Source organism: Persicobacter psychrovividus, assembly GCF_036492425.1.
GTDB classification, from domain to species: Bacteria; Bacteroidota; Bacteroidia; order Cytophagales; family Cyclobacteriaceae; genus Persicobacter; species Persicobacter psychrovividus.
This window is the reverse complement of the sequence record NZ_AP025293.1, coordinates 346,029-461,371: the sequence shown is the minus strand read 5'-3', so window position 1 is coordinate 461,371 and position 115,343 is coordinate 346,029. Positions and strand designations below refer to the sequence as shown.

General features: G+C 42.7%; 87 protein-coding genes (2 of these 87 cut by a window edge). 45 read left to right on the top strand and 42 right to left on the bottom strand.

The window, feature by feature from the left end; translation table 11 throughout:
* The 5 genes from AABK40_RS15460 to AABK40_RS15440 all read left to right on the top strand — a co-directional run.
* Positions 1 to 3,394: the 3' portion of a BspA family leucine-rich repeat surface protein gene (locus AABK40_RS15460; RefSeq protein WP_338398562.1), read on the top strand. 2,660 nt of this gene lie to the left of the window's left edge; only the last 3,394 of its 6,054 coding nucleotides appear in the window; its start codon lies beyond the left edge, outside the window; it ends in the stop codon at positions 3,392 to 3,394.
* Between the two features lie 125 nt (positions 3,395 to 3,519).
* Complete coding sequence (locus AABK40_RS15455; protein ID WP_338398561.1) at positions 3,520 to 4,455, top strand: BspA family leucine-rich repeat surface protein; 936 nt, start codon at positions 3,520 to 3,522, stop codon at positions 4,453 to 4,455.
* An 8-nt stretch (positions 4,456 to 4,463) separates the two neighbouring features.
* A complete protein-coding gene (locus AABK40_RS15450) occupies positions 4,464 to 4,961 on the top strand; it encodes a helix-turn-helix domain-containing protein (protein WP_338397051.1) in 498 nt (165 codons plus the stop codon).
* A 79-nt stretch (positions 4,962 to 5,040) separates the two neighbouring features.
* Positions 5,041 to 5,670, top strand: a complete 630-nt coding sequence (locus AABK40_RS15445; protein WP_338397052.1) for a transposase — start codon at positions 5,041 to 5,043, stop codon at positions 5,668 to 5,670.
* Positions 5,649 to 8,705 carry a BspA family leucine-rich repeat surface protein gene (locus AABK40_RS15440; protein WP_338398560.1) on the top strand — a complete coding sequence of 1,019 codons (3,057 nt, stop codon included), beginning with the start codon at positions 5,649 to 5,651 and terminating at the stop codon, positions 8,703 to 8,705. The genes AABK40_RS15445 and AABK40_RS15440 overlap by 22 nt, the downstream gene beginning before the upstream one ends.
* Positions 8,706 to 8,739: 34 nt before the next feature.
* Here the strand turns inward: AABK40_RS15440 and AABK40_RS15435 are convergent, their stop codons facing one another.
* Entirely contained in the window at positions 8,740 to 10,107 is a 1,368-nt protein-coding gene (locus AABK40_RS15435; protein ID WP_338396605.1) for a hypothetical protein, read from the bottom strand.
* A 153-nt stretch (positions 10,108 to 10,260) separates the two neighbouring features.
* On the opposite strand from AABK40_RS15435, the gene AABK40_RS15430 reads away from it, so the two are divergent.
* The 4 genes from AABK40_RS15430 (at position 10,261) to AABK40_RS15415 (ending at position 17,557) form a co-directional block, all read left to right on the top strand.
* A complete protein-coding gene (locus AABK40_RS15430; protein ID WP_338398559.1) occupies positions 10,261 to 10,941 on the top strand; it encodes an InlB B-repeat-containing protein in 681 nt (226 codons plus the stop codon).
* Between the two features lie 563 nt (positions 10,942 to 11,504).
* Positions 11,505 to 11,747, top strand: a complete 243-nt coding sequence (locus tag AABK40_RS15425) for an ISAon1 family transposase N-terminal region protein (protein ID WP_338398558.1) — start codon at positions 11,505 to 11,507, stop codon at positions 11,745 to 11,747.
* 1,221 nt (positions 11,748 to 12,968) lie between these two features.
* On the top strand, positions 12,969 to 14,093 hold the full coding sequence (locus tag AABK40_RS15420; RefSeq protein WP_338398557.1) for a site-specific integrase: 1,125 nt from the start codon (positions 12,969 to 12,971) through the stop codon (positions 14,091 to 14,093).
* A gap of 620 nt (positions 14,094 to 14,713) precedes the next feature.
* Entirely contained in the window at positions 14,714 to 17,557 is a 2,844-nt protein-coding gene (locus tag AABK40_RS15415) for a type I restriction endonuclease subunit R (protein WP_338398556.1), read from the top strand.
* Positions 17,558 to 18,167: 610 nt separating this feature from the next.
* On the opposite strand, the gene AABK40_RS15410 is transcribed toward AABK40_RS15415, so the two are convergent.
* The 18 genes from AABK40_RS15410 to AABK40_RS15325 form a co-directional block, all read right to left on the bottom strand.
* A complete protein-coding gene (locus tag AABK40_RS15410) occupies positions 18,168 to 18,608 on the bottom strand; it encodes a hypothetical protein (protein WP_338398555.1) in 441 nt (146 codons plus the stop codon).
* Complete coding sequence (locus AABK40_RS15405; RefSeq protein WP_338398554.1) at positions 18,605 to 19,039, bottom strand: helix-turn-helix domain-containing protein; 435 nt, start codon at positions 19,037 to 19,039, stop codon at positions 18,605 to 18,607. Before AABK40_RS15405 ends, AABK40_RS15410 begins: the two co-directional genes overlap by 4 nt.
* 3 nt (positions 19,040 to 19,042) lie before the next feature.
* A complete protein-coding gene (locus AABK40_RS15400) occupies positions 19,043 to 19,600 on the bottom strand; it encodes a hypothetical protein (protein WP_338398553.1) in 558 nt (185 codons plus the stop codon).
* 140 nt (positions 19,601 to 19,740) lie between these two features.
* Entirely contained in the window at positions 19,741 to 19,938 is a 198-nt protein-coding gene (locus AABK40_RS15395) for a hypothetical protein (RefSeq protein ID WP_338398552.1), read from the bottom strand.
* A gap of 193 nt (positions 19,939 to 20,131) precedes the next feature.
* On the bottom strand, positions 20,132 to 20,596 hold the full coding sequence (locus AABK40_RS15390; RefSeq protein ID WP_338398551.1) for a hypothetical protein: 465 nt from the start codon (positions 20,594 to 20,596) through the stop codon (positions 20,132 to 20,134).
* A gap of 6 nt (positions 20,597 to 20,602) precedes the next feature.
* Positions 20,603 to 21,799 (bottom strand): hypothetical protein, encoded by a 1,197-nt coding sequence (locus tag AABK40_RS15385; RefSeq protein WP_338398550.1) that lies wholly within the window; start codon positions 21,797 to 21,799, stop codon positions 20,603 to 20,605.
* A gap of 143 nt (positions 21,800 to 21,942) precedes the next feature.
* Positions 21,943 to 22,425, bottom strand: coding sequence for a hypothetical protein (locus AABK40_RS15380; RefSeq protein ID WP_338398549.1), 483 nt, complete (start codon positions 22,423 to 22,425; stop codon positions 21,943 to 21,945).
* A 31-nt stretch (positions 22,426 to 22,456) separates the two neighbouring features.
* Positions 22,457 to 23,731, bottom strand: a complete 1,275-nt coding sequence (locus AABK40_RS15375) for a restriction endonuclease subunit S (protein WP_338398548.1) — start codon at positions 23,729 to 23,731, stop codon at positions 22,457 to 22,459.
* A gap of 114 nt (positions 23,732 to 23,845) precedes the next feature.
* Entirely contained in the window at positions 23,846 to 25,420 is a 1,575-nt protein-coding gene (locus AABK40_RS15370; protein ID WP_338398547.1) for a type I restriction-modification system subunit M, read from the bottom strand.
* 71 nt (positions 25,421 to 25,491) lie between these two features.
* The gene (locus AABK40_RS15365) at positions 25,492 to 27,009 is read right to left on the bottom strand and encodes a reverse transcriptase domain-containing protein (protein ID WP_338398546.1); all 1,518 of its coding nucleotides are present in this window, start codon (positions 27,007 to 27,009) and stop codon (positions 25,492 to 25,494) included.
* Positions 27,010 to 27,621: 612 nt separating this feature from the next.
* Complete coding sequence (locus tag AABK40_RS15360; RefSeq protein ID WP_338398545.1) at positions 27,622 to 28,179, bottom strand: N-acetylmuramoyl-L-alanine amidase; 558 nt, start codon at positions 28,177 to 28,179, stop codon at positions 27,622 to 27,624.
* A 5-nt stretch (positions 28,180 to 28,184) separates the two neighbouring features.
* A complete protein-coding gene (locus AABK40_RS15355) occupies positions 28,185 to 28,586 on the bottom strand; it encodes a hypothetical protein (RefSeq protein WP_338398544.1) in 402 nt (133 codons plus the stop codon).
* 53 nt (positions 28,587 to 28,639) lie between these two features.
* Positions 28,640 to 28,990: a CHASE3 domain-containing protein gene (locus AABK40_RS15350; protein WP_338398543.1), complete on the bottom strand. Its 351-nt coding sequence runs from the start codon at positions 28,988 to 28,990 to the stop codon at positions 28,640 to 28,642.
* Positions 28,990 to 29,619 carry an AAA family ATPase gene (locus tag AABK40_RS15345; protein ID WP_338398542.1) on the bottom strand — a complete coding sequence of 210 codons (630 nt, stop codon included), beginning with the start codon at positions 29,617 to 29,619 and terminating at the stop codon, positions 28,990 to 28,992. Before AABK40_RS15345 ends, AABK40_RS15350 begins: the two co-directional genes overlap by 1 nt.
* The gene (locus AABK40_RS15340; RefSeq protein WP_338398541.1) at positions 29,601 to 30,530 is read right to left on the bottom strand and encodes a hypothetical protein; all 930 of its coding nucleotides are present in this window, start codon (positions 30,528 to 30,530) and stop codon (positions 29,601 to 29,603) included. The genes AABK40_RS15345 and AABK40_RS15340 overlap by 19 nt, the downstream gene beginning before the upstream one ends.
* A gap of 202 nt (positions 30,531 to 30,732) precedes the next feature.
* Complete coding sequence (locus AABK40_RS15335) at positions 30,733 to 31,692, bottom strand: hypothetical protein (protein WP_338398540.1); 960 nt, start codon at positions 31,690 to 31,692, stop codon at positions 30,733 to 30,735.
* Positions 31,671 to 31,964: a hypothetical protein gene (locus AABK40_RS15330; RefSeq protein ID WP_338398539.1), complete on the bottom strand. Its 294-nt coding sequence runs from the start codon at positions 31,962 to 31,964 to the stop codon at positions 31,671 to 31,673. Before AABK40_RS15330 ends, AABK40_RS15335 begins: the two co-directional genes overlap by 22 nt.
* A gap of 173 nt (positions 31,965 to 32,137) precedes the next feature.
* Positions 32,138 to 32,620 (bottom strand): hypothetical protein, encoded by a 483-nt coding sequence (locus AABK40_RS15325; RefSeq protein WP_338398538.1) that lies wholly within the window; start codon positions 32,618 to 32,620, stop codon positions 32,138 to 32,140.
* Between the two features lie 255 nt (positions 32,621 to 32,875).
* Here AABK40_RS15325 and AABK40_RS15320 point away from each other — a divergent pair, with 255 nt between their 5' ends.
* Entirely contained in the window at positions 32,876 to 36,763 is a 3,888-nt protein-coding gene (locus AABK40_RS15320) for a T9SS type A sorting domain-containing protein (protein ID WP_338398537.1), read from the top strand.
* A 326-nt stretch (positions 36,764 to 37,089) separates the two neighbouring features.
* Positions 37,090 to 37,677, top strand: a complete 588-nt coding sequence (locus tag AABK40_RS15315; protein ID WP_338398536.1) for a helix-turn-helix domain-containing protein — start codon at positions 37,090 to 37,092, stop codon at positions 37,675 to 37,677.
* A gap of 84 nt (positions 37,678 to 37,761) precedes the next feature.
* Here the strand turns inward: AABK40_RS15315 and AABK40_RS15310 are convergent, their stop codons facing one another.
* The 15 genes from AABK40_RS15310 to AABK40_RS15240 form a co-directional block, all read right to left on the bottom strand.
* The gene (locus AABK40_RS15310) at positions 37,762 to 38,967 is read right to left on the bottom strand and encodes a hypothetical protein (protein WP_338398535.1); all 1,206 of its coding nucleotides are present in this window, start codon (positions 38,965 to 38,967) and stop codon (positions 37,762 to 37,764) included.
* Between the two features lie 5 nt (positions 38,968 to 38,972).
* Entirely contained in the window at positions 38,973 to 39,353 is a 381-nt protein-coding gene (locus AABK40_RS15305) for a hypothetical protein (RefSeq protein ID WP_332918812.1), read from the bottom strand.
* 145 nt (positions 39,354 to 39,498) lie between these two features.
* Positions 39,499 to 40,341, bottom strand: a complete 843-nt coding sequence (locus tag AABK40_RS15300) for a hypothetical protein (protein WP_332922705.1) — start codon at positions 40,339 to 40,341, stop codon at positions 39,499 to 39,501.
* A gap of 104 nt (positions 40,342 to 40,445) precedes the next feature.
* Positions 40,446 to 41,039, bottom strand: a complete 594-nt coding sequence (locus tag AABK40_RS15295; RefSeq protein WP_338398534.1) for a hypothetical protein — start codon at positions 41,037 to 41,039, stop codon at positions 40,446 to 40,448.
* A 199-nt stretch (positions 41,040 to 41,238) separates the two neighbouring features.
* Positions 41,239 to 43,557 carry a hypothetical protein gene (locus tag AABK40_RS15290; RefSeq protein WP_338398533.1) on the bottom strand — a complete coding sequence of 773 codons (2,319 nt, stop codon included), beginning with the start codon at positions 43,555 to 43,557 and terminating at the stop codon, positions 41,239 to 41,241.
* 287 nt (positions 43,558 to 43,844) lie between these two features.
* Positions 43,845 to 45,242 (bottom strand): outer membrane protein assembly factor BamB family protein, encoded by a 1,398-nt coding sequence (locus AABK40_RS15285; RefSeq protein ID WP_338398532.1) that lies wholly within the window; start codon positions 45,240 to 45,242, stop codon positions 43,845 to 43,847.
* A 226-nt stretch (positions 45,243 to 45,468) separates the two neighbouring features.
* A complete protein-coding gene (locus AABK40_RS15280; RefSeq protein ID WP_338398531.1) occupies positions 45,469 to 45,684 on the bottom strand; it encodes a DUF4248 domain-containing protein in 216 nt (71 codons plus the stop codon).
* 264 nt (positions 45,685 to 45,948) lie between these two features.
* Complete coding sequence (locus AABK40_RS15275; RefSeq protein ID WP_338398530.1) at positions 45,949 to 47,802, bottom strand: hypothetical protein; 1,854 nt, start codon at positions 47,800 to 47,802, stop codon at positions 45,949 to 45,951.
* 195 nt (positions 47,803 to 47,997) lie between these two features.
* Positions 47,998 to 48,819: a ParB/RepB/Spo0J family partition protein gene (locus AABK40_RS15270; protein WP_338398529.1), complete on the bottom strand. Its 822-nt coding sequence runs from the start codon at positions 48,817 to 48,819 to the stop codon at positions 47,998 to 48,000.
* Positions 48,816 to 49,463 carry a ParA family protein gene (locus AABK40_RS15265; protein ID WP_338398528.1) on the bottom strand — a complete coding sequence of 216 codons (648 nt, stop codon included), beginning with the start codon at positions 49,461 to 49,463 and terminating at the stop codon, positions 48,816 to 48,818. Before AABK40_RS15265 ends, AABK40_RS15270 begins: the two co-directional genes overlap by 4 nt.
* The gene (locus AABK40_RS15260; RefSeq protein WP_338398527.1) at positions 49,463 to 49,801 is read right to left on the bottom strand and encodes a hypothetical protein; all 339 of its coding nucleotides are present in this window, start codon (positions 49,799 to 49,801) and stop codon (positions 49,463 to 49,465) included. The genes AABK40_RS15265 and AABK40_RS15260 overlap by 1 nt, the downstream gene beginning before the upstream one ends.
* Before the next feature lie 24 nt (positions 49,802 to 49,825).
* Positions 49,826 to 50,290 carry a hypothetical protein gene (locus AABK40_RS15255; RefSeq protein WP_338398526.1) on the bottom strand — a complete coding sequence of 155 codons (465 nt, stop codon included), beginning with the start codon at positions 50,288 to 50,290 and terminating at the stop codon, positions 49,826 to 49,828.
* 191 nt (positions 50,291 to 50,481) lie between these two features.
* Entirely contained in the window at positions 50,482 to 53,568 is a 3,087-nt protein-coding gene (locus tag AABK40_RS15250; protein ID WP_338398525.1) for a DNA primase, read from the bottom strand.
* 310 nt (positions 53,569 to 53,878) lie between these two features.
* Entirely contained in the window at positions 53,879 to 54,088 is a 210-nt protein-coding gene (locus AABK40_RS15245; RefSeq protein ID WP_338398524.1) for a hypothetical protein, read from the bottom strand.
* Positions 54,089 to 54,820: 732 nt separating this feature from the next.
* Positions 54,821 to 57,124 (bottom strand): GH92 family glycosyl hydrolase, encoded by a 2,304-nt coding sequence (locus tag AABK40_RS15240; protein WP_338398523.1) that lies wholly within the window; start codon positions 57,122 to 57,124, stop codon positions 54,821 to 54,823.
* Between the two features lie 329 nt (positions 57,125 to 57,453).
* Between AABK40_RS15240 and AABK40_RS15235 the strand changes: the two genes are divergently transcribed.
* From AABK40_RS15235 to AABK40_RS15220, 4 genes are all read left to right on the top strand, one after another.
* Positions 57,454 to 57,735: a TM2 domain-containing protein gene (locus AABK40_RS15235; protein ID WP_332921956.1), complete on the top strand. Its 282-nt coding sequence runs from the start codon at positions 57,454 to 57,456 to the stop codon at positions 57,733 to 57,735.
* Positions 57,736 to 57,852: 117 nt separating this feature from the next.
* Positions 57,853 to 58,143, top strand: coding sequence for a hypothetical protein (locus tag AABK40_RS15230; RefSeq protein WP_332921957.1), 291 nt, complete (start codon positions 57,853 to 57,855; stop codon positions 58,141 to 58,143).
* A gap of 404 nt (positions 58,144 to 58,547) precedes the next feature.
* The gene (locus tag AABK40_RS15225; protein WP_338398522.1) at positions 58,548 to 59,087 is read left to right on the top strand and encodes a hypothetical protein; all 540 of its coding nucleotides are present in this window, start codon (positions 58,548 to 58,550) and stop codon (positions 59,085 to 59,087) included.
* Positions 59,088 to 59,133: 46 nt separating this feature from the next.
* Positions 59,134 to 59,481: a translation initiation factor gene (locus AABK40_RS15220; RefSeq protein ID WP_338398521.1), complete on the top strand. Its 348-nt coding sequence runs from the start codon at positions 59,134 to 59,136 to the stop codon at positions 59,479 to 59,481.
* A 229-nt stretch (positions 59,482 to 59,710) separates the two neighbouring features.
* Here AABK40_RS15220 and AABK40_RS15215 read toward each other — a convergent pair whose 3' ends face one another.
* On the bottom strand, positions 59,711 to 60,412 hold the full coding sequence (locus AABK40_RS15215; RefSeq protein WP_338398520.1) for a hypothetical protein: 702 nt from the start codon (positions 60,410 to 60,412) through the stop codon (positions 59,711 to 59,713).
* Here AABK40_RS15215 and AABK40_RS15210 point away from each other — a divergent pair.
* The 4 genes from AABK40_RS15210 to galE all read left to right on the top strand — a co-directional run bounded on the left by AABK40_RS15210 (position 60,411) and on the right by galE (position 64,683).
* A complete protein-coding gene (locus AABK40_RS15210) occupies positions 60,411 to 60,728 on the top strand; it encodes a hypothetical protein (protein WP_338398519.1) in 318 nt (105 codons plus the stop codon). The genes AABK40_RS15215 and AABK40_RS15210 overlap by 2 nt on opposite strands.
* Positions 60,729 to 61,065: 337 nt before the next feature.
* Positions 61,066 to 62,226, top strand: coding sequence for a galactokinase (gene galK / locus AABK40_RS15205; RefSeq protein WP_338398518.1), 1,161 nt, complete (start codon positions 61,066 to 61,068; stop codon positions 62,224 to 62,226).
* Positions 62,227 to 62,510: 284 nt separating this feature from the next.
* Positions 62,511 to 63,554, top strand: coding sequence for a UDP-glucose--hexose-1-phosphate uridylyltransferase (locus tag AABK40_RS15200; protein WP_338398517.1), 1,044 nt, complete (start codon positions 62,511 to 62,513; stop codon positions 63,552 to 63,554).
* Positions 63,555 to 63,642: 88 nt separating this feature from the next.
* A complete protein-coding gene (galE, locus tag AABK40_RS15195) occupies positions 63,643 to 64,683 on the top strand; it encodes a UDP-glucose 4-epimerase GalE (protein WP_338398516.1) in 1,041 nt (346 codons plus the stop codon).
* A gap of 97 nt (positions 64,684 to 64,780) precedes the next feature.
* On the opposite strand, the gene AABK40_RS15190 is transcribed toward galE, so the two are convergent.
* Positions 64,781 to 66,439: a DUF4625 domain-containing protein gene (locus AABK40_RS15190; RefSeq protein ID WP_338398515.1), complete on the bottom strand. Its 1,659-nt coding sequence runs from the start codon at positions 66,437 to 66,439 to the stop codon at positions 64,781 to 64,783.
* A gap of 187 nt (positions 66,440 to 66,626) precedes the next feature.
* Here AABK40_RS15190 and AABK40_RS15185 point away from each other — a divergent pair, with 187 nt between their 5' ends.
* Positions 66,627 to 67,472, top strand: coding sequence for a sulfurtransferase (locus AABK40_RS15185; RefSeq protein WP_338398514.1), 846 nt, complete (start codon positions 66,627 to 66,629; stop codon positions 67,470 to 67,472).
* A 168-nt stretch (positions 67,473 to 67,640) separates the two neighbouring features.
* Here AABK40_RS15185 and AABK40_RS15180 read toward each other — a convergent pair whose 3' ends face one another.
* Complete coding sequence (locus AABK40_RS15180; protein WP_338398513.1) at positions 67,641 to 68,048, bottom strand: hypothetical protein; 408 nt, start codon at positions 68,046 to 68,048, stop codon at positions 67,641 to 67,643.
* 367 nt (positions 68,049 to 68,415) lie between these two features.
* Between AABK40_RS15180 and AABK40_RS15175 the strand changes: the two genes are divergently transcribed.
* From AABK40_RS15175 to AABK40_RS15130, 10 genes are all read left to right on the top strand, one after another.
* Positions 68,416 to 69,621: a glycoside hydrolase family 53 protein gene (locus AABK40_RS15175; protein ID WP_338398512.1), complete on the top strand. Its 1,206-nt coding sequence runs from the start codon at positions 68,416 to 68,418 to the stop codon at positions 69,619 to 69,621.
* Between the two features lie 74 nt (positions 69,622 to 69,695).
* Entirely contained in the window at positions 69,696 to 71,102 is a 1,407-nt protein-coding gene (locus AABK40_RS15170) for an alpha-amylase family glycosyl hydrolase (RefSeq protein ID WP_421953320.1), read from the top strand.
* Positions 71,103 to 71,234: 132 nt separating this feature from the next.
* A complete protein-coding gene (locus AABK40_RS15165) occupies positions 71,235 to 71,933 on the top strand; it encodes an NAD(P)H-binding protein (protein ID WP_338398511.1) in 699 nt (232 codons plus the stop codon).
* Between the two features lie 58 nt (positions 71,934 to 71,991).
* Positions 71,992 to 72,516 carry a hypothetical protein gene (locus AABK40_RS15160; protein ID WP_338398510.1) on the top strand — a complete coding sequence of 175 codons (525 nt, stop codon included), beginning with the start codon at positions 71,992 to 71,994 and terminating at the stop codon, positions 72,514 to 72,516.
* A 323-nt stretch (positions 72,517 to 72,839) separates the two neighbouring features.
* Complete coding sequence (locus tag AABK40_RS15155; RefSeq protein WP_332921971.1) at positions 72,840 to 73,475, top strand: flavin reductase family protein; 636 nt, start codon at positions 72,840 to 72,842, stop codon at positions 73,473 to 73,475.
* Positions 73,476 to 73,491: 16 nt separating this feature from the next.
* A complete protein-coding gene (locus tag AABK40_RS15150) occupies positions 73,492 to 74,985 on the top strand; it encodes a cryptochrome/photolyase family protein (protein WP_338398509.1) in 1,494 nt (497 codons plus the stop codon).
* A gap of 73 nt (positions 74,986 to 75,058) precedes the next feature.
* Positions 75,059 to 75,448, top strand: coding sequence for a DUF4174 domain-containing protein (locus AABK40_RS15145; protein ID WP_332921973.1), 390 nt, complete (start codon positions 75,059 to 75,061; stop codon positions 75,446 to 75,448).
* Between the two features lie 192 nt (positions 75,449 to 75,640).
* Positions 75,641 to 75,901, top strand: a complete 261-nt coding sequence (locus AABK40_RS15140; protein WP_338398508.1) for an energy transducer TonB — start codon at positions 75,641 to 75,643, stop codon at positions 75,899 to 75,901.
* A 30-nt stretch (positions 75,902 to 75,931) separates the two neighbouring features.
* Positions 75,932 to 76,585, top strand: a complete 654-nt coding sequence (locus AABK40_RS15135) for a rhomboid family intramembrane serine protease (RefSeq protein ID WP_332922810.1) — start codon at positions 75,932 to 75,934, stop codon at positions 76,583 to 76,585.
* A gap of 97 nt (positions 76,586 to 76,682) precedes the next feature.
* Positions 76,683 to 78,962 (top strand): WD40/YVTN/BNR-like repeat-containing protein, encoded by a 2,280-nt coding sequence (locus AABK40_RS15130; protein ID WP_338398507.1) that lies wholly within the window; start codon positions 76,683 to 76,685, stop codon positions 78,960 to 78,962.
* A gap of 366 nt (positions 78,963 to 79,328) precedes the next feature.
* Here AABK40_RS15130 and AABK40_RS15125 read toward each other — a convergent pair whose 3' ends face one another.
* From AABK40_RS15125 to AABK40_RS15115, 3 genes are all read right to left on the bottom strand, one after another.
* Positions 79,329 to 79,919: a hypothetical protein gene (locus tag AABK40_RS15125; RefSeq protein WP_332922812.1), complete on the bottom strand. Its 591-nt coding sequence runs from the start codon at positions 79,917 to 79,919 to the stop codon at positions 79,329 to 79,331.
* Between the two features lie 75 nt (positions 79,920 to 79,994).
* Complete coding sequence (locus AABK40_RS15120; RefSeq protein WP_338398506.1) at positions 79,995 to 81,434, bottom strand: purine-cytosine permease family protein; 1,440 nt, start codon at positions 81,432 to 81,434, stop codon at positions 79,995 to 79,997.
* 136 nt (positions 81,435 to 81,570) lie between these two features.
* Positions 81,571 to 82,680, bottom strand: a complete 1,110-nt coding sequence (locus tag AABK40_RS15115) for an AraC family transcriptional regulator (protein WP_332922814.1) — start codon at positions 82,678 to 82,680, stop codon at positions 81,571 to 81,573.
* A gap of 416 nt (positions 82,681 to 83,096) precedes the next feature.
* Between AABK40_RS15115 and AABK40_RS15110 the strand changes: the two genes are divergently transcribed.
* From AABK40_RS15110 to AABK40_RS15085, 6 genes are all read left to right on the top strand, one after another.
* Positions 83,097 to 85,031 (top strand): ADP-ribosylglycohydrolase family protein, encoded by a 1,935-nt coding sequence (locus tag AABK40_RS15110; RefSeq protein WP_338398505.1) that lies wholly within the window; start codon positions 83,097 to 83,099, stop codon positions 85,029 to 85,031.
* 84 nt (positions 85,032 to 85,115) lie between these two features.
* The gene (locus AABK40_RS15105; RefSeq protein WP_338398504.1) at positions 85,116 to 85,979 is read left to right on the top strand and encodes a hypothetical protein; all 864 of its coding nucleotides are present in this window, start codon (positions 85,116 to 85,118) and stop codon (positions 85,977 to 85,979) included.
* 334 nt (positions 85,980 to 86,313) lie between these two features.
* Entirely contained in the window at positions 86,314 to 89,364 is a 3,051-nt protein-coding gene (locus AABK40_RS15100) for a SusC/RagA family TonB-linked outer membrane protein (RefSeq protein WP_338398503.1), read from the top strand.
* 20 nt (positions 89,365 to 89,384) lie between these two features.
* Positions 89,385 to 90,953 carry a RagB/SusD family nutrient uptake outer membrane protein gene (locus tag AABK40_RS15095; RefSeq protein WP_338398502.1) on the top strand — a complete coding sequence of 523 codons (1,569 nt, stop codon included), beginning with the start codon at positions 89,385 to 89,387 and terminating at the stop codon, positions 90,951 to 90,953.
* Between the two features lie 139 nt (positions 90,954 to 91,092).
* Positions 91,093 to 92,052: a nucleoside hydrolase gene (locus AABK40_RS15090; RefSeq protein ID WP_338398501.1), complete on the top strand. Its 960-nt coding sequence runs from the start codon at positions 91,093 to 91,095 to the stop codon at positions 92,050 to 92,052.
* A complete protein-coding gene (locus AABK40_RS15085) occupies positions 92,039 to 93,016 on the top strand; it encodes a DUF4380 domain-containing protein (protein WP_338398500.1) in 978 nt (325 codons plus the stop codon). Before AABK40_RS15090 ends, AABK40_RS15085 begins: the two co-directional genes overlap by 14 nt.
* Positions 93,017 to 93,103: 87 nt before the next feature.
* Here the strand turns inward: AABK40_RS15085 and AABK40_RS15080 are convergent, their stop codons facing one another.
* Entirely contained in the window at positions 93,104 to 93,754 is a 651-nt protein-coding gene (locus AABK40_RS15080) for a hypothetical protein (protein ID WP_338398499.1), read from the bottom strand.
* Positions 93,755 to 94,246: 492 nt separating this feature from the next.
* Between AABK40_RS15080 and AABK40_RS15075 the strand changes: the two genes are divergently transcribed.
* From AABK40_RS15075 to AABK40_RS15040, 8 genes are all read left to right on the top strand, one after another.
* A complete protein-coding gene (locus AABK40_RS15075) occupies positions 94,247 to 98,308 on the top strand; it encodes an InlB B-repeat-containing protein (RefSeq protein ID WP_338398498.1) in 4,062 nt (1,353 codons plus the stop codon).
* Positions 98,309 to 98,414: 106 nt separating this feature from the next.
* Entirely contained in the window at positions 98,415 to 98,822 is a 408-nt protein-coding gene (locus tag AABK40_RS15070; protein WP_338398497.1) for a DUF6515 family protein, read from the top strand.
* A gap of 687 nt (positions 98,823 to 99,509) precedes the next feature.
* Complete coding sequence (locus AABK40_RS15065) at positions 99,510 to 99,824, top strand: hypothetical protein (protein WP_332922824.1); 315 nt, start codon at positions 99,510 to 99,512, stop codon at positions 99,822 to 99,824.
* Between the two features lie 4 nt (positions 99,825 to 99,828).
* The gene (locus AABK40_RS15060) at positions 99,829 to 100,074 is read left to right on the top strand and encodes a hypothetical protein (RefSeq protein ID WP_332922825.1); all 246 of its coding nucleotides are present in this window, start codon (positions 99,829 to 99,831) and stop codon (positions 100,072 to 100,074) included.
* A gap of 85 nt (positions 100,075 to 100,159) precedes the next feature.
* Positions 100,160 to 101,254, top strand: a complete 1,095-nt coding sequence (locus AABK40_RS15055; RefSeq protein ID WP_338398496.1) for a patatin-like phospholipase family protein — start codon at positions 100,160 to 100,162, stop codon at positions 101,252 to 101,254.
* A 1,330-nt stretch (positions 101,255 to 102,584) separates the two neighbouring features.
* Positions 102,585 to 103,316 carry a pseudouridylate synthase gene (locus AABK40_RS15050; RefSeq protein ID WP_338398495.1) on the top strand — a complete coding sequence of 244 codons (732 nt, stop codon included), beginning with the start codon at positions 102,585 to 102,587 and terminating at the stop codon, positions 103,314 to 103,316.
* A gap of 549 nt (positions 103,317 to 103,865) precedes the next feature.
* On the top strand, positions 103,866 to 104,411 hold the full coding sequence (locus AABK40_RS15045) for a YceI family protein (RefSeq protein ID WP_332920975.1): 546 nt from the start codon (positions 103,866 to 103,868) through the stop codon (positions 104,409 to 104,411).
* A gap of 76 nt (positions 104,412 to 104,487) precedes the next feature.
* Positions 104,488 to 105,819 (top strand): hypothetical protein, encoded by a 1,332-nt coding sequence (locus AABK40_RS15040; protein WP_338398494.1) that lies wholly within the window; start codon positions 104,488 to 104,490, stop codon positions 105,817 to 105,819.
* A gap of 441 nt (positions 105,820 to 106,260) precedes the next feature.
* Here the strand turns inward: AABK40_RS15040 and AABK40_RS15035 are convergent, their stop codons facing one another.
* The gene (locus AABK40_RS15035; RefSeq protein WP_338398493.1) at positions 106,261 to 107,628 is read right to left on the bottom strand and encodes a hypothetical protein; all 1,368 of its coding nucleotides are present in this window, start codon (positions 107,626 to 107,628) and stop codon (positions 106,261 to 106,263) included.
* Between the two features lie 1,067 nt (positions 107,629 to 108,695).
* Here AABK40_RS15035 and AABK40_RS15030 point away from each other — a divergent pair.
* A protein-coding gene (locus AABK40_RS15030; RefSeq protein WP_338398492.1) for a S8 family serine peptidase crosses the window boundary here: on the top strand, positions 108,696 to 115,343 show its 5' portion. Its footprint extends 750 nt past the window's final position; only the first 6,648 of its 7,398 coding nucleotides appear in the window; its start codon is at positions 108,696 to 108,698; its stop codon lies beyond the right edge, outside the window.

Below are 115,343 nucleotides of genomic sequence, written 5' to 3'. Positions count from 1 at the left end.
CGGAGATCTCAGTCAATGGGATGTCAGTAATGTGACGAATATGCGATCGCTGTTTTATGAAACAGGAGCATTTAATGGAGACCTAAGCAATTGGGACGTCAGTAATGTGACGAATATGCGATCGCTGTTTCGACTCACAAAGAAATTTAATGGAGATCTCAGTCAATGGGATGTAAGCAGTGTGACGAACATGGAAGGAATGTTTTTTTCTTCAGCATCATTTAACGGAGACCTAAGCAATTGGGACGTCAGTAATGTGACGAATATGTCATGGATGTTTTATGAAACAGGAGCATTCAATGGAGATCTCAGTCAATGGGATGTGAGTAATGTGACGGACATGTCATGGATGTTTAGTTCTTCAGCATCGTTTAACGGAGACCTAAGCAATTGGGACGTCAGTAAGGTGACGAACATGTGGGGAATGTTTTATAATGCGAAATCCTTTAATAAGGACATAAGTGCCTGGGATGTGAGTAATGTGACGAATATGACAGACATGTTTGATCAAAATGATGTTTATGCCCCTATGTTTTTTGATCGCTTATTGGAAGCTTGGACAAAATTGGACTTACAGGAGGGTGTAAATTTTGGGAATCCCCAATATTATTGCGATGCACTAAGTTTAGGATATATCAATCAATTGAGAGCGGACAAGAGATGGTGGATTGGTCCTGCCTATCAGGAGTGTTCATCCTACACGGTTATTTTTGATAGTCGAGGAGGGAATCCACAAAATCAAATTGAGGTGATCACAAATTTATCAGGAAAAGTGTCTGCGCCCACTCCATTCCCCATAAAAGATAATCAAGTCTGCGTAGGCTGGGCAACAAGTGCAGATAATGGAGAACATTTAGATTTTCAGTGGGATTTTGAGACCAAGGTAGAGGAAGATATAACGCTGTACGCGAAATATGATTATCAATTATGGGCTTCTTCGCTATTAAAAGGCTCAAAATCGTTACCGGAGCAGGTTACGGTAAGTCCGAATAGTGATTATACTTTTCAATTGGATTTAGAAGAGGGTGAAAAGGTACTTTATTGGATTCTGGATGGTGAGATTCGGTATGAATCAGCATTATCCAAAACGTTTACTATTGATAATGTTCAATCGGATCATAGGGTACAGGCAGTAGTGGTAGATGAAGATGATTTTGTATTTAAAGCAAGGTCAGATGAGTGGACCGGAGAATTTCACATTACGATTGATGCAGCCGAAAATGGGGCGGTAGAGAGTGACTATATCATCTATTGGGGCGATGGGGAATCAACAAAGGGAGGTTCTTCTTCTCGGGAAATAGTAAGTCATACTTATGAAGGTAAGGGAGAGAAATATCAAATTGCTATTTCCGGTAAGGTTCCACATCTCTCATTTTATAGCACTCCTTCTGATGGTTATTGGAATAATGCATCGGCCGTTTCTGCATTGCTACAATGGGGAAATAATGAGTGGTACAGGATGGATAGCATGTTTATGAATTCCACTTTTATTGAGGACTTATCGAATGATGCACCTAATCTGTCAAAGGTCAAGTCTATGCGTTATATGTTTCATAAAACTTATTTTTCAAAGACGGATATGCTCAATACCTCAGAATGGGATGTGAGTAAGGTGACGGATATGCAAGGTATGTTTAGATATTCAAGAGATTTCTCTGGAGACTTGAGCAATTGGGATGTTGGCAATGTAACGGATATGAGCCGTATGTTTTCACTAGCAAATGGCGAAATAGGAGATTTGAGGAACTGGAATGTTAGCAGTGTGACCGATATGAAAGAGATGTTTAATAGCGCCACAGGATTTGACTGCGATTTGAAGAATTGGGATGTGAGCAATGTGACAGATATGACATCGATGTTTGATAGAGCGGAAATCTTCAATGGGGATATTAGTCAATGGGATGTTGGTAATGTTCGGAATATGGAACGGATGTTTCGTTATGCACAAAAATTCAATTGTGATCTCAGTCAATGGGATGTGAGTGCAGTGCAGACAATGAATAAAATGTTTAATGAAGCGAAATCATTCAATAGGGATATCAGTGGGTGGGATATCGCATCTATTACTGACATGGGTGGAATGTTTGAAGGCGCCAATGCGTATCCTGCAGAAAATTACGATCGGTTAATGAAGCATTGGTATCCAATGATGGTTAAAAAAGAAAGCATTGCTTTTGGTGCCCCTCCCTATTACTGTGATGCTGAAACGTTTGATAAACGTCTTCAATTGATTATTTTAAATGACTGGGACATAACGAATAGTGAGCAGGACTGTAAACTGAAGGTAAAATTTAACTCCCTTGGAGGGATACCAAACGATTTTCCCGATCAAATCTTTCGGCAGGCAATAGGAATCGCTGTTCCAGGGAACCTCCCTGTTCGTAATGGATTTGAATCAATGGGGTGGTACACCAGCAAGGATGGTGGATTGAGCTATGAAGGTAGATATTATAGTTGGAGAGATACAATAAACATCGATACCACCTTATATGCAAAATACGATTATCAAATCAGGATCGAAACAGGGGTTGGAGGCGTTGCATTGGAGGATGTCGTGCTTGTATCACCAGGCAGTGACCATACCTTTACCGTTCAACCTGATGAAGGCTATATTGTGAGCTATTGGGTGGTGCAGGGAGAGGAAAAGTGGTCAAGTAAAAGTAACTCATATACGATACCAGAAATCTCTGAGGACATGAGGTTAGAGGTTTACTTTAACCCAAAAAAATACAGACTGATTGGTAGATCCCATAAAGGTGGGACAGTGAGCCCTCAAAACGTACTATTAACACATGGGGAAAGCCAAACATTTACTTTTAATCCTGAAGAAAATTACAAAATAGACGATGTGCTGATTGATGGGAAGTCGATAGGAGCGGTTAGTCAATATACCTTTGAAGAGATCTCACAGGATCATTTAGTGGAAGTCATATTTGGTTTAAAGGAATTTACCATCGAGGTCGTTCAGTCAGAAAATGGAACGATCAGCCCTGAGCGTACGAAGGTTTATGCTGGCGATACGCTGGAATTTTCGTTTGTACCGAATCGCTTTTGTGAACTTGTCGATGTTATCGTTGATAACCAGTCGGTCGGGCCTGTGGATAAATATATCTTCAGTGATATTAATGAAGACCATACCATTACAGCTGTTTTTGAGCGTATCTTGGCTAATGATACCCACACATCAGTATATTTTTATCCTAACCCCGCCAAGAACGAAATCTTAATAGAGGGAATTACTACGCCTTACAATATCAAAATTTTGGACCTGACAGGACGAGTAATTTTGCAAGAGGAAGCAGAGAGGAAAAAGATTGATATTAGCGCATTGGGACAAGGAGTATATCAGGTCATGGTGAACGGCGTTGTTATCGGGCAATTGGTTAAGCAATAAGTGCTCAGGAAGAAGGTCATATTTTTGAAAACACCTATTGAGGGTGCGTTAATTTTTACTTTGAAAATAGATAGGATTGGCAATGTCACCGGATAAAGCTAATCTTTATTTTTTATATTATTCTTATGAAGAACTACTTATGGTTATGGAGTAGCCTACTCCTTTTTTGTGTACAAATATGGCCAATTGAGGCGATGGGACAGGATCGCCCATTGATTATTCAATTAGAAGTACCTCAATACGAAAAAGATTTTTTTATTAAAATAAGGGGCGATGTGAATGGTTCTGGAGCAAGTGACTTTGTTATCGACTGGGGGGATGGAACGACAACAAAAGGCGGTTCGATGGGAATAGATTCTTTAGGACACAGTTATGCGCATGTTGGGAATTACACTGTCAAAGTGAAAGGGAAAGTACCTCACTTATCTTTTATTTCGGTTCAACCTTATTCTTATGAAGAGGGTTTGCTCTTGAAACCGAATGCAGAAAAAGTGACAGAGCTTACGCAATGGGGGGATAATAGGTGGTACAGCATGAGTTCTATGTTTTCTTATGCCAAGGATCTTAAAATAAAAGCAACCGATCAACCCGACCTAAGTCATGTAGAAACGATAGGCAAAATGTTTTATCAAGCAATAAATTTTGAAGGAGATTTAAGCCTATGGAATGTGAGTAATGTCAAGTGTATGGAAAGCGCATTCTATAAGGCAGTATATTTTACCAGTGATTTAAGTGCCTGGGATGTGGAAAATGTAACCGATTTTAGTCGCATGTTTGCTCATTCATATGACTTTGACAGTGATTTAAGTCATTGGAATGTCAGTAATGCGAAAGATATCTCCTATATGTTCACATGGTGTAAACTGTTTGAAAGTGATTTGAGTCAATGGGATGTGAGCAATGTTACGACGATGAATGGTGTTTTTTCTCATAATCTTGGATTTACCAGTGATTTGAGTCAATGGGATATAAGCAATGTTACCTCGATGCAATCCATGTTTTATTTTGCAAAACATTTCACTAGTGCTACACCCCCTAAATTTAGCATGATTTTTTCTTGAATCACTGTATGGGAAGAAAAACATCTATTGTCATTGATCTGACGGAGCGAGAAGAGAGACTACTATTTAGAATTATTAATAGTGGGAAGACGCCTTCAAATATTCGTCGCCGAGCCTCATTTGTGTACCATTTTAATAAGGGGTTAAGCTTCAAAGAGATTTGTGCTAATGAAAAAGCAGATCCCAATACAGTGAAGAGATGGCTTAATAAATGGGACGCAATCAATGAGTTAGATGAAACCCAAAATAAAATAGGAGATACTGAATTTATCCGACTTATTTATGAACAATTAACTGATTCTAAAAGAAGCGGAAGGAAACCTCGTTTAACTGCCGAAGAAAAAATTCAAGTGCAAACATTAAGCTGCCAAGATCCTCAAGATTATGATGTTCCAATCACTGAATGGTCTCATGAGTCTTTGAGTGAGCAAGCGAAGAAAATGGGAATCGAAATCTCATCAAGTCATGTTGGTCGACTTTTAAAAAAACGAATTAAGTCCTCATAAAACTGAATATTGGATACATCCAAAAATAGGTGACCAACAGGAGCATAACGACCGTGTTTCTGATGTTTGCAGTGTTTATTTGGAGCAATCAGACGATGTTGTGACTATTTCTGTGGATGAAAAGACGGGTATTCAAGCTAAACAAAACATAAAAATAACCACAGCAAAAAGCGGTCAAGTTAAGCGAGTAGACCCAGAATACAAGCGGAACGGAACGACCTGTTTAATCGCAGGCCTGAATATAATGGACGGCGAGGTCACCAAATATCAACTTGGACAGACTCGGAATGAGGAGGATTTTTGTAAATTTATAGAGTCAATCATCGATAAATACCCTAACAAAAAAATCGTTTTTATTGCAGACCAGCTTAATACACATAAATCAGAGTCATTAGTCAAGCTAATTGCTGATAAAGTAAATTATGACAGTGATTTAGGTAAGAAAGGACGGTGTGGAGTATTAAAGACGATGAAGTCCAGGATGGAATTTTTAGAGGATAAAGACCATAAAATCAGATTTCAATATACTCCAAAACATTGCTCTTGGTTGAACCAAATAGAGAATTGGTTTGGCCGTTTACAGAAGCATGTAATTCGTAATGGGCAATTTAACTCGGTCCCTAATTTAGAAAGAAAAATCACCAACTATATTGAGTATTACAATGAAAGATGGAAAAAGCCAATTGAGTGGTGTTTTGGTGGGTTTTAAATCGGGTGGTATTTAAGGGTTATCGCACTAGTGACCTAAGTGCGTGGGATGTGAGTAAGGTGACCAATATGAAAAATCTGTTTAATAATGCGCAGGCTTTTAAAAGTGATTTGAGTGATTGGGATGTGAGTAATGTGACCGACATGTCATGTATGTTCGCTGGAGCAGAATCCTTTAATAGTGACTTAAATGCATGGGATGTGAGTAAGGTTGAGACGATGTTAAGTATGTTTCAATCTGCATACCGCTTTAATGGTAACATAAGTGATTGGGATATGAGTAATGTTAAAACAATGTCCTATATGTTTTCAGAGGCTGTGAGTTTCAATTGTGATTTGAGCCGTTGGGACGTAAGCGGGGTTACGTCCATGAGGTATTTATTCCATGGGGCAACAAACTTCAATCAGAATTTAAGCAATTGGGATGTCGGTAATGTTTATTTCATGGAGAAGATGCTTACGAAAACTTCAAGTTTTTCAGCCAAGAATTACGACCGCCTTTTGCTGAGCTGGAGTGAGCAGGATGTAAAAACGAATGTGGAATTTGGAGCACCTTATTACATATGTAGTTCTGAGGCAATTAGCGCAAAGAAAAAACTTAGGAAAGAAAAGGGCTGGGTTATAAGTGACAGTGATACAAGATGTAATACCATTGATGTGCATTTTGATACCCGAGGAGGGGAACCTTCGGATATTCCTTTTGCTTCGAATCAAAGACCAGAAAATCTTATTTGTGAACCGTTAATGAATCCAGTGAAAAATGGCGTTGAATGTGTGGGTTGGGGATTAAGCGATGATGAAGGGGCTACAATAAGTAAAATATGGAATTTTGAAAAGGATGAAGTAGATGAATCCTTGACCTTATATGCCCGCTATCAATATTTGTTATCTGTTTCTTCATTTCCAGGTACGAGTCTTTCCTTAGAAGGCGATATTTGGGCAGATCAGGGTGATTCGTACACGTTTAATTTAACAGTAGAACAGGGGTATGAATTCAAATACTGGATGCTCGATGGAGAAATTCAAGAAACGCGTGATTTGACTTTTACGCTCGAAGATATCCAGGCAGATCATGTATTATCTGCTGTAGTAACCCGACCAAATAACTTTACAGTATGGATTAATACAGAAAGTGGGGATTTTGAGCTTTATATTTCAGGATCGGAAGAATATGCCGTGGAGAGTGATTATACCATAGACTGGGGCGATGGCACTTTCACTAAAGGAGGGGGACTATATCGTCAAACGGTAGAACATGAATATGAAAATCGCGGGACCTATTTAGTACAAATATCAGGGAAGGTTCCTAAAGTAAGCTTCAATTATCAGAAAGCAAGTGCTCCCAGACGCTTCATGTCAGTACTGGATGTGGTTCAATGGGGAACCAACAAATGGTACGATATGAGTTCAATGTTTACGGGGAATGAGCAAATGCAGATCAGTGCGACTGATGCCCCCGACCTGTCTCATGTAACATCATTGGCCTATATGTTTAGTGAAACCAATATTAGTGACGATTTGAATAGCTGGGATGTAAGTAATGTGACGGACATGACAGGGATGTGTAAAAATTCAAGCTTTAATGGAGACATAAGCAAGTGGGATGTCAGTAATGTGGTTAATATGGAGCATATGTTTTATGGTTCGAGTTTTAATGGGGATATCAGCGAGTGGGATGTTGGGAAGGTTACCAATATGGAATTTATGTTTTTTTATAATTCACGTTTTGATGGTGACTTGAGTGCTTGGGATGTCGGAAATGTGACCAATATGTCCTACATGTTTAGGGCAGCTAATGATTTTAATGGAGATATCAGCAAGTGGGATGTCAGTAAAGTAACCAATATGTCCTACATGTTTTTTAATGCCGCTCATTTTGATTGTGACTTGAGTGCCTGGGATGTTGGGAAGGTTACCAATATGGAATATATGTTTGCCGCGGCATATTATTTTAATGGGGATGTAAGTACGTGGGATGTATCTCAAGTGGAAGATATGAGGCACATGTTTCATGATGCCCATCGTTTTGACAGTGATTTAAGTACCTGGGATGTTGGGAACGTAACCGATATGTCCTACATGTTTAATAAAACCTATCGTTTTAATAGTGATTTGAATACATGGAATGTTAGAAATGTAAAGGATATGCGTTCAATGTTTGAAGATGCAAAGAATTTTAACAGGGACTTGAATGCATGGGATGTTGGGAATGTTACCGATATGTACGGTATGTTTAACAATGCACCACATTTTAATGGGGATGTAAGTACGTGGGATGTAAGTAATGTACTTACTATGGGTTATATGTTTAAACAAGCAGCGAGCTTTAATGGAGACTTGAGGCGTTGGGATGTGAGTAATGTGGTTTATATGTATAGCATGTTTTACAGTGCTGAAGAATTCAATTGTGATTTAAGTGATTGGCAAATAGGTAATGTGCGGGATATGGATTATATGCTTTTTAGAGCAGATAACTTTTCTGCAGGAAACTATGATGCTTTGTTGAATGCATGGAGTAAGCAAAATGTACAAAAAAAGGTAAGCTTTGTAGGTGGTCAATATCACTGTACTTATGAGGCAATGGTCTCACGTCAAAAGCTTATTGATGATTACGAATGGGATATAAGAAAAAGCTCCCCTCTTTGTGGTGTTAATGTACGATTTGATACCCGAGGAGGAATGCCCTTAGAAATTCCTACGGCTTCATCGAGTATAAAAGACAGTAAAATTAGAGCGCCATATATTGTTCCTGAAAAGGATGATGGACGTTATTTTGATGGTTGGGGAGTAAGTGATGATGAAGGGAAAACAATCCCTGTATTATGGGATTTTGATAACGATCGGGTTGAAGAAGATTTAACGCTATATGCACGCTATACTTTCAACCTTACCGTTCAGGAAACGGAAGGAATTCGTGTGTTCCCTGATTTTACAACGGTTGTATATGGAAGTAGTCAAACGTTTGATCTGGAATTAGAAGAAGGCTATAAATTTGTAGGGTGGCAGGTAGATGGTGTTGATGTAGACAATACCTAGCCTGTCGAATATTTTCAAAAAACATGTACACGAGTTAAGCAGCCATTTGAACGCTCATCATTGCTTTTGCCACGGCTTCCTTATCTTTGATTTCTGCCACTTTTACGGTGTCAAATCCTGAAACAAGTTCGGCAATTTCATTTTCTTTCACAAAAAATAAGGGAATGGTCAGCAAGTGGTTGGTGCACATTTTCTGTGGGTGGCTGCTCATTTTTGATTTGTACTTTCCGAATACGCTTTCGATGATAGCACTGCAACAAAAAGGGATGTCTTCACCAATCGTTTTATAGGTTTTATGAAAATAATGAGTGATTTTTTCTCTGAATATAGTTGGCCGATCCCCTTCGAGTTCTTCCATTTTTTGAGTTAATTTCAAAATAGTTTTGTGACTTATCCCTTCCGTTCTGCCAACCGACAATATTTCTTTGATCACTGGGGTCAAAGATATCAAATCCTTGATGAAAGGTGTATGATCACTGATTTGGAGGAGGCTCAAAGCCGCACCTTTGCTTTCTTCGGCGACATTTTTCAGCTCAGGACCGACCTTTCTAAACCACTTTTCATATTGCCCAAGCTGATGAAACCTACAATGATGCCTTACTTTTGGAGGGGCCAAATGTGCATATTCCCCACACGCTAAATCTTTTCTGAGTTCACCAACCCATTTGATGAAATTCTTGTAATCATCTGTATCGTTATATAGATTTTTCAGTGTCCTTGATACTTCATGGGTGATATCCGAAACATGATCAAGCCCCAGCAAGGCTGTAGCCTTAAGTAAATTAGAACCTTTATCGCTTAGGACATATTGAATTTTCAGCTTCTGAACGAGTGGTTGAAGTTCCTTATAAATTACATCTGCCGACCAACCTTTTTTCGCACCAAGATAAACCAAGTGACAGTCCTCAAAACGTAATGTACGCTGCTGGTCAGAAACCGACACAGGAACGGCAAGTACCAAAAACAATTTCTTCCCGTTGAATGAAATGCTTTCATCACAAATCAAAACACATGGCCGCTCAGGTGAAAATGGTTCGATGGCCTGCATTCCTGCTTTTTTTAACCAATTATCAATCGTCGAATGGTCAGGGCATTTACTATCTATGTGCATTTGTTGAATGAAAATACGCAATACCGTCTCACTATCACGAAGGCTCATGCTGGTTTCAGTATGTAAAATTAAAGCCAAAGTAATAATGGCCGAACAGTAGCTGTGGTGCTTGATTTTTTTCCCACCAAACTCCGACTTGTTTTTAGACTTTTCCTCTTTGTACTTCTTTTCCCAAAAAGAAGCCCGAGCCTTATACCTTTTAATTTTGATACTGTCGTTTCGCCTTTTTCGTTTGGCTCTTTCTGTTGACTTTTTCTTTTTTAGAGATTGTTTGTTATTTTTAAAACTCAAAGCGATTCTGGTAAGGTTGAATGACGGTTTGGACACTCAAATTTAACCTTTTTTCTGGAATCGCTTTTTTTGTGAATTTTCGACAGGCTAGACAATACCAACCCCCATTTAACACTGGAAAATATCACTGCAGATCATACTATAAAAGCGCTTGTGGAGCAGAAAGAATATGAGATCACAGCCTCAGTGAATAAAGGGGCCACAATAACACCTACACACGTGACAGCACCGCACGGATCCGATCGAAGTTTCCATATTGAGCTGGAAGAAGGGTATAAAGTCGTATCCTGTACAATCGACGGTCAACCCATGGATAAAATAGATACTGTATTCACATTAAATAATATCATAAAAGAACATACAATCAATGCAGAAGTCGCCCTTAAGAAGTACGAAATTACAGTAAATCAAACAGAAAACGGGGTGATAAGCCCACAAACTACATTTGTAGAGCATGGTGACAGCCAAACATTCACGATTACGCCAAATGATGGGTATGAAATTATTGAGGTAATCGTCGATGAACTATTCATTGGAACAATGAATGACTATACCTTCAGTAAGGTTGAGCAGAATCATACCATCTCGGCAAGTTTTGATCGTGTCATCTTGCCCGAAATCGTCATATATCCTAATCCAAATGATGGGCAATTGTACATCAGGGGATTACAAAAAGAAATGCGATTGCAATTGGTCGATGTATTAGGGAGAGTGCTTCTTGAAAGAGGCGTGAATGGGGAAGATGATACGGTTGATATATCTTATTTATACGAAGGTGTTTATCTGGTTTTGTTAGATGGTGTCTCTTACGGTAAATTAGTTAAGAAACCGTAATATTATGTTATCTTCCTTTCGCCATTGGCGATACCCAAATCAAAAAATGATCAACGGGCAACCTTAAAAAAAACGTGGGGCAAATCGAAATTTCGCAATTTAACGGAAGGTAAAACGAATTCCGATGGTTTATCAATTAGAAATTGATCAACAAACGGTCAGCCCGAAAATTTGGCGACGAATTTTGATTGAGGACACTATGACACCAAGCCATAGCGCATGTTGGTGCGAATCATCAGCGCGTTGACGATGGTCCATTCAATCAAAAAAATCTCAACAAACTGAACTGCAACAATTACGGTTGGCGGTGGTATACTTTTAGTTGGTGGTTACACCCTTTTACTGTATGGATCAAGGTTAGCGGATGAGGGGACACACAGGATAGGGTATCATAAAATTTTAGGCTCAGTCTGAAAAGTTGGGCACGACCTCATAATTTACCAAATTGCAGCATGAATGAATCCAAGTAAATGCATCGTTGATAAGCCTTTTATTGCCTGAAGGTATTTGGAGTTTTTTGAGGTTACGTCTGTCGATCAAAATATTAATGGAATTTTATCCACTTGGATGAAAAGGCTATTATTCCCCAAGAGTATGAAGGGCTGGAACTCCAAGCAAGAGGGTTTACGGATGCACGGGTTCTTCAGGATTTTCCTATACGAGGGAAAAAGGTTCATCTAAGTATTCGCCGTCGTCGATGGGCTGAAAAAGGTAATCATAAAAAATTAAGCCGTAACTGGGCTACCATTGCTAAAGGTAGCCGCAAGATCGCTGAGTTTGCGGCTTTTTTAAAAGAATTTGATTGATAATCATGCCATCACCTTTGCGAGTCTTAAACCGTATCACGGAATTAGTGCCAAGAATTTTCAGCATTACTCCAGGTGTAGCGCGAACAAAGTTAGTTCAATGGTATGATAAGGCCGACAAAGTGGCTTTTCTTCCTTTGAATCAATAAAAAATACCTTTTTCGAAAACTCAGCAAAAATTGCCAATTGTTTCAAGTACAGAAGTAGTAATGCTGCTTCGGAATCATCAACGCTAAATTGAAGAATTTTAGGAAGGATTTAAGAGGCGTATCCGACCTCCCGTATATGTTATTCCGCATTACGAAGGTGTTTGGTTGATAGGCTGTGCCCAGAAATTCGGAGTGATCCGGTTTTTGTTGGTAAATAACTGGTAATCAACAAAAAAACAAAAGCTCGGGAACCACTCCGAGCTTTTTAACTATACCAAACTATAACCTTATGTTCTGAAAAATATGGCTCTACGAGCTTTGTAGGACTGTTTTAGGTGGTTTGATCCATGTTTTTCGAATCGTTAATTATTTGATTATATGAATATTGAGCCCTTTTTTGAAGGGATAAAAGTTGTTTTAGGATGGTAATATGTTATTTTTTATCATAGACTTTAACTCATAGTAATCTATTTTTGTGTTGTAATTTATTGATTTTCAAGGAGATGTTGATAGTGGTTAATCAAGCTTATTTTTTGTTAATAAGATTTTTTATTAGAGTCAAACTTTGAATAGTATAAATGTTTCAATAAGGAGGATTTGCTTTTTTTTAGCACGTCTCTTGTTAATGTTCAAACTAAATTAGTTTTATTTTTTTTGAGAAGTTGTTGATGAAGGTCCTTATTTAGGAAGGATTGTCCTTCATTTAATAGAAAAATAGTTTTTTATGTAAGCATTAGGGACTGGTTTTGTTTTCTGATTAAATGAAGAATGTGGATGATTGTGATTTATATTATTCAAAGAATTTCAGCTGGGATAAAATTCAGCAAGGCCGTGATTTTGAGGTTTTAGATATTATAGAATGTTCATCACATTACAGCTTATTTTTTCAGCGTTAAAAAATAAGGAGATTTGAAAAATACAATTAAATACCTCTGATTGATTCATGCTTTTTAGGTAATCGTACCCGTCAGGATTTTATTTAGTATCAATGGATTGCAAGCATAATGATCATAAATTACCGGTAAATATTGTGTCGGTTCCAAAGGACATCAATTTCAAAAATGAACTTCCTATGATTAAGTATAGAGTCCAGAGATTTTTAAAAGAATGTGAGAAAAGATGGTATGTAGAATATTGGATTACGACAGAAGTCAAGAGTCCTCGGAAAAGAATCTACATCAGCCATAAGAAATTTCCTACTCTCAAGGAAAAAGAGCGGCAGGTGAAGAAAGTTATTCAAGACCTTGAGTCTGGTGAAATTATTGAAAAGCCCAAAAGGAAACGCCTTAGAAATAAAAAAGATGAGTTGGTGCGGTTAAGTACCGCTATTAGTGACAGTTTGAATATTATCGAGCGGGAGGTGGCAAAGAATACTCATGCGGCCTATAAAAAAAGCTTGAAGAAGCTTGAGTATTATTTCGATGATCCAGACTGCTACCTACATGACGTATCCGCGTCGGATATTATTAATTTCTTGGATTACCTGACAGTGGAAGAGCGAATATCTAATTCTACACGGAATAGTTATTTGAAATGGCTTAAGGCGATGTTTGAGCGCTTTAAAGCACGTGGATGGATAAGTACCAATCCCTGCATAGGTATTAAGGGGTTTAGAGAGGACATCCAGATGCACAAGGCCTTCTGTAATGAAAATGCACAAATGATTTTGAGTTACCTAAAAGGGGAGGATCTTCAGCTTTTTGTTTTTGTAATGTTAGTCTATCAGTGCTTTTTGCGGCCTTCTGAAATCTATAAATTGCAAGTGAAGGATATTTTATTTGACCTGAAAAAAATTATTATTTCCAAGAATGTAGCCAAAACAAAGGTTGCCAAATACCCTCGGTTTAATGATTCTTTAAAAGCAGCATTGCAGAAGTACCTTGAAGGAGCCAAGAATGATGATTTTATTATTTCGCAAAGACGTACTTTTGGCGCTACGCAAACCACTAACTATTCTATTGGTGACAGACACAGGAAAGTGCTCAAGCGGTTTGGCCTTGATCATGCTAATCATACGCTTTATGGCTGGAAGCATACCGGTAATATTGAGTTGTATCGACTGACCAAAGACATCAAATTTATTCAGGCTCAAAATGGACACTCTTCTGTAAATATGACCGACCGATACCTTCGAGATTTGGGGGTTATTATGGATGATGAAATTAGTTTGGTGCCTCTTCCAGATTTCAAATTTTAGCCTTTTGATGTTTTTTTTAATTTTAGTAGGGCCCCCCTAAAAAAGTTTTCCTCTTTCCTCACCTCAAAAACTGTGAATTGCACTCAAAAAGTGCGCTAAATTTAATTTATAGCGTGTATCTGCTCGAACAGTCCAATTATATTGAGGAAACACGAGAATAGTACAATTATATGCCGTTTATCAGAATAGTCATATTAAAATAATTATATATAATGCTTTTTACGGGTTTATGAGGGTTTTATGGGTGTTGAGTTGTAGGGGTGTTTTATTTGAATGGCAATATTTATTAAAATAGTGATATGATTTTACCCTTGAAAAGTGAGGAAACAGGTGAGAATAGGTGAGGAAATAGGGGTGAAAGTGAGGAAACAGGTGAGGAAATAGGGGCTGTAAGTTTAGGATTTAGGGACTTATGAGGCTATTTCTTCATATTTGAAATTATCGATCTATTAGACCGAAATTTTTTAGGGTATGAATATTTAGATTTGTGGGTAGTAAATGGTTATTTATCCCTTCATATAATTCACTATTTTATGCCAAAAATCAGATTATTTGAGGGGAAATAAACTTAAATTGGCTTCTCGTATCTTCCCCAAAAATTTAACAACCCAAAATTTATCATGACCACACAATCCGAACAGGCATTAGAGAACCAAATGATCGAACAGCTTCAGGGCATGGGCTATGAGTTTGTAGCACTTGCGGATGAGCAGGCGTTGTTGGATAATTTGCGCAAGCAATTGGAGAAGTTCAATGGCTTGGTGTTGTCGGATAAGGAGTTTGGGCAGGTGATGAATTATCTGACCAGGGGGAGTTCGATTTTTGAGAAGGCGAAGCTGTTGCGGGATCGGGCGCAGATCAGCAGGGACAATGGGGATACGGCTTATGTGTCATTCTTCAACAGTGAGCAGTGGTGCAAAAATGAGTATCAGGTGGCGCAACAGATCACCATGAAGGGAAAGTATGAGAACCGCTATGATGTTACGCTGTTGATGAATGGCTTGCCTTTGGTCCAGGTGGAGCTCAAGCGCCGTGGCTTGGAACTGAAGGAGGCGTTCAATCAGACTTTGCGCTACCAGCGACATACCTATGGTGCCTCTCAGGGCTTGTTCCAGTACATTCAGTTGTTTGTCATTTCCAACGGGGTCAATACGAAGTATTATGCCAACAATCGGGTGGCAGTGCAGGATTTCAAGCAGACATTTTTTTGGGCGGATAAGCACAACAAAAACATCACCCAGTTGGAGGAGTTCACCAGCGTGTTCATGGAGCCTTGCCATTTGTCCAAGATGATTGCCCGCTACATTGTCCTGAGTGAAAACAAGCTGTTGATGGTCTTGCGTCCATACCAGTATTTTGCGACCGAGGCGATTGTGGATCGGGTGAAGAAAGGCAATAAAAACGGCTATATCTGGCACACGACGGGTTCAGGAAAGACTTTGACCTCTTTCAAAGCCAGTCAGATTTTGTGTAAAATGCCGGAGGTGGCGAAGGTGCTTTTTGTGGTTGATCGAAAGGATCTGGATTATCAGACCACCCGTGAGTTCAACCAGTTTGCCAAGGATTCGGTCAATGGTACCACTGACACCAAAGCCCTTGTCGATCAATTGACGGGCACGAGCAAGCTGATTGTTACCACACTTCAAAAGCTCAATAATGCCATTCAGAAGGCGCATTGGAAAAAGCAGATCGAAGGGCTGAAGGACCAGAAGGTGGTTTTTATCTTCGATGAGTGCCACCGTTCGCAGTTCGGGGAAACCCACAAAAAGATCGTTGATTTCTTTCCCAACAATCAAATGTTTGGCTTTACGGGCACGCCGATTTTTGCGGACAATGCCACCGCCAACGAGCAGGGCAAGCGCACGACCAAAGATCTTTTTGAGGACTGCCTGCACAAATATGTGATTACGGATGCGATCAAGGACGACAATGTATTGCGCTTTGCGATCGAATATGTGGGGCGTTACCGTCGTACGGCAAGTGCTTCGGAGATTGATATTGAGGTGGAAGATATTGACACCAAGGAGCTACTGACTTCGGAGAAGCGCATGGGCAAAATTGTGGATTATATCATTGCCAACCACAATAAAAAGACCCACCATCGGGAGTTTACCGCCATGTTTTGCGTGAGCAGTATTCCGACCTTGATCCAATATTACAAGCTGTTCAAGGAGCGGGATCATAAGCTCAAAATTGCGACGATTTTCAGCTATGGTGCCAACGAGCAGGACGGCGATGAGGCTTCGGAATTCCTCAATCCATCCCTTTCCAAAAACAGCTACGCTCAAGTTGCCGAACGACCCGCCGAATACAAGAGTCTGCATAGTCGGGATGCTTTGGAGGAATGCATTCAGGATTATAACAAGACCTTCGGTACCCGATTCACATGCACCGATAACCAGTCGTATTACAACTATTATAATGACATTTCGAAGAAGGTCAAAACCAAGCAGATTGATATTCTCTTGGTGGTCAATATGTTCCTGACGGGCTTTGATAGCAAGACGCTCAACACACTGTATGTGGACAAAAACCTGAAGCACCACGGACTGATTCAGGCATTTTCACGCACCAACCGCATTTTGTCTGAGAAGAAATCGCAGGGTAATATCGTTTGTTTCCGCAACCTGAAAAAAGCAACAGACGAAGCAGTGGCGCTCTTCTCGAACAAAGACGCCAATGAGGTGATCTTCTTGGCTCCCTATGAACAGTATGTCAAGAAATTTCAGGAGACGCTATTGAAACTATTCGCCGTATCGCCTGATGTAGATACCGAATTGCCGAACGAGAACGACCAGTTGGCTTTCATCAAAGCGTTTCGGGAATTGATCCGCCTGAAGAATGTCATGAAGACCTTCGCCGATTTTGACCATGACCAAATCGGCATTAGCGAACAGGAATTTGCCGACTATCAAAGCAAGTATTTGGATTTGTATGACAAGACCAAAGTTGCGGGCAAGGAAAAGGTTTCGATCTTGGAAGAGGTGGATTTTGAGCTGGAATTATTGCAGACCGATATTGTCAATGTGGCCTATATCATGCAACTGTTGGTGAACATTCACGGCACGAGCAAGGAAAAGCGGGAAGCCGAGGCCAAGCGTATTGTCGAGATGATGGCCGGCGAGGTGCAATTGCGTTCCAAAAAGGAATTGATCGACAAGTTCATCAAGGAACAGTTACCATTGATCCCGACCGCCGAAGAGGTCCCCGAAGCTTTCGAAAAGTTCTGGGATCAAGAAAAGGTTTCCGCCTTTAGCGCTATGGCATCGGAGGAAAAGTTAGACCCTGAAAAGCTCGACGGCATGATCCAACATTATCTGTATTCAGACAAAAAGCCCTTGCGGGAGGAAATCGTCGGGGCGCTCGAATTCAAACCGAAGATCTTGGAGCGCAAGAAGATCGTCGAAAGGGTAACGGATAAGATGTTGGGATTGGTGGATACTTTCTTTCGGGGGATGGGTTAAAATCTGATCGTGATTTTTAGGAGCTGTTGCATAACCTCAATTTGATGATGACGCACAAAATTTTATTTGGTCACTGTACGGGCTGACCTATGTGTCTGCCCTAATGATTAAAATATTGGATGGTTTGGATACACACGTAGGTGCATCCGTACAGCTAACAAAATAATCTTCTGCGTCAAATTCTGAGAATAGAGTTGTGCGACAGCCCCTCTAACAGCGCTAAATCTAATCCTGGTCGTAGGCTCTGGTCTACGACCCATCAAAAAAATATCACACCTATTTCAGTACACCAAGGTTGAAACCTTGGCCTAACAGCGTTAAACCAGCTAAAGCAGGTTAGCCCTGTGGTTCCATTGAAGCTGTGCGTCCCATCAAACACAAAATTCCAATTGAAATGATACGCCAACCCATTTCAATGGGTTTAACTTTGGTAGCCCATTGCTTTAGCTGTGGGTAAAAGATGGGTAAGGATAAAAAAAACCAGCGCTTGGCTGGTTTGTCGGCTAATGCCTGATAATATTTTATAGTACAGACCTGCAAGCATTAAATGAAGCACGGGGCACTGTGGTATAAAGGTAATAACTTTAGCGTGAAAGATGATAGTCCACTTCTATTTTAACGCACTAACAAAATCCTCTTTGATCAACTGATTCACATCAATTAATGGCAACAAGAAATGGTTGAAAGGGGTTCCTTCTGTTTTAGCATGAAGTGTTCCCCGACAAGTACTTACCGCTAAGAAGCCCAAGTGGGTTAGTAAATCTTTGGGAATAATAACTATATTTTGGTCTGCATCAACAAATGACCGCCAATCGTCTGGGGCGATCAAATATTGTACAACGATCGAAAGACTTAAAAATACATGGCCATTAACCGAAAAGGTGAATTTTGGCACTATTGCAATAATCTTATCATCTGAATTAACCCCTTGCTTGATCTCGGCATTTAGTTCAATACTTTGGTCTTGCTTTGGAAGATATTCCTCAAATGTAGCGAATTGCTCCGTTTTGATGCCGATAAGTTTAAACCTTGTTCTTTGAGCGTTACTCATAGTGCTTGCTGATTTTCTTGTTCCCAATTATCCCATCCCGTATCTAAAGAGATGGTTTCTTTAGATGATCGATAAACCATCACACCTTCACTTTGCTTCGTTGGTGTTTCAGACGGGTAAAATTGATATTGATCGACCGAGGGAATGTTCATTAGACCAACTTCCAAACATTCTTCCAACTTGCTGATCGTTTCAAGGGTCAGGTTTTCTCTACCTTTGAGGATTTTATTGACCTGCTGAGGCGAAACCTGCATTAATTCAGCCAACGCCTTTTGTGTCATTCCTTTTTGGCGCATCAACCTTTTGATGTACAAAGCCAACGATGCGGATTTCTTAATCCAAGATTTTTTAGACAGTCGGTCATTTACCTCCTGCTTCCATTGGTTGCCATCGGGATTGACAATACTTTTGAATTTATCTAAATTATTCATGGCTTATTCATTAAAGGGGATATTGAAAACAAAAAAATCATCAGTAGTTGATATGCCTCTATCTATCAAATAATCTTTGACGATTTGAAGCTTATCTAACTCTGACTGTAAATGAGGGCGTTCCTGCATTGTTCGAACCAATTTGATGGCTCCACCAGTAACTAAATACACATTTACAGCTATTCGTAGAGCATAGATGCGTAACCAACTTTTAGGTTCAGTACCATAAGCTTTACTTCTTTCCATTTCTTCCAGATGAGAAGTATTAGACAAAGGCTTGAAGATATCGAGTAATTCATCTAAACCTCCTTCAGATGCATTTTCCATTTTTTCCTCAAAATCAAATGCTTCCGAATGTGTTTTCCAAACGGCTTGTTCTACTGTCATTGGCGCATAAAAACCGCTTTCCAAATCAGCCTTATGCGCTTCGAAAAACTCCTCTAATCCACCAATATCTGACCATTCATCAAACAATCGATAGTATTCAGGTCGTTCTTCTCCTTCATACTGGACAGTATAAAGACGATCATTAAACACTGCAAAGATATTACTTACCTTCATTAAATCAACCTATAAGTTTACTTTTTTGTTTCATAACCACTAAACTAAATGAGTTTAGAGTAAGAAGCGGAGAGTTGAATTTGGGGCGTGATCAACCTTAAGCTACTCACCTTGAGCCTCTTTTAGTTCTTTTTCAATACCTACCGATGATACTTCAATTGGTATTGCTGATAAACCCGCTCCAAATTGAGCGTATCGAGTGCTTCATCGGTGAACTCTTCCTGACTATCCTCGCAATAATAGTATTGATAGACGACCTCAAAGGCCTCCTTTCGGAAGGTCAAACTTGTCAGCGACTGCTTCAACCGCATCGGTTTTCCTGTAAATGGACTGTTCAATATACTAACATTTAGGCACGATTAGATGTATTACAGCCCTTCCACTGCTGGTCAAGCTGAAACTAATTAATATAAATCAGGTTGCATTGGTGTAAATGTACGCTATTTTACTTACAATTGCCCTTGAGTTCATCCTACCATTCGGAGGAAGGAAATCGGAAAACGCCATGCCTTGATGTATGGCGTTTTTTGTTTACTCTTCTTCCTCTGATGGTTTGTAACCCAATCTTACATTTTCTTCATGGAAAGCTAAATATAAATCATGCGCATTACCACTCGTTGAAACCCACTCATGAATGATATCTAAAGCCCTAACCTTCTCACTTAGAAATGACATGCGAACATCAGTTTTTTTCAAGCCTCGAAGCATGATATTTTTTTCATCCAACACGGGTCTGCGAATTTCTTTGTCTGGGATTAAGCCCACAATGATGTTTTGAATCGCATAATAGGTTTGTGTATTTTTTTCAGGATCCTCTATTTGTGCTATTAAACTTGAAACCTCTTGATCGATGCTTGCTTCGAATGATGGGTCTTCAGTTGAAAAAAGAGGTTGTTCAGGAGCCTTTCGAGCCTTCAAAAGATCCTTCATCTTATCACTTAGCTCTACCTTTTTCTTAGGGTCTAAATGTTGGTTATTTTGTGTGTTATTACTCATGGTTTATTATCCTACTTGATTAAAAATTTTATTCACTTCGTCTGCCAATACTGCGATGGAATCTGCTTTATAAGGATTAACAGCCAAAGCTGAAAGGGCTATATCTGAATGGATCAACTGCTTATTATGGATTTTTGCCAATCGTTCGACCAATACTCGATCCTCCAAAGAAAAAATACATCGATGGTAAACAATGGAGGGATGTATAGCCTGTTTTTTAGAAAATTTATCGACCTCCAATGGGTTGGATAAATTATTTGATATATATCGCACCGCTTCGTCGTCCAACAAATACTGTTGCGCCCAATAGGTCGCCCTTTCCTCAATCAATAATACATCGGGTTGTGAAGTATCAGTAACATGATATACCATCTTACTGATGGTTTCAAGGTCTTCAATAACATGATAGATTTCATGAAGTAGCGTTTCCCAAATCTTTGCATATTTTTTACCACAATCGGTTATCACAATGCAAGGCTTTTCATTCACCCAAAAAGTCCCTCCATTGATAGAGGTTTTTTTACCATACTTTTGAACAATGACCGTAATACCGACAGCGTATAATGCTTTTATCACCGTTGCAAAGCCCTTCTTTTCATACTGAGAATAGGCACGAATATTACCTAACAGTTGAATCAACCCCTCTTCACTATAATCATTTGGGTTATTGATGCGCTTAAATTCAGCAATAGCACATTTCACCCAAAAGTCTCGCATCTTATGGTCGTCTGTAAGCTTTGCTTTACTAAATAAAGCATTACCCCCAATATGCGCATATTCAAAAATATTATTCAGGTTAAAAAAGGTGCAGATTCTTTCTTCAAACTGTTCGTAGTTGAAACCACGACCAGTATAGAAGCCCTCTTGTTTTAGGCTTGTCTTATCAAAGTGATCATTAATGAATTTTACTTTTTTGATTCTTTCAAGCTCATTCATTTGTGTTTCTTGGCTGTTCATATAATCATTTAAGGCTTCATTGGTGTCAATGCTCAAATATGTGCAAATTTTCACAAATTCAATTAGCTTCAACTCTTGTCGCTCCCCTTTTAAAATATTATCCAAGCTTTTACGGACAATACCCAAAGTCGAAGCCAAATCAGATTTGTTAATGATATTGGACTCTATTTGAGCATTAAGCAACTGAACAATGTTACTTGTTTCATTGCTTGCTGGGTGAATATTTAATCTTACTACCTTACTCATTTGATTTATGATTTACGCAAATATGTGTAATTTTACACAAGTTTACTAATAAGTGAACCTTTTTATTTGAATAGGGCACAAAAAAACCAGCCCTACGAGCTGGTCTTTTCGGCTACTGCCATCAAATACTTTCTAAATCCAGATTACCAATTATAATCTGCTTCGGTCTGACCGAAATACTTGGTGAAATATTCATCCAATCGCTGAGCTACTTCTTCTCCGTGTTTTCTATACACCAAGCTATGGTGTGCCCGCTTGCAAATACATTTGGAGATAGGCATATTGTGTTCTGATAACAGAATACCATTGACCACAATTCCACCGCTCATTAGCAATTGTATATTGGATACGATCACTTTGTAACGACCCTCTTTCTGCAAATACTGCACATCAGCACTCAACGCACTTCGCCGTACACTATACGAACCGACTGACCCACCAAAGCCGATCGGTTTGCCACCGACGACGAAACTACTCAAACTTTTCTTATTTCCATTGAATGGCTTTTGGTAAACTTTCTCCCAAACCAATCCATTATCCTTGATGCTTACCTGCGCATGCGCAAATAAGGGGATTGCCAAACAACATATCAATAAACCCGCAAACTTCACTATCAACTTCTCCATTCTCAACTCCTCATTCTCAACTCTCAACTATTTAAACAAACATCCCCTGCAACAAGCCCTTCTTAAACGCCTGCGCCTGATCCAACTGCGATCCTACCGACGTGATCTTCTCATCAATCGAAGTTAGGAAAGTGGCGATCTTGCGTTGTTCGGGGAACGTGGGGATTAGGATTTGAATATCATTGAAAAATTCGACAACTGAAACGTTTAATAGTCCATGATTCCTTGCCCCTTCCTGAGCAATCTTGTGAATTTCCTTATTCAGTTTACCTGCTTCAAAATATTGCTCAAAGAAGTCGGCGTTTGAATTTTCCTTAGCTTTAAAACAAATGTAAAGTGTGGAAACAACTCCCTTATCGTACCTATTTAGTTTTTTAATTGCCCCCATTGGATAACCTGCTGAATAGCTTTTGTTATATGCAAAATCACCTTTGTGAAGCAAATAATAGCCAGAAACGTCTTTAGCTGAAACAGATTTATTAAAATATTCCTCTTGATTAATTAACCCCTGCTGTGCGGAGATTGTCATTACATTCTTATTGTTCTCTTTATTTTTTCGAGTAACCCTTTCGAATGCTTGTGTAAACTTCTTCACCTCCCAATCCGCAAAATCCTTCCCATCATCATCCTTGAATCTGACTTGCGGATGCTTCTCGCCTTGGGCGGGGAACAGCTTATGCATCACCCCTTTTTTGTATTGCTCCAAAAGGCGGTGCTTCTGCTGTAACTGCTCGATCTTTTGATCGACCGACGAGAGGAAGGTGGCGATTTTCTGTTGTTCGGGGAGGGTGGGGAGAGATACCTTCAGACTCAAAAAGCTTGGCTTCGAGATATTCTTCATACTCCCACTTGTTCCCGTAGCTAAAGAACGAATTTTAAATTTTGATTTTGGCGTTATCAATGATTGACTTAAACACTGAACATTTACCTTTTCATTTGTTGTTGTTTGCCAAAGTCTATCAGGAATAAATAAATTGAGATAATCTTTATCTATATATCCAATCTCGCCAACTAATTCAGGAGTGTTCATTCGACTGATAATTATCGAATCCTGTTTTGGATTTAATTTTGCCCTATTGCGTTCTATTGGAATTATGGTTTTGTTTTGATTATGATAAAACCTTCCATTGGAAATAGCACTTGTTTTTAAAATGCCGATCTGTTCTGAATTCGTAATTGGTGTGTCTTCTGAATTTACACTTACACCTGAATCTAAACTTGTAATATAATTAGATAAGGGTTCGTTATCCCACTCCCCCTCAAACTCTTGAAACCGAATTTTGGGGACATTTATATTTTTAGTCATTTGTTGTCTTGATTAATGGTTGTGTGCCATCCCACAGGTTGAGGTCAGGCACGTAGGCCAGACCCTACCAAAATAATCTGTGAAAATCTGTGGAATCTGTGGGTCAAAATACCCCTAAAACGGTTTCTCAATTCCCAATTCCTCACAAAATCCGGCAATGGTATCATCGGTAGATTTCATCTCGGCATCAAGGGCTTGCAGTTGTTCGCTGACCGCCTTCAGGTCGATCGGCTCTTCCTCTTCGAAGGTATCCACATAGCGGGGAATGTTCAGGTTGTAGTCATTCTCACGGATCTCTTCAAGGGTAGCATGGTAGGCGTATTTATCGACGGTTTCACGCTTTTCATACGTGCTGATGATGCGCTCAATGTCTGCCTCACGCATTTGGTTTTGGTTTTTACCTTTTTCAAAATGCTGGCTGGCATCAATGAACAGCACGCTGTCGTCAGCTTTTCGGCATTTTTTGAACACCATGATACAGGTCGGAATGCTGGTGCCGTAGAAGATATTGGCGGGCAAACCGATCACTGCATCCAGATAATTACAATCTTCGATCAGGTATTTTCGGATATGCCCCTCGGCACTGCCACGGAACAAAACGCCATGGGGCAAGACCACTGCCATGGTGCCGTTGTCGGCCAATTGCGAGATCATGTGTTGCACAAAAGCATAGTCTGCCTTGGTCTTGGGAGCGAGTTTGCCATAAGCCGAAAAGCGGTCGTCTGACAGATGCACAGGGTTTGCCGACCAGTTGGCGGAGAATGGCGGGTTGGCAACCACGGCCTCAAAGGTCATGTCCCGATGCTCCGGCTGTTCGAGCGTATCCTCCTGCTTGATGTCGAAATCACGGTAATTGACATCATGCAAAATCATGTTCATGCGAGCCAAATTGTAAGTGGTTCGGTTCATCTCCTGACCGTAGAAAAACTCCACCTTCGAATGGTTTTTCTTCATCTCACGAGCCACCCGCAACAATAGCGAACCCGACCCACAGGTAGGATCATAGACCGACTTGAGTTGCGTCTTGCCCAAAGTAACCAATCGAGCCAAAATGGTCGAAACCTGCTGAGGCGTATAAAATTCGCCCGCCTTCTTGCCCGCACCACTGGCAAACTGCCCGATCAGGTATTCATAGGCATCGCCCAAAACATCAATCTCGGTATCTTTCAACAAGAAATCAATCTCCGCCAAATGCACCAACACCTGCACGATCAACTCATTCTTTTGCGCTTCGGTGCGTCCGAGTTTGGTAGAAGTCAAATCCAAATCCTCGAACAAGCCCCCGAAATCATCCTCCGAATCCGTGCCCGTCGTTCTCGACTGAATGGCCTTCAATACCTTTGCCAGATCTTCCAAGATAAAGCCTCCTTCGGCCTGCTGACCTCTATTGACCAAAGTAGCGAACAGCTCACTCGGTGCCAAGAAATAGCCCAAATCCGCAATCGCCTCATCATTGACTGCCTCCAGATATTCCTGACCTTCCTCCGACGTCTCATCAATCGCCTGATACTCGATGCCATCCTCAGCTAAAATACGGTTGGCAAACAAGGTCATCTTCTCCGAAAGGTATTTGTAGAAAATAAACCCAAGGATATAATCACGGAACTCATCGGCACCCATCTTCCCCCGCAGGGTATCGGCTATCTTCCAGAGTTGCGTTTCTAATTGTTGCTTATGTTGATCGCTCATGGCGGTTGTCGTAAATTTTGAGTGAAAAATTGGGTGGTAATTTACGCCATTTTATTCTTATCTACACACTTCTATTTTGGATAATTATCAAGGTCATTGATTTCCGTATAATACGCTATTCGTTCGTTCAACTTTTTAAAGTGCCCTCGAACTTGTTTTCTTATGGCCTCACTATCGGCTTTATCAAGTTCCCTGATAGCTTTGAAAGCATAGGATAAAAAGTTGCCCCAATTCATCTTTTGAGTTTTCTCCCAATTAAACACACCTTCTTTTATCATTTTTCGCTTGTAAATCAACCTGCGCTTTGCTCCGATGTAGGAGAATCTACGGTACAAACCTTTTCTAAAAATATAGGGAGTACCATTATCTTTCCCAGTTGTACTTGCGTAAAAAGCTGATCGTCTGACGGTACGTTTCATTTGCCTAAAATATTTTGAAAGGCTCGAAGACTTCAATCGCATAACTTTCCCATCGAACTCAAAGCCCAAATACTCAAGCTTTACATTTTTCTTTGCTAAGGTTACACGCTTTCCATCTATAATTTTTTGCTCCTGAAGAGTTAAGCTATCATCATTTTTAGTAAACAGATATATCTGTGTTTTCTTATCTTGAATCTCTAATTTCAAGTGGCGTATTTCATCTTTGAGATATTGGATATAAGTATCGATATCTTTCTTGGGACAAATTAACAATAAATCATCCGAGTAACGTCGATATAGACAGTTCTTCCAGGCAATTTTATCGATCAATCTCTCATCAAAATCAAGCATATATAAATTAGCTAAAGTAGCCGAAATAGGGGAACCCTGAGGAATCCCTTTCCTCTGATCACTTCGCTGTATCAGCTTTTTCTTTTGAATATTTTCCCTAAAATCTTCTGAACTGCTAAAAAAACTATCTACCTCTTTAAAGTAGAGTGTGTTTGGATGTTTAGCACCGTGATTATGCTCTGATTCTTTGAATACGTCATGATAATGAACATAAGAAAAGCGAGTTACATTTTTAAACACCTGATATTCATCTGAACTCAACCCATTCTCCCTATCCATTATTTTTGCCCATTGCTGCTTAAGAATCTTATGGTCAAGTCCATCAAAGAAGCTTGATATATCCAGACATATCACAGCAAATTCTTTTAACGGATAGTTTCTAATTTCATGAACAATCTCTTTTACAAAGGAAATAGTAGATTTATTGGTCTTTGAATCTGGAGCAACTGGGATCGAACGATAAGCGATAACAGCCTCATTTAGCTTAGGTTTTTTACTCAAATACGCTTCATATTTTTCTTTGATTTTATGAGCATAATAGGTGTAAATAGCTGCATCTAAATGATTCGCATAACAGATAGGTCTTTCTTTAACGGAAGCAGTTCTTTTAGCTCCTTTATCCTTTCTTCCATAACAGTCCTTCTCAATTCGAAAACGACGGCTCTTAATATTCCGAAGTATGAATGGATAAAAAGAATGTTGCCTTACCTTCTTTGGATTTTGACAATAATTAACAACCCATTCCTGATCAGAAAGCGATAGTTTAGAGCTAAAATGAACATAGCCCTTGGGTTTGAAAAAGCTGTTTTCTTGTTTCATAGTAAAAAAATGCCTTTAAGCATTACGTCGGGGCTAACGTCGAGAAAGTGGTATTGATCACATGCTGAGTACAAGAGCTATACACTCTCACCCCTCTTTTTAGAACAATAATTGTACATTCAATCATAAACCAATATAATGCTATGACTAAACATAATAGAAGCGGATTCTCCTTAACCACCTTATTGACGGTAAGCTTAAACCTACTCAAACTTCTTCTGATTGATGGAAATGAAATTCTACCAATCCTAATTTGCAAGTTTGGAACTTCTTTCCTGATCAGCTAATTCTGACAGTTCTCATATTTACCTTGAAATATGAATAAAAAACGTGATTCAATCGTTAACAAATGCTTAAAGGCTCGTAAAGCTACAAAATATTCAATCAATGTGAAATTTTGCCTGAATAATTCGAGTGCATAACATCTCAAGGGCAATATATTGTCTCGTACTCGAAAAATCTCGTTATGCTCTATCTCAAGAGGGGTTCTCACAATAGGGAATATCCAATTGCCCTCCTATGGTTATGCACTCATTTCATAGGGATGTGCAATGGAAATTCGATTCTTAGAATGAAAGCTTATATTTACTCATGTGGTGCTATTAGAAGAGGTCATTTCCACCCCCCCCCCAAATGCACTTCAACCACCTTCCTCACCCCCTCCTCACTCATCAAATACCGGCAATCCTCCTCACGGTCCATAAACAGATTTTCGGTAAGCACCGCCGGACAATGCGAATGTTTGAGTAGGTAAAAGCCGGCTTCCTTGTCGGGGTCGCCATCGGAATAGTCTTTGCGGACGGGAAAGGGCAATAGGCGTTCGGCATGATGAATGAACTGCGTAGCCCAGGCGTCGCTTTGTGTTTCGCCTTTTGAGGTGAAGATCTCCCAGCCGGTGCCTCCGCCGGCATTGGCATGAATAGAGATCAATCGGCAATCATCATACTTTTTACAAAGCATATTGATGCGTTCAATGCGGTGGTTCAGGGGTATGTCATAGTCTTCCGGCACCACCAGGCAATTGGGAATGTTGCGGTCGAAGAGTTGAGCGGACAGCTCACGGGCTACCTTGCGGTTAAATTGCCATTCTAATAATTGGGTGCCGTCGGACCATACAGGACTGCGTTTTCCTGCGGTGTTGTAGCCGTGGCCATTGTCGATTAGGATCATGTCGGTTACTTTTTAAGTTTCACATCATTACCACCAGCCCCACTCGATGACCCAAACAGAAAATCCACAATGGTATTGAGTTTGGTAGAAATGCCCCCGTAAATGGTGCTCACAAAAGCAATTTGCCAATCCTTCAGGTCGATGTTTTCAAACACGAAATAGTTCAGGATAATCAGGGTGAGGATCAGCCAGGCACCTAAGAAGAAGATAGCGAACAGCTTTTGCAGTGCGCTGTCGGTGGCGTACATCCGTCGGGCAGAATCACGGTCGCCGATCGTCATTTTGAACAGCTCGATCTTGCCTTGTAATTTCTCTTCCTTGGTGGTAAAGATTTCGTCGATCAGTTGGGTGCCGAGGCGCAGGGTTTCATTGACCGAGACGTTGGTTAGTTTTTTGAATAGGTTCATGGGCTACGAAATTGGAAGGTGTGAGAGACCCTTGAGAGTCTCTCAAGGGTATATTATTGTTGCGGTTTATAGAACTTATCCACCACCTCACTGATATGATCTATCTTCTGCGTGAAGTGCTGAATACTCTGCTGTATCAGCTCCTTGTGCATATAATTATCATTGATTTGACATTTGAGCTCATCCACCGATCGGTGAATTTTGCCGATCTCACGGCGCATATCGGACACTTCTTTGTTCAAGAAAACAATGTCTTTGGTGAGTAGGTCCACGTGCGCAACAAGGTCATGTTTGGAGGCCATATTGCCGATTGCTCGACTAATGATGACACTTAAAATGCCGACGATCAGACTGCCGAACAGTCCGATAATCAGCCAAAAGGATTTGCTTACGAATACTTCCATCAGAATATTTTATAGGTTTTGGGTTTTGCTTTGGGGAAACGGTTTTTTTCCATCGTCGCCGACCGGTCCTCTACTTTCATGATCGCATCCACATCATGCTCCCAGTCGGACCCGCCCTTTGAACTGCCGTCCCGATTTTGTTTGAAGATCATCACGATTGAACAGTTCGGGTACCGCTGTTTGAATGCTTGAAACTGTTCGACCTTCAAGCCGATTGTCTGTACCGAATCCATGAAAACCACATCGTATTGCTTGAGCTGTCCTTCATGAAAATCCTGCACAAAATCAATGTGCTGATCCACCTTCAGGCGTTTGATTTTCTCCTGCAAACTGCCCTGAAGTCCTTCTTCATTACTCACAAAAAGTACCTTCTTCCCCACCTTCGCCAAAGCGTTGGCAAGGCAAAGAGCGACCGTCGATTTTCCCTGAAATCGTCTGCCGTAGATCATCATGTAGAAAGGCTGAAAGGGTTCTCCCAACAAGCCGGAAAAGGGTGCGGGCAACTTGAGCGTATTGAATTTCATTGCGCTCAGTTGCTCCGCACTCACGACATCAAAAGCACCGAGATTGCCACTGCCGGAAACCGCATCCGAACGGTCCGCAGTGGCTTTTACTTTCCCCGCCCGCAAACTTTTTGCAAGCCTGCCAGCTCTGTTTCCTTCAATATCAATTGATCTTGTTTCAAATAGTCTTTTAAAATTTTCTGCACTTTCATCACCTGCGCAAAGCCGTAATCGCCCTTTTTGACCTTCTGATTTTTCAGACTGTTTTCAATGGATTTGAGCAAACGCTTTGCCTTCTCTTCGGTGATCGTGTGATACAAACCAATGAAGCGTTTGACCAAGCTCACTGCCGCACTGATGCCATACATCGCCACCGTGCCCTCAACATCCGTGTATAATTTCTTCGGAATTTCATAGGTGAACGTATCACTTTTGGCTTCTTGGTAAGTATTGTTGAGCTCCTTGGCAATCTTCAAAATCATGTCCGCATTCGCACTGTTTTTGCGGATCGTCTTTTCAATCGCCGCCCGTTGGATCGCTTTGTATAGCAAGATGATTTGCTTAACCGTTACCTTTTTATTGTGCAAATTTTTGTAACGACGCATCAGGCGCACTTCCATTGGCATCGCCGAAACTTCATTCGGTTTGCGCACCGCCGCCTTTGGGGTCCGAGCCTTGCGGGTGGTGGTTTTATTCGCTGTCGTTTTGCGAGCTGTTTTAGATATTGTGGTCTTTCTGGTTGTGGCTTTCGCCGCTGTTTTCCTCGCCCGTGGACTTGCCTTTTTTGCCGGTGCTTTCTTAGTCGTGCGCTTCGCTGTTGTTCGAGTGGTGCTCGTTTTCTTTTCACCCGTTTTGGACGAAGTGTGTTTAATCACCAGCTTGAAATGATTGTCCAACATCTGTTTGATCTGATCGTCCTCCTTGTAAAATTCGGCGAAATCATCAAACTGCTCATGCGCCTCCTGCAACGCTTTGGGGAGTTTGGAAAAATCAATTTTCTTGACTTGATCTTTGTAGTTGTTGATGTTTAGGGTCATGTTTTTAATGATTAATGTTTAATGATTAGGCGAGTTGGGGGTGGTATTGGGGGCCCCCCATCGTCATTGGTTCAAGCGTCCTGCTTGGATCAATAAGTGTTTCCCCGATACGTGAGACGTAATGAATTACGCCTTTACAGGATTACCATTACCAAAAATAATCTGTGGAAATCTGTGTAATCTGTGGACAATATCTTAGCGGTTACAAAACCTGCGCCTGCAAAATCAAAATCGCCTTTGCCCGCATTCGAGCCAGTTTAAGATTACCTTTAGCCTTCTTGTCATTCGCCTTTTGTCGCTTTGCCTGCGCACTCAAACGCTTATCAAAGCCCTTCTTATCCTGGTCAAACAGCTTCAATGCTTCTGCCGTAATATTGTCATCTTTCGGCACCTCTTCCGGTGGTTCGAAATCATATTTCTCCCGATCCAACTGCGCATTGATTGAATATTTCTCACTCAAAATGTCGAGCACCTTATCCAAATTTTCATCTACAAACGACGCTTTCATCTTGTCGGAAACCTTCTGAAAACCGTCCGATTGTTCCATCAGATTAATCAAATCCCAGTCGGTATAAATCATCTGATAGGTTTTATGCTGTTTGATGATGATGTTGAATCGCCCCCGTTGCCGCATAAAAGAAACCTTCTTAATCATGCTGAACGACTGCCCGACGCTCAGACCTCTAAGCACCTTTCCCAACTGCGAAGCGGGCACCACCACATGCCGAGCATTCTCTTTAAACGACCAGGTAGGAGGCACCAAAATGCCTTTTTTGACCTTATCATCTGCGGTCGTATAGCTGATTAGTTTGCCTTTGTAGATCGGCGTCGCCTGCAAAATATTGCCAGTAATGATGTATCGGGTTTCACGGTCGGCACTGCTATTGGAAATCGCCTGATCCCATTTTTCAATGAAATTCGCCTGCGCTTCTTCGTTCAATTGGAAGCTACGGCTCAACACTCTTTCAACCTGTTGCGCCGTCTCGCCCGAAGCCGGAAGGCTCACCATCCGACGACCATCACTCAGGGCAAAAGAGAATTTCACCGCCGAAGGCGCATAGGGATTGTCCAATTTCTTGTTGATGCTCACGCCCATAAAAATGGCCGTAATGCTCTTCGCTTCATCGCCTTGCGTTAAAATCATCCCCGTTTTCTTTTCCATTTGATCCACAGGATCCTCAAAAACACCAACATCGAACCAACACCTACCGACTGAAGAATCAGCATATTTACCATTTTCCATAACCACTCAAGCAGTATATCTTTCATCATTCCTTCATGGTTTTGTCCCGAAATGTGGACGCCTTTGTCCACCACGGTTGTTCCTTCGACCAGCTCAAGAACCAAACCATGGTTTACCCGACGGTAGGGACGTTGCATGCAACGTCCGTACAGTCCTGTGTTCCAATTGAAATCGTGGATCCAATCAAGCATACCGTTTCAATAAACCACCAAACCAACCTGCTTTAGCGGGTTTGACTATTGGTAGCCCATTGCTTTAGCTGTGGGTACATAATAATCGTGGGGTACATACAAAAAAAACACCCGCAAGTGAGCCCACGGGTGTCCATAAACGAACTAAGTCTAACGAACTTTAAAACTAAAGTTTAGGCGGTATATTCCACCTCGTTATAAATTATCGTACCACTGCCGATGGCCCCGGTGGCGAACTCCGTACACAAAGCCACCATCAGTTCATCCAACAGTTCCATCTCATTTTCCCAATTAATTTTAGCCTGAACATCCGTAAAATCAGAGCGGTTTGCCATCTCCAGATCATAACTGCGGTCCTCGATCGAGATCTCCACCTTGCGCTTGTCAATGTCCAACTCACGGAGCTTGTCCGGATTGGTCTCATTGTCAATCTTGGTCTGAAGCACCTGCTTTTGCGCTTCCAGCTCAACGATCTGCAACTGACGTCTTTGCAAGTCAGCGGCTTCATTTTTATCACGGTAATTTTGAACACTCAGGTTGTAAGCCAAACGCTCACGGCGGAGTTGCGCCTCTTTAACGGCTACGGAGAAGCCGTCCACACTTCCGAAATTTTGGATCTGCTCGGAAGGAATCAATACTTCGACGAATCTTTGCATAGTTAGTCAATAAAAGATTGCGCTCGTCGGAATTAGTTCTTGTTTGGTTATACTGATACTAAAATATTTGGTTGTGTTTTGCTAATAAAATTTAGTTAAATGGACAAATCACCCTTCTACTCGCACCATCCACTTACTGCCGATATAAAAATAGCTGTTTTTATTTGGCTAAATTATCTATGAACACCAAAGTTATAATACTATATTTATCTATTATTACTGATTATTACAATTTAATATTAACCTATACTCAACATGCGGGTACACTACTTTTTATGGGCTATACTCATTTTCTTTTGCCAAATAGCCATGGCACAACCTCAGGCGGAAAAGCCACCTGTTTTTAATGTAGATTACTATACTTACTATTATGAAATAAGTAAGGCGTCACATCTTTTATGGATTGCTATCGGTGATGAATCGGAAGAAGGTGGTGACGAAAGATTAACAAAGACCTACCAGTTAATGTCAGATATAGATGCTTCTGAAACCAAAGACTGGTATGAAGGCAAAGGCTTTCCGATGATTAAAGGTTTTCGTGGTAATATAGAAGGGCAGTTCTTTAAAATTAAGGACCTTTATATCAACCGACCTGATGAAGATAGCGTGGGCTTTATTTCTTATGGAGGAAGAACAATAAAAAATCTGATATTTGAAAATGTAGAGGTAATTGGAGCAGACTACACGGGTGCGATTATTGGTAGAAGTTGGGATGTCACTCCAGATTTAAATAATGTGGTGGTGTCTGGCTCAGTTAAAGGAAAGAAATATGTTGGTGGGCATATTGGGCAGATGAATGCTCAAGGATCTTATTCTTCCTTTAGCGGTTTATTCAATTTGGCGGATGTCGAAGGAGATTCATTGACGGGTGGGCTAATAGGAAAATCGACAGGAGATGATATGTACATATCCCTTAGTCAAAACTATGGATCAATATCAGCTGATCAGTGGTTGGGAGGATTTATTGGTAAATCAGAAAATAGTTTAAATTATATACAGCTTTCTAGTAACTTGGGAATGCTGACAGCTAATAAAAATGTTGGTGTTCTTGTTGGGCAGAGTGTTTTAAATAGGTACTTGGCAAACTATGCAAATAAGGATCAACTACCACCGAATGTCAATACTCAGGGGTGTACTTTATTAGATAGGGAGCAGTTCTCTTCTGCAGAAAATTTCAATGAAAGTTTTAGGAAGTCTCATAATTTCAGAGAGTATCCTGATTTTAAACAGAATGGAATAATACCCGTACCAAAGGCTTTTTCACAACCTTTTAGATTTACTGTGAAAAATGGCGAATCTTGGATGCCCAATAACTTGGTCAATATGTGCTTATTCTCGGAAGGTATCGAACAAGGATATGGGTTTGATGAAACAGCTAAAATTTCTCTTCAATTGGGGGCTGGGACCAAATTTTCTCATATACGAGTTGATGGAGTGGACTACTTTGACAACCCTTGTGTGATTCCGATTAAACAAGGAATGGCAAATGAACTTGAAATTTGGCTTGAGGAGGACTATTCATTTGAGGGGGGAGACGGAAGCCGTGAACAACCTTTTCAGATTGGAACTTTTGAACAGTTTGAGCAGTTAGCCTATAATCTCAATTTAAAGAATAAACACTTTGAGCTTGTTAATGATATTGATGCAAGTATAACACGAACAAGACCTGACGGTGCGAAATTCACTTCAATCCTTGACCTTGGAGGAGTGTTTAACGGCAACGGATACTCAATCGCAAATCTTGATGTTTTTGACACGCATACAGCATTTTATGCAAATTATGGTGAAATTATTAATCTAAGACTTGAAAATTGTTCATTATTGAATCCTACTTACAGTGGATCGCCTGAAGGGTTGTTAGTAGAGAGAAACTATGGAACGATCAATAATTGCCATATAAAAGGTGAAATAATCAGTGAAAGTTCTGATCAGAGAACAAAAAGAGGAATGATTGCTGGCTATAATGCAGGGATAATTACGGAGTCATCAGCTATAGGGTCCGTGGAAACGAATAGTGATTTTGGTGGGCTTGTTGGATCAAATGGGGTTGAAGGGATAATTTTTAATTGTTTCTCAAATGTACAAGCAGCCACTCATTATGCTGGTATTGGTGGTCTTGTATCAGAGAATTCTGGACATATCAGTCTATCTTATTCGATGGGAACCTATCATACTACTTCATCTTATCAATCCTATGGAGGAGTAGTCTATAAGGAAAATGGAACGGGGACTAATTCTGGGGTGGGCCTATATTTCGATTTGGATATATTAGATCCGTCCGCTTATACAATCATAGATGCCGAAGAGTACGGGATTTCAACCGATGCTTTTGCCAATGAAGATCGGTTCCCCTATTTTGATTTTGACAAGGTATGGGAGATTCGTCAAATTGATGAAATTGATGAGCATCCGAGACCTTATTTGAAATCAATGATTTATGATAAGGTATTGAATATTAGTGTTTTTCCTGTAGAGGCTGAAAAGTCCTTATCAGGTGATCAAGCTTATTATATTGGAGATACTGCAAAACTTTCGGTTAGAGGGCATAAGGGTTACCGTTTCTCTCATTGGCAGGCAGGAAAAGATACACTTTCCACTGATCCAAATTATAACTTCAAAGTAATGGCGGACACCCCATATCAATTATCAGCCCATTTTATTTGGGATAAGAGTCAATTAGATATCAAGGGTACAGGAAGCAGTATGGACCCTTACCAGATCACCAAACTTGAGCATTTGGAAATTATTAGTCATACAAGTAAATTAAACGCGAAATCATTTATTTTAATGAATGATATTGATGCCTCCGAGACTGCTCATTGGAATGAAGGAAAAGGATTTAGACCGATCAATTTAAGTGGACAGTTTAATGGTCAAGGGTACAAAATATCAAACTTATATATCAACAGATCATTCGAGGAAAAAATTGGCTTTTTTGGACATCTAACGGGTCGCGTGTTCAACCTTCATTTTAGAGACGCGACTGTTGTTGGACGGACAAATGTTGGTATTCTTGCAGGTAATGCTCATGACAACCAAGTGGTAGCTTGTTCTGCTACAGGAAAGGTTCATGGAAATTACCGTGTGGGAGGATTGATTGGGCGATTACAGGATTTTGATATTCTTCATTGTTATACGAAGGTAAATGTTTCAGGAGCATCCGCAACAGGAGGCCTTTTAGGAGTAGGGTTCAATTATTCTACTATTGCTTATAATTACTCTGCAAGCACACAAATAGGGGAAGGAGAATATGACCCCTTTTCTTGGAGTCCACCTATCTTTACCACACCAGAACACAATTATTTTGACAAAGATGTTGCCAATAGTGAAACTGCCAAAGGAGCTGAGCCACTAACAACTCAAGCCTTTAAAGATATAAATTCATTTAAAGGAGATCATTGGAATTTTGATGCGTCCTGGCAAATTGAAAATGAGGTTAATGATCCATTCTATTTGCGACCTGTTCACCAATGGAATACCCCTATCCAAATAACAAGTGAATTGTTAAATGGTGTAGAGCAGATACCTGCCGTAGGGAAGTATGTTCCTGGTATAGATCTCGATTATGATATCATCACTGGGGAAGGTGCCAGATTTCTTAGCTTATTGATTAATGATACCCAAAGAGACCAATCAGGAACTTTAGACATGACTAAAAATCAACACTTCGAGATTTCTGCTAATCGTCATCAGTACAAGGTTAATATTCAAATTGAAGGTCATGGTAAGGTGGAGCCTTTTATTCAAGGTGCATTATATGGTGATAATCACGAATTTACTTTTACCCCTGTCAAAGGAGGAGCACTTTTAGAGGTATTCATCAACGACGAATCCATCGGCAATCCTTCAACCTATACGTTGGAGAATATCACGGCTGATGTGAAGGTCAAGGCAGTATTCTCAAGAGTGCTTGCTAATGACATATCCAGTGGTCTGAAAGTGTACCCTGTTCCTGCTTCACATAAACTATTTGTGGAAGGTTTGGGAACGGACCGCTCGGTTCAGATTTTAGGGCTTGACGGACGAATTATTCAGTCTGTTGAACTCCGAGACAACCATGCTTGGATAGAAATTGGATCGCTGAGTTCGGGAATGTATTTATTGAAAACGGCATCGGCGACGATCCGATTCGTGAAACAATAAGCCCTCTTTTAACCATAAACAGAAAGACCGATATGTTCAATGTCGGTCTTTTTTTGTGACCGTTTTGATGATTGCCTGTCGAAGATATGCAATCACACCATTTAAGAACATGTTTTCTACTGACGTAGGGACGTTGCATGCAACGTCAGTACCGTGAGGTACAAGAATAATCGACAGCCCAGGTCAGATGGCGTATTATATCAGTTCACAGATTATTTTTCCAAATCATCAACTTGATCTAAGACATCATTAATCTTTAACCTCTAATCCCTAATCACTAACCATTGCCTCCTCCCTTACGTTTATTTACTAAAATTATTTGCATTATGCCCCACCTCACCCACCCACAACGTCAGCTACTCCAGCACTTCGCCCCTCGGCTATCGCAATCCGTGATCGCCAAATACCTCGGTGTGCACCGCTCGACGATCTCCCGTGAGTTGAAAAGATACAGCATCAATGGGGTGTACAATGCCATGTATGCCTCCTTTGCCCGCAAGCAAAAGCGGGCCATCGCCAACGGTCTGATGATGCGCACCGGCATGCGCTATGGTTTGGTTACCTTCTATAAAAAGATCAGTATGCGCTTGCCGAATCCTTATCGGTTTTGGAGGCGTAGGGTCAGACCTGCGTGCTTGACCTATACCAGTGTTGATACAACCCACAATGTAGAGACGTTGCATGCAACGTCCGTACCGACCTGCAAGCCAGATCAAACCGATAAGTCCATTAAAACAAGTGTTTCAAATGAAACATCAAGCCCTATGGTAGCCCATTGCTTTAGCTGTGGGCACACAAACAGGATCGCTACGCCCAAACCCACCATCATTGCGGATCCAACGGATCATACGGCAACGGAAGGCATAATTTTTTGGCGCCGGGGCCTCGGAAGTAACCGACTTGCACATCAATAATTTCGCCCCAGAAGTATTTTACTTTCACGCTGACGACCAGGCGGGAGCTGTTGCGTTTTGGGGTGGTTGTTGGTTTGGGGGTATTCATGCTCCTTCAGTTTGGTATTGAAAATAGACATAGCAATCAAGCGGTAGTCCGGACTTGTTTTTAATCAGGATCGTTGCGCTGCTATTGACCATGATTGGTTCGGCAAAGGGTTTTATTTCCTTTTTGATCGGTTTGAGCCTACGGTTCAGGGGGAGGGGAAAATCCCGTAATAGGAAGCTGTTACCGTTAATCAGGGTGGTGATTAGCGTCTGCTCACCGCTTTGAGTGGGGTAGTCAATGTATTGTCGTTCATAAAAGAAAATATCCTTTTTGCGCTTGCTCAAATAGAAAATGATGCGGTTGAACATCTCGGCTAAACTCACCGGATACTTTTTGTACTTCAGGTAGTTGGTATAATAATCGTTATCAAAAATGGCGGCTGTGAAAGTCGGATCTTTGAGGATAGATTGCAGCCTTGTTTGCAGTTCGCTATTGGCAATGGCCCGATAATTTATGTGCTCGAATAGCTTCTCTTCCAAACACGGAATGAACTTTTGCTGAAAGTATTGTTGTGCTGATATTTCGGTTTGAGTGTTGGCCAGATAGTCAATCGGAAGGTCCATTGCCCGCAAATTTTCCAGCAAAATGGATTGCGGAAAAACCAAGGGAAAAATCACCTGCCTCATGGGGGATTCAGGGAATGACTGTATGACTTTATCATAGTAAAATATCCGAGCGCTGTTACGCTGTAAATAGGAAATGACTCTTTCTTTGATTGTGATTTCGAGACGGATGCGCTGATATTCCCGATAGGATGTTGAGCTGAATGGCCGCTTTTCGATATACCGTTCAAAGGTGTCATATTCAAAGATATAATCGATAAAGGGCGTGCCGTTCAATAGCTCCGATAACCGGTCGGCTATCACCTGCTGATCCACGGTTGTAAAAACAATACCCGACAGCAATGCGCCTTTAAGAAGATCAACAAAATTTGATTTGAAATAACTTCGTGCAGTAGATTCACTTGACTGACTGAGTAGTGCGTCATATTTGTTTTCAAGGTCAATATTGGACAAGTTTTCCTGCAATTTGGTTGAAGGAAAGGTCAGGCTTACCGGCACGGTATTGCTTTCGAGCTCACTCAACGACAAGGCGCTGTACGCCATGCCCGTGATCTGTTTGCAGTCGGCGGGCAAGAGGTGTTCCGACTTAATATGATCGCCGGCAACACGCAACTTAACGGTATGGTAGTGATAGCTCATTGCACTTATTTTTTCGGATCAATAACAGCAAGCAAATACAGTCGGACCTCGTAATCCTGATCGGTGGCCATGTTCTTCGCATCGTCTTTGTAGAGCACTCGGATAGGGCTGTTTTTGGCTTTCTCGTTTAGTGGAAAAGCGACCTCATCAATGCTCATATCATCGCTATGATGCAAGAGTGCCACTTCGGTATCATCAGGGATAATTTCGGTATCGTCGATCCACATTCGGACCGTTGCCCCTAACAATGCTTCGGGTTCGGACAGTCGGAAAAAAGCCCCAACAATGCGGTCATGTTCGGTCTTGGTGTTGGCGTTATACTCAACAGTGTTGCCCTGTTTGGCGGTGAATTTTATCACCTGAATTTTTTTGATTTGTTGTTCCATGGTAGGCTTGGGTTGGATGAAAAAAAGGGCTTGACAATCTGCCAGCCCCACAATTTGGTTTCTGATTCTATCGCCAGAGTTCATCTTGTGATAGACCGATCATCAACCTACCACGAGACGGAGTCTCGCGGCAGGAATTGTACGTTTACGCCTTCTCAATCATCGCACCGATCAAGGTAACTTTCACTGCCGGCGCATAAACGCCGTCTCCCACAACCGCCTTTGGCATGTTCAAACGAGGGGTGATGTCCATTGCCGGCTTCAACCATTTCGGGTTGTCCAGACCATAATAAAACTTGCGCTTCGTTGTGTCAGAATCATCGAAAATACCACATGACAATTCCGGTACAATCACCTTCGTGCCAAGGGTCATTTCAAAAGTACCGTTCATGATTTGCGGTGGGTAGGCGTACTGCCCAAACGGGAAGTTGGAAGGATCAGTGTCGTTCTCATCTTCACCATGCGCATACTCCAACACAATACCGGTCAAAAGGAAAAACTTACCGTTATCCAACTGCGCACGGTTCAGGTTCGTGCGACCGGTTTTCTTATCGTCCGAGCTTTCCATCAGGTCAATATCGGACTTGTTTTCAATTGACTTGATTGTGTAGATCGCCGAATCGACTACCTGCAAACGGGCGGTTCTCAAACCTTCCTGCACGTCTTTGGGTAACTGGTGGCGACGCAATTCAAAGTGCGCCTTGGAGGTCAAATCTTTGGTCATGCCCGTTTTCAGGGCAATGGCATTTTGACCGGCACGGAAGGATTTTCGCACCGCTCTACGGCGTGAAGCCTTGCGCTTTGCTCTGCGTCGGGCACGTCTTTTGGCACGGTTCACACGACCGATCTCGCCAATGCCTTCGACCACATCATCTTCAGCGTCTTCCTTCTCGAACTGACTTTCTTCTTGATCCAGCATGGATTCTTCAATACCCTCGATCTCCTCGACCGAAGGGAAAAGGTCTTTTTCTTCGCTTACATCTTGCATCGAAATTGTTGTTTATAGGTTAATATTCATATCTATCGCGAGAGTCTCTCTCGTGATAGACCACGGGATTTTGGGCCTTAGTGGGTCGCTAAGACCAGTATTTTTTAAGCCGTCAGCATATCGCCGGCAAAGACGTCCATATCGGTGGCATCAGGCACCACGCCGTCGGGTAGGTTCGAGGCTCCGACGCCGCTGACATACTCGTCGGTTTCATCATCATAATGATAAGAAGGGGTGCCCGATTGTCCCGTAGGTAATGCCCGCATGGCATCCGATTCCATGATCGCCTCAATGTCCAGGTTGGCAGCTGGCAATGCCCCAGGGTTCGCATTTAGCGGAATAGTGATCGGTTCATCTTCTTCAACCTCACCCAAGATCCCTTCGAGCCCCTGAAGCAATGATTTACCGGTCATTTTCTTGTATCCCTCTTCCATTCCGGCACCTGAAACGCCCAACAAGCCGAGCTTGAGGTATTCGTTCGAGGCCATTTGTGTGCCGACCAGTCCACCGATCGTTACGATGCCAGGCACGAGCATTTCTTTAAAGTCAGTTCCAGCCAATCCTTTGACAGTCGTTGATTTATTGAGGCTTTTGAGCAGGTATTTTCCACCCACCAATCCGATGACCAGGCTCAATGGTTTGCCTACATCTTCGGCGGCTTTCATGAAGTCGATTTGTTGTTTATTTCTTATTGCCATATTAATTATAGGTTTGAAATTATGTCCATTGCTTATTTACCATGGTTGAAACCATGGCCTACCAGTGAAAAACCTACTGAAGTAGGTTAGTGCTGTGCATCCAATCAAATATGTAGTTTCAATTGAACCACCAAGCCAACCCATTTCAATGGGTTTCACGCTGTTAGCCCATTGCTTTAGCTGTGGGATAAACGGTCAATTATGCCAATACAATACCCCCCAAATCATCCTTCTTCATGTATTTGGTAGCGGCGAAAATTCCCCCACCAACGGCGGCAAGGATACCGGTTCCAATCAAGATTTTTTTGATCGGTAGCTTGGATTGCGTTGCCGGAACAGCGGGGACCGATGAGTTTGTTGTCGTCGGGTTTTGATATGAAGTCGTAGCCGGCATGGTTCTTTGGTTTGCCGTTGTGCTTCGGCTTGTTGTTCGTGTTGGGGTTAATACCGGTTTTGATGCAGTGCTCTTTTTCCGTTTTGGAAAGATATTACGCACCTTCGATTTGACCTTTTTGAATATGTCTTTGATCGGTTTGAAGAACGATCCAATCTTTGCCAAAACCGGTGTTGCGGCGGCTACACTTGCGGCGGTTGCCACGGCTCCGAAGCCTCCGAACTCATCATCGTAAAACTCCACATCGCCGAAGCCACTCAATGAGAAGTCCCTGCTTTTTTGCTTGGCTCCCTTGATGATCGCCTTTTTCAAGTTGTGGCTCTTGCCTTGCAACTTGCTGAAAATCTTTTTCACACGGGCAAAAGCGGCTTTGATCTGTCTGAGTTTTGCCGGATCAATATTGTGGCGACTTGCCATATTATCCGGCAAGTAAGCGTACTGCATTTTTTTCGCCAACCCGAACATGTTTGTACGGAAGGCTAACAGCAATCCGTTGCGCACGGCAATTGAAACCGGATTGAAACGTACCACGGCTTTGACTGCTTTCTTGGCGAACTTGCCAATCTTCTTTCCAATCTTTTTGAGGGCACTGAAAAAGCGTCCACGTCTGCGCTTTTTGCCTCTGCGTCTTCGGAATAATCCAAGCCCGTCGAGTTCCTGATCTTCGGCGTCCAAATAGTCCTCAATGCCCAACAAATCCGACTGAATGAAATCGGCATCCATGAGCTTTTCTTCCAGTAATTCCAGCTTATCCAGTATCGGTCCACGCTTCGGCGTATGCCAATATTTGATCGCCTGATTAAGCATATCCAAAAACTGAACAGGGTTCTGAATGTGGGCAATCTTGCTCGCATTGTCTTGGTTTTTCGATATGAAATCACGGGTGCGAACGAGGTAATTATAAGTCTTGTCCTCATCGCTGATCGTCCCGATAGTATCATCAAAATCAATACCGCTGATGATGTTTTCGAGCTCCAGCTCATCGGCTGTTGAACCTCCCGAATGCCCACTCAGAGCATAAATCGGAAGGCCAAGACTACTAACGGAAACATTACTATTCGTCATAGGAAAGGATTGTTCATAGGAATAGGGCACCTGATAATCGAATCGGTCAAGCACCGGATCAATGATGATCTCACCGCTTGCATCCTGATCGTCAGGAATGAAAATGTATATGTGCTGAAAGTTGCGCTTACCATTGTATTTGGTGATGCGAAACTCAAAGGGAATGCCCAGGCATTTGAGAAGAGAACCGCAAAAAATCGAGAAGTCATCGCAATCAATACCGGCGTCTTTCTCGTTGCGCTGCTTGAAGCGAATTTGCCCATCAAGCCAGGAGCGGGCGGGCGTACGAAGTTGCTCCGTGCCCGCCTCGTCCAGCTTGTATTGCAGGTGTTTGTAGGCAAAATCAAAAATATTTTTAGCGGTATTTCGGGTGTTAGCCACCTTGAGTTTTTTGGCCAAATCAGCCACTTCCAAATAGTGTCGCTCAACGATTTGGATACAAGCATTGACCGTATCAAACACGTTGCCATGCTTGAGTAAAATGTCTTTGTTTTCAACAGATTTAATCAGGTGATTGTACGCCCGACCGTCGGCCACATTCCGAGGACCGGAAGTGATACCTAACTGTCTCAACTCGCCGGAAAATCCACTCATAGCTTCAGAAGCTAAGTGATGATTGACCTGTTCACCATTGACGGTCAGGTGCAGATCAAAAGCAAGGGACGAAAGGATCGTCGATACTTGTGAAATCTTCAATCCTTTCCCCAAGAGGTTAGAAAGCGGAATTTCAAATTTGATTGGAAGCACCTGCGTAGAGGTCGGTGCAATCTCATGAACTTTGCCCTGAGGAACAGAAAATGCTAATGGCGCACCATTGTAGTTGGCAACAATTTGGCGCAGCCCTAAAGCTACCGCCGTCGTGCGGGGATTGTAGGCTTGAATGTCCACGGCAATGACCACCTTTTGCAAGTCCACCGAATGCAGACGAGGAAGGTGGTAAGTGAATTTCAGATCAGCCACCGGTAGGATCTTCTTGCCTTTCTTATAAAAATATAGACCACCGGCAACAACTGTTCCGACGGCAGCTACTTTGGCAATATTGGCTAAATCTTCATTCATACTTTCCGGTTCATGTTTGGATTAACATACCGAAATGTAAGGGCTACTGATTTGTGAGTGAATGTATTTGAATGTTGATGAATGAATTTGTCAGTGTTTGATTGGATTTGAACGTAGAAATTCAAAGGAGAATAAGCGAGTGCTTAGTGTTTTTTAGCCTCAACTGACTACTTGACTAAGGAGGGAACTATGAAGGGAATTTTACTATAAAAAAATACCCGATGATCGGAAACTCACATTATCAGACTTCCTTCATCGGGCACTTTTTGTTATCAATTCAATACGGACTACTTTTTAGGTAGTACTCCATATATATTTTTTATCTTGATGTTATCCTTTTTAGGATACCAATTTCCGACCTTACCAGTTGGGGCTGCTGCTGCCCACAATTTGTTAATAGTGCCGAAATATAAAGTTTCACCATCTTTTATTATCGTGGATTCAAGTCCGGAAATATAACCATTGTTTGTTTGATATAATTGCTCACCATTAGCAGTATTTATGGCAACTGTATTCTTTAAAGAGGCCAGATAGAGTACTTCATCCTCGTACAGATACTGATAATTTAAGTCATCATTAGTTGAAAATTCCCAATCCATATTCCCGCTTTGACCATTATAGCACTTAACATAGCTTCCGTCAAAAGCATCACTCAGCCTTACAAAAAGATTATTTCCTATGATGTTGATTTGGTTGTTATACCAAATATCATCTATATGCCATACCTGTTCTTGCTTAGTTAAGTCGTAGCCTATGACTTGGCGGTCACCATTTTTATAATAAACCAATACCTCTCCCAATACACCTACTAAACTACATTCCTCATCGAGAATGTTTTGGTCGAAATTTCCATTGTAATCAATAGTGAAAATACTGTAATCCCCCTTTTGAAGATAGATTTTGTCCTCCTGAAAATATACCTCTCTTAGGTAATTTTCAACTGTCCAAATGATACTACCGTTCTCGGGATTAATTGCAACAAATAAATCATTTTCTGTTTGCACGTACAATACATCATTTATCATATGCATCTCTTCGGAAGACTGAAGATCACCTTGTTGCCAAACCGACAGTCCTGTATAAGCATCCAAGGCTTCTATACCAGCCTCAGAGGACACGATCAAATGTGAGTTATGTAGAATACCGTAGTCATACGATTGGTCAATTTCCCACACTTTGTTATCATTCAAAGCATCGAGTAAAACAGTGGATTTGATGCCTGTATGTTGTGTTTCTTCACTGATTAAAATGAGCTTTTCCGAATTATCGGGCATTACCTGAATATCCACTGTTTTGAGTGGTGATTCATCCCCGAATGAAAAATGGTCTATTTGACTGTTTAGGGGAGTCCCCGTTCCAATCAATTGGATTGTTTCGAGTTTTGGTACCGAGGTTACCTCTCCCGATGCTGTGAATTGATAACCATTACCAGGATTCAATACAATATTATAACTGCCTGGCTCTTTAAAATAAAAATAGGCCTTAAGATAGTCCTCCGGTCCCAATGGTTGCCCAACATGGTAGAAGCCTGAAAACTCCATCCCTTGCAAAGTGGCGTTGATGTCAGTGACTTCTTCTTGATCGTTCTCCTCATCATTTAATGGATCTCCATCTTTTGAACAGCTATAAAAAAGAATAGAAAAGCCAAGAAGGGTCAAGGCCAAACGGTGACTTAAATAGTTCATAGGTTTTGATGTTTTTTAAAAAAGCCAATCACCCTTTTAGTATTTTTTGATTGACCAGTAATAATTTTCAATATATTTATTATTAATCCAGAAAGTAACCTTTATGTCCTTAAATTTAGCTGTTGATACGGAAATATCTGCTGTTGGTAGTGGGCGGGTGATTTATACGGGAGCTGTCCAAATGTACCTTCGAGGACTTTTTGCATTAGGATAAAGCTCATAAACATCAAAACAAAGCATCCTCAGTGTTGATTCCAAAATGCTCAAACAGCAACTGCACCTGCTGCGCATTGTAATAATGCACCCGATCATTCGATGATAGGCTCTTCAACTTCTGCCGTAATTCCCTGCACCGTTTAATCTCTCGCCTCAACGCTTGCATGGATGCGGATGCTGAGGCGGCGTGTCCAAAAATAATGTTAGCAACATCTTGCTTATACATGGTGCGGCATTTGAGGTTCATAGGTGTGGGGTTTTGTGTTGAAGTAAAATACAAAAAAAAGGCGGTCAGGATGTATGTAAAATGCGCTATATAGGTCTTGCAGGGCACTTCAATAGAGCTTTATACCACTTTCATAGTGCTTTTAGGGTACTTTGATACAGCTTTGATAGTACTTTCATAGTACTTTCGCCCTGCTTTTTTGAAAGAAAAAAGGAGCATTATGCCCCTTTGATAAATTATGTCTGTAACAAATTAACAGAATACTTACAACCTATATAGCTTCATTCTATTTAATTCATCTTCCAAGTCAGCTTGCCACTGTCTCAAGCCGGCATGAAGAATTTTTGCACGTACGCCAAGTGGGTTATCATATTTGGTTCTTGAGACCCAATTAGTTAAAGTAGATCTTTTAAGTTCCTCTTGTTCTTCAATAAATCCCCCTAAAGTACTTACAGTTTCTTCATAGTCCGATGTACTGGTAGTGAACAGGTAAGTGGCTTTATTGATTTTTGAGCTTTCCCAAATGACTGTTATTTGATCATCACCTTCCTTAATTGTAAATAAAAAGCCTGGCGTAAAAGTATTACCCCCGACTACATTACCTCGCTCATTAACAAATAAGATTGGATAATCCAATGATTGCTTTTTGATTAAAATGTCAATACATGGTAATATCTCCTTATCAATATTATTCATGGAAAACTGCGAGTTAGATCCTGCAATATTATCAAGGACATCAATAAACAGATCCGTACTTTGAGAGGGGCAGACCTTGATATAGTTAGTGAAGAAGTCTAAGTTTTCAACAGAAATAATCTTATTGTTTTGAATGGACACCTTAATTGGATCTGTACTTTCACGCTCAAGGATTCCCTTTATTAAATTATATTCTATTCTGCTTTGGGGATGGTGGTGCGTTAAGATTTTCTCTTCGTTTATTAATTTTATGTATTGGGGTCTAAACTCAATATTTTTCCATAAGAAACAGTAAGTTTGAGTTTCAAAGGTAGTTATTTTTTTTACATGAAAATTAGATGCTTTAGGTTGCACAATTTTTGCCCTGTCATGTGCTATTTGGTTCTTTTTTTCAATTATTGAAATTTGACTATCAGAAATGTTAAATTGATTCGACTGCTTAAAAAATTCTATATCAAACAAACAAAATCTATCTGTCATTATGTCACTGAATCGATTAATCTGCATCTGCTCTTTATTCAGCTCTCGAAATACTTTTATGGCGTAGGAAACTTGGCGTTTAAGTGCTTTACGGTCCCTTTTCTTTTTCTTATTTTCTTGCTGTCTATTTTCTTCTTCTTGAATTTTAAAGATTTTATCTTTTACAACATCATGTGGCTCAGGGAAAAGAACATAGTTTAAGATGTTTCTAAAGTTATCAAAGCAGGCTGAAAAAACTTTTTTATCAGTGAGAGGTGCTATTTTTTGGATGGTGTTGAATTTATTTTTCCCTCCAAATATAAAACAATTACTTTTTAGATATTTAATATGATGTTGATTACTCTCATCTGAGAGTAATAAAAACAACTTATTATTATGCCTAAAGCCTAAGTCTTTATTTGGAGATGCAGTTATTGATGATAATTTTATGTCTGCACTTACTTTAGTTTGGTTAATGATACTTTTATTTGGGTTTGGCATTAAGTAAATAGGGATGTAAATATATTTGTTTATACCGCCATGAATATATACTATTTCAGTTCCTTCAAAGTAGACTGTCAAAGGCTCGTACTTTCTATTCCTTTTTAGCTCCCCGAATGCCCCTATTTTATATGGACTTTCATAGAATAGGATAGGGTCAAACTCGACGCCATAGGTGTATTCTTTTGACTTGAAGATGAATAATTTTGGTAAAACACGAATTTCCTCGAATGGTATCACTATTTTGGAGGTGTATCGCTTTCCATTTTGGTTACACACATTTTCCCAGCGTACTTTTTGACCTTTAATATGAGCTTTTGGATTTGGTTTGTTTTTACATCCCTCTCTTTCATGATCAGCTAATGCCCCTAAAAAAAAAGTCCCACATTTTGGGCATTTTTTATACCTTGGCTTAAACTCTTTTTTACTTTTTAGTTTATTTCCTCTATTGCTTGATTTCATAATGTAAAAATTTAAAAAAGTGTAGTTGGTTAAAAAGCAGCCTTTAAATACCCAACAAATAACTGTCTTGTAGGTAGCCTTTTTCAAAATAGAATAACATCCCAGTTTAGAACTACTTTTCAATCCGTTTCAAAAAAGTAACCACACTAAATATAGGGTAAAAAGGGGTATAAAGCCCTATCTTTCTATCCACTATTATTCAATAATCTGCGCAAGTCTTTGAAGCTGCGGTTGGGTGATATACTGCTCTTGCTTCGCCAACATTAGTAATTCAATGGCTTTCTCAATATCACTTTGGGTAGGCAATTTGGAAACGGACTTTGATTCCTTCTTTTGGGGAGCGCTAAGTGGTTGATCTTTGGCAAAGGCAATCACTTTTGCATCAGATAGCTTCCGGAAGCCTAACAGAATAGCCTCCTTTGCACCGGCTTCCTGGGCTTCTAATTTATCCAGTCCGATTTGGTACAAAGCATCATTCCTTACCGTTTTCTCTGAAACTCCGTGCTCTTGGGCTATATATTCAGACACTCTTTTTTCAGTGGGTAAATTTTTCCCACTGAAATTTGCCCCTCGTCTGATACCTCCGTTCTCATTCTTCATCCGATTATACAACAATCCCCGATAATATTTCATCTGTTTGCTGTTCAAATTTCGGCGACCTAACTGATTGATAAGCATCCATTCTTTTGCCTCATCAACATTGCTAAAATGTTTCTCCACCGTGGGGAACCGATCCAAATCGAGAGCTTTAATAATGCCCAATCGGTTGTGTCCGTCGAGTAGGATTTTTTCGCCTTCATGTAGCCAAACCACCAGCGGATCACGCACGCCTTCGGCTTGAATGCTTTCTTTGAGGCGTTGTTGTTCCTCCGGCGTTGGCTTCTGAATGTAGGCTTCGAAGTCAGGATGAACGCTGATGTCCTGCGTGGAATGATAAATTACATAAGGATTTTGGTCTTGCTCGTGGTGGGCAAAAACGCTTCCGGTACCTTGTTTGACTTGTTCGAGAAAATTCATAGGGCTACTGCTTTTGGTTCGATCACTTGGTTAAGGTCCTCTATGTAGGATTGAAAACCGGACTTTATCATGTCAATGGCTATGCGGTCTAAGCTCACCTCTTCAAACTTCACATGCTGTTTGATGCCTTCACCTAAGAATTGAGCATCGAAATTTTTGACCAGTGCTTCGTGCTTGACTCGCCCTCGAACTTTGTTCGCCAACACAAAAATCTGCATCGGCGTTTCGCCGTATTGCTTGCGCAAATTGTGAACATAATTCAGGGATTGAATGAAATCGGCAGTGGCAGCAAAGTCAAGAGTGGTGCAGATCGTCGGCACGATCGTAATGTCGGTCAGCGACAAAACGATACGGTTCACCTCCGATTCGGCATAGCCGGAAGTATCGACCAACACATCATCAAAACGGCTTTTCAAATCCAAGATCAAGTCAATCAACTCATCATTACTCGTCTTGCGGTTAATTGTGAAAACCTCCGGATGCTTGCGGCTGCTGAATTTCGAGAGGACCGATATGCTTTGTTGCGGATCGGTGTCCAGTATAGCGACCTTGCGGTTTTGGAGGTAGAACATAGCGGCGGCGGTCATGGCCAAAATGGAGGTCTTACCGACGCCTCCTTTGTTATTTGCGAATGTGATAATCATTATATGTCTTCTTTTGGTGCTGAAATGTTGTTAATGTTTTGATACAGGTCGTCTAATTTGATATTGTCCAAATTGAATGGTAGAACCATGCCTTTTTTCCTTCCGATGAATATGATAAAGTCCACACTTTCCACGAAATCATAATTACAATTATCATCGTGATCAACGGTCAGGTGCTCAACCAAATCGAACCTGATTATATCGCCATGACAAAAGTTGTTGTAGTTTTTCGCCAAACTTAAAATATACGGCATAACCACATCGGATTCAGGGGCGGGATAACCCCCCTCCAGTTTGTTATTAATGAACATGATAATGGCAAATTCTAAATACTGCATATTTGGGTTGGTTTGAGGTTAGGGTTAATCTTTTATATCAAAGTTCGAATTTGAGTTGAGTCCAAAACCAAGGACTTTGCCTGTCATTGTTTTTCCAAGATTCATTTGCTCATTAATAAATCCCATAATTGCCTTCGGTGAGATCTTGTGGGATATTTCCCCGGTGTACCTGTTCAGAATAATCATATCGTAATCATCAACCAACATCAAATCACCATTGATCTCACCATTCGCATGAAGGTGGTAACGATACCGGTATTTAATGATTGGGTATTCACTTTCAAAGCTATAATTTGGTTCCTCATTTTCCTGCTGATCGACGTGTAGGTCCTCGACCAGCTGTACCTGAACCACTGATTCCGGTGGCACCTGATTTTCCATCAGTAAATTGAATAGCGGATGATAAGTTACTTTGTCATGTGGGACATCAATGAAGTCAGTGAAGATACCTTCGACCTTCACGACTGCGGCTCTTTTGTAATAATCCATTTTAGTAGGTGGTTTATTGGGTTGGTTAATTTTGTGTTTCCTCATTTCCTCACTCGTTTCCTCAGTTTTAGCTACTTTTTCCTCATGTTTCCCTCACTATATAATTACATAATTATAACTTTAATTGTATTATAATAATAAATAGGGTGGTATTGAGGGGTGAATTTAGGTGTTGAGGAAATAGGTGACTTTTACGCGCGCATGTGAGTAATAGGAATTTGATTTATTTCTTCTATCCGATTATCACCATCAGGAATGATAATATCATATTCATAATATAACTTCACATAATCGAGCAGAAAGCCAGATGAACGCTTCCTTAGCTTATCATAGCGTAGATTCTTGGGCTCGTAGCTGTGAAAAGATGGATGCTCTAAAATGGCCTCCTTAATATTATGCTGAGATTTCGTCGGCTCACCCGTCCGGTAACTTTCCTTTTGATAAATGTCTTTGTAAGTTTCCCTTAGTTTAAAGTAAAAATATAGGTGGCCGTTATCCTGGTTTGTGAAATCATAATGTATGCCTTGTTTAAAATCTGTACTGTTTCTGATGGTTAGTAGAAAATCAATGACCAAATCCTGTTCTTTATAAAGCTCATTATTATGGCTGAATACCTCAAGGTACTGCTCGTAAATGCCTTCCTCATCAATATATTTTGTAAGAATGGGGTAGCTGATTTTAGCCAATTCGAATATGGTTAAGAAAGGGGTGATATTATTATAATCACGGGCTTCAAGCTTAACGCCCTTGTTTTGAGCAGAAAGACGGATTTTCTCCTTAACAGAAGCCCGGACTTTCTTGTAATTAGCGGTAACGGTAGGCTGTAAGGACAGTAGTTGATTGGTCAAGTGGCTCATACTTTTGGTTTGTAACAGCTCATTTAGCTCTTCGAATTTTTCATCATTCCATTGTTTAGCTTCTGACTTATTGTAAGTTAAGATCAGACAGCGGGACATTAGCGGCAGGTTGTTGGTCGGCAAATCATTACCGGTAATGATCGTGCTACTTTTTGCTTGTGATGAAACCGTTTGGTTATCGTTGGTGAATTTCCCCCGTGCATCACTTGCTCCATCAGCCAATGATTTAAGAAACTCAATGGTTTGCTTTGGTAGATTCTGGTTATATTCGCTCAAATAGGTGGGGATATTCGATACTGATGCCATTAAGCGTTGTATGCCTTTTGTGGTTCCACCCGAGGGTATGTTTATGCCGTCTGCTTGAGGAATTCCACCGAACATATACTGTAGGCTCCTCGCTCCATTAGACTTCCCCGATCCGGCTACTCCATAAAGAAATAGCAATGGGAAATATTGATACATCTGATAAATATCTCGCCAAAACAATGAAGCCAGGTAAAACAGGATGAGGAAGGGCGCTTTTCGTTGATGGACCGCAAAGAAAAGCTCAAAGAAGTATTCCAAAGAAATTGGGCACTGTTCAGCATAGCGATAAACCATTGCGGACCGATAACCAGATACTTGAACATCTTCCACATAGCTATTGGCTTGAATTGCCCACGGAAAATAAAACTGCTCTGCTTCCAATTCAATTATTCCATTGTTTTGGCACGGATAAAAGCGTCCTGCCTTAGTGATCCCATTTCCCCAAACCCAAAAATCCCTTTGAGCATTTCGGCCTATGGTTTCCAGTTGGTAAGCTGTTTTTGCTTCCTTCATGGCCTTGGCTTTATAGGCCTGGAATATAGATTCAGTGGCATTAGTCCCAAGCCAAATAACACCTAATCTATTGGAAATTAGTTTTTTAAAAGAGTTAAGTGTTGATAGGTCCGTTGCTAAGGCCATCAATAGAAAATTTCGATGTTCGCAGGTTTTTATTTGTAACAGAATTCTGTTTTGTTCACTTTCATGCTCAAGGAAATACTTTACTTTAAAGGTGAAATTGGCTACCCGTTTTACGCCCTGATTGGTTAATGTCATGATGTAGCCATTTTCTACATAGAAATCATCTTTCATGTAGGATTGGAGGTTTTCTTCGGAAAGACTATGATGATTTACAGGGAGCTTGACGTTTTTGGGGAGCTTAATTTGATTGCGGAATAATTTCCATCGGCTTGACACTAATTCATAATAAGCCATTCGTTTTGTATCGTCGGGAATCGACAATATTAACGCGCCAAGTTGCTCAACCTGTTCAGCTTCGAATATTGGGCCTTTTTCTTTGATCTCAAGCAGTAAGGGTGTTAGAAGGTAGTCTTCTATATAGGGCTGTTTTGTCTGAATAAAGCCCAGTGCTTCATCCTGGGTAAGGGTAGCGAGATATTCGTCTGGATCTCCATATTCGGGTACGAGTACCGATACATTTAACCCTTTGCCTATTGCTTTTCGAGCGATTTTATCAATTGCCTTTCGGCCAGTTTCACCATCGTTATCAGCTATATAACAAATGTTTTCGGTTAGTTTCTTGATTAAAGAAATTTGACCCTCATGTAGGTGAGTACCTAATAACGCACATGTGTTCCAAAGGCCTTGGCTCCACATACGAAGCACATCAGTAGGTCCTTCGCACAAATAGAGGGTGTCTTCTTTACCTTTCTGTTTTCCAATAAACTGGTGGGCGACATGGATGCCGTATAGTGCATTCTTTTTATCCCATACTTGAGCACCAGAGTGCAGGTATTTAGGTTTTTGTTGCCCAATCGCTCTACCGCTAATAGCGATCACTGAGCCAGTTAAGTCAAAAATTGGGAAACAAATTCGGTTAGCAAATCGGAATTTGCCAGCGGGATTAAGGAGGTCTGTGCCTTTTAAGTTTAATTTGTCAATTTGAGCGGAGGGAGGTGAGATCAAGAAACCAATTTTTGCCGCCTTGAGAGCACTTTCAGTATATTTTCGACCTAAAAATTCTGGAGGTAAATCGTTTAAACTTGCTTCTTCTATTGTGGCTGAGAGTACCTTCCCGATAGCTGATTTGCGATCTCTGATTTCACGGATCTCTCTTTCTTGTGCTGCGCTTAATTGTTCATATTCAATACTCAGGCCGTATTTGTTGCCTAAATATTCAATGGCTTCCGTGAAATCAAGTTTTTGGTGTTTGCGCAAAAACTCAATAGCATCACCTGATGCCCCGCAGCCAAAACATTTATAACTATTCCGCTTTGGGTGAATTTTGAAACTGGGTGTCTTTTCTTTGTGGAATGGACAACATGCCTCATAATGTGCGCCTTTGCTCTTTAGAGGGATGAAATCTTGAATAACCTCGTGCGTTGCTGCAACGGTCTTAATTTGCTGAATACAGTCTGGGGAGATGAATTTATTCATTTTTATCACATGAATATACCATGCAAACATTGACTTTTTAAGAGAATATTTTGCGGGTGGTAAAAATCAACATCACTCCCTGTATGAATCCGTATTCAAATAGTTATATTTAAATACAAATTTAACGAGGGAAATTTGATGATTCTAATTATGAAATTGTTTAACTCGCAGTAGCATAGAAAAGCGTTTTCCTCAGAGAAGGTCAATGAACGTAAAAATTGGATTTTTGTAAGTTTGCAGTTGCCGCTGCGAACTTGTTTATTGTCCCCTCCAAGGCTAACGTATTCTGTGCGTTAGCTTTTTTTATTTTTTAGGAGTGTTGATCAATCAGTGCTTCGACTTTCACCTCCAACCATTTTGCTATATTAATCAGCTCCTCAGGCTTCAGAGGGCGTCCTTCGTTCTTTAGAATCCTTGTAAAGCGCTGTTTGGTAATCCCCAGCTCTTTCAATTTTTCATTCGTCAGAATGGGTTCACATCCCCATTTTTCTCGAATTATCTTACCTATATGATTTTTCATTTGTGGGTATAAATAATGAATTATTTGGTGTTATAAATCTCATTTTATACCACAATAATTGAAATTTTGAGCGAATAAAAAAATCCCGAAGTAGGGGCTCAGACATGTTGTTATGATCTCAAACAAAATATTCACACTGTTATATTTACGAAATTATCGTGCATAGGGGAGGGGATGCTGTGAATAGTCTAAAATAGATGTGTAAATATGATTATTTTCATTTTTAGATCAAAAATGAAGGCTTGTTTTGATCCTGAGTCTCAGGTAAAAGGGGGTGGTTTTTTTGTTGGTAAATAACTGATAATCAACAAAAAACAAAAGCCCGGGAACCACTCCGAGCTTTTTAACTATACCAAACTATAACCTTATGAACCACTATGATTATACTAATCTAAACGGGATGTCAAAGGTGTAAAAAGAAGGGAGCTGAACCGAGCGGTTGAGCTCCCTTTCTACCCAACATCAACCTGATTAGTTATTTGCAAAGTCTGTGCCATAAATTATAATTTGGACGATTTTTTATTTTTGGATTACCTTTTCTTTGATTTTTTATGGTCGGTGGCTTGTGAAGGGGCTGACTAAAAGCAAAAATCCCCACGCTTTTGAGGCGTGGGGATTTTTTAAATAACAAACTCAACTCAACTTCTTAGTGAAATTCTCTTTTATATTAACCTATTGGTAGTTGTTCAATGTTTGTGCCAATAATTTAAAAGTCAGTGAGTTGTGTTGATTTTATAGGGCGGGCTGTGGGGTCTTTGACAGTTTAAAGTTTATTTCAGCACCTTCGGTCAGGGTTTGGTGATCTATAAAAAGCGAAGATTGTTTTTTTCCGTTCACGGTCAGGCTTTTAATATAGGGGCGATCGGTGGCTTTGGGTGCTTTAATGACAATTTTGTCGCCATGGTAATAATCTTTGTCGAGGTGGATAACTACTTCTTCAAATCGCGGTGTGGTGATCAGGTATTTGGTGCTTCCGGCAGACTCTGGGTAAATACCCATCATCGAGAATGCGAGCAGGGACGACATGGTACCAGTATCGTCGTTTCCTGGCAGTCCGGCTGGGGTGTTGGAGAACGATTCATTGATCATCTTGCGTACCTGTCGTTGTGTTTTCCATTCCTGACCTTTCACATAATTGTAGAGGAAAGGGTACGCCATATCGGGTTCATTATCTGGCTCGTAATGCCCTTCAGCAAATAACTGGTCAAGGGCTTGGAGGTATTGTTTTTCTCCACCCATCGTTGCGATAAGCTCAGGAATTGCATGCGGAACCATAAAGGCATAGTGGTAGGCGGAACCTTCCACATAGCCGATAGCGTGTGTGAAATTCTCTCCATCTTTAGGATTGAAAGGTGACATAAACTCACCATTCGCCATTTTAGGGCGTAAAACTTTCGTCGAGGGATCATAGAAATCTTTGAATGAGGCTGTATAAGCGAGGGCTTTTTTGCTCCATTCCTCCTCTCCAATGGCTTTGGCAAATTGACCAAAAGCATAATCTGCAATATTGTATTCGAGGGAAGTGGACACACTCCCCCAAACTCTTGCTTCCTGCTCATCTCCGCCGTCAAACAAATCACTTTTTTCCGACTCCACAGGAATATATCCCAGTTGCTGATAGGCTTTGTTGCCGGGGCGAACAGGGTTGTCTTCGATGGTCGAGAAGTGTTTTTTCATGGCTTCCATCGCTTTTTTTGTATCGAAGTCATGAATCCCTCTGAGGTAGGTATCTCCAATGACCGCCATGGCAGGGTCACCGACCATCGTATAGGTTTCTGTTGAGTTGAGTTCCCATTTGGGCAACCAGCCACTTTCATCATAAATATCAAGCATGGTTTTTACCATTTGCGATTGCTGATGTGGGTAGAGTAGGGACATTAAAGGATGGAGGCTTCGGTAGGTGTCCCAGAGCGAAAATACAGAATAGCGCTCATGTTCCTGCGAGTTGCCAAACCCCTGATGACCTGCAAGATTGTAGTCACCGTTAACGTCGGATTGGATATTGGGGTGAATTAGCGTATGGTACAGTGCGGTGTAGAACATGGTTTTATCATCTTCACTTCCTCCCTTCACTTCCACCACTCCAAGGGCGTCGTTCCAGTCCTGCTTGGTGGCAGCCAGTACCTGATCGAAATCTTTTCCAGCAGTTTCTGCACGAAGGTTTTCACGGGCATTCGCGATGCTCACATAAGATACGGCCACTTTCACTTCGACGGTCATGGGATGGGCATTGGAGTAATGCATATAGGCACCAATAGAATCGCCGACAACATGATTTCGATAATTATCAATCATTCTTAATTGCCCGTTATAGCCTTTCATCCATTGCGCTTCAACCCCTTCATTTGGGCGTGCCTCTTTCCAAATGCCAAAATCGTCGGCAGGCTTCGAAAGCTCCATTACAAAATAAACAGGGTAAACGGCTTTGGGATTATTGTAGCAGAAAGATCCAACCGTCACCATGCCCTCAATTTCGTGGTCAGAAACCACTTTCAGCATGGCGCCCTGCTCGTTGGTGAGCCCAAGGCCGAGGTTCAATAATACATTTGATTCTCCTGCAGGGAAATGATATTTGCTTATGCCGACCCTTCTGGATGCGGTGGCTTCGACCTCCACATTATATTTGTCGAGATGCACGGCATAGTATCCGGCAGAAGCCTGCTCCTGGGAATAGGTAGACCCGTAAGACTTCCAGTCGGGGCTGGGTTTTCCTGTGGTGGGCATCGTTAAAATTACCCCAAGATCGGGGCAGCCTACACCACTCAGGTTAACATGGCTGAAGCCTGTAAGGAAAGTATTTTCATGCCAGTAAGCCATAGAATTCCACTGGCTGTCTTTATCAAATTTGTTTTGCTTTCCTGCTGCGTTGAACGGCGAAACGGTAGCCATTGGGCGAGGGGCAATTGCCCCAGGGTAGGTGGCTCCATAGTTTGAAGTCCCAATGAAGGGATTGACATAATCCGCATAGGATTGCGCCATTAATGAGCTGCTCCATGCGAGCAGTACCGCCACAGAAAAAAATAAGTGTTTCAACATATTTCAAAAGATGATAGTTCGAAAAAAGTGCAAGGGATGGCATGCCTTTGCCCAAACCTTACTGATCAAATATCAACAGCAACAGCGACAAATGCCTGTACTTTTTGCTCTACACTTGGGTTACATTTTCAAAAATCAGTGGTTACATGGCGGTTTTTGGCATAATTTACCCCTTATTCAGGTTTTGTTACTTGTTGGCGGGGAATGATTTTTGGGGTGTTGAAGTGTTTTATCTTCCTGATAACAAAATAATTACGTCATATAATTACATGGATTTTTTCTAATCACTCGAATAATGTTTAGCTTAGTATAAACAATCAAAGAAAATCATGGATACCCGCATCATTTTAGAAAGCCAAGTAAAACGTAAAGCAGCAGCTTACCTTTGTTGGGTGTTGCTCGGCTGCCATTATGCTTACCTTTCCAATTGGAAAAAACAGTGGTTGTATTGGCTTACCCTTGGAGGTTTTGGACTTTGGGCGCTCATAGATTTATTCCGAATCCCTCAGTTGGTGGAGCGTCACAATAAAATGATTTATGCCAATATTGAGTGCCTTGAATTGGAAGAGATAGAGAAAGAATTGCAGCTCCACCAGGCCTGCACCTATTAGGTTAAAAAAACAAAAACACTCCCTTTTTTATTTATCTTAGAGCAAGCTCCTGACAGGGCTTGCTTTTTATATTCAAGGGGGATTGCTCCCGATCAATCAGTAAAGAAGATTCGCTTTATGAAAACCACCAGCAAACAGACCGTATTTGAACAAGGCAGTTTATCCCAATTGGTATGGAGTGTTATTTTTGATGGCGTGGGGATGCTGAGTTATTTGTACCCCGGACTTGGGGAGTTTGCGGATATTTTGTGGGCACCTGCGGCAGGCTATATCCATTATAAAATGTACGGCGATAAGCAACTCGCACAGCTCAGCTTTTGGGAGGAGCTTTTACCAATGACCGACGTACTGCCTACCTTTACCCTGACCTGGTTTTATGTTAGGTTTTTCAAGCCCAGAAATCAGTAATGTAGAAATTTATTTATATCGCAAGAGTTTTTAGTAAATGTCAATAGCTATTTTTATTACTGATATTGTGTTTGGTGACTTTTGGGAGCCGGGAAGTTGCTCTAAAAGTGTTAAAAAACCATGCCGGGTATATGTATTTTGGTTCTTATAATGTGGTGGTTGGTTGATTCGTTTTTTATTTTATTGAGGATGATTATTATTTTTGCCGCGAGGCTTTTTATAAATGAATTTAATTCGAACTATTTTTCTGTAAAAATTAAGGGTTGGTTATGGTATTGTTTATGAGTGTTTTGTGTAATTTTTGTCTGATTTTCTGATAAAAGTCATATTGCATTTTAATTGTCGCTAATGTAATTTTAAGCAATATCTATTATTGTTTAAACCTATTTTCGACTTCATTACATATGAATCTCAAACTACTTTTTATCTTACTGTTGACGATTCTGACTAATCTCAACATTGCCTTTGGAGAATCTGGCCCTGACAACATCAGCCCGTCGCACCATCAGCACGAACAAAAACATTTTGAACTGGAGGTCTCCTTAACAGATGAGGCGCATGTAGAATTTACCGGGGCAGTTTATTTTTTCCGAGAGAATAAAATCCAACTTACAGCCGACCAGTCGGGGCACCATTTTGCCTCTGTGTTGGTGCACGAAATCCCTTTTCACCATTCGCATTGGGGGACATTCTTCGGCGCAGGGATGAATTTTGGTTTCGATCATGAGGAAGATACTGACCCAACTTTAGGTGCGCATAAACCAGTGGCCACTCAGCCTGTTGGTCACCATACTCACTGGGAAAAGGCGCTGCTGATTCAAAGTGGTATTGCCTATAATATTGATGAACACTGGAGCACAGGTGTGACGCTCAGCCCAGCTTACGACATGACCATGCATCAGCCTGATTTTGCCATGACCTTTGATTTGGTTTTCGGCTTCTAACAATTTTCCTCGGGAATGCTTACCTTTATAAAAAAACAGGAGCAGCATGGCCAAAAAGAAATGGAAGGATTTCAGTGGGGTGGTTTACTCTACGGATCCGGATTACGAATATGAGGAGGAGCAGAACGGTACTCAGGATACCCTGCCACCGCAGCAGCAAAACCTCAAAGTGATGCTTGATAAAAAGCAGCGCGCAGGAAAGAAAGTTACCCTGATTACGGGTTTTATCGGTTCAGAAGATGACCTCAAAGATTTGGGCAAAACCATCAAAACCAAATGTGGTGTGGGTGGTGCAGCCAAAAATGGTGAAATTATGATCCAGGGAGATTTCCGCGATAAGGTCCTTGAATTGCTGGTAAAGGCAGGCTACAAGGCGAAAAAAAGCGGCGGATAATCCGTAGAAATTTGAGCGTGTTTAAAAACGTATATTACTACTGCAAGTTCGGGTTATTGTAATTGATGTTGAATTATTTATCACTGCTACAATACTCTAAATTTTCAGCTTTAAACATGCTCTTCAAGATTATTGCAGTAGCACAAACTTGATTCCGCAGCATTTTGCATTTATGATTAAAAAAGAGGCTTTCTCAGCAATAGAGAGGGCCTCTTTTTTTGTGGGTCAATTATCTGTTCATCGGTGAAAGCGAAAGGTTCAGCTGATGGAAAATATTGGAAACCTGCACGCTGTCGGCTTCAATAATCATGTGCAGCCCCACATAAACGGGCTGATCAGTGGTTTCAGGGAAATGAACCAAATGGCGGTGAATCGAATTAAATTCCTGTGTAGTTGCAGGACTGTCGACATCGGCCTGAAAAAGTAGTGGGCCCATTGGCTGCAATACTGGGGAATTGTTCAGGGGAAGGTATGTCGGGTTGGTTTTTACGGTATCTTTCACCAGCTCAGGTCGCATCTGATCCTGGGATACACTCCAGTAGATCGACACCTGTCCTTTTGTTGCCGAACCCAAAGTTTGAATATTGTTCTCCATCTTGAGGTTGGTAGTGATGAAAAACTGCCTGTTGGCATCAATTTTCAAAGCATTTTCCCACTTGCTGAGGGGATAAATGAAATGCACATGCGTTCCTTTTGGCAGGGTCTGACGGAGCTTAAATGCTCCTCCGTCATTTGTTTCCGCTTTCTCCCACGACATTTGTAGTTCCTGACTGTCGTTGATATGGTGGTTAGAGGTGAAAACGTTCCACTTGTCAAAATTATCATCGAAATTAATGTGATAAATGATGTTGGGCCCTTGTGTTTCGTCCACGGATAAACATGCGGAACAAAAGAACAGTAGGGCGACTAAAATATAAGAAAGGTGATTCATGGCGATTGATGTTATAAAGGATAAATATAGCCATATAATTGCTAAAAATCAGTATCAGCCGCAAGCTATGGGGATATTTATGCGGAGATCTCCGGTGCAGGTACTCGCTTCAGTGCAGTATGTTTTTGCGGTTGCCTTTGGTGTTTTATCGAAAATCGGGCTGATTCCCGGTATCAAATATTGGCTGTTGTTCTCTAATACTTTGGTGGGGACAAATAAAAAGGACACAAATGAATGTGTCCCTCAAAGTGGTTCGGTTATAAATTATTTTTTTAACCTGCTGATCATCAGTAGGTGTAGTTGTTTAATAAGTTAAATGAAAGCGAATTTACCATCATTTTTTTTGCTTGACACGGGAAGTGATCAACCAATCATACAATTTTGTTCGCCTCTTTTACAAACTTAGACATATCCATTGGTTCTTTGATTTCATAAATGATGAATTATATGCTTAAAAGAGCATTTTCATATTAGAATTTAAGAAAAAATAAGATAGTCCATTAATTCTGATATTTACTGTATTGTTTAATCCTGAGGGCTGCAATACCTTTGATTTATCAAAAACGGCAATCAATAAGCCGTTACAATTCGCATATTAATAATATGTGTCTGATTCATTTGTATTTTTTCAATCCAATTAAATTAATTATATCATGGATGCTTCAAAAGTAAGATCAAAATTTATTGAGTTGTTTAGTAATGAGCCAATGATTGCACGTGCTCCTGGCCGAGTAAATATTATTGGTGAGCATACCGATTATAACGATGGCTTTGTTTTGCCTGCAGCTGTTGATAAAGAGATGGTTTTTGCTTTAGCGCCTAATGGGTTGGAAGTGGTGCGTGCACATGCTTTGGATTTGAATGAAACGGAAGAATTTCCATTGACATTGGATGCTCCTCGCGAAGGATGGATCAACTTTATCATCGGGGTTACTGTAGAGCTCAGCAAAAAAGGCGCAAGCCTGAAAGGTTACGATTTGGTATTCTCAAGTGATGTGCCAATGGGTGCGGGGATGTCTTCTTCTGCCGCTTTGGAGTGTGCTTTGGGTACAGGTTTGAACACCTTGTTCAATGCAGGACTTTCACAGAAGGACATCGCTTTGGCGGGTCAGGCATCAGAGCATAATTTTGTTGGGGTGAAGTGTGGAATCATGGATCAGTTTGCTTCTACTTTCGGTAAAGCCAACCACGTTATCCGTCTGGATTGTCGCTCTAAAGAAATGGAATTGGTGCCTTTGAAAATGGAAGGTTACAAGCTGGTATTGTGTAATACCAAAGTAACACATTCATTGGCCTCTTCTGAATATAACACTCGCCGCGAGCAATGTGAAGCTGGGGTGGAAATTCTGAAAACCAAATACCCAGAGATCACGAATTTGCGCGATTGTACGCCTGAGATGGTAAAATCTTGCCAGGCAGAGATGGAAGCAAAGGTTTACGATCGTTGTTTGTATGTGGTGGAAGAAAATGACCGCCTGATGCGCGCTTGCGACTGCATGGCTGCAGGAGATTTGGCGGGTCTTGGTAAAGAAATTTACGGATCGCATGATGGTCTGTCGAAATTATATGAAGTGTCTTGTCCTGAACTGGACTTCCTTGTCGATCAAACACGTGAGCGTGAAGATGTACTTGGTGCACGTATGATGGGCGGCGGATTTGGTGGCTGTACCATTAACCTGGTGGCGGCAGATGCTGTTGACGGCTTTATCGCAGACTTAACCGCTGCTTATAAAAAGGAATTGAATAAAGATATGGAAGCCTATGTGGTTGTTACTGGTGACGGTGCACGCACAGAGGCTGAGGTGGAAGCATAACCACCATAATATTTACTGTAAGACTGGCTGGAGATATGCTCTGGCTGCTGGCTTTCAGCTGAAATTACTGATGAGCGCACTGCTGGTTGATCGTACACCGCAGCGACACATCAGCTCATTAATAACAAAAAGATTAGTTGGTTGGTGGAGGGGGTGAATATTTACCCCTCCTTTTTTCACCACCATACTATTTTCCCTTTAGATTTCATGGGTATATTTTAGCGCAGTCCTTGCCTCACCCATGCTTTTCAAGAATTTCCCTAACGTTTGTAAATTTAATCAAGATGGCTAAGTTCAGTTTTGAAGATCATCCACATCGCAGATATAATCCACTTATTGGAGAATGGATTCAGGTTTCTCCTCACCGTGCAAAACGCCCATGGCAGGGGCAGGTAGAGAAAATTGAAGAAGAGAAACGCCCAGAACACGACGAGTCTTGCTACCTGTGTGCAAGAAATACACGTGCCAATGGCGAAGTGAACCCTGATTATCAGGATGTGTGGTCATTCAAAAATGATTTCGCCTCCCTGCTTGAAGATATCCCTACGGGAAGTTTTGAAAAAGACGGCCTGCTGAAAGCGGAATCAGAAAGAGGTCTTTGTAAAGTGATCGTCTTCAGTCCACGACACGACCTTACCGTTCCAGAAATGCCGACAGCAGACATCAAAAAAGTAGTTGACCTCTGGGCGAAAGAATATGCCGAGCTGGGCAGCAAAGATTTCATTAACCATGTGCAAATCTTTGAAAACAAAGGTGCCGTAATGGGCTGTTCAAACCCTCACCCACACGGGCAGGTTTGGGCACAGGAGAGCATTCCTGATATTCCAATGAAAAAGCAAAAAGCGCAGTCGGCTCATTATGCCGATAAAGGAACTTCCCTTTTGATGGATTACCTGAAAATCGAGCAAAAGGAACAGGAGCGCATCATCTTTGAGAACGACCATTTTGTAGCCCTGATTCCATTTTGGGCAGTTTGGCCATTCGAAGCGATGATCCTTCCAAAGCGTGCAATGAGTAACATCTCCGAAATGACCGAGGAAGAACGCCTTGCTTTTGCCGATGCTTACAAGCGCATGACCGTCCGTTATGACAACCTTTTCCAGTGTTCATTCCCATATTCTGCGGGAATCCACCAGGCGCCAACCGACGGACAGGCACACCCTGAATGGCAATTGCATATGTCTTTCCTTCCGCCATTGTTGCGTTCTGCCACCGTGAAGAAATTTATGGTAGGCTACGAATTGCTCGCCAATGCACAGCGTGATATTACTGCTGAAGGTGCAGCGGCAAGATTGCGCGAGTTGTCTGAAAAACATTACAAAGGTTAATTCACCAAATCAAATTTATAATTTGTGTTTTGTTTAACTTATCTACTACTTTGATAAGTAAAAAACAGCATACTTAATAAGAAAAATTATGATCTTAGTAACAGGAGGTGCAGGATATATCGGCTCACATACCACTGTGGTATTGCAGCAAGCAGGTTATGAGGTGTTGGTCGTGGATAACTTATCCAATTCAGAGGCCAACGTTATCGACCGTATCGAGAAAATTTCCGGCAAGCGCCCAGCCTTTGAGGAAATGGATTTGGTGGATACTGCAAAGGTAGATGCTTTATTTACCAAATACCCTATCGAGGGGATCATTCACTTTGCGGCCTCAAAAGCGGTAGGGGAATCTGTTCAGAAACCACTATTGTACTACCGCAACAACTTGCAGTCGTTGATGAACCTGCTGGAATCCATGAACAAGCACGGGGTGAAGAACATTGTTTTCAGTTCTTCTTGTACAGTATATGGTCAGCCTACGGAAGACAACCTGCCCGTAACAGAAAATGCGCCTGTACAGGTGGCACTTTCGCCTTATGGCAACACTAAACAAGTCTGTGAAGAAATCCTGCGCGATACCATTTATGCGCACGAAAATCTTCAGGGGGTAGCCTTGAGGTATTTCAACCCTGTGGGTGCACATGAGTCGGCACTGATAGGAGAATTACCGATCGGTGTACCACAGAATTTGATGCCATTCATCACCCAAACGGCGATGGGCTTGCGCCAGGGGCTGAAGGTTTTTGGAGGAGATTACCAAACACCTGACGGAACGTGTATCCGTGATTATATTCACGTGATGGACTTGGCAAAAGCACACCTGATTGCTTTGGAGCGTTTCATGAAATCGAATTTCAAAAAACGTTTCGAGTGGTTCAACCTTGGAACAGGAACGGGATCGTCGGTGTTGGAAGTGATTCAGTCTTTTGAAAAAATGTCGGGAGAGCAACTGGCCTATGAGATTGTTGATCGCCGTGAAGGGGACATCGAGCAGATCTGGGCAGAAACAACGATCGCCAATGAAGAACTGGGCTGGACGTCGGAGCTTACCCTGGATGATATGACCGCTTCAGCATGGAAGTGGGAAAAATACTATAACGAAGTACTGAAACCACAAGCGGAAGCTTAACAAAAAAGAGGCTGTTTCTATCATTGAAACAGCCTTTTTTTTAATCAATTATTATCTGAAATTTTAGTGGTCGATGAGTCATTTTTGGGCGGACGGATTACTGTCCGTAACCATCATCGCCGTGGAAGATTTCAACCTCCTGAATATTTCCTGCAAGCACAAAATCCTCAAGGGCAGCATCAAGCTGAATAATTCGGCTTGGCTCGAAAGAATGAATGTCGTATTGCTGAATGGTGTTTTCTCCAGGGATTCCCATGTAGAAAAACCGTTTACTGAAGGCGATTATCGCATCTGAAGGCAAACCGTTCATCTGGCCATTGCCGAGGCTGCTGAAATCATCAGTATGAAACAGCTTTACCGCACCCGAACCATTGACGCAGGCCAGCGCATTGCTCTCCGCACAAAAGGCTATTTTCTCAATATTTGGCTGACTGATGACCCGCTTGAGCTGACAAGCCTGCTCGCCAAACGAAATCTGATAAATACCTTCAGGGCTTTGTCCCACCAGAGTAGGCGTACTTGTGAAGAAGATCCCTTCATGTTCCGAAGGTTTGTTTTTTGGCCACAACAAATGCAATTCATGGATATTTTTCGGATCATCATTTAACGATTGCACTTCCCACTGCTTGTTGGTGTCGTTAAAAGTAACCACCTTAATACCTTTTTCAGTGGCATAAACCGCAAAATAGTGATAGGTATAATTGGGAGGGAAAACACTGTTGTCAGCATTAATCCATTTGTAATGGGTGGCGCTGTAAATCTCCCCAAAATTACTGAAAGCCGTTTCGGTTTTTTTAGTCGCTTTATTGATGATCAATAGCTGATTATCTGGCTTTACCCTGAAAATAAAATCTTTGCGGGTAAAGGAGGCCTCATCAGTCAGTACACCGTCAAACTCAAAAGAAGGAATCCCTTTTTTGGCCATCGGCAGGTTGGTTGTAGGCTGAAGCTCAATGCCCATTTCCTGTCCGTTGAATACATCTTCAGCACCGAAAGAATATAAATCTCCGTTTGTCAGGGCGTTAAAATAGCAATAATCTCCCCAGCTAATGGCATCTGGCTGTGGCACATGAGCCACGAGCGCAACATCAGGATTTTTCAGGTGGTAATGGTTGATGTGAAAGTCGAGGCCGGTATAAATTGCACTCACCGACTGAGCGCCATAGGCCACCACATTACCGATGTTCAGTTTGAGGTTTCTTAAAAAGTGAACCCCATTTTCTGGCAGTCCGAGTCGCGCTGTTTCGCCCGTTCCCAAATCTATAATGTCGAGGGAATCGGTGGGGGAATAACTCACATATAATTTTACGGCTTCATATTCGCCCATCGGGTTTTGATGGACAATTTCTGGATTGATCGTCAACGGATGTTCCACCTGTAGTTGTGCACCATTTTGGTCGATAACGGTAAAAATCAACTGGGTAGTTCCCAAAGGGAAGTCCGCAGGAATTACAGGGTGTTTGTGGACAAAAGGGTTTCGGATGCCCGCAAACTCTTGTGAATAGTCGAAAATCAAATCATCCCCTTCAGGATTGACAATGGTAACGATCAGTGATTTGACAAGGTGTTCGGCCACCACTTGCGCCTGCAAGTGCATATCACGATTGCGGTAGGCATGTTGATTGGCGCTGTGGCCATCTTTGGAACTGCCCCATTCAAGGTTTTGGATCTCGATACTGTCCGATGAAGAAAAGTCATCCTGTGGTTGGCAGGCGATCATCAAAAGGAATACGATAGGTAGAAGTAATTTTTTCATACTTCAAAGGTAGTTTTGTTTTTGCAACTATATTGCAATTAAGGTGGTGGGCTATATTTTTCAATAGGATTAGAGAGGTAATCAATATCAATAGAAAGAGCGGCAAAGGGGCTGAAAAGGGATAAATCATGTGCCGATGGCTTCAGAAAACCATTTTTTCTCTTAATTTGCTTCAAACTATTCAAAAATGATGAAACCTTTAATCACCCCTGATGAGCTCAAAACGCTGAGTAACGACCCCCAACTGATCCTACTCGATGCCACCATTCCCAAAGTTGGGCAGGCCGAGGAAGATTTACCACCTGCCATCGCCATTCCAAATGCGCAGCTGATGAACCTCAAGGCAGATTTTTGCGACGCCACTTCAGGGCTACCGAATACAGTGCCTACGGTGGCGCAGTTTGAGAAATCTGCCCAGCAGCTGGGGGTTCACAAGGACAGCAAGGTGGTTGTTTACGACCGACACGGGATCTACTCTTCCCCTCGGGCGTGGTGGTTGTTTTTACTGATGGGACATACTTCAGTGTCGGTGTTGCAGGGCGGTTTGCCTGCGTGGATTTCTGCGGGCTACGCAACGGAAAAGCTCGGGGATGCCGCCGTTCGTCCCAAGGGAAACTTTCAGGCGGAATTTCAGGCACATCGGTTTGTTAATGCAGACGATTTAATGCGTCAGCTCTCGGGAGATACAAGCCCCAAACCATTGTTCGATGCCCGCAGTGCTTTGCGTTTTGAGGGGGCAACTCCTGAACCCCGTGAGGGAATGCGAGCAGGACATATTCCCCGCTCGAAGAATATCCACTATGCAACAGTCATCCCATTGTTGGAAAATGGGGATAAGGAGGGACTGAAGGCTGTTTTTCATGAATATCCGACTTCAGAGACGGCCACTGTTTTTACCTGCGGATCGGGCATTACTGCCTGTATTCTGGCATTGGGAGCAACAGTTCTTGGGCATCAGGATTGGGCAGTTTACGACGGGTCGTGGAGTGAGTGGGGCGCATCGGACAGGCCAATAGCGCAGGGGAAGGGGTAGCACATCGGGCAGCTTTTCGGTTAGCCAAAAAATCTCGTTGGATAACATCAAATGATGGTCATGCCACCGTCCCAAACCTCATACAATTTTGTGGGTTAATCTCAAATTGGATTGGCACAACATCCACCGAAGGGCAAATCAGCTTGCCCTTCGGTGGTTGAGCGCCCCTTAATCATTCAGTGCATCCAAATGATGGAGGTGCCCAAGAAGTGTGGTGTCGTTAAGGGATTTGAAGTGGCGACAGGCAAAAATTTTACCTTCATATTTCACGACGGCATAATCAAGCTCATTATTTTTTGATTTCAGTACATGCACATCGAGCCCAATGGTTTGCCCGTTTTCCTGAAGTTGATCGACGAAGCCATTTTTGAGCTTTCGTCCCTGAAGTGTTTGAACATATGGCTCCACCTCATTCAGTTCAAATGGGGAATCTGAGAGCAGGTGAAAATGATAGAAATCTTCAGGGTGTTGGCGGTTGGTAGTGCGCAAACCGTTTTCCGTCGGTCGGATTTCTTTTTTGTTGGAGCAGCCGATACTGGCCGTGGCCAGCAGACTGAAAAGCATTACTTTTTTCATGGTAGGGGTAATGAATGACATAAACAATTAAATCATCATTGGTGGTCATCAGGTGGTTGTGGTTTTTATTCAAGTAGTTTATATTAAACAACTTACCTGAATAAAGTGTGCGAAGGTAGACTTTTCTATTGACGGGCACAAGTGCCGAAAATCCATTTTCAGGGGAATCGATATTGACTTTCAATCTTTATGTATTGATTATTCTTTCTGGTGTTTTCGCCGTTTATCTTTCGGTCGGAAGGCCAGGAAGCTAACCACATTTCAGCAAACGTTAGCTTAATTTTATTGGGCAAAAAATGAGGGGGCATGCGGAAAAGGTCAAGTCACCTATCGATCTTGTGATTTTAGCAAATGATATTTTTGACTTATGAACAGATGGATTTTTTTACTCAGCCTGTCGCTATCCAGCCTCCTTTTTTCATGCGCTGATACGGGCTCGGAACTCCCCGATCCTCCAGTTTCATCCGTCAAATACTATCAGGCATCAGATTTTGTGCTTGGGGTTGATCTCTCTTATACCGATCAAATCATGGATCATGGCGGCTACTTTCAGCAAGACGAGCAGTCCGCAGATCCTTTTCACATGCTTAAAGCAAAAGGAGCCAATCTTGCCCGTTTTCGGTTGTGGCACCACCCTGCATGGGTACGTGATATTTACGGGGCGCAGTCCCCACTTTACAGTGGTTTCGATGCCGTGAAAAGTGGCATCAGGAAAGCGAAGGCGGAAGGGATGGCCGTTAATCTTGATTTTCATTATTCTGATACCTGGGCAGACCCTGAACGACAGGAAGTCCCTGAAGCGTGGGCAAAAATTACTTCGCTTGCGGTACTTTCTGATTCCGTTTATCAATATATTTATCAGGTGCTGAACCAGTTGGCCAAAGCGGATTTACTGCCTGAAATGGTGCAGATCGGCAATGAAACCAACTGCGGAATGCTTTCTTCGGCACCTCATGCTGATTTCCCAAAACTGAACGTTTGTGATGGTAACTGGCAACAGGCGGGCGAGCTGATCAGGGCGGGTATTCGTGCCGTACGGCAGATCGATCAGCAATATGGTCAGCATACCAAAATCATGCTGCATGTCGCTGATCCGCAGCATTTAGACTGGTGGTTTGGGCATATCATGTCGCAGGGGAAAGTGGCGGATTTTGACCTCATTGGGGTGAGTTATTATCCGCTATGGCATAGAGCGGTCCCTTTTTCTGAGATGGGCGATTACCTGAAAAATATCAGCAACAAGTACCAGAAACAGGTGCTCATTACTGAAGTGGGCTACCCCTTTACCACCGCTTCTAACGATGCCTATACCAACCTTTTTGGTGGGCAGCCCCCTGTGCAGGGCTACCCTTTTACGGTGGATGGGCAACACAGGCTGCTGCAGGATTTGGCGCAACAATTACGGGACGCTCATTTGGCAGGGATGATTTACTGGGAGCCTACCTGGATTTCCTCTGACCTTAAAGACCAATGGGGACAGGGGTCTTCTTATGAGAATTGTACATTTTTTGACTACCAGCATCAGCTGCTTCCTACAGCCGACTATTTACATTACAACTACGATCGACCTTAAAAATGAGATTGCGTAAAGTACATCATGTGCACGCATCTTGGAAAATGAAATATCAACCATTTTTTTACTGACCAATGATTAAAAAGTTTACCTACCTGCTCGCCATGACCTGTATGGTCTGGGGGTGTCAGCCTAATGAAAAACCAATGGAACAGCAAAGCCCGAACAAAACGGGACTGGGCGATCAATATCAGCCTCACCCTTATGTGGAACTGAAGCATCCTGAATGGAGCAAGGATGCGGCCATTTATCAGATTAATACCCGACAATTTACCGAAGAAGGCACCTTTGCCGCCGCACAAAAGCAGCTGCCAAGACTCAAAGCCCTCGGGGTTGATATTCTGTGGCTGATGCCCATTCATGAAATTGGGGAGAAAAACCGCAAAGGAAGCCTCGGGAGTCCGTATTCGGTGAAGGATTATTACAGCGTGAATCCCGAATTTGGCAACATGCAGGACCTGAAGAATTTTGTGCAGGCGGCCCACCAACAGGGGATGTATGTTATTCTCGATTGGGTGGCCAACCATACCGCCTGGGACAATGCGCTGGTGAGTGAGCATCCCGAATGGTATGATAAGGACCATAATGGCGATTTCCGACCGACACCCTGGTGGGACTGGTCGGATATTATCGACCTGGATTATCACCATGCGGCAGTGCGCAAGTACATGACAGACGCTTTGGTTTACTGGGTGAAGGAGGCCGATATTGACGGTTACCGTTGCGATGTGGCGGGCTTCGTGCCTGTCGAATTTTGGAATAATGCAAGAAAGGAACTCGACGCCCTGAAGCCTGTATTTATGCTTGCGGAATGGGAATCAAGGGATTTGCATAAAGCGGCATTTGATATGACTTATGCGTGGTCGTGGAATGAGGCGGTGCACAAAATATGCATGGGGCAGGCCGACGTCAATGCCCTTTATATTTATTACTCATGGAACGAAAGTGCATTTCCTGCCAACAGTATGCGCATGACCTTTGTGTCGAATCACGATAAAAATGCCTGGGAAGGCACCATGTACGAACAGTTCGGCGATGGACTTGAGGCGGCAATTGCACTTTCTGTAGTGGGCGAGGGAATGCCATTGATTTATAATGGACAGGAAGCAGGAAATGCCAAGCGACTGGAATTTTTTGAAAAAGACCCAATCAAATGGCAAGCCCATCCGATTGGTACGCTGTATCAAAAGTTGTTCAGACTGATGAAGGAAAACACGGCACTTTGGCATGCCCACTGGGGAAGCACGATGATTAAGGTCCCGAACAACCACGGCAATGAGGTGCTGAGTTTTGTACGCCAAAATGAAAAAGATAAGGTGTTTGCTGTTTTCAACTTTTCAGCAAAAACGCAGGAAGTGGAATTTTCAGACAATCTGTTTGAAGGGGACTATACTGATTTTGATCTTCAGGACAAGGTAACTTTCGAGGCCGCGAGCAAGTTGAAGCTGAAGCCCTGGTCCTATAAAATTTATGTGAAGTAATACCACAGCAACAGCAGGCAAAAGTGCGATGATGCGCATATTGCCTGCTTTTTTCTTTTGATGATCCTTGTTGGTGGAGGCTTGCAAAAAGCATCCACAGCACTTATCTTACAATAAATACCATCTGATTTTATGGAAAATAAACCTCTTTCTGTTGTGATGCTTGGCGCATCGGGCGCTGTTGGCGGGCAGGCACTCGGAGCCCTGCTCGAAATGTCGAATATTGCTAAAATTACCCTGCTTGGCAGGCGGACAATTCCTGGAATTACTTCTGAATATGCAGCTATCGAGCAGCACGTGGTGGATATTCATCAGGTAGATTCCTATTCAAGATTACTCAACGGGCACGATGTGGCCATTTGTACATTGGGGGTCGGTGAACCTTCAAAAATGAATAGAGAAGATTTTGTAAAGATTGATAAAACCGCCGTGGCAGATTTTGGGCAGGCCTGTAAACAGGCAGGTATTGAGCACTTTGAGCTGCTTTCTTCAGTAGGGGCCGATGCCGCATCTTCCTCATTTTACCTGCGCACAAAAGGGGAGCTGAACAATTACCTGAAAGGCTTAATTTTTAAGCGGTTGAGTATTTTTCAGCCTTCGATGATCCTCACGCCTACCAACCGATATGGCATCACGCAGGCCATTGTGCTGAAGCTGTGGCCAATGATTAACCCAATGTTGATTGCAGGAATGAGCAAATACAAAGGAGTGAAGGTCGAAGATCTTGGCCGTGCCATGGCCCTGAATGTTTTTCACCCCTATCAAAAAGTGGAGGAGTTGCACTATGCAGATTTTCAGAAAATCCTGCGCATGAGAAGCGCCTTGTATTAAGCAGCAGCCTAAGGCTTACTACCCGGAAATAACGCACACTTTTAAACATCACACTTGAATGAAAACTTTTGAAGAAAGGCTAAAAGGTGGACATCCAAACTCACTGGGAAATACCGTCGAAATCGTTGATGAAGTATTAGCGGAAAATGGACTTTTCGCCGAGCTGTTTAATTGTTATTTCAGTAACGACGAGCTTGTTCGGCTGAGAACATCCAATGCAATGAAAAGAATTTGCAAAGAAAAAAAAGCGATTCTGGTGCCCTACCTTGATCGATTTTTGACCGAAATATCTGTCATTGATCAAGCTTCTACACAATGGACTTTAGCTCAGCTGTTCGGTATGCTGGAAAAAGAAATGACCGAAAATCAAATAGGTCAAGCAAAAAAAATCATGAAGAACAATCTGGCCCATCATCACGACTGGATTGTGCTCAACCAAACCATGGATACGCTGACAAAATGGGCGAAAAAAGATGCGGAATTAAGCCAATGGATCAGACCTCATTTGGAAAGATTAGCCACTGACAAAAGAAAGTCCGTTGCTGGCAGAGCGAAAAAAATGATGGAAAAACTAACAACGTAAAGCGACTGTTTTAACAATACTATTACATGATGCTGGAGGTTGGGAAAAGCGCTTGGCCCTACTCGGCTATGCACTAAAATCCTATTGGATAGGTGGTGTGTTTTATGAACTATTTAGCCAAATCGCGCGCCCTAAACCAAATAAGGTGAAGTCAGTGAAAAACGCAATGATTGAACAAAAGGAGTGTGGACCTTTGAAGGAGGCTTAACGGCGCACACCAATTTCACCCTAAAAATAAAGTCGCCAGCTTTATAAATGTTCCTTGATCTTCTTGTGCTCTTTGTTTTGAACATTTCGTTGATCATGGAAACATCTAAAAGTATATGAAGCTACTCCAGCAAGAAGCCATCAACCAGCTACCAAAAAGGGAGCGAATTAAACTGATCAATGCCATTACGGGCATCAAACCAGCGAACCTCATTGGCACAGTAGACGCCGAGGGTCAGGAAAATCTGGCCATTATCAGTTCCGTCGTGCATCTCGGCAGTTCCCCACCATTGATCGGCTATATTTCGCGCCCACAGACGGTCGAACGGCACACTTTTGCCAATATCCAGTCGCAGGGTTATTATTCGATAAATCATATTCCTGAAAAGCTAACGGAACAGGCTCACCAGACCAGTGGGAAGTATGCACAGGGCGTATCGGAGTTTGAGGCCTGCGGTATTAGCCCCGAATATCTGGGTGACTTTCCCGCGCCGTTTGTGGCAAAAAGCCCTCTGAAAATTGGCATGAAGCTACGCGAGATCTTGCCCATTCCCATCAATGGTACCGTGATGATCATCGGTGAGGTACAGCAGGTGGCCTATCAGCAGGAAGCCATGCAGCAGGATGGCGAACTGAACCTTTCGACTTTGCAGACGGTTGGCATCTCGGGCCTGAACAGTTATTACCGACTGGAAAAGCTGGCGCAGTATCCGCAGGTAAAACTCGACGAAGCCCCCCAAAACAATTCCTGATCTTACCCTCATGAGCATGAAAACTTACGCCATCGTTTTTCCGCATCAGTTATTTGAAGAGTCGCCCCTGCTGCAGGAGTGCACCAACTTTATTCTGGTGGAAGAGTACTTGTTTTTCAGACAATACCGATTCCATCAGCAGAAACTGGTTTTTCATCGGGCAAGCATGAAGTTTTATGAAGATTACCTGAAAAAGCAATCCAAAGGGGTGCAGTATATTGAGGCCACAGACTCCCTGAGCGATGTCCGACAGCTGGTGCAGCACCTCAAAAATGAGGGAATCGCCGCTTTGCATTATATTGATCCTGTAGATGACTGGCTATCGTCACGGTTCAACAAATATGCTGAACGGGCTTCCATGAAACTGACCAAATATGAATCGCCAGGTTTCCTTACTTCCGAGCAGGATATTGAGGCCTTTTTCGCCAAGGAGAAAAAGCGGTATCTGCACCACGACTTTTATCAGCAACAGCGCAAGCGGATGAACATCCTGATGACAGATGCAGGAGAACCCGAAGGGGGGCAGTGGAGCTTCGATGAGAAAAACCGAAAGAAATATCCCAAGGGTAAAACGCCTCCCGTGATTCATTATCCGCCGAGTGATCAGTACCATCAGGAGGCGCTGACTTATGTCAGAAATAATTTTGACCATGAGCCGAAAGTCATGACCGACAAGGCCCTCTATCCGAATACTTTCTGGGACAGTAAGAACTGGTGGAAACAGTTTCTGGACTTTCGTTTTGCGGAGTTTGGTCCTTATGAGGACGCTATTGTTGAAGAGGCTGATATTTTGCACCATTCCGTGATTACACCGATGCTTAACGTGGGGCTGCTCACCCCTGCCTACATTGTGCAGTCGGTGATTGAATATGGGCGTGACAATGGCGTCAGGCTGTCCACCGTTGAGGGATTTATTCGGCAGGTGATCGGCTGGCGGGAGTTTATTCGGGGGATGTATGTGCACCATGGCCGACAGATGCGCACCACCAACTTTTGGGGCTTTGAAAAGAAGCTTCCCTCAGCACTCTACCATGGGGCTACGGGGATTCCTCCCGTGGATGAAACGATCAAGAAATTACTCAAAACAGGTTACCTGCACCATATTGAACGCCTGATGATCTTAGGCAATTTTATGTTGCTGTGTGAGTATGCCCCCAGCCAAATTTATCGCTGGTTTATGGAACTTTCTGTAGATGGCTATGATTGGGTGATGGTGCCCAATGTGTATGGCATGAGCCAGTTTGCTGACGGTGGACTGATGGCGACCAAGCCTTATATCAGCAGCAGTAATTACATCAAAAAAATGAGCGACTACGAAGGGGGAGTATGGGAGGAAACCTGGGATGCCCTGTTTTGGCGATTCATGTATGTGCACCGCGATTATTTTGAAAATAACCCCAGGATGAAAATGCTTCTGTGGAATCTGGACAAAAAATCTGAAGAAGAGCGCAACGAACACATCCACCGTGCGGAAGATTTTATCAACCATCTGAATAGCCATAAGTATTGATTAAAGATATTTAAATATTTTTAAAATGCTATTTTTGATTATATTTGTAATACATACACCTAACGTTTGACTTATGAAAATATTTGGAAGTTTAATGATTGGGCTGATCCTTTTGTTGGCACCTGCCAAAAAAGTCAGCCTCGACTCACTTTTGACCACCAATAATGTGGTGCTAATTTTTGAGGGAAAACATGCTGACAAAGTGCAGACCCAACTGAAGCGCTTTGAACAACAACGGGAAAACCTGAAACAAAATAACGTTTTACTCTTTGTGGTAGGTCGGCAGGAAGTAAAAGCCTGGAATTCAGAGATGGTACTTGATCATTCTCCAAAAAATATGCACAAACGATACAACCTCCCGCAAGGTGAATTTCGCGTTTACCTGCTCGACAAAAAAGGAAAAGTCCGCATGAAAGCAACCGAGCCCTTCCACCCGGAATCCCTGCTGGCCATGTTCGAATAGTCCGCAAAAAATATCAATTTAATGAAAGAAACCAAGGAGCTGTAAGCTCCTTTTTTGTGGGCAAAAAGTCCTGCACAGCACCAAACTTTGAGGAGTCAGTATGCCACAGTCAAGGAGGGTTTCCTTGAATCTATTGTCTGAGCCAGGAATCTTTATATCGAATTTGATGAACCGGCAACACCTCAGGGCGGCATGCCAAAACTTTATAAAGCTATTGTTAAATCCTTGAAAGTGCCGCAATACTTGAAAAGGGAGGGCTTAATTCCTAAGACTTTTGTTACCTTTGTGGTTACAGAAAACGGCAAGGTGGAGCAATTTCAAATGTTAAAAGGTGCACCGGAAATTGCGCAACAGATGGGGCAGAAGGTGCTCCACAGTTCCTGGCAGGCTGCCCGATGTAATGGTCAACCGGTAGCAACCAAGGTCGTTTTGCCTTTAGTGATCTGTTTTTAATTTTTTCTATTTTATTATTTCAAATTCTTCATGCATCCTGTCATCATAGGTTTTATTGTCGTTATTGGTTTAATCAGTTATAAAGGGCTGGAAGATCAGTTGTTTTTCGGTAAGTATAAATTCAATATTTATCAGATCCTTGAAGGCAAACAATATTTAAGGATGGTTTCTTCAGGCTTTCTGCATGGCAGCTGGACACACCTTATCTTTAACCTGATTGCTTTTGCCTCTTTCGGAGAGATTGTTCTGTTGACCTATGGTTTAAATTGGTTTATTCAGCTGTTCTTCCTCAGCTTGCTTGCCGGTAACTTTCTGTCCTTGTTTCTTCACAAAGATGAGCCTAATTACAGTGCTATCGGTGCATCAGGGGCGGTTAGTGGCTTGGTTTTTTCAGCCATCATTATTGCGCCTTCCTCTTCTATTTATGTTTTCTTTATTCCCTATGGATTTCCTGCATGGTTTGTCGGGACGATCTTTGTCATTTATTCCATTTATGGGCTCAAGCGTAATCTTGGTAATATCGGACACGATGCCCACCTCGGTGGTGCGATCATGGGCCTTATCCTTTCGGCCTACATTCAGCCGCAATCACTCGTAGATAAATGGTGGGTTTATTTGCTTTTGGGTGTGCCAAGCATCGGGTTTCTGCTGATGTTGATCAAAAATCCCCGATACCTATTTTAGTCGGCAAGGTCAGTGCTCAGTGGATTTTCTTCAAATTTACAAATCTTAAGTTTTTAAAAATCTCTTCAGTGTATTTTAGCGGAAACCATAATATACGATGAAGAATTTTTTGATTTTACTCCTCAGCCTTTACGCCCCAAGTGCCCTGGCGCAGTGGGTGGCGATTAACCCTGGTGCTGGCGGACAGGTGCAGGATGTAGTTTGTGACCCCAAGCTGGAAGGCGTGCTTTATCTGGCTTCGGATATGGAAGGCGTGTATAAAAGTACCGATAATGGGGAAAGCTGGAGGATCACCGGCAGGCAACTCCACAACAGAACCTATGCCGTAGCCATCTCGCCAGAGGATTCCGAACGGTTGTATATTGGCACTTTAAATGGCATCAGCAGCTCATCTGACGGTGGGAAAACCTATCAGTTTATCGATCAATCTTTCGGAAATACATTTGCTGAAATTGCGGTGAGTCCGCATAATGCTCAGCAGGTGATTGCCGGGGTAGGCTGGCGTGATGATTATGATTTTCTGAAAAAAATTCCCGCAGTAAAGCAGGGCATTCCAAGAATTCTTATTTCCGAGGATGGAGGTCAAAACTGGGAATGGATAGTGGTGGACCATGTGCCTGTAGCCGATCGTAATATCAGTCGAATCTTCTTTCACCCGCAGCAGGAATCGGTCGTTTTTCTTTCCACCTATTCGGCTAATTATCGCTCTGATGACCACGGCAGGAGCTGGTACCGATTGCCGGGGCTGAATACTGAAAAGCAAATTCGGGGACTCGATATATCACCAGATGGCCGGTATTTGGTCACCATTTTCGCAGATCAGCGGAAGGTGGGACAACCTTATTGGGCCGCCGTTGACAATGTGGCTTGGTTGCCAATGGGCGAGATTCCTGAAGATAAATTTTGGTATCCCGAGTTTGATCAGCGGGTAGGGGAGCAGTATCAGCTTTTGCTGAGCTTGGAAGGAAGCCGCAGGGGACTGTATAAAGGAACCTTCGGTGCTGAAAATTCCCCTTCTACCACCACCTATGAAATCATCTGGAAGGGCCTTTCAGGTTTTGATACCGGCTGGGATTATGCCGAGCCCAATCCTCGTTTTGCGCATTTCACCCCTCCATCGTGGTCGCCAGCTGTTTGGTCGACAACCAACCAGACGATTTTCTGTGCACAACAGAACAATGGGCAATATCAGTGGGAAAACAGGTATGCTATTCCCAATGATCAGCAAATGGTAAAACATGCGGGCAAATCCTTCCCCACTTATCGGAGTCGTGGAACGGAGAGTACCTATACTTATGATGTTGCTGCGCATGAAAATTACGTGATTCAGGGGCAGGGGGATAATGGGATGGTCGAAAGCTGGGATGGCGGAGAGCACTGGTCGAATATGAGCCACCGTACCGACAGTGTTAATTATTCGGATGTGCAGGCCATTGCCCTGACGCATTTGAATGATGTGCCAACGGTATTGATTCAAGCAACGGCAGGTTATGGCGGAAGGGCCAAGGATGGGCGGCTTTTAATGAAAAAGCTGGTGCATCACTCGCCCGAAGACCAATGGCAAATGTTGGGCGGAGGGCCGGAGCATTTACTGGGCTTGCCTGATGGCGTCTTTCGGGAACTGACCATGGACCCTACAAATCCGCATCGGTTGTATTTGCATGTTTATGGGCACGGAGTTTATATGATTGATGATCTGAATGAAGCGATCCGGAATCCGAAATATCAGGCAGTAAAAATCTCCAACGGGGTGATGGAGCAAGTGGTGGCCACAAAAAAAATGACTATCGATCCACTGAAACCCAATGAACTTTATTTAACGGGAACCCGGGGAAACGAAGGCCTTTTTCGTGGGGTGAAACAGGCGGATCAGTCGTGGTCGTGGGAGAAATTATTTGATGGTGGAGGCTGGGATTCTGAGGTTTTCGCCTGGGAACATCAGGGGCAGAGTTTCATTGCCTACGGCGGAAAGGACGAGCATCAAAATGCAGATTATGTATTCAAAATCAGTAGGGATCATGGGGCAAGCTGGCAGGTGGTTTTCAGTAAAGCACAAGCACAGGCTTTAAGTGGAGAGCGGCATGCGCATTGGTTTAAACACGCACAGGGGCAATTTGCCTTTGAGTTCCGAGGAGGGTTGATTGCAGAGAAAAATACGCTGTATGTCAATTATTTTTCCCACAAATTTCAAAATAGCTACGGCATTTACCGTGGCACATTCAATGGCGAAAAATGGCTCTGGGAGGACATTACGGCCGATCTTCATTATCCTGGAATAACCAGCGCTTTTATTGACCGGTCAGGTACAGTAGGGAAATTGCTGATTTCCACCTGTGGTACAGGATCCTGGTATTTGCCCCTGGATCAGCCAAAATAGGCAACCTTTAGTCCGTTAAATATCAGGATTGAGTTTGGTTGAAAGCGATACACAGCAATGGCACGGTCGGACAATCATCATCTGATGTTATCAAAATTTTATTTGGTCGGTGTATGGCTGACCTAATGTCATTACGTTTAGAACGTTACCCTGTAGAGCCGTTATTTTTAACGTTTAACACAACGCTGATTTCCCTTAGATTTATTCAAATTGTTATCGGAGACATAAGGAATTATACCTTTACATGCATTTTAAATTCACGCCTGAATCACCCCAAAATCCTTAACCCAATGACATTGGGTGCATCCGTATGTCAGCATAATATTTTGTGTCAAGAATCAAAGCATTGAGTTGTGAAACAGCCCCCTAAAAGCGAAAAGCAAAGCCAGAGTTGATCAGCCCTTTATAGCCGAAGCCCAGTTCAATAAATCCGGCAAAATCATAACCGAAGCGAAGACCTACAGGACTGACCTGGAAGTTCATATAGCTGTCGGTGCCATCTTCAAAGCCGTCCATATTGCCATCATACTGGGAGTGATGAATGGTCAATCCGAGACTGGTGCTGCCGTACATCTGAAACCAGCGGGCGGTCAGGTATTGGTAGGATGCCCCGACGCCAATGGTGTAGAAAGTGTTTTCAATCTTATCGTCAGGGGTGCCATTAATCAGAATCCGTTCGTCTATGCGCTGAAAAGTGGCATCGGCAAATAATTGCAGCTGTGGACGCAGGGTGTATTTATAGGTCAGGCTTACCGACGGTGATTCTGCTTCTTGCCGATAGCTGACCTCCCCGATGGTCAGAGCAGAAACAACGATATTATTGGTGATGTCCAGAATATCGTTGGAACTCACGGCCCCAATGGCAATATGTGTTTCGTGAGTGCCGGCTTCCTGTGCCTGCACCTGTAGGCCGCCAAACAGCAGGAGCAATAAAATTCCGTATTTGATCATGGTCATTGAAATGGTTTCTTAACCATAATGACTTTTTTGGCCGGTCATTGTTTTCCTTTCAGAAAAATGTCGGGAGCACCGTTACTCCTCAATATCATAGTTCCTGAAAGAGATGGTCATTTTGGCCTTGAATACCAGTTTTTTCTGTTGCAACCAAGAAAATAGCAAGTAGGTTGCCAGGGTCATTGCCCAGGCGGGCAAGGTTACGAAGAAGTAAAAATCAAGGTGCATATAATAGTAAATCATGTACCCACAGGCCACACCGGAAAACCAGGCGCCCATTACCGCCGGATTAATGTAAAGGGTTTCTTTTTGTGCAAGTTCCTGCTTTAGTTTTAGCTTCGGAAATAGGTATAAATCGGCAATTACAATCGCCCCTACAGGCGCGGCAATCAGCGCGATAATGCCCAGAACCTGATCGAGTTTGGTGACAAAAATAGGGAAGCAAGCGATGATGGTCGTCACGGCACCGATAATAAAAGTTACTTTCCATCGTCTGAACATGGGCAGAAAAGCATGGAAGGCCATGCCGGCCCTATACATGGAAGGAATAGCGGTGGTTCCGCCTGCAATAGCCACGCAAATTGCCCCGGTAATGCCTGCGCCGAGGTAGGCGATTTCTGCTGCTGAAGGGTTATAAATGCCATTCATGATGACGTTGGCACAGAGGATTCCGGAGGCGATCCACGCCATTAAATGTCCTGTGTACATGGCAAAAGCAGACAGAAATCCATAGGAAGATCTTTTGGCATAACGAAAGATGGTCATGTCTGAAAGGCCAAGGTGCATGGTACTGTTACACAGCCAGGCAAAGAATAAAATGTGCCAAAAAGTATATTTTGAATAACCTTCAATAGGAACTCCTGTCCATATTTTTTCATTAGCAACACTCCAGAAATCAGATAATTTACTGACGCCCAAAGAGGGAAGGGTGGCGATGGCCGACCCTATAATTATCATCGGAATCCAGGGGGCAAATATCTTTGCAAATCGCGCGATGCGGTCGAAGCCAAATGCGGCGATATAGATAATGATGAAACTGATTCCAATGACCAGCAATACCCATAACGGGCTCGAAGGATAGAGGTCCTGAATACCAGGGCTTTCAACATTGAAGATCAGCCCCAAAGCGGAAGCGGAAACCATCAGCATTAAGGCCGTGGTAATACAAAATGACAGCCCGATGATTAAGTTATAAATACTCACCAGCCCAAGTCCGCTGATTTTTTCAAGTTGATAAAATACCGTATGACGTGTTTTGGTGGCCGCAGGAGCACAGATGAGCGCCCAACTCAGCGAGGCGAGTAGATTACCAAACAGCAGACCCAAGAATACATCTATCGTGGAAGCACCGTGTAAGACAAACAGCGGACCAATGACAAACTCCGTACCGGCAATATGTTCGCTGGTCATGATGCCCAAAAAATTGGACGCACTTTTCAGCTTCTGTTGCGGTACTTTGCTTTGCTCAAATTCATCAACACGACTTATGCGCTTTCCTACTTGTAATCCTCTCATCATTTTGGCATTTTGTGTATGTCAATTTAAGGCTATTGTGTTATAAATTTCTATTCTTTTATAATATTAAAGAGGTAAAAAAAAGAGCTTTGAAATAAAGCTCTTCTTGAAATGTAGAGGGTATTAGTTGTAATTGTTGCTATGCGACAAACTGCGCCTTCTGTGCTTTGATGCGATATTGGCGTGGGGTCATGCCCGTGTGTTTTTTGAAATTTACATAAAACACAGATTCTGAGCGGAATCCGCTGTCCACGGCAATGGCAAAATTGGTCAGGGATTTCTCCTGATCGTTGGCCAGAATATTTTGAGCGTGTTTGATTCGGTGTTCGTTAATAAACTCACTGAACGATTTCCCGAGGTGATCATTAAGAAGACGGGAGAGCAGATAATATTGAATTTCCAGCCTTTCTGCCAACACTTTCTCATTCAGCTCTGTTTCCAGGTGAATTTTTTCCTCAGCAATCAGCTTTTCCAGTTTGGCGATATAATGGTTCATCAGCGAATTATCCTCGGAAGATTCCTTCTCTGATTTTATCGCAATGGTATTTCCTGACAAGGTTTTTGGGAATTTTAAAGCAAAAAACAGGGTCAGTAAAATAATGCTGCTGTTAAACATGATGTAATTTACCTGCACAATATTCCAGATATACTGGTTCACTGCTTTTCCCACAAAAGGAACAATGGCACCTCGGTAAATGAGTTGTAGGGTCGCTACATAAAGGGTAATCCCCAGGAAGGCCACCAACAGTTTAGGCCATACCAAATCTTCTTTTTGCTTGGCTTCCGCCTGATCGTTCATGATCTTCAATTTGGTGTGTGCTTTATAGATCGCTATTCCTTTCCAGAATACAATAGCGGTCAGCAGGATCATGTGAAAAGGACTCCCAATAAAAGAAGGAAATTCAATGCCAAAAAATAGGATGAATAAGCCCGAGAGCACAAAGCCTGCTGCGGCAGGAATAAAATACCAAATTTGCTTATTGGTTACCTTCTCCCCAAAGAGTGAAGAAATATACCATAAAACCAAACCCGGCAGTAAGAGGTCAAGCACATCAGTAAAAACCATCAGCTCAGGGAGCTGAAATTTTAAATCTGTAAATCGAAATAGGTACTGCAGCAGGGTGTTAACCGCCATGGTACCGAATATGCTTGAGAGGATCAAATTTACTTGTGTGCGTTTGACAATTGCAATTGCAACTCCCATAATTGCACACTGCATAAATGACCAAAAAAATAAAGCGTCCGTCATAGAACTAAGGTTTGTGAGGGGTTTAGTAAAAATTTTCGAATAGAAAAAGATTTAAAAAATGAAGTATCTCTTTTGCAATATCAATAACGAAATAAATAATAATCAGCTTAAAAAACAATTAATGGATGTCTTTTAAAGTGAAATCTTTGGATTTCGTAATTTATTGAAAATACTCAATTATCCGCTTTTTGTGGCTATGCGCCCTCTTATTTATCCTCCTGATTTTCTTTTCCACAGAAAATACCTTGCTTAATTCTTCCTTAGAGCGCTTTCCTTTTTCTCGTGAAATAATTATTTCGCTCTAATTTTTAAAATCAAAAGCCATCATAACAATTTTTGTCCGACCTTCAATTTAAGCAACAGCCACAGCTTTGGCGGGTGTTGTCGTTAGTGAAGGCTTTAATTTTTTTATCGAGATGTTAACAATAAAAGAGTACAACGATAAGGTTTTAGGCGGTTGGATGGGCAAATGTGCCGGAGGGATTCTCGGCGCACCTATTGAAGGCTATAAATGCTTCAATGAAATTCCACTGAGTGACGAACTTTTTGAAACCAATTTTTGTAATGACGACCTGGATCTTCAGATTCTCTGGCTCGACATGGTGCTGAAAAAAGGGAATAAAATTCGCCCTTCAGATTTCCGTGAGCATTGGAAAAATCATGTGGATTTTCCATGGAATGAGTATGGTATTGCCACCCGTAACATTCGGGTAGGTCTGGACCACCCAGATACCGGATCGCATAACAACACCTATTGGAATGCCTCGATGGGCTCGCCAATTCGTAGCGAGCTTTGGGGAATGCTGTGTGCCGGGAACCCGGAGAAAGCAGCTTATTTTGCCAGAATGGATTCGCGATTGGACCATTGTGGTTTTTCTGATGATGCGGAAGCTTATCAGGCCGCTTGTGAGGCGATCGCTTTTACGATGACGGATATCCCTGCCATTCTTTTGGAAGGACTTAAATATATTGACCAGGATTGTTTGACCTATAAGATGGTTAAAAATGTATTTTCCTGGTATGAGAAATTTGGCGTAGAAGCGACCAAAGGACGCATCAAATCGGCTTATGGCGATGCTGATTTTACTTCTGCACCGATGAATGTGGCCTTTACGGTACTTTCATTGCTCGATTCTAAAGGGGATTTCGATAAATTGATCGAAGCCTTGCATTATGGGCACGATAGCGATTGTATTGTGGCTACTGCCGGATCAATCCTCGGTATTGTTCGTGGTGCCGCGGAAATTCCTGCTCTATGGAAAAAGCGCATTGGCAACGAGTTGATGGTCAGCCCTGAAATTACAGGAATTGACTGTCCAAAAACCATCACTGAACTAACGGACCTGACCTGCAAAGCAGCCCAGTTGTTTCAGGGACCACACACCGTAGTAGATTTTTCTACGGAAGAGAAATTCACTGTTGAAAATGACACCCCTTTTGCGCTGTTCACAAAGGTGTTGGCATTTCCTGATTTTGAAGCTGAGGCCAAAGGAGCAATTGCTGTTCACATTGAAAACCTATCGCCTTCAGCCAAGTCTTTTACTTTTAATATCAGTTCACCCGCATTTCCAACTGTTCAACCTGCAGGTGTAACGATCCAAGAAGACGCATCGGTAGTGGTGAATTTTGAATTTACCATCAATGAGGATTTCCAGCCATTTGCGAGTGCTGTCCCTTATACGGTAGAAGTAACAATGGATGAGCTTTTCAAATTTGAATTTGAGCGCGGCTTGCCGTATTACGGCCAATGGCTGATGATGGGGCCGTTTATGCGTGATGATGCCAGTTTGGCGCCAATGCATAAGCAATATCCCGATCATGGTTTGGCTTCCATGCCATCGGCAACTTACATGAACCACGACTTGCAAAAACCTGCCGAAGACTTTTTGGCAAAGGTGAAAACGCCATGGCATACGCCGGCAATTTTTGAGCAGGATTTTATCGCACAGGTGATTCAGCCTGCAGGTCTTGAAGTGGATCTTAAAAAATATTTCTATGGTATTGGGGAACGTACAGTTTACCTTTCTACAGAAATTTCGTCAGCAACAGCGCTAAAAAAATGGCTCTGTATCGGAACAAGTAACTTTGTTACCGTAAGCCTGAACGGCAAAACGCTTCATCAGAATGAGCAACTCAAGCGCCGTTGGCCTTCCACGGAAATTGTGGAGTTGCCTTTGGAGCAGGGTACCAATACTTTGTTGGTTCGTTTCGATTTTATTAATGATGATTTTAAAGTCAGTTTAGGACTTAAAGAACACCATGACCGCCACCCACACCAAACACAATGGGAAACGGAATTGAATTTCAGCTTACCACAGCAGGTTGTAGAAGCCTATAAGGAGTTGGTGTAAGCTTAAGGTTGATATATTTATGAGGTATAAAAAGGAGGAGTTTCATTACTTCTCCTTTTTTGCATTGAAATTAAAGTGCTTGGTATGGTGACGAACAAAAGACATTTGATGGTCTCGGTTTTTATTGTCGGGACGCTATTAGCCATGATTTTGCTGCCAAGTTTCAGCTTTCTGGAGCAATCGGTGGTGGTGGGGCAATGGGAAGAAAACACTCAGCAACCAACAGTAAGGGCAGCAGTAAATCAAAAGTTTGCCCCGCCAAGCTATGCCTCCCTTTTGCCACTGGCAGATTTATTGCCCGTTTTGAAGGCGGAGCAGGGATTTCGATGGGCAGGCATGGACCTGGATGAGATTTATCCAAATATCTGGGTAAGAACTAAGCAAAAAGCGAATGAGTTCTGTATGGCGATTGAAGATCAGGGCTATACAGATCAGGAGCTGACATCGCTGCTCGGCCAATCTGATGATCAAAAGGCCAATACTTATTGGTTGCAAAATTTACAATGGTCTATTTTCTACCTTACTTGTACCGAAAGAATGCGCGATTCTAAGCAAGTGAAGTATGTAGATCACTTTCTGGCAAATCAATATAAGGGTTTGTGGATTGCAAAAAAGCTGGGGACCTTAATCAAATATGCGCATCGCGAAGCTTGCATCGAAGTGGACCGGCCAGCTTATATTTACAATGACAGAATGGAAGGATTTCGCATGCTCGGTGGTCGGATTTTTGAAAAAGATCAGGGGAAATGGGAAGGCTTTTTTGTTAATTATGGGGAAGAAACCCTAAGGGTAAATCTGCCGGCAGGCCTTCAGGCCTCAGAAGGAGAAGTTTATCAGGCCGCCCTTGATGATCAGAAAAATAATCGAGAGGTGATGTTGAAAACCAATGCCAGGATTGACTTCAATATCTTTTATCTTCCCCCGCACGCCATTGCTTTTTTAAGATAATTGTAAATCAAAGGAGGTAAATATCTTCGATTTTGAAAAAAACTAAAATTAGGAGTCTTTTAAGACTCTTTTTTTTGCGATTTTTTATGCAATTTAAGGTTAAACAATTTTTTGTGCTATTTATTGTGTTTTAGTGCGAATAGGTCATGAAAACCGTGCTTTTAGGAAAGCTAAGTAGGATAAATTAAAGCCTTGGGATTTTTTCTTCGCTTTCTAATTTGTCTTAATTTGAAATCAAACAGAGTTCGGGCGGTACTTTTTACTAAATACCATCATGTTACATCACCTGAGAAGTGATGAATTTTTTTACAACCAACATTTTTAACCTACTCTTATGTTAAAACATTATCTAAACAAACATCTCATCTTGCTGTTTGTGATGCTCATCGGGCTTTCGAGTGCAGCAATCGCACAGAAGATCTCGGGACAAATACTCGATGCCAATGCTACTCCTATCATTGGTGCATCTGTTGTAGAGGCAGGAACTACCAACGGGGTAATTACTGATTTTGAAGGGGCATTCTCTCTTGAACTGACCAATAAAGATGCTAAGATAAAAGTTTCTTTTATCGGTTATGAAAGTCAGGAAATTACAGTAGGTAACCAAAGCTTCATTAAAGTAACACTTACAGAAGATGTTACTGAACTCGAAGAATTGGTCGTGATTGGTTACGGTACACAAAAGAAACAGAATATTACCGGAGCCATCGCATCTATCGACTCGAAAGCGATTGAAGGCCGCCCAGTAGCGGATGTGCAGTCTGCTTTGCAAGGTCAGGTTGCTGGTGTTCAGATTTCTACTGGCGGAACAGGCCCGGGAGCAGAAAGTTCGGTGCGTATTCGTGGTACAGCAAGTATTACAGGTGGTAGCGACCCTTTGTATGTGGTTGATGGATTCATAATGGCCAATGGTGGTGCGTTTACAACGATCAACCCTTCTGATATTGAGTCTATTAACGTGCTGAAAGATGCATCTGCTGCGGCTATTTATGGGGCGCGGGCAGCCAATGGTGTCGTTATTATTACTACCAAAAGAGGTAAAGGCGGAGCTACTCGCTTTAATGTCAATACCTTTATTGGAACACAGGCACCTACACAGACACTGGATTTGCTGAATGCGGAAGAGTACAGAACAATGTACAATATGGCGCGCGATAATGCCGGAAAACCAAGAATTGCTAATTTGGCAGATGAGTCGCAGCCGCTGGAAAATAATACGGACTGGCAAAAAGAAACGCTTCAGAGAGCGCCAATGAAAAACTTCGAATTTTCTGCAGCTGGTGGTTCTGAAAATGCGCATTTCTATACTTCCGTTCGTCATTATGATGAAGCAGGTATGATCAACAATACAGGCTTTGACCGTACATCAATTCGTTTTAATGGCGATGCCCGTACAGGACGTTTTAAAATGGGAGCTTCCTTGTACTTTAGTAATGCCAACTATGATGAGGAATTTAATACTGGTGACAAAGGAATGATGTTTCATGCCATTTCCAATTCACCGGCCATTGCTGTTCGTGATGAAAACAATGTTGGTGGATTTAACGGACCTAAAGCAGCTGATGGATATGTTCAGAAGCTGAACCCCGTAGCGGCAACGGAATTGGTGAGTAACCGCAGGGTGAATAACCGTTTTGTGGGTAATGTTTATGGGGAGTTTGAAATCCTTGAAGGTTTGGTTTACAAAATGAATGGTGGTGCCGATTACAGTGGTACTCACCGGAAAATGTTTGCACCTTATTTTGACCTTGGGAATGGCATTGCAGCAGTAGGATTGCCTAATGGTGCTGAGCTACAGGAATCAAGAGGGGAATTTGCGTCGTGGTTATTTGAAAACACACTGAACTACAAAACAAGTTTCGGAAAACACAGCCTCGGCCTGTTAGCTGGACATTCTGCCATGCACAGCCAATATGGCTCGCAGCATATTACCGTAGTCGGTGGACAGTTAAGCCAGGATTTTCCACAGATCAACGGTTCTGCCAACGTGAATGGTATCCCTCAGGGGTTTTTGGTTCAAGAGCGCACACTTTCTTATATCGGTCGGGCAATTTACGATTATGACGAGAAGTATTTGGCGACCTTTAACTTCCGCCGTGATGGTTCTTCAAAATTCAGCAAAGAAAATTTCTTCGATAATTTCTATTCTGGATCGGTAGGTTGGTTACTCTCTAAAGAAGACTTTTTCAAGAACGATGTCGTGAACTATTTGAAAATCCGTGCCAGTTATGGATTCCTGGGTAACGATAAAATTGATGCCAACGCTACACGTTTTATCATGAACCTAAATTCAAGATATCCTTTCGGTGGCTCAATGGATGTTGGTGTGGCTCCTGGTGATCAACTTGCGAACCAAAACCTGGTTTGGGAAAAGCAGCAACAAATGAATATTGGAGCAGATTTCGCTCTCCTTAAAAATAAGCTGACAGGTACAATTGACTACTTTGTTAAAAACTCCAATGACTTGTTGATCAGCTATAACCTTCCTCGTTCAACCGGTGGAGCGAACATGTTCCTGAATGCAGGTGAAGTACAGAACAAAGGGGTTGAGTTGAGCTTGAATTATACCAACAAAGTTGGCGAGTTAAACTATAATTTTGGGGTTAACGGTACCTACCTTACCAATGAGGTTACTGCCTTGGTGGATGGTGTTTCAGCAATTAACCGTGGCCGAAATGCGATCTTTGGTGATATGAACCGTATCGAGCCAGGCAACTCATTATTTGCCTTTTATGGTTTGGAAACTGATGGTATTTATAAATCACAGGATGAGATCACCAATGGCCCAACACCACTTCAAGGTACAAAGCCTGGAGATTTCCGCTTTAAGGATATCAGTGGTCCTGAAGGAGTGCCTGACGGCAAAATTGATGGCGACGACCGTACTTTTATTGGAGATGGTAATCAGGATTTTGTTTATGGATTTAACCTGGGCTTAAATTACAAGCGATTTGACTTCAGTATGCAATGGCAAGGGGTTCAGGGAAATGATGTTTATTCTACCCTTAAATTTTACAGTCAAGGATATTTCAATGATTTCAACATGACCAAGGATGTGTTGAATGCATGGACACCACAAAACCCTAACAGCGACCAGCCACGCGCAATTCCACACGATCAGTTCAAGGAACGTAACTCTGTTTCTTCTTACTGGATTCAGGATGGTAGCTACCTGAGACTCAAAAATCTTCAGGTGGGTTATTCTTTCAATATGGAAAATGTAGCGTTCTTGAATTCTCTGCGGGTATATGCTGCAGGTCAGAACTTGCTGACTTTCACCAAATATCAAGGATATGACCCTGAGGTGGCATTCTCTGGTATTGAGGGGACAAGAATTTACCCAACAGGCAGAAGCCTCATTGTAGGGGTTCAGGTAGGATTTTAATATTTTTTAATTTAGGACAAATGAAAGTAAGATATATCATCGCCCTTTTTATAGCGGCATTTTTGGTGCAATCCTGCGGCTCTTCCTTTTTGGAAGATGCCAAGGTGCAGAGAGATCTGTTTAAGGAATATTTTTACAAAACAGAAGACGATGCAAAACTGGCAGTAAATGCCATGTATTCTCCTCTTCACTGGTATGGCTTATTCAAAAGACACCGCTACCTTTTGGGGTATATGGCCGGGGATTGTATCCCGACTTCCGGTGCCGGTCAGGTTCAGGCATATCATGAGTTTAAATTTGGACCTTCGGATAATGAGTTGGTTGCTGAGGCCTGGACGACCTGTTATGCGGGTATTGGCCGAGCAAATCTTGTTTTGGAAAGGGTACCCGAAATTCCGTTTGAAGATGAAAAGATTCAACAGCGGTATCTTGCAGAGGCTCACTTCATGCGTGCTTTCTATTACTTTAACCTCGTAAGAATGTATGGCGATGTGCCACTTTATACCCGTTCTTACAGCGGTGACCTGGATGACCCTCTGTTGGTGCCTGAGCGTACTGATGCAAGTGTGATTTATGACCTGATTGAAGAGGATTTATTGAAAGCCAAAGGGATTCTACCTGCGGAATATCCGACTGCAGATATCGGTCGACCAACAAGTGGGGCCGCAACAGGGTACCTGGGGAAAGTATTCCTTTTCAGAAAAAAATATGCGGAAGCGGTAAAGGAATTCAAGGAAATCAAAGATGGCCTTCATGGTATGTATGATTTGGTTCCTTTTGATCAGATTTGGGGAGTAGCCAATAACAATAACAAGGAAAGCATTTTTGAAATTCAGTATTTGGCAGGTTTTGGTACCCCTTGGCCTAACGGCGATAATACAGCAGCGTCAAAATCCAATTGGGTAGCTACGGCGGTATCTCCTGGTTCAGGGAGCTTTGCCAACGCATTGCCTTCTGAAGAAGTGAACGATTTCTTCAATATGTATCCTGAAGAAAACCAGCTGCGCCGTTATTATACCATTGCTCGCTCAGGAGATGTTTGGCAATCCTGGAATCCTATTCGTGAAGACCCTACGGCTGAGGTTGTTATCAGTGAAGACGAAGTGATTGGTGCGCAGTGGAATGCCAGAACGAAAGATAAGCCGTATGGTTATTTTTCAGGAATCAGAAAATTCGCTGAAGGGCCAGACGACCGACGAGGTTTCAACCAGTGCCCGAACAACTATGCACCGATGCGTTATGCTGATGTGCTATTGATGTTGGCAGAAGCGGAGAACGAATTGAACGGACCAACAGCTTTGGCTTATGAGTCGATTAACATGGTTCGTTCAAGAGCACAAGTTGATCCAATTCCTGCGGGCTTGGGTAAAGATGAGTTCTTCGAGAAGGTTGTTGTTGAGCGTCGTCTTGAACTGACTTTCGAGTGGCACCGATTCTTTGATTTGGTACGTTGGATGGATCACCCTAACCGACCAGAAATCGGTAAGGCGGAAAACATGCCAGGTTTCGTAGTGGGTAGAAATGAAGTACTTCCTATTCCACAGAATGAGATTCAAACGAACCCTAACTTGAAGCAGAATAATTATTAATCCATAGAAAAATCCTTTTAAACCGCTTTCCGTGCTCGGGAAGCGGTTTTTTCTTTTTTTGAACTGTGGTTTTTTAAAGTCGAATAGTCTCCTTGGGGTAATTCATTACTTTGCGGAGGTAATCAAGATATTTTTTAAGATGAAAGCACGATTGATTTTTTTGTGGGCCATGGTTTTTATCTCCCCGGCTTTTGGACAGGGACGCTTTATTATTGATGCCGATACGGGCAATGAAATGGATGATCTTTTTGCGATCGTCAGAATGCTCGTCGATCCCAATACAGAAGTGATCGCCCTGAATTCGGCACATTATAATAATGCCCAAATCACGGCCGACAGCATTTGGAATGAAAATCCGGTGACGGAATTTAATACCGTGAAGGTCTCGCAGGATTACAACGAACAGTTGCTTGAAGGTCTTCAAATGATGGACATTCCGCATCCGATAGGGGCGAACCGTTTCCTCGGTTATACCTGGGGTTATTATCCTGGGGCAAAGTTACCGCAAAGTCCGGCCTCGGATTTAATCATCAGCGAAGCTAAAAAATTAGCCGATGGGCAGCGGCTCAATATTGCCATTTTGGGCGCCTGCACCAATGTGGCGGCGGCAATTGCCAAAGACACCACCATTGCGGATAAACTGAATATTTATATGTTAGGTGCCGAATTTAATGTGCATACCAACGTGTGGAATAAGAACAGTTTTAATGTTCAGAATGACTTAAATGCTTTTGATTACCTGATGGACAATGAGCAAATTCAATTGACCATAATGCCTGGGGCAGTGATTAAGGCCTTTAAGTACAAGAAATCGGTGATTCAGCCAAAATTATATGCTTACCATCACCCGACCACAGATTTGCTGGCCAATATTTGGGATGATATTAATGCGGCAGAATACCGCGTAATGTGGGATTTGGGACTGACAGCCGCACTCATTCGGCCTGAACTTGCGACCATCGAGGAGCGACCTGCTCCACCGGAAAACAAGCGAAAAACTGTCGGTGTCTTTGTGGATATAGATATGCCTGAAATGCAAAAGGACTTTTGGGAATCATTGGATCAATACTTTAAAAAACATCAAAATGATCATCAATAAATTAGGGCTTGGATTGTGGCTGTTGGCAGCTTCTTGCTGCTGGGGCAGTTCCGCAGTGGCTCAACAAAAAACCATGGCAGAAAAATCAACGACCGAAGGGGTGGTCAAACAGGGCGACCTGTCGGTGTTTTACAATGCCGAACATGGCGGTCGAATCACTCAAATTGAACTCAAAGGGGTTGCTATACTGGTTGGTCCAGAGGTGCACCCCGATTTGTCGGGCAATACCTGGTGGCCTGCACCGCAATCGGTTTGGAACTGGCCTCCTCCGGCCTCCATTAATAACTTGCCTTATCAGCTTGATCGGCAGGAAAACAAAGTAACGATGATTAGTGCCGGGGAGTCAGATTTTGGGGTGCAGCTGAAAAAAGAAATTGAACTTTTTGATCAGAATCATTTGCAAATCACCTATACGGCAACTAATTTAAGTGAGCAAGCCAAAGCTTTTGGGCATTGGGAGATCACGCGTGTTCCGAAAAATGGACGGGTATTATTTCCTGTAGGGAAAGCCTTTCCAAAGCACTTCAAAGGGTACGATAAAAAAAATGCACTGTATGACTTTGGAGCTAACTGCAAGGAACTGAAAAGTGAGGATCAGGCTTATTTTGATTTTGTGATCAAGGCAGGCGAATTAACTTTGCCCAATTCGGATTTTAACAAGCTTTTTGCCGATGGCAAAGGGTGGCTGGCCTATCAGTTGGATAATCAGCGGGTATTGATCAAGTACTTTCGGGATGAAAACCCCTCGGAGATTGCACCGCAACAGGGAGAGATTGAGGTGTATGCCTCCCCAATATTACCTTTGGTGGAATTGGAGCAACATGCACAGTACCATGAGTTGGCACCGCAAGCTTCTTCAGTTTATCAGGTGGATTGGCTGGTGCTCGAAACAGAAAAGGGCTTTTCAATTTCTGCGGCCTGGGTAGAACAACAGATTCAGGCCCACAAACGTAAAGTCCAATAGTAAACGAACCAATTATATTTTACATCATAATGTATGTGTGGCGTAGGGCGATTGTCCCTTCGCCTTTTTTTGTGCTGTTTGGGTTCGTTATACGCAGGCGTAACTGATGGGCTTTTTGGGTAATTTTTTCCAGGCAAAATTTACCACCTCCATCTCGTTGTCATCTACCTGCTCTTCCTCAGAAATATTCAGTAAAAACGACCCTTCTTGCTCACTGATAGCTTTAATTTTGTTCAGCGCCCGATAGGCAAGGTTGGCGGTACTTTTATGTTTCCCCCACGCAATAATCACCGGAATACCTTTTACAAAATAGCGGTCGAAATCTTCTGCACGAGAAGGATCGAACAAGGAATGTTCAGGGAGCTTCATCTCAAGCCTTGGGAAAGCCGAGATAATACTTTCGCTGTTGGAATACGCAAAATCCGACAGGTTGAGAATCCTGAGGTACTGATAGTTTTTAGTGTTAATCAGCAAAGCAAGGCTTGCATGAACATTGGCTGGAATGGCCGGCGAAAAATCGCAATTGTAGCCTTTTAATCCATTCATTGGATTAACGCTTGCAGGGTTCAGCAAAACAATAATGATGTCTGGCTGCGCGGCTTTTTGGGGTTCGCCAGTGTTTTCATCCACCAGTTCATGATGTACAATATCAAAGTATTTTCGGGCTTCCTCGCCCGTGGGAAGTTCATAGAAATACCCGAAGCACCTGTAATCTAAAAGTTCGTTGGTTGTCAGCATAAGTGTAAAAGCGGCATTAATCCCTTAGGATTGCATAGTTACAAAGCTACTATTTAAAATGCTAATTTTCACTTTTTTTGGGTGAATAAGTAATTTATATTCCTATTAATTATATAGCATTTGAAACGCCAGACAGCTTGGGAGTATCCGAACTGTTAAGATATTAAATGATTTTCACCATTTATGCTTCATCTGCTTACCTGACGATAGGTCATAATGCGTGGGATACACGCAATTGTTCTTTTGTGGTTGTGTGTGTTTATGTTATTTGGCCAATTGAAAGCCTATAAATACGAAAGAATTTTTTTGTTGGAAAGCGAAAAGAAAAGCAATGAAACAGCAAAATTGTAAGATTCTTAACAATTTTATTAAATAATAACTTTTTGTAGCCAAAAAATATATCACTTGGTCAAATCACAGCATTTATAAAGAGGGGTAAATTACATTCCGTTCATTAAGCACGAATTATTCAATTTTTTAAAACATCAGCTTATGAACCCAAAATTTAACATGTTATGCTGGATCCTATTATGGTGTCCGGTTTCCTTTTTGTGTGCCCAACAACCAGCCGATTGGGGCAATGAAGACCGTTGGGAAAGTCTGAACCCCGGCGGTGGCGGACAAATCCAAGACCTCTACTTTGATAAGAATGTTGATGGCCGAGTGTGGTTTTCCAGTGATATGGAGGGCGTTTACCGTTCCGACGATTACGGGCAGCAATGGCACTTTGTGAGTCGCGACCTTTCCCATGGGATGGCCTTTGTGATTAACCAAACAATTGGTGAAAACAAAACCTTCCAGGGCGGACTTTATGGTGCGCATATTTCCACCAATGCCGATGCGGCCGACCCGCATGAGGTTACCTGGGATATGATTGAAATTACCCGCGGAGATGCCATTGCATCAATTGCCATTTCAGCAGATAACCAAACGATTATTCTGGCACCAGGCTGGCAAAATAAAGATCCGCAGAAATGCCAGCAGTCTTTGCTTGACCCTGTACAGAATTTGAGCAGTACCAAATTTAATGGCGAGCGAAACATTTACCTTTCCAAGGATGGCGGCCAAAGCTGGCAAAGTGTTTTGTATGATGCTGAAGAAGGTTACCGCAATATTTTTGCGGTGAATATCAACCCCATTAACGACCATATTTACATCGCCGCAGGCGGGGGCTTGTACCTCTCTACGGATGGTGGCAGCAACTTTACCAAAGTAGCGGAACCGAATGATGCCCTGATTGGCGCCGGAGCGGCAACAAGCTGTAACAACCGCCCAGACGGCGGATCGCGCGGGGTAAGTGTTTCTCCAGATGGGAAGGTCATTTATGCCAGCTTCCAGACCACAGGCGGAGGAACTTACCTCGATAAAAGATGGGCATTATATGCCATGCGCACCACCAGTACAGGTTTGGATGGCAGCTGGCTGAAAATTATGGATGGCCTGACAGACACCGCAGAGTGGTACGACCCGAAGGTTGACCCACGCTCTACGGCCACTGCTCACCGCCTTGCGGTAGGGACAGTATGGAACAACAACGCCAACCGAATTGGTTTGTGGGAAGCGGAAATCTCCCTGGATGAAAATGCCAACATTATCAGCTACCAATGGAGCAATGTGCTTGACATGCCAAAATCCGGCCGCTGCTTTGACTTTGAAGTCAGCTGGGAACGCAGGAATTTCATTGTTCGTTCTGTCGATTATTCCCCAGCAAGCTGGAAGGATAACTTAATCGTGACCATGGGAGGAATGAACGTTTTCATTACCGACCGTAACGATGTGGGCTACCCTTGCAGTAGCTGGCGAGAAATTTATGGTGAAGTGGTGTATTACCATGAAGGTTTAGCCATGTCACGTGAGCGCGGGTTTTCATCTCCTTATTCTTATGATGTGTCGGCCTATGAAAACTACATGATTCAAGGCTGTGCCGATCACGGAATTATTCAGAGTCTTGACCATGGTTACTCCTGGACGAGTGAACATACGCCTCAGGGAATTACCAATGCAATGGGAGTGGCAACAATCCCGACCACACCCGCTTTGGTGGTAGCGGATATGCGCAAAGGGTATGGTGCCCCAAGCCATAATGTAGGTGGGCTTTTTGCGAAGGAGATTAATCTGGAGAGTATCGGTCAGAAAACCGACTGGAAACTGATTGGCGGTGGTGCCCCAAATTCCGCAGGGGAAGTGAATGGCCTGCCAAGCCGAAATTTCCGGGCCATTGTTTACGATCCGCATCATGTGGAGCGGGTGTTTATTTCAACGAGGGGAAAAACAGCCTCTTCAGGAGATGTGCCGGGAGGAATCTACACTACTGATGATATTCTGGCAGTTTATAATGGTACGGGCAGCTTCCGTAAAATTTCTGACCCGTCCGTAGATTTTCTTGATATTCGAGATATTTGGGTAGATCCCAACGATGCCAATTACCTTTTTGCTCGTACCTCAGGAACAGGTAGCGGCGCAAGCCTTTACCGTGGGGTGCGCGATGCTTCCGGAAATTACTCCTGGACGAGCATGGAAGCCAATTGCCGAAATGCGGGAGACGTTTACCTTTTTACGCACAAAGGCGATACCTGGGCCGTGATGGCCGCCGAGCTTGATGGCCACTATGGGGTTTATATCAACAGGGACCCACGTGCTGATAACTGGCATGAGTCCGGTTCATGGATTTTCACCGATATGGATATTGCGGCAAGCTTGGCCCTTCGTCCTGAAAAATGGATTGAACCCAATGAGCCGATCGCTTTCAGCGGACTGGCGGCCCACGAAGATTTTATTGTCCTGACCACCGGTGTGGGTACACATAAGAAAGGGCTGGGGACTTTCCTCGGCCAAATCAATGGCGATCGGGTGGATTGGTACGACTGGTCGGTGGCGCCTGCCAATAACCGATCGTTGGAAAACCCAACAGGGTTGCAGGCTAAAATTCATATTGAAAACGGCACGCCTTATTATATGGTGGCATTGGCCACTACCGGCCCTTGGCGCCGTCAGTTGCCTTCGGCATTGCTTGCCCCACCTTGCGATGTTCGTTTCCCATCGAGTTCCGTAAATTATGCCGCTGTTGGTGGTGCTGAAACCATCAGTATTTCATCTGATGAGGCAGTAAGCCTGGGCGAAGTTTCGGAATTCATCACTGCCGACCTGCAAGGTACTCAATTGAATATCAGTGTAGCGCCAAATCATGGCAGTGCCCGTACTGGTACGGTGGAGCTGATCGGTTGTAAAACCCGATTCCTGACCATCGTTCAGGCAGGAAATGGCGCTATCATCGAGACCTTTGATTTGATGCCTACGACCAATCAGTGGACAGATGGGCAATTTACAGGTAATGAAGGCGTGGTATGGAATTACTTGCAGGTGAAAAGAACCTCCTCGATCAATGGTAATTCGGTAAAAGTGGATAACAGTGCCGGCGGTGCGGTTTATGCACAGCTTTCTGGTGGCCTGACCCGACTGGTGTTTAAAGTCATGCCGACAGGAACAGCCAACCCGACAGGGGTAGTTGTTGAGGTTGACGGAGCGGAAATTTACCGCCAGGATATTGCTGCCAACAGTGGCATCAGCACCATTACGATTGAGGACCTGGAGATTACTGGAGATTATGAATTGAGGTTTTCAGGTTTCAATAATGCCGACCTTCAAATTGATGATATCGAGTGGTTGCCGACACCCTTGGAGGTGAGCTATCCTTTAACGGTTACCAATGGATCAGGAAGCGGATTTTTTGCTGAAGGCGAAACGATTGGTATTTCTGCAGATCAGCCAGCCGATGGGATGGTGTTTACGCATTGGAGTGGGGACGTGGCGCAAATTGCAGATGCCAGTCAATCAACCACAAGCCTGATTATGCCCGCTTCAGCAGTGGCTGTTACGGCAAACTATCAGGCCGTTAGTCTGGACTTTATGGAAACCTTCGACCTGATGCCTGTTGCCAATCAATGGTCGGATGGGGTGTTTACGGGCAACCATGCACAGGCATGGGCTTACCATCAGGTAAAGCGCACCAAGACAATCCATGAAAATACCTTGAAGCTGGGCAACAGCACCGGTGGTTATCTTGAAACTGCCTTCACCGACGGACTGGGCAGTTTGTCCTTCTTGCTCGCTCCTACGGGAACAGCGCAGCCGACGGGTGTAGACGTTTACGTGAATGGGGTTTTGGTGGAGCAGTTCTTCCTTGCGGCGAACAGTCCTGCCACCTTATTTAAAATAGATGGCATCAATCAGTCGGGCAATTGTACGCTGAAGTTTGTGGGCAACAGCAACTCTGATCCGCAACTGGACGATATCGCCTGGTCGGCTTTCGGAAATGCGCGTCAGTTTGCCAACGAAGTGCCTGCGGCTTCCCTGAGTTGTTATCCTAACCCAGTGAGTGGGCAGCTGAAGGTGGTTTATCCGCAGCAGACCATGTTGCAGATTTTCAACAGTGTCGGGCAGCTGGTTCATCAGTCGGTTCATGACGGGGAGTCAGTGATTCATACCGAAGACTGGCCTGCTGGAATTTACATTGTCAGAACAGGGGATGAACAGCAAAAGATTTTGAAAAAATAAATGGATGATGAAAAAAGGGGGCTTCGGCCCTCTTTTTTTTTACTCCTCATTAAACCTTTTTATCAGCTGTGCATCGAAGGAATACATAACACTAAAATAATTGACGATGAGAAAGATTTTGACCAAAGTTGCCATATTAAGTTTATTGTTAGTCCTCATGACGATGCTGGGGAAAAGTGATGCCCAGGCACAGCGAAGATTCCGACGGGTATCCACAAAGAAAGTGGTGGTGATCAAGCCCGGAAAAAGGGTTCGTCGATTACCCGCAAAAGCGGTGGTCATTACCCATCGGAATATTAATTACCACTATGCTAAGGGCGTTTATTATCGAAGGATCAACGGGGCTTATCAGGTGGTGCAGCCTGCCTACGGGCTGAGATTGGTGAGCCTGCCTGCTAAGGCGGTGCTGGTTGCCAACAGGCGGACCATATACCACTATAATGGTGTATATTATAAAGCAGTGGCCGCTGGTGGCTATGAGGTCATCGAAGCACCTGAGTTGGCAAATACCTGATGGTCAGCAAAGGATGTAAGGGAACAACAGTCCGTTGCTTTTTGCGATTGATGACTGATACCATACCGATGGAGGCTGCTGAAGAATTTTGGGCCTTATCAAACAGGGTGGCTGATACATTGCAGCAGGCACCAATCTATATTTTCGATCAGCGATAAACTGAGGGAGGCCATTGGCTTCCCTTTTTTTGTGTGAAAAATAGCGGTGAGGTGTAATGTTTCTTGTCCTGCGGAAAGCTTTTCAGCGCCCCTTGAAAAGGTTATTTAAGGTTGGTAGATCGCTGATATTCCACCACAGGGGTGTAAGGCGATTAGGGTGCTTCTCAGTAATAATGGTCAATCTTTTGGAGCAGCGGAGGGGATTCCTGAGCGAGCTTAATACCCCTTGGAGCAGGTAACCCTCAGTGGGTATTTATGTAAGTTTTGTCTGTTATCTGTCGAATAGTTCATCTATAGTATTGGTTATTATTTCTACATAATTATGTAGATTAATCAACGGGAACCGACTAATGATACTTCAAAGGGTAGGAGAATGAATACACCTGCACTTCGGAACAGGATGGTTCTCATAAAGAATGCCGCATTCCAAAACCAAAACAGGAGTTTGTTGTTGAAATACAGCAAGTGCAGCAATTCGGAAGCCAGTCGCATGATGAAGCGGCAGGTGGGCCTTTAAAATCTTTTGTCTATGAACCTGAATGAAATCACTGAAAAAGCCCTGCGCAAATTTCGAATAGATTTTTCAACCCATCGGGTGGCCATAGAAGGGAAACGTCTCGCGTCAGCCGCACAATTGACGGATTTTGTGTTGAGCAAGTTGAAAGGCACCATCACAGGGAAATATGAATTTCAGAGCTTTAATGCTGAAGGAGCGAAAATAGATGAATCTGGGCTGAGTTTCAGCCAAATTAAAATGAAGAAAGCCAAAGCCAATAGCGTACTGACGCAACTGTATATTAAAGAGCTCACAAATGTTGTGGGTGCTATTACTGCCCAAAAATAAGCCTATGAATACGCAATTTTACATTAAAACACCCGTGCATCACACCACAAAAGAAAGTGGCCAGTACAAACAATATGTCGCTGACCAGTGGCGGAAATTTGCTGATGTCAGGTTCGTCGTTACCTCCACAGACAGCCTGGCGATCATCTTTACTGACCATCGGCTGTACCGTCTGGTTGGAACAAGCACCTTGGCCAATGGTATGTTGGTACTGGAAATGAAATTTGAAGGAGTATTGGGGAAGAAGTGATCGTGATGTTTTATAGTGGTGATTAGTTTATATATTTAATCATATTGATTAATTTATAGGTTGATATCATCATCTTATTTTTTTAATGCTGAAACATAAACTACTTACCATAGACGGTGGAGGGACAAGGGGGGTGATTCCTGCCACGATCCTGATGCACCTTGAGGAATACCTGCAAGGCAAGCAGGCAGGAAAAAGTCTGAATCATTATTTTGATCTGGTCATGGGGACCTCCACGGGAGGAATCATTGCCTTGGCAATAGGCGCAGGTATCCCGATGCGGGCGATTCGGGACCTTTACCTGAAAGAAGCAAGTGAGATTTTTAAAGACTCCATCTTCGATGACCTTCGCGACGGGTTCTGGAATTTGTTTGGCGCGGATTATACCCAAAAGGTACTGTCTCAGAAGTTGCAGGCGGAATTTGAAAAAGCTGGAGTAACGACCATGGGCGAGATCAATCGCACGAGTCGCGCAAAAATTTTGGTGGCGGCATTTCATCTCAACCCAGCGGCCAACGAGCAGGGCGTCCATAATTTTCGTCCACGGATTTTTAATTCATGGTTCAGGCGAGATTCTGATCTCCCCCTCTATAAAATAGGTTGCGCCACCTCCGCAGGGCCAACATTCTTTCCCGTTTACGGGCTGAACGACCATCGGTATATTGATGGGGGCGTGGCGATGAACAACCCTGCAATGGCGGCGGTATCTTTTGCCATGAACAAAAATATCGATCCTTCTTCAACAGCTCATGGTGGCCCCGAAGGCCAACAAAAAGGGCTCGGCAAATCGATTCACGAACTGGCGCTGTTGTCTTTAGGAACAGGGACCTCCAACACGGCACATATTTCTGCAGAACAAGTTGGAAAAGGCGACTGGGGAGCCGCAAAATGGATTAACCACATGTCTGATTTATTGACAGAAGCCAATATGCAATCTACGGCCTATTATGTGGAGCAGCTTTTCCATGACAATAAGGACTATCTGCGTGTGAATTTCAATCTTGCAGACCCGAAATATCAGCTGAACCTCAAAGATGGCGAAGCAATTAAAATAGATGAAACCGACCCGCAAAGGCTTCAGCAGCTCGTGGACATTGCCGACCGCTATTGGGAAGAACATCAGTCCGAGTTGAAATCCTTTTTCGACCGCACAGCAGATGAAAGTCAGTGGGTTGTTTAATAGGTGAGCAAATTAGTTGAAGTGGCGCTCCGCCATATGAATCTGTGTTTTATCGTTCAAAATATACCATCATTATAAGCTATCGCGAGACTCTGTCTCGTGCTCATTCTATCGCCGAAGTTTTAACAGGTGAGCAAATTAGTTGAAGTGGCGCTCCGCCATATGAATCTGTGTTTTATCGTTTAAAATATACCATCATACAAACCTGTCGCGAGACTCCGTCTCGTGCCAAATCTATCGCCGAAGTTTAATAGGTGAGCAAATTAGTTGAAGTGGCGCTCCGCCATATGAATCTGTGTTTTATCGTTCAAAATTTACCATCATACAAACCTGTCGCAAGACTCTGTCTCGTGCCAAATCTATCGCCGAAGTTTTAATAGGTGAGCAAATTAGTTGAAGTGGCGCTCCGCCATATGAATCTGTGTTTTATCATTCAAAATATACCATCATTATAAGCTATCGCGAGACTCCGTCTCGTGCCAAATCTATCGCCGAGGTTTTAATAGGTGAACAAATTATTTGAAGCGGCGCTCCGCCATATGAATCTGTATTTTATCGTTCAAAATAAACGATCATTATAAGCTATCGCGAGACTCCGTCTCGTGCCAAACCTATCGCCGAAGTTTAATAGGTGAGCAAATTATTTGAAGCGGCGCTCCGCCATATGAATCTGTGTTTTATCGTTCAAAATATACCATCATACAAACCTGTCGCGAGACTCCGTCTCGTGCCAAATCTATCGCCGAGGTTTTAATAGGTGAACAAATTAGTTGAAGAGGTGCTCCGCCATATGAATCTGTATTTTATCGTTCAAAATATACCATCATACAAACCTGTCGCGAGACTCTGTCTCGTGCTCATTCTATCGCCGAAGCTTTAACAGGTGAACAAATTAGTTGAAGCGGTGCTCCGCCATATGAATCTGTGTTTTATCGTTCAAAATAAACGATCATTATAAGCTATCGCGAGACTCCGTCTCGTGCTCATTCTATCGCCGAAGTTTTAACAGGTGAGCAAATTAGTTGAAGCGGCACTCCGCCATATGAATCTGTGTTTTATCGTTCAAAATATACCATCATACAAACCTGTCGCGAGACTCTGTCGCGAGACTCTGTCTCGTGACCAACTGCTCGGCGGAGTGATCCCGACGGACAATTTATATTAATCCAAAAAATCATCACCACAATTCAACTTGGCACCTAAAAGAACAGGTGCTACGGCAGTTTTTTCTATCGTCCGACAATTTTCTGCAAATATTTCGACTACTTGCAGCTCCCATCGATTCGCTGAGAGGTCAGCAGGGAGGAAAAAGCAGCGTAGCGGACAAGCCATGATCGAACAATATCTTTTCAATTTTCAGCAGGACATTTCAGAAATCACGATGCCCGAAGGGTTGAACAACCCTTTTGAAACCCAAATCCCCAAGATAGGCCTTGTGGCCGTTCGTGAAGTTCAGGATTTTATTGGTCAGTCTGCCGCAGGATGGGGTTATGATTTTACCGAAAGAAAAGGAAAGATGTTCGGCGTACTGGTAGTGCAGTTGCCGAAGGGGGGCTACGCTTATTTAATGACGGTGTCTGGGGTGCTTGGCCACGATCAATCGGTGCCTTGTTTTGTGCCCTCGGTTTTCGATGATTCCCCCGATCAGTCTTTTGTCGGGGAGGGTATGCGGGCATTAAGTGCCCTTGGGTTGGAAATTCAATCGGCAGAGGATCAGGCCACCATTCAGCAATTAAAAGCCACCCGCAAACAAAAGTCTTTTCTACTTCAACAGCGGATTTTCAGTCAATATCAATTCCTCAATCAAAAGGCAGAAAGAAAAAATGTCTTGGATATTTTTCGGGATTTCAATTGTAGCAGTCCGCCAGCTGCGGCAGGCGACTGTGCGGCTCCAAAGTTATTGCATTTTGCTTTCAAACATTCCCTCAAGCCTATCGCTATTGCCGAGTTTTGGTGGGGGAATACGCCAAAAGGAGCCGAAAAGCAACATGGCCATTTTTATCCTGCATGCCAAAGCCGCTGCCTTCCTATCTTACAATTTATGTTAGCTGTCGAAAATTAAGGGGGTTCCTGCCCGTTTACAGCGGCGTGTTCGTTGTTTTTTCATTTTAACACCTGCATTTTCATCGATCAGCGAGCCGTAATAAATTTAAATATTCAAATATCACTGATTTGGGTAGGCGAAAAGTACCCCAAAACGATTCAAATTATATCCTATAAAAATCATACTCGATCGATCGAATAGTTTTTGATATTATAAAATAATTAAATTTGATTAAATTTAATCTTAATCTACGGTCAAAATAGGCCACCTGAGTAAATATTATATTGGATAGATTATATTTTTATTCGGTTAATTAATTTTTAGGTCAGTAAAAAGTTAATATGAAATACGATTAGTGCAATAAATATCAATTTGGCATTCATTTATATTAATTGATATGGGAATAATAATTCGTTACCACTAAAACACCTTGTTTAAACTTGAATTACCTCGTTCTGATTATCATTTTATTAAATAATGATAATGGTCATTAAAGTATACTGTTGTTCGTTTCCTTTTCATCATGTATGTTTGAAACATAATCATTGAGAACAACAATTGAGAAACATGAATTTTAAGATCAACAAACAATTATTCGTATTTGCCTTAATTGCACTTTTATCAGTTTCAAAAGCGTGGGCAACGGAATACGAAATTATCATCAAAGGCGTGAGCAACGTTCACGACTGGGAATGTAAGGTAGAAAAGGCCGATGTGAACATTGATGTTCAGGCTTCAAATGGTTCAATTGAAGCCCTGAATGGCGCAACATTGACCGTTCCTGTGAAGTCCATCAAATCTGGAAAGAGCGGGATGGACAAAAACATTTACAAGGCATTGAAGGAAAGCAAACATGCTGAAATTGCTTTTGAAATGAAAAATGTAAAATCTGTTGATGGTAAAACAATCACAGTGCAAGGCGATTTGCGTATCGCAGGAGTTACAAATGCGGTGGATTTGAATGCCGAACTCGTAACCATTGACGGTAAAAATGCCATTAAAGGTCAGCAGGTCATTTCTATGAAAGATTATGAAGTGGAGGCCCCAACAGCCATGTTCGGCGCCATTACCACTGAAGACGAAGTTACCGTGGAATACACGATCTATTTATAAGCGTAACTGCATATTTTATTTACTCAACCTACTTTAGATTCTGCGGTAAAAACCAGAAATCTATTACAAAATTTTTATGATGAATTTTAATTCTACAATCAAGGCATTCGGAGCAAGTGCATTGATGCTATTGGGAGCGAGTGCTTTCGCACAGGAAACAACAGAAGATCCATTTGGTAACTTTCGTACCAATGATAAAAACGGTATCAATGTATTTGAGCCAGAAAAAGTAGACGTACAAGAATTTAAAGGACCAAAAATCCGTGTTGGTGGTAACTTCAACATGATGTTCCAGGGCATGAATCAGTCCAACTTTTATAATGGACAGCAAGGAGTAGAGGGCATGCCTGCACAGTATTCTTTAACTCCACTGGGTCAGGATTTCAACTTGCCTCAGGCCAACTTCAACATTGATGTTGCTTTTGCACCAGGTGTAACGATGAAGTTGGAAACTTACCTTTCTACTCGTCACCACGTAGAAGCCAACGTTAAGGGTGGTTATTTGCAATTGGATGCCGTGCCATTTTTCAACTCGGATTTCCTTGATGGCATCATGGAAAACGTAACATTGAAAGCGGGTTTGATGGAAATTAACTATGGTGATTCTCACTTCCGTCGTTCTGATGGTGGTAATGCAATCTACAACCCATTTGTTGCTAACTACATGATGGACGCCTTCACAACAGAGTTGGCTTTCGAGGCATTGTATCGCCATGAGAGCGGAGTGTTGGGAATGTTAGGACTTTCGAATGGTAAATTGAATCAGTCTACAATGGTTGTGGAAGGTGCCGCACCTTCACTTTATGGTAAATTAGGTTTCGACAAACAGTTGAGCGATGACTTCAGATTCCGTCTTACAGGGTCGGCTTACCACTCATTTGGTGATGCGCGTTCATTCCTGTATTCAGGTGACCGTGCGGGATCTCGTTACTATAATGTAATGTCATTCTATGATGAAGAAGGAAACGTAGTTTCTGGTGGTGACTGGTCAAGTCGTATTAACTCTACATTCAACAGAGTAACTGCTTTCCAGTTTGCAACTTTCATGAAATATAAAGGACTTGAATTATTCAGTACTTACGACAACCAACACGATTCAGCAGAAGATGGTGTAGGATCGTTGAGCCAGTTTGCTGCTGATTTGCTTTACCGTTTCGGAAGCAGCGAAGAGTTTTATGTAGGTGCGCGTTATAATTCTGTATTCGGTACTTATACTGACGAAGAAGGTATTGCTGATATTAATGTAAACCGTTTCGCTTTAGGTGGTGGTTGGTTCATGACCAAAAACATCTTGGTGAAAGCAGAGTATGTTAACCAAAATTACAACCAAGGATATGAGCAATTGGGGAATCAGTTCCGTGATGCAAATTTCAATGGTGTAAATGTTGAAGCGGTGATCGCTTTCTAAGAATTGTTCACAGTTGATTATATTAAAGTCGATGAATTTATTCATCGGCTTTTTTTTTGCCTATGCGGCCATAGCTGATAAAATGACACCAACTCAAAAGTGATGACAGCATTTTTAGGAGGGTTTGTTGAAGTAAAAAATCAAAGTATAAACAGTATACTTTAGTGGGGTATTGCAGAACTTTTTGCTCTATATCTGATATAAAATATAATGCTATCAATTGTACGCTTCACCTGTGTGCAGCCATATTCCCCCTCCCCAAAAAAAATTCATTAATTCAGGCAGATACACAATTCAGTTTACAATGCCGTGAGGTTGAGTGCACTATCTTGTAGGGGGCTGTTGCATAACCCAAATTGTAATTTGCATCACCAAATAATATTTGGTTTTGGTAGGGTCAGATGTAGCCTGTCGAATATTTTCAAAAAACATGTACACGAGTTAAGCAGCCATTTGAACGCTCATCATTGCTTTTGCCACGGCTTCCTTATCTTTGATTTCTGCCACTTTTACGGTGTCAAATCCTGAAACAAGTTCGGAAATTTCATTTTCTTTCACAAAAAATAAGGGAATGGTCAGCAAGTGGTTGGTACACATTTTCTGTGGGTGGCTGCTCATTTTTGATTTGTACTTTCCGAATACGCTTTCGATGATAGCACTGCAACAAAAAGGGATGTCTTCACCAATCGTTTTATAGGTTTTATGAAAATAATGAGTGATTTTTTCTCTGAATATAGTTGGCCGATCCCCTTCGAGTTCTTCCATTTTTTGAGTTAATTTCAAAATAGTTTTGTGACTTATCCCTTCCGTTCTGCCAACCGACAATATTTCTTTGATCACTGGGGTCAAAGATATCAAATCCTTGATGAAAGGTGTATGATCACTGATTTGGAGGAGGCTCAAAGCCGCACCTTTGCTTTCTTCGGCGACATTTTTCAGCTCAGGACCGACCTTTCTAAACCACTTTTCATATTGCCCAAGCTGATGAAACCTACAATGATGCCTTACTTTTGGAGGGGCCAAATGTGCATATTCCCCACACGCTAAATCTTTTCTGAGTTCACCAACCCATTTGATGAAATTCTTGTAATCATCTGTATCGTTATATAGATTTTTCAGTGTCCTTGATACTTCATGGGTGATATCCGAAACATGATCAAGCCCCAGCAAGGCTGTAGCCTTAAGTAAATTAGAACCTTTATCGCTTAGGACATATTGAATTTTCAGCTTCTGAACGAGTGGTTGAAGTTCCTTATAAATTACATCTGCCGACCAACCTTTTTTCGCACCAAGATAAACCAAGTGACAGTCCTCAAAACGTAATGTACGCTGCTGGTCAGAAACCGACACAGGAACGGCAAGTACCAAAAACAATTTCTTCCCGTTGAATGAAATGCTTTCATCACAAATCAAAACACATGGCCGCTCAGGTGAAAATGGTTCGATGGCCTGCATTCCTGCTTTTTTTAACCAATTATCAATCGTCGAATGGTCAGGGCATTTACTATCTATGTGCATTTGTTGAATGAAAATACGCAATACCGTCTCACTATCACGAAGGCTCATGCTGGTTTCAGTATGTAAAATTAAAGCCAAAGTAATAATGGCCGAACAGTAGCTGTGGTGCTTGATTTTTTTCCCACCAAACTCCGACTTGTTTTTAGACTTTTCCTCTTTGTACTTCTTTTCCCAAAAAGAAGCCCGAGCCTTATACCTTTTAATTTTGATACTGTCGTTTCGCCTTTTTCGTTTGGCTCTTTCTGTTGACTTTTTCTTTTTTAGAGATTGTTTGTTATTTTTAAAACTCAAAGCGATTCTGGTAAGGTTGAATGACGGTTTGGACACTCAAATTTAACCTTTTTTCTGGAATCGCTTTTTTTGTGAATTTTCGACAGGCTAGGTCAGATGCATGTGTCTGACCTAAACATTTATTTTCCAGGATATTTTCAGGCGAACACGTGGGTTCGCCCGCAATGTCATTAAGTTAAGCGCATTATCCTGTAGAGACGTTATTTTTAACGTCTAATTCAATGGTGATTTTATAGGTTTCCTCTTAGATTTATTCAAATTGTTACGTGAGTCGTTAAGAATAACGCCTCTACGAGCATTTCAAATTTAGACCTGTGTCCCTCAAAATCCTTAACTTAATGACATTGGGTTCGCCCGTGCCTAACAGAATATAATTTTGTCAGGTAGTGCCAAATTAGGGTTATGCAACAGCCCCAACATAAACCAGACCCTTCAGTTTCCCCATCGGATTTCACCCAACCATCATTTGAGCCATAATGAATGATGCCTTTACGGGGATCAAACTCAGGCCTGTGCCCCCTCAAATTCCTTCCCTTAAAGATATTTCGGATACACTTGAGTGCGGATGCTCATTACTATCGCTGAAGTATCCTATAAATATGATATTATGAAACATTAGGGCAGATCTTTCCAAGATTAATATTATTTATCAAAGGTAATGAAAAGCCAATATGCTTAATGCCAACTTTTGATGATTGAATAGCCCGAAGCGGTTTTTGTTTTCGTTTAGGGACTTTTTCAAATATTTGATGAAAAGGAAAACTTCAGACCTTTTTTAATGTTTTCTAATGCTGCTATTTATTAATCGCTCAATTTAATTTTTTTGTACCCTATTTTCAGTGGGTGTTAAAATCAGCTTAATCTGTTCGAGATGGGTGTTGTTATAAAAAAACGTATATACTCAAAAGCTGTTATATAATTTTTTTCGCTAATTTTTAATGCTTTTTTGTTGTCGTGTTTATTACAAAATTGAACATGTAAATCACTGAATAAGCGCATTATAATGATTGTTTTGGCAATATTTTATTCATGCGCTTATTCAGCTGTTCAATTTAATAATGCTTAACATGCCAAAATTATTACAAATGTTACTGGGGTTACTGCTACTTGTAAATAGCAGTAGCTATGCCCAGAAAAGTCAGTACGTTGATGGGCGTTTGCAAGGGGTTGTTCACCTGAAATTCAAGGAAGGGCAAGCGCCAGCATCAACAGTCGTCAGTGTAGCGCACGGGGCTGAACTTAAAATCGGGGAAGCATCTTTTGATGCCCTCAGTGCCCAGTTTGGGGCGTATCAGCTGGAGCCTATCTTCAGGGCCACCAAAAAAAATGCGCACAAATTACAGCGGCATGGCCTTGACCGCTGGTTCAAATTACGGATAGATGAATCTTCGGATTTAGGCCTCGCACTTCGTCAGTTTGAAGCCCTCGAGATGGTCGCTGTTGCTGAGGCTTCCCTGGCCGTTGTGCGGGAGCAGGGGACTTTCAGAAAAGCAGACCCACGTCAGGTCAGCAGAAAAAGAAGAAAACAAATGCCCATGAATGATCCGCTTCTGGCTGATCAGTGGCATTATCATAATGATGGTACGGTGAGCGAAAATGCGCTTGCGGGTTCTGATGTAAACCTTTTTAAAGCCTGGGAAATAGAAACCGGAACCAAGGACATCATTGTCTCCATTCACGATGAAGGGATGGACGTCAATCATGAAGATTTAAAGGCGGCGATGTGGGTGAACCCCGGCGAGTCTGAAGATGGAGAAGATACCGACGACAATGGCTATGTGGACGATATTCATGGTTTTAATTTTGCCAAATGGGTAGGGGAGATTGATCCTGACCTGCACGGGACGCACGTTGGAGGCACCGTTGCGGCGGTGAACAACAACGGCATTGGGGTTGCGGGAGTTGCGGGAGGAAACGATGGACAGGGAGGAGCACGCCTGATGTCGCTGCAAATTCTGGGAGCTGAAACCACTGCGGAGCGCATTGCGGAATCCTATATTTATGCGGCTGATAATGGGGCGGTGATCTCTCAGAACTCCTGGGGATATTCACAGCCCGATATTTTTGAGCAGGTGGTGATCGATGCCATTGATTATTTTATTGTTGAGGCAGGCGATTATGCCGGCAGTCCCATTAAAGGTGGAATCGTTATTTTTGCTTCCGGAAATTTAAGTTCACAGGAAACCAAATGGTACCCGAGTGCCTACGAGCCGGTGGTTGCGGTAAGTGCGATTGGTACGGATTTCAAACGGGCACGTTATTCCAATTTTGCCAGCTGGATGGACATCTCAGCGCCCGGTGGTGATGGTCCCGTGGAAGGGCCGGAAGAGGTGCTTTCTACTTTGCCCAACAATGAGTATGGTTATTTTGCCGGAACCTCCATGGCTTGTCCACATGTGTCGGGCATTGCGGCCCTCGTACTTTCCCGTGAAGAATACCGCGGCAGGACAGCCGACGATTTGAAGCGTCACCTTTTGCTTTCTGTCAAGAACATCGACCAGTACAATCCGGAGGAAGTAGGCCTTTTGGGAACGGGGTATATTGATGCCGCCATGGCGGTGGAACCTTTCCCTTCGGAAAAGCCACAACCGGTCAAAAACCTTCGTGAGCGTGGTGCATCGCATGATTTTGTCGCCCTGAGCTGGGAGGTTGCCACGGCCGGAGACCAAGAAGATACCGCACCTGTGGAGTATGCCATTCACTTTAAAACGGCCAACAAAGAGGATGTTTACCAACTGAAAAGTGAGGCGACGGTCGGGACCCTTTATAATATCGATTTGCCGGGGCTGGCCATGAATACCACTTATGAAATTTGGGTGGAAGCAATCAACCGATGGGGAGTGAGCTCCGAAAAAAGTGAGGTGATCACCGCCCAGACCAACGCAGGGCCCAAAGCGGTTGTTCGACGGAATTCGATGAATGCCGACGAGACCGTTCAACGCATTGATCTCGACAAAGATGATCTGAGTCTGCCCTATTTTGAAATCAGTAATGAAGGAGAAGGCTTACTACGCTGGAATGTTTCCATGCTGGGCAATAACGATGGATCGGGTTCATTAACCGACGATGAAATCAAGGAGTTGGCTCCCTCTATTGCTCCATTTGGGTCTGAAGCGAAAAAGGCCTCAGCTGCCGAGCTGGTGATTCAGGAGCGGGAAACTCCCGAAGATCACGACGACCGATTCACGGTACTGGAGGACCTGGATTTTCCAGAGCTAAAAAATGAGCACATCGAACTGTACAAGCCTTTTCCCAACTACTATATGGCCGTTGGCGATGCCGATAAGCGCGTTACCACCAGTATGGCACAGGGCTACAGGATCAATCCCGACTACCATCAGCCATTTGTGATTAAAGATTTATACACTGCCGTGGCCTATGCCCCAATTTTCGGGCAACTGACCGTAGAGCTATTCATCGGGCCGGAGCTGGCAACGGCAAAAAAAGTCATGGAAGGCAAAGCCGGCGCCGTTATTATGCCCGATTCCCCACTTGAGGATATGGAGGTTCAGAAATACACCACCGTGCAATTTTCGCCCAATTCCAAAGTGGCCATTCAGCCGGGGGAAATGTTCTGGGTGGTCTGGCATGTTCCTTCAGGTGCCGGAAATACTTTTCCATTTTATTTGACCGAAGGCTATCAGGAAAGCTTTTCGGAACGGGCAAAAATGAGTTTCGACTGGGGGCAAAGCTGGGAGACTGTTCCCGAACTGCTCAACGCCACCGGCCACAGTCAGTACCCGACAGCGGTGCCAGACATGTGGATTGTCGGCGGAGACGACCTTGATCTTTATTATAATTCCTTCGATTTCATTATCCCGCAAAAGAAAAAAGGAGAGCTGAAGGCCGGGGAATCTGAAAAAGTATTTTACAATTATCATCTGGACAGCCTTCGTCCAATGGGGCGCTCCAACCGTCCTTTTGATCAGAGCTTCTTTATCAATGAAGTTGAGCAGGAGGTCTTGCCGTTGGTTCAGAGTATAGAATATGATCCTGATGGGAAGTTTGACATCAGCCTGCCGAGCTTGTCCATTGACCTGGGGAACCTCGTTGTTGGCGAAACCTCTTCCAAGCTCTTCGAAATCATTAACAATGGCTATGGCAACTGGCAGCTGAAAAATAATGGGGTGATCTTTTCCGATGCCGAAAATTTCGGTCGGCCATCGGCGGGGGCATTCACCATCCCTGCACGTCACAGCCTGAAGCACAGATTTAGCTTTTCGCCAAAATCCGCAGGCCAACACCGCACGCAGGTAACGATGGTAGAGTCGCGCACGGGGCAGGAAATAACTTTTGAATTGACCGGTTCGGCCAAAGAATCCGGCAGGTTAACGGTGGAGAATACCGAAGGGGAAGCAGCCATTTACCTGTTCGACAGCCTTGATGTGAATGACGATCTTCAGCGTGGTTCCTTTGTCATAAAAAATGACGGCGGAAAGGATGCCGCTTCTTTGCAGTATGTTATCGGAGGGTATTCCGAGCAGGAAATCCCCGGTCACAGCCTTGTGAACAGTTATGGCTATGATTACCTGACCCACAACAATGATTTTGAGCCTTCAGCACCCAATGCGCGATATGATTTTAACAGCGACTGGAACGAAGGGGTGATGGAATCAGGGGTGGATATTACCGATTCCCTGAAGTTTTTCCGTACCCGCGATGTGCAGGTACCGATCGGTTTCTCTTTCGATTATTTTGGCTTTGAGAACGATTCGATTTATATCAGTGATTATGGAACGCTGGCTTTTGACCCCTTTACCTTCCATGCGACGCCAATTTTCCAGCGTGGACAGATGCCTGCCAATGGGTATATCTCCGCAATCTTTTCCAAGCTGAATTTTTCCCGTGGCGGAAAGGTACATTATATGCATGCTCAGGGAAAATTTGTAGTGCAGTACACCAATGTGGCGCTGAACATCAATGCCTACAACCAGATGCTCTGGACTTTCCAGATTGTTTTGCATGATAATGGCAATATCGATATTCTGTATAAAGAAGTGCCGGAGCGCGGACCGGTTTTCTACAATATGTATGTGGCCTTTGAGAACCGCGGACAAACCGATGGGATACTGTTCAACGCCTGGCAACATGCGGGGAATGAGGGTTCTGTAATTCCGGAGGTGAAGGACAGGTCGGCTGTTAAGCTGATCAGCCCGGGACGAAAACTCATCAACAGCCTGTCAAGAACAGAGGGTTATATTCAGCCTGGGGAATCGCATCAGATTGATTTTGAGATCGATCCGAAACAGTGGTACGAGAATGATTTCTCACAGGTGTTGCAGATTATTTCCAATGATACCCATGAGGACAGTCATCCGGTGGCCAATGTGAACATCAACATGAACATTACCTCCGGAGGAGAAATATCCCTGCAATTTCCGCACGACAGCCTGCGCTTTACCAATGTGATTGCCGGCGAAAGGCGGAATCAGGTGATTGCGGTAGTGAATGACGGCACCAAAGTGGTTACGCTGGAGTCCATTGAGAACAGCAAGCCCGAGGAGATCAATATCATTCCGCCATCAGACAATGACCGCAAGCTGTACCCCGGCCAGATCATGAGTATTCCGGTATCGTTGAACAGCGAGCAGGAAAACGATGAGATCACGGGCACGATAACCCTTACTTTTGAAGATATGGACAGCAGTCAGGCCGTTTATATCTCCGGAAATGTACTGCCGGCACCGGGCATCGACTGGAAATACGAGGACCCTCAGCTAAATGTCAGGGCGGGTGGAAACCCCGTGCATCACCCTTTTCAGGTCGAAAATGACGGCCTGTCGGACCTGGAAATTTCCTTTACCACCAGCAACTGGTTTAACACCAATCAGCTCAGTGGCTTCGATACGCAGGAGCAACAATACCGTTACCTGACCTTCTCTTCTGAGGACGAGGAAAGCGGTGTAAATTATACCTGGCGGGACCTGTCGATAGATCCCGACGCCCAGGCGCTTGATGTGCTGTACATGATGAAAAATCCTTATGAGAAGGTGAGCCTGCCTTTCGACTTTGAATTTTACGGCAAAACTTATAAGGAGATGCTGGTGACTGATCTTGGTTTTATCACCTTCGATCTTGACTCCAAAGGCGATTGGCATCCGACATTTTATACCGAAATTCCGAGCGAAGATGCGCCGGTACACAACATGATTGCGCCACTATGGAGTCCGGTGATGGCCAACAAGGCCGAGTACAAAGATGCCGGCGTGTATTATAAGGCCACCGAAGAAATGGCTGTGGTACAGTGGCATCGTTTTTCGGATGCTTTTGGAATGAGCCATATGCTTTCTTTCCAGTTGATTTTGTATCCGGATGGAGGGTTCCAGTTTCAGTACAATCGTTTGGCTGAGAGTGAAAATGATGATGACAATCAGGCGGGAGATGATGAGGACATGTACCTGCATGACCTGTTCGCCTCTATCGGATTTATGCATGAAGATGGCAAGCAGGGAGAACAGGTGGCCATTAACGAGGCCTTTTTGAAACATGCCCTTGCACTGTATTTCACGCAGGAAGAGGTGTTTACCATCCCTGCCGGAGCCGTTGCCGATTTTAATATTGAAGTTAATCCACGGCATTTGACCGAAGGCATTTATGCACAGGATTTCTCGGTGCACACCAATATTCCTGCACAGGAGGTGGTGTCAGATCTGTTGACTGTCAGCGTAAAAGGGGAGGCGGAAGGCCATTACGAAAAAGAATTGCCACTGGGTCACTATATCAATATTCAGACCCCTCCGGCAAACAGTTCCCTTTGGGCACCACGCCAGACCATCAGCTATTTCTTCAGTAATGTGGGGACGGGGCCGTTGCGGATTACAGATGCCCATCTTGAAAAGTGGGACCAGTACGATCCCATATATTCCGATCCGTTCACAGGTACAACCTATGAGTTTGTCTTTGGGGTTGAAGTAGATGACGGTGGCCCCTGGGGTGGGGATTTTATCAGCCTGAGACCCGGGGAGGCCAATTTTGAACTCGCTTCCGGCGAGCAGGAGGAATTTAAATTTCAGCTGAATATGAAGTGGAGGGATCTTGATGAATCCACCGAATCCATTGAAGATCATTTATTGCTCACCTACGAATACTATGATTTTGATGGGCAACTGGTGGAAGTGAACGAACGCATTCCCGTATCCCTGACCTATGGAAACCCTCCGGTTTTTGGCGGGCATCAGGAATATGTTACCGAAACGGTCGTGCGTGGGGAGCAAAAGAAAACATCGGTACAGATGTCCAATGCCGAAGGGCCATCGCCGCTGTCCTACAGATTTTCACTGAAATATGGCCGTGAATGGGATGGTTTTGAGCCGCAGGCCATGGGAATTGAGGCATCTGCCCATACCGACTCGCCACAGGCTGAAACAATGAACACCCATGAAAGCAAGGCAGCGCCAAAGGGGATTGTCCGCCGATTCGAGGATGGCAGCACTGATGAGCATGATGATCGGTATCCGGAGGACGAAATAGCGAATGCCCACCAGGTACTGGATTTTATAGATTTCAGGGAATCCCGCAGGGTGCTTGGTTTTGGCAAGGGCAGTGCCTTTTCCGCCGCAACGAAATTCACTGCTCCCGAGGAAGGCTTCAAGCTGTCGAAGGTCATGTTCAAATCCAGGAATGAGGAGGCTGAAATTGCCGACATCACTGTAAGCATTGCCATTGGGAATGATCCGGCGACGGCAAAAGTTGTTCATCAGGAACAAATACGCAAA

Coding starts and splice junctions, on each gene's coding strand:
- AABK40_RS15455 (WP_338398561.1), top strand. CDS start 3,520: ATGAAGAACTACTTATGGTTATGGAGTAGCCTACTCCTTTTTTGTGTA.
- AABK40_RS15450 (WP_338397051.1), top strand. CDS start 4,464: ATGGGAAGAAAAACATCTATTGTCATTGATCTGACGGAGCGAGAAGAG.
- AABK40_RS15420 (WP_338398557.1), top strand. CDS start 12,969: ATGATTAAGTATAGAGTCCAGAGATTTTTAAAAGAATGTGAGAAAAGA.
- AABK40_RS15415 (WP_338398556.1), top strand. CDS start 14,714: ATGACCACACAATCCGAACAGGCATTAGAGAACCAAATGATCGAACAG.
- AABK40_RS15410 (WP_338398555.1), bottom strand. CDS start 18,608: ATGAGTAACGCTCAAAGAACAAGGTTTAAACTTATCGGCATCAAAACG.
- AABK40_RS15405 (WP_338398554.1), bottom strand. CDS start 19,039: ATGAATAATTTAGATAAATTCAAAAGTATTGTCAATCCCGATGGCAAC.
- AABK40_RS15400 (WP_338398553.1), bottom strand. CDS start 19,600: ATGAAGGTAAGTAATATCTTTGCAGTGTTTAATGATCGTCTTTATACT.
- AABK40_RS15390 (WP_338398551.1), bottom strand. CDS start 20,596: ATGAGTAATAACACACAAAATAACCAACATTTAGACCCTAAGAAAAAG.
- AABK40_RS15385 (WP_338398550.1), bottom strand. CDS start 21,799: ATGAGTAAGGTAGTAAGATTAAATATTCACCCAGCAAGCAATGAAACA.
- AABK40_RS15380 (WP_338398549.1), bottom strand. CDS start 22,425: ATGGAGAAGTTGATAGTGAAGTTTGCGGGTTTATTGATATGTTGTTTG.
- AABK40_RS15375 (WP_338398548.1), bottom strand. CDS start 23,731: ATGACTAAAAATATAAATGTCCCCAAAATTCGGTTTCAAGAGTTTGAG.
- AABK40_RS15370 (WP_338398547.1), bottom strand. CDS start 25,420: ATGAGCGATCAACATAAGCAACAATTAGAAACGCAACTCTGGAAGATA.
- AABK40_RS15365 (WP_338398546.1), bottom strand. CDS start 27,009: ATGAAACAAGAAAACAGCTTTTTCAAACCCAAGGGCTATGTTCATTTT.
- AABK40_RS15360 (WP_338398545.1), bottom strand. CDS start 28,179: ATGATCCTAATCGACAATGGCCACGGCTACAACACCGCAGGAAAACGC.
- AABK40_RS15355 (WP_338398544.1), bottom strand. CDS start 28,586: ATGAACCTATTCAAAAAACTAACCAACGTCTCGGTCAATGAAACCCTG.
- AABK40_RS15350 (WP_338398543.1), bottom strand. CDS start 28,990: ATGGAAGTATTCGTAAGCAAATCCTTTTGGCTGATTATCGGACTGTTC.
- AABK40_RS15340 (WP_338398541.1), bottom strand. CDS start 30,530: ATGACCCTAAACATCAACAACTACAAAGATCAAGTCAAGAAAATTGAT.
- AABK40_RS15335 (WP_338398540.1), bottom strand. CDS start 31,692: ATGGAAAAGAAAACGGGGATGATTTTAACGCAAGGCGATGAAGCGAAG.
- AABK40_RS15330 (WP_338398539.1), bottom strand. CDS start 31,964: ATGCTTGATTGGATCCACGATTTCAATTGGAACACAGGACTGTACGGA.
- AABK40_RS15325 (WP_338398538.1), bottom strand. CDS start 32,620: ATGCAAAGATTCGTCGAAGTATTGATTCCTTCCGAGCAGATCCAAAAT.
- AABK40_RS15320 (WP_338398537.1), top strand. CDS start 32,876: ATGCGGGTACACTACTTTTTATGGGCTATACTCATTTTCTTTTGCCAA.
- AABK40_RS15315 (WP_338398536.1), top strand. CDS start 37,090: ATGCCCCACCTCACCCACCCACAACGTCAGCTACTCCAGCACTTCGCC.
- AABK40_RS15310 (WP_338398535.1), bottom strand. CDS start 38,967: ATGAGCTATCACTACCATACCGTTAAGTTGCGTGTTGCCGGCGATCAT.
- AABK40_RS15305 (WP_332918812.1), bottom strand. CDS start 39,353: ATGGAACAACAAATCAAAAAAATTCAGGTGATAAAATTCACCGCCAAA.
- AABK40_RS15300 (WP_332922705.1), bottom strand. CDS start 40,341: ATGCAAGATGTAAGCGAAGAAAAAGACCTTTTCCCTTCGGTCGAGGAG.
- AABK40_RS15295 (WP_338398534.1), bottom strand. CDS start 41,039: ATGGCAATAAGAAATAAACAACAAATCGACTTCATGAAAGCCGCCGAA.
- AABK40_RS15290 (WP_338398533.1), bottom strand. CDS start 43,557: ATGAATGAAGATTTAGCCAATATTGCCAAAGTAGCTGCCGTCGGAACA.
- AABK40_RS15285 (WP_338398532.1), bottom strand. CDS start 45,242: ATGAACTATTTAAGTCACCGTTTGGCCTTGACCCTTCTTGGCTTTTCT.
- AABK40_RS15280 (WP_338398531.1), bottom strand. CDS start 45,684: ATGTATAAGCAAGATGTTGCTAACATTATTTTTGGACACGCCGCCTCA.
- AABK40_RS15275 (WP_338398530.1), bottom strand. CDS start 47,802: ATGAAATCAAGCAATAGAGGAAATAAACTAAAAAGTAAAAAAGAGTTT.
- AABK40_RS15270 (WP_338398529.1), bottom strand. CDS start 48,819: ATGAATTTTCTCGAACAAGTCAAACAAGGTACCGGAAGCGTTTTTGCC.
- AABK40_RS15265 (WP_338398528.1), bottom strand. CDS start 49,463: ATGATTATCACATTCGCAAATAACAAAGGAGGCGTCGGTAAGACCTCC.
- AABK40_RS15260 (WP_338398527.1), bottom strand. CDS start 49,801: ATGCAGTATTTAGAATTTGCCATTATCATGTTCATTAATAACAAACTG.
- AABK40_RS15255 (WP_338398526.1), bottom strand. CDS start 50,290: ATGGATTATTACAAAAGAGCCGCAGTCGTGAAGGTCGAAGGTATCTTC.
- AABK40_RS15250 (WP_338398525.1), bottom strand. CDS start 53,568: ATGAATAAATTCATCTCCCCAGACTGTATTCAGCAAATTAAGACCGTT.
- AABK40_RS15245 (WP_338398524.1), bottom strand. CDS start 54,088: ATGAAAAATCATATAGGTAAGATAATTCGAGAAAAATGGGGATGTGAA.
- AABK40_RS15240 (WP_338398523.1), bottom strand. CDS start 57,124: ATGTTGAAACACTTATTTTTTTCTGTGGCGGTACTGCTCGCATGGAGC.
- AABK40_RS15235 (WP_332921956.1), top strand. CDS start 57,454: ATGGATACCCGCATCATTTTAGAAAGCCAAGTAAAACGTAAAGCAGCA.
- AABK40_RS15230 (WP_332921957.1), top strand. CDS start 57,853: ATGAAAACCACCAGCAAACAGACCGTATTTGAACAAGGCAGTTTATCC.
- AABK40_RS15225 (WP_338398522.1), top strand. CDS start 58,548: ATGAATCTCAAACTACTTTTTATCTTACTGTTGACGATTCTGACTAAT.
- AABK40_RS15220 (WP_338398521.1), top strand. CDS start 59,134: ATGGCCAAAAAGAAATGGAAGGATTTCAGTGGGGTGGTTTACTCTACG.
- AABK40_RS15210 (WP_338398519.1), top strand. CDS start 60,411: ATGGCGATTGATGTTATAAAGGATAAATATAGCCATATAATTGCTAAA.
- AABK40_RS15215 (WP_338398520.1), bottom strand. CDS start 60,412: ATGAATCACCTTTCTTATATTTTAGTCGCCCTACTGTTCTTTTGTTCC.
- galK (WP_338398518.1), top strand. CDS start 61,066: ATGGATGCTTCAAAAGTAAGATCAAAATTTATTGAGTTGTTTAGTAAT.
- AABK40_RS15200 (WP_338398517.1), top strand. CDS start 62,511: ATGGCTAAGTTCAGTTTTGAAGATCATCCACATCGCAGATATAATCCA.
- galE (WP_338398516.1), top strand. CDS start 63,643: ATGATCTTAGTAACAGGAGGTGCAGGATATATCGGCTCACATACCACT.
- AABK40_RS15190 (WP_338398515.1), bottom strand. CDS start 66,439: ATGAAAAAATTACTTCTACCTATCGTATTCCTTTTGATGATCGCCTGC.
- AABK40_RS15185 (WP_338398514.1), top strand. CDS start 66,627: ATGATGAAACCTTTAATCACCCCTGATGAGCTCAAAACGCTGAGTAAC.
- AABK40_RS15180 (WP_338398513.1), bottom strand. CDS start 68,048: ATGAAAAAAGTAATGCTTTTCAGTCTGCTGGCCACGGCCAGTATCGGC.
- AABK40_RS15175 (WP_338398512.1), top strand. CDS start 68,416: ATGAACAGATGGATTTTTTTACTCAGCCTGTCGCTATCCAGCCTCCTT.
- AABK40_RS15170 (WP_421953320.1), top strand. CDS start 69,696: ATGATTAAAAAGTTTACCTACCTGCTCGCCATGACCTGTATGGTCTGG.
- AABK40_RS15165 (WP_338398511.1), top strand. CDS start 71,235: ATGGAAAATAAACCTCTTTCTGTTGTGATGCTTGGCGCATCGGGCGCT.
- AABK40_RS15160 (WP_338398510.1), top strand. CDS start 71,992: ATGAAAACTTTTGAAGAAAGGCTAAAAGGTGGACATCCAAACTCACTG.
- AABK40_RS15155 (WP_332921971.1), top strand. CDS start 72,840: ATGAAGCTACTCCAGCAAGAAGCCATCAACCAGCTACCAAAAAGGGAG.
- AABK40_RS15150 (WP_338398509.1), top strand. CDS start 73,492: ATGAAAACTTACGCCATCGTTTTTCCGCATCAGTTATTTGAAGAGTCG.
- AABK40_RS15145 (WP_332921973.1), top strand. CDS start 75,059: ATGAAAATATTTGGAAGTTTAATGATTGGGCTGATCCTTTTGTTGGCA.
- AABK40_RS15140 (WP_338398508.1), top strand. CDS start 75,641: ATGCCAAAACTTTATAAAGCTATTGTTAAATCCTTGAAAGTGCCGCAA.
- AABK40_RS15135 (WP_332922810.1), top strand. CDS start 75,932: ATGCATCCTGTCATCATAGGTTTTATTGTCGTTATTGGTTTAATCAGT.
- AABK40_RS15130 (WP_338398507.1), top strand. CDS start 76,683: ATGAAGAATTTTTTGATTTTACTCCTCAGCCTTTACGCCCCAAGTGCC.
- AABK40_RS15125 (WP_332922812.1), bottom strand. CDS start 79,919: ATGACCATGATCAAATACGGAATTTTATTGCTCCTGCTGTTTGGCGGC.
- AABK40_RS15120 (WP_338398506.1), bottom strand. CDS start 81,434: ATGATGAGAGGATTACAAGTAGGAAAGCGCATAAGTCGTGTTGATGAA.
- AABK40_RS15115 (WP_332922814.1), bottom strand. CDS start 82,680: ATGACGGACGCTTTATTTTTTTGGTCATTTATGCAGTGTGCAATTATG.
- AABK40_RS15110 (WP_338398505.1), top strand. CDS start 83,097: ATGTTAACAATAAAAGAGTACAACGATAAGGTTTTAGGCGGTTGGATG.
- AABK40_RS15105 (WP_338398504.1), top strand. CDS start 85,116: ATGGTGACGAACAAAAGACATTTGATGGTCTCGGTTTTTATTGTCGGG.
- AABK40_RS15100 (WP_338398503.1), top strand. CDS start 86,314: ATGTTAAAACATTATCTAAACAAACATCTCATCTTGCTGTTTGTGATG.
- AABK40_RS15095 (WP_338398502.1), top strand. CDS start 89,385: ATGAAAGTAAGATATATCATCGCCCTTTTTATAGCGGCATTTTTGGTG.
- AABK40_RS15090 (WP_338398501.1), top strand. CDS start 91,093: ATGAAAGCACGATTGATTTTTTTGTGGGCCATGGTTTTTATCTCCCCG.
- AABK40_RS15085 (WP_338398500.1), top strand. CDS start 92,039: ATGATCATCAATAAATTAGGGCTTGGATTGTGGCTGTTGGCAGCTTCT.
- AABK40_RS15080 (WP_338398499.1), bottom strand. CDS start 93,754: ATGCTGACAACCAACGAACTTTTAGATTACAGGTGCTTCGGGTATTTC.
- AABK40_RS15075 (WP_338398498.1), top strand. CDS start 94,247: ATGAACCCAAAATTTAACATGTTATGCTGGATCCTATTATGGTGTCCG.
- AABK40_RS15070 (WP_338398497.1), top strand. CDS start 98,415: ATGAGAAAGATTTTGACCAAAGTTGCCATATTAAGTTTATTGTTAGTC.
- AABK40_RS15065 (WP_332922824.1), top strand. CDS start 99,510: ATGAACCTGAATGAAATCACTGAAAAAGCCCTGCGCAAATTTCGAATA.
- AABK40_RS15060 (WP_332922825.1), top strand. CDS start 99,829: ATGAATACGCAATTTTACATTAAAACACCCGTGCATCACACCACAAAA.
- AABK40_RS15055 (WP_338398496.1), top strand. CDS start 100,160: ATGCTGAAACATAAACTACTTACCATAGACGGTGGAGGGACAAGGGGG.
- AABK40_RS15050 (WP_338398495.1), top strand. CDS start 102,585: ATGATCGAACAATATCTTTTCAATTTTCAGCAGGACATTTCAGAAATC.
- AABK40_RS15045 (WP_332920975.1), top strand. CDS start 103,866: ATGAATTTTAAGATCAACAAACAATTATTCGTATTTGCCTTAATTGCA.
- AABK40_RS15040 (WP_338398494.1), top strand. CDS start 104,488: ATGATGAATTTTAATTCTACAATCAAGGCATTCGGAGCAAGTGCATTG.